The organism is Rubellimicrobium rubrum, assembly GCF_006152115.1.
Classification (GTDB): Bacteria; Pseudomonadota; Alphaproteobacteria; order Rhodobacterales; family Rhodobacteraceae; genus Rubellimicrobium; species Rubellimicrobium rubrum.
In genome coordinates this window covers 1-102,564 of the sequence record NZ_VDFU01000016.1, presented here as the reverse complement: position 1 = coordinate 102,564, position 102,564 = coordinate 1, and the positions used below count along the sequence as shown (strand labels likewise).

The following is a 102,564-nucleotide window of genomic DNA, read 5'->3' as shown; positions in this document are numbered from 1 at the left end:
ATGGCCCGCCACCTCGAACGGGCCGAAAACACCGCACGCCTGGTCAGCGTCCACTCGGAAACACGGCTCGATCGGCCCGACCGGCCCGGCTTCTACTGGGAACCGGCCCTGCGCGTCACCGGGAACCTGCCCGAGTTTCAAAGACGCGGGCTGGCGCAGACCGAGCGCGAGGCGACCAACGTCCTGATCACGGACCCGGCGAATCCGTCCTCGGTCCTGGGAACGCTGGCCCGCGCCCGCGAGAACATCAGGATCCTGCGCGACGTCCTCCCCCGCGAGAGCTGGGAGGCCATCAACGCGCTGCACGCACTCGCGTCCCGGCCGGGCGCGGCGGCCCCCCAGCGTCGGGACGCGCATCTGCGCGAAATCATCACCCATGCCCAAGCCATGGCGGGGCTGTTCCTCGGCTCGATGAACGAGGACGCGGGCTACGCCTTCCTCCGGCTGGGCCGCGCCGTGGAGCGCGGCGACTTCGTCACCCGTGTCCTGTTGGACTCGCTCAGCGGCTCCGAGGACAATGCCGCCGAATGGATCGGCGTGCTCAAGTCCTTGACCGCGTATCAGATGTACCGGCGCAGTGTGGGCGGACCGGTCACCCGGCCGGGCGTCGTCCGTTTCCTCGCCTGCTCCACCGTGTTCCCCCGAGCCCTCGCCTGCTGCGTGCAGGAGGCAGAGCGCGCGCTGGCGCGGCTGCCGGATGGAACGGCCATGACCGAACTCACGGCCAAGCTCTTTGCGATCCTGGCCGCCAACAGCGCCGTCGGGGACGAGCGCCGGCTTGCCAGCATCCTGAGGCTGGGTCAGGAGGAGCTGGACACCCTTCATGGCGCGCTCGTGGATGCATACTTCGCGCCGCCGCTCACGGAGCCCTCACCGCTCCAGGGACAAAAGCAGAGCGCCTGAGGGTCCGCCCTTCTAACGCAGCTGCCTTTCAGGCAGCGATCACAGAGCGGGACGGCCACGACAGATTCGGCCTGCTGGGGGAGCCGTCCGTCATCCCTGACGGATCCGCCGCAAGGAGCGATGGCGTTTACCACGATGCCTCCGGAGACGGGTCATTCCTTCCAGCGAATTAACCAGCAGCTACGATTTCCAGCCTGCCTGCCTTGATTCGGACAGGCATTTAAACAGTAGGCAAGCTCCCACGCGGAGAACTGCTTGCATGACCGCGGACCAGCAGAACCGGCCTTGCGGCATGCCAAGCAAGAGAACCGACATGCGTGTAACGCTCAAAATGAAGCTGGTCGCGACATTTGCGGCCCTGATCCTGATGTCCGGCGCCGGAATGTTGACGGCTATCGATAAGCTGGGGAGCCTGAACGACAGGGTCACCAGGATGGTCCAGGTGGAACTGAACCGCGCCCAGCAGTCCGAGGAGTTGATGACCCAGCAACTCCTGATCAAGCAGGCCGTTCGAGACGTCCTCCTTTCCGACACCGAGGCGCAGGAACAGACGGCGCGGGACGAGCTGTCGGCGGCCCGTGAAGCCCGCAAGTCCCTGATGCACCAACTTGAAACCACGTTCGATGACGAACGCGGGGTCGCCTTGGTGGCCACGTTCCGCGAGCGTAGCGTCCCGCTCACGCAAGCCAACGACCGCGCGATGGCGCTTTATGATGCCGATGACCAAGCCGGAGCGCGAGACGTCCTTCACGGCGAAGCAGCCAATAGCTGGGCGGCGGCCGAAGCGGCACTGCGTGAGCTGTTCGAGTACAATTATGAGGCTCTGGATAACGCCCAAACCGACGCCGCGGATCTTTACGCCAATGCGCGGACGCTGGTCATCGCCCTGCTGGTCGTCAGCGCCGTGCTGGGGGCCGCGAGCGCGACTTGGATCGTGCTCAGCATCTTTCGGGGCATGACGCGCGGTGTCGAGCTTGCGCGCAAGGTCGCTACCGGCGACCTGACCGAAAAGGCGGCGATCCGAAGCAACGACGAGGTGTCCGACCTCCTGAATGCCCTCAACACCATGGTCGAAGCGCTGCGCCGCGTGACCGAGGAGGCCTCGGCCAGCGCAGGTCAGGTCGCCTCGGGCTCGAGCGAGATGGCGGCGACCGCCGGACAGCTCAGCCAAGGCGCCACCGAACAGGCTGCCGCGACGGAGCAGGCCTCGGCCTCCGTCGAGCAGATGGCGGCCAACATCAAGCAGACCGCCCACAGCGCCGGCGAGACCGAGACCGTCGCGACCCAGTCGCTGGAAAGCGCCCGCGAGGTGATCAAGATGACCGAGGTTTCGATGGGCGCGATGACGACCATCGCCCAGCAGATCCTCGTCATGCAGGAGATTGCGCGCCAGACCGACCTCCTCGCGCTCAACGCCGCAGTAGAGGCCGCGCGGGCCGGGGAACACGGGCGGGGCTTTGCCGTCGTCGCCTCGGAGGTCCGCAAGCTGGCAGAGCGCAGCCAGAAGGCCGCGGCCGAAGTCAGCCGGCTTTCGGCCGACACCAAGGTCGGCACTGAAGTGGCCGGGCCCAAGCTTCAGCAGCTCGTCACCGACATCGAGCGGACCTCGCGACTGGTGGCCCAGATCAGCACGGCGAACCAAGAGCTGTCGATCGGAGCGTCCCAGGTCAATCAGGCCATCGATCAGCTCAACCAGGTCACGCAGGAAAACACCGCCGCCTCCGAACAGGTGTCCGCCACCGCCGAGACGCTGGCGACACAGGCCGAAGCCCTGCGAGGAGCGATGGCGTTCTTCCGGACCGCGCATGACCAGAACGCATCCCTGTCGCGGGACGAGGACCCGGTCCGATCGCCGGCTGACATGGGCCTCCTGCGCCGCAAGGGAGCCAATCCGAAGGGGCACATATCTCCCCGCGCAGCCGAAGCCATCCAGACGGATCGACACATGAGCGCTGCGGCCTGACCCGGCCGGCCAGCACCATCCTGCCCGGGGCGAACGTCCTCTGGCAGGGAACGCCCCCTGCGCCCAGCCATGATCCGCAGTGGCATCAAAGTCCGCGGCCAATTCATCAGCTGCGCGGTCAGCCGATCGGATACGGCGGAGGCGAGCCGCTCAATCAGGTCACCGGCGGCTCGACGCATGGTGGCTTAGGCCTGATGGAACAAGCCGGATGCAGCCCTGATCGCGAACAGGCCGATGTTCCAGACTCACGGAAACGGACGGCATCGGTCTGTGCCACGGAGGGCCGGACGGGAAACCGGTCTGGGCAGGGGGGTCACTCGGGTCGCCACCCTGTCTCATGGGGCGTAATGGCGAGGGTCTGCGGCAAGGCCGGTCCGAAAGCGATCATCCGGCCGGGTCGGAGTGGCGCATGATCCGACCCAGGATCTCTGCGATCCCTTCGTTGCTGTAGGGCTTGCTCAGGACATGGCTCGCGGGGATGCCGCTGTCGCGGGCGGCCTGCTCTGCGTCGTAGCCCGTGGCCAGCAGGTAGGGGATCGCACGTTCCTTCAACCGCTCGGCCACAGCGGCCGAGGTCTGCCCGCCCAGGTCGACGTCCAGGATGGCCAAGGCGATCGGACAGGCCTCGATATGCGCCAACGCCTCGGGGATGGTGCCGGCGATGAGCACGTCGTCCGCGCCAAGTCCTCTCAGGGCGTCCGCCGCGTTCATCGCGATGATCAGGTTGTCCTCCACCACCAGCACCGTGCCGGACAGCCGGATGGACGGCTGCGGGGGGGCTGGCACAAGGACGGGCCGCCGTGCCGGGAGCGCCCTGTCGGCCACGAACTCGACCTGCCGGGTGGGCAGGAGAAAGCAGGCGTTCAATCCTTCGGGCTCGTAGTCGATGCGCGCCTGACCGCCCAGTTCGTGGGGAATGGCCTGGGCGATGAGCGTGCTGCCGAACCCCACGCGTTCCGGACGGACCACGGGGGGACCTCCGCGCTCCCGCCATGTCCATTCCACCCCTTGCGGCGTGGGGGCAAAGGTGACTTCGATCGTGCCCTCCGGACGGCTCAGCGCCCCGTGCTTGGCCGAGTTGGTGACGAGTTCGTGGACCACCAGCGACAGGGTGGCCCCGTGCACCGCGGGAAGAAGCACGTTCCCCCCTTCGATTCCCACCCGATCGACGGGCCCGCCAAAGGCGGCCACCTCGTCCCGGATCAGATCCGCGAGAGAGAACCGGTCCCGCCGGGTGCGAGTCAGCTGGTCGTTGGCCCGCGCCAGGGACCGCAGCCGGCCCTTCACCTCGTCGGCGTAGGGAGTTCCGGCCGGGTCGGCCTGGGACACGATCCCCTCCACCAGCCCGAAGACGTTCCGGAGCCGGTGGTTGAGCTCGGAGATCATCACCTCCTGCTTGCGGCTGCGCTTCTGGCCCGCAAGGTTCTGGTCCGAGGTGAGCTTGAGCACGAGTTCCAGCAGGGTCACGCGCAGCACCTCGGCCGCGCGCCTCTCGGCGGGTGACCAGGGCGTGCTGTGGCCACGAATGATCTCACGCCAGGCCGAAAAACTCCGGCGCGGATGGATGCGGCCCTTGTCGGTGACCACCTTGGTGGGATCGCCGGCCCAGACGACATTCTGCGCCACCTCGCTCCGGAACAGCATCAGGAACCGGCGCGGATGGCGCTTGATGGGCAGTGCCATAAGACCGCCGATGCACCGCTCGGGCGAGACGGCGCCCGGGCAAGCCTGCTCCAGATGATCCGTGCAGAAGACCCGCCCCGCCGGAGCGCGGGCCAGATGACGCTCAAGACGCGCGAACTCCGCCTCGTCGGGAGCAAGGCCCTGGGCGCAGTAACGCTCCTCGCTCAGCAGGGCCAAGCCGTCGAAGTCGATGACGGCGCCAATCTCCTCCGCGATCCGGTCGAGCCCGCTTGCGAAATCGACACCGCTCTCGAACAGCATGACGAGCCGCTCGTGGAGGTCATGGGCCCTGCCGGCCTGGTCCCGTTCGAGTTGGTCCTCGCAAAGCGCGAGTTCGTAGGAAAAGAGCTGGATGAACAGCTCCACCGCCGAGCGCGTCTCGTAGTCGATGTGATGGGGCTCGGGGTGGTGGCAGGCCATCAGCCCCCACAGTTCGCCCATGCGGAGGATGGAGACCGACATGCTGGCCCGGACCGGCATGTTGCGAAGGTATTCGAGATGAATGGGCGAAACGGCCCGCGTCACGGACAGCGACAGGTCCACAGGGTGCCCTTCGGGGTCGCGATCCGGGATGATGGGGAACACGGGCGCATCGACGTCGGCGATGATCCGCAGCAGGCTGCGTCGGTAAAGATCCCGCGCCTGGGGCGGGATATCGCCCGCGGGAAAATGCAGGCCCAGATAGCTTTCCATCTTGTCGCTGCGGCTTTCGGCGATGACGACGCCGTTCTGATCGGGCCCGAACCGATAGACCATGACCCGTGCGAAGCCGGTCAGGAGAGCCATGCCCCGGGCGGCGGCCCGGCACATTTCCTCGACGGTCCGGCACCGGCGGACGCGCGCAATGAGAGGCTGCACCAGCGCGAGGTCGTCGCGCTTGCGCCCGCCCGTCTTGGACTCGAACTCGATGGCATAGCTGGATCCCACGCGATGCAGGGCGACGTCAAAGCTGCGCCCGTCCCCCAAAAGGTCCACGCCAAACAACCGACCGCTTTCGTCCCCGCTGCTCAGGGTCTGGAGCTTGCCGCGCAGATCATGCATCGCGTCGGGCGACAGATGATCCATCAGGCGCGCGCCGACGAGGCTGTGGGCATCAAGCCCGAGGATCACGCCGGTGTTGGTGGACACGTTCTGGATCACCCAGTCGTTCGACATCATCAACAAGCAGCCGAAGGACTGAACATGGCCCAGGAATTGGATCGGCTCGCGGGCGCATTCCGACAAATCGGGCAGTTGGCGCTCGCTCCCGGGCTGGGCGTCAGACATGCAAAACTCCTTCGGGCCGGAGAGCGGGGCCGGCCAGTGCCGCCAGATGCAGTTCGAACAAGGCGTCGGCATCCTGGACGATGCGATCGGCCTCGGGCCCGTGGGGCGAACGCCCGGCCAACTCCTCGCACAGCGCCCGCCAGGCGCCCTGGGGGGCAGCAAGCCCGAAGTATCGATCGGCAGCGGCAACGGCCGGGTTCGACGCCCCGAGCCAGCGGCGGCGCAGAACCTGCGTCCCCAGACTCGATCCCAAAAGCATGTAGAGCACCGCCGTCCCATGAAGCGGCCGTGCGCCACCGGACCCGACGGGCGTCCCGCCAAGGGCACGCAGATCGGCCCTGAGCGCATCAGCCATGCGCGACGCCAGAGCGGTCGCAGCGGCGGAGTGGCGGCTCGGGCGGCAACTCATGTCGCACAGGACCGTCAGTTGGGTCCGCAGGAAGGTGCGGAGGTCGTCAGGCTGCGTGAGATCGAGGGCAGAGTAGGCGCGATCGACGCAATCGTGCCTGAACGCCGTATCCGCGCGCAGACGGTCCCGCAATGAAGTCATGAAACGCTGCCGGCCCCGGTCTGAATCCTCAACGCTAGCCACTATAGGTCGACCCAAGCGAAGTGCGAGCCCTTCCATGCGGAAGTCACGCCGCTGACTTCACAGCTTCGCCAGCGTGCCGTGTTCCGGTCCGGGGGGTTATTGGCAGAAGCATGGCCCCAATCGAGCCGGATGTCCTTCTGCGAAGCGAGGCTTCTCACGTTTCGCAGACGGCGCGAGCAGGCGTCGGACGTGTTGCCCTCCGAGAGAACGTAGGACCGGCAATCGGGGCAAGAGAGTGTCGGGGGCAATAGTTCAGGGCAAGGATGCCGGTGGTATGCAATGCCTCTACAGCCGGATTGGCAGTGGCGTTCGCCTGACCGAGCGCACGCATGGTTCTTGATTGCCGTACTCACAAGACGACCGCGCCGGCCAGATGACCAGCCGGAGATCGAGGGCACCACACCCCCATCCGCGGATCTACCGCACCAAGCGTTATGCGAACAATGTGAGGCTGCCTGTCGAGCGCCGGACAGCAGACCTATTCGGGACAGGTCACATCACTCCGCTCATGATCGCGCCGCCGGAACGGGTGGCGGATCGAGCGTCGTGCTGCTTGAGCGAACAGAGCCTTCTGGTCGCTGGCGTGATGGGGTCCTGGACCATCGCAATGGGGTCCGGACCGACGCCGGGGCAATGATCTGGCCCGCGACCCTGGCATTTCGCCGGTTTCACCCCATATGTTAATGGCCGCCGGGGTTTTCCTATCGGCTCTTCCCGGAAGGAAATCCCATGGATGACGCCGTGCCCCTGCACGAGGACGGCGCCACGCGCCCGGCAACCAAGCACCAGACCGGACTGGGCTGGTCGGATTTCTTCCAGTCCCTTGGAGAAGGTGCGCCTAGCCAGCCCAAGCCCGTCCGCCCACCGGCGATCAGCCGGTTCGCCACCTCCGCCTGACGACCGTTTCCCTAGACAGGACAGCTCATGACCCGCACCAAGCCTGACGGCATCCAGGACACCATCAACATGCTCTTCCCCGAAGGGTCGAGCCCCCGGCACCAGCCGTCGATCGAGGGATTGGGCGCCAAGGCCGGCTTTCGACCGACGAAGTCACGCTTCGAGGCCAAGGCCGACGAGACTACCCGCATGGTGCGCGAGATGACCGATCAGGCCACCGAGCAGCGGCAGGCCAAGACCGTGGCGCTCCGGGCCGCGCGGCTCCAGAAGGAGTCGGAGGATCGCGAAGCGGCAGCGGCAGCTCCCGCTCGCAAGCCTGTGCGCGCCCGCAAGCCCAAGAGCGTACCCACCGTCTGACCTGCCTGGGGCCTGACATGTCCGGGCGGCGCGCGCCTCACATGCGAGCAGGTTGGCCAAGCGCCGCTCCGACGGGGGCTTCACACGGGGGCCGTCGTCAGGACCGGGCGTTGCGGCTTCGAAGCTGCAAGGCCCGGAGAAGCGTGTCGAACCGCTCGTCCATCGTCTCCTCACTGTCCGGAAGGGCGTAGATCCGCTTCAACGCAGGTCGAAGCATTACGTCAAGATGCGGAGGCCGGTCGGAGTAGCCTCCGTACCGATCGGCATGAATGGAATCCAGATGCGCCATGAGCGTCCTCGGTGTGCTGTCGGCGCTATCGTTCCCGTCGGTCGCACCGGCGGCCATCAGGGCCGTCGAACGCCAAACACCAATGGAGCACGTCAATCAACGCGGTTCGCAGGATGTCCTGCACGATGATGGACCTTCAGGGAATAGCACCGAACTAGATCATGTTATCGCCGGGTCAACGGCCCGGATCGCGATCCGGTTCACCGATCGAGACGATTTTCTTGAATCAGGCTTAAGCAACTGCGTCGATCAAGCCACAGGGGTCGCTCTCCGGAGTACGAAGAACGGGCCCATTCCCCAACGAAGCGGTCGACTCGGGGGGGCCTGTCCCCGATCGCGGTGAACGGTCCAGGAAAAGAAACGGGCACCTGGCTTGGGTTGCACGATACCTGATGCTCCAGCCTCGCAATTGCGTGATTGAGGCCCATCTATCAGGGACTGGCGCGGTACGTCCGCGCGAGGACATGGGGAACCCTAGCATGGGTACCGGCACAGCGATCACCTGCACGGACTACGTTCGACACGAGGACCAGCGGTCCCAGGCCCGTTGGGCCTATCAGAAGGCCCGCCGCCGCACCGCGAACCTCGACCGGGAGCCATTGCCGCCCGATGCGCCAGACATGAGCCCCGTGGAGGCCCGGTTCAGCCGTTTTGGCTGAACGGTAGGACCGCCCGTTCCCCTTCCAAGCGGAAAGCCCCAAAGCCGTGGCTGCGATCCTCCCAACCCAGCCTTCGAACGCTGTTGCAGCGCCACATTCCCAAGGTGAACCCATGACCACCCGAAGCACCAGATCCGTCGTGACATTCTCCCGCCCGTTCCGGATCGCGGGCTATGAGGACGACCTTCCGGCAGGCCAATACGAGATGGTTGTCGACGAGGACCTCCTCGAGGGTGTCAGCTTCGAATCCTACAGACGCACGGCCACCTATCTGCTGATCGGTGGGCCGGCCGGCGGCCTGGGTGTTGCCGAGATGCGCCCCGTGGACCCCAGGGACATGGATGCGGCCCTGGCCCGCGACCAGGCCGAGCCCGCGGCACCCTGAACGGGTCTGACGACCGCACCCAAGCGTCGGGTCAGGGCACCAGGATCGACCGGAAGATGCGATCCCGGCCGACCACGATCACATGCCGCATCGCTGCCTCGGCCGCGGGAACGTCGCGGGCCGCGATGGCTTCCACGATCCGGCTGTGGTCCCCGCTGACCTCGGACTGGATCACCGGGCTCTCGGCGGGCGAGCTGATCCAGAAGGATGACAGAAGCGCCGCCTCGATCAGGGCGCTTACCGAATGCATGAAGACGTTGCCCGAGGCCTTGGTGATCTGCCGGTGCAGTTCGATGTCGGCCGCCGCAAAGGACCGGCGGTCCGCGGCCTCCGACATGCGATGAACCGTCTGCCGCATCGCCGCGACAGCCCCAGGGTCGGCACGTTCGGCCGCGAGGCCCGCGGCGTAGGGCTCGATGGCAAGCCTCATCTCGCTCAGGTCGGCATAGAAGGCCCGGCCTGTCCCGCCTTCCATGTGCCAGCGCAGCACATCTGCGTCGAACATGTTCCAGTCGTCCCGGGGCCGCACCTTGGTCCCGACCCGGCTGCGCGCCACAAGAAGGCCCTTGGCGGTCAGGGTCTTGATGGCCTCGCGCAGGACTGTGCGGGATACCCCGAACCGACCCGCCAGTTCTTCGTCGCGCGGCAGCACCGAACCCTGCGGGGGCAGGCCCCGGATGATGTCGGCCCCGATCGCATCGACCACCTGGGCGTGGCTGTTGCGCGTGGGCTGCGCGTCGAGGGCCCTCCAGAGCGGCTGGGTCATTGCTCTCAGGCCGCCCGTCGCGCCGCGCCGATGGTGAGCAGGCCTTTCTGGAGAACGATGAACAGGAACAGCAGGAGGCCGATGACGATCTTGGTCCACCAGCTCGACAGCGTGCCGTCAAAGACGATGTAGGTCTGGATCAGCCCCATCGTCAGCACGCCGAACAGGGTGCCCAGCACCGTCCCGCTGCCCCCTGACAGGAGGGTGCCGCCGATCACCACGGCGGCGATGGCGTTGAGTTCCACCCCCACGGTGGCCAGAGGGTATCCCGCCGCCGTGTAGACCGCGAAGACGATCCCGGCGAGGCCCGCCATGAACCCCGAAAAGGCGTAGATAAGGACGGTGGTCTGCCCGATAGGCACGCCCATCATCCGCGCCGTGGCCTCGCCTCCGCCCAGGGCAAAGACGTTCGTCCCGAAGCGCGTCCGATGCGCGAGCAGCATCCCCCCAGCGACCGCGAGCAGCATCACCGCCCCGAGCAGCGTGAAGCGTCCCTTGCCGGGCATGAGCCAATAGGCCCTTTGGAGCGTTTCGAAGAACGGGTGGTCAATGGGGATCGAGTCCAGGGTCAGGAGGTAGGCAATCCCCCGGGCCAGGAACATGCCCGCCAGCGTCACGATGAAGGCGGGCATGGCAAGGCCGTGGATCAGCGCCCCCTGCGCGGCGCCGAAGGCGGTCGTCACCATCAGGAGCAGCGCGAAGGCGGCCAGGGGATGCATCCCCGTATCCCGCAGCAGCACCGCGATGAACACCCCCGAAAAGGCGATGACCGATCCCACCGACAGGTCGATCCCCCCTGACAGGATGACAAGGGTCATCCCCACCGCCGCGATACCCAGATAGGCGTTGTCGGTGAGCAGGTTGCCCACGACGCGGGTGGACAGGATGCGCGGGAACTGCAGCCAGCAGAGCAGGAAAGCCAGCACGAAGATCGCGATGGTCACATAAAGGGGAAGACGGCGCAGGTTCATCGGCCGGCCTCCTGCACAGGCCGAGGTGCGGCGCCGGTCTCGTCCGCGCGGCGGCGCCGCGCGAGAAGTCCGGCGGCGACGTCGCCCAGCCGGGGCGACTGGAGCATCAGGATCAGGAGCACGAGGATGGCCTTGATGACGAGGTTGAACTCGGGCGGGAACCCGGCAAGCAGGATGCCGGTGTTGATGGACTGGATGATCATCGCCCCGATCAGCGAGGCCAGGATCGAGAAGCGCCCGCCCAGGAGCGAGGTCCCACCGATGGCGACGGCCAGGATCGCGTCCAGTTCCAGCCAGAGGCCCGCGTTATTGGCGTCAGCCCCCCGGATGTCGCCCGTGACGATCAGGCCCGCCAGCGCCGCGCAAAGGCCCGAGATCATGTACACGGTCAGCAGCAGCACCGTGCTGTTGACACCGGCCAGACGGCTCGCCCGCAGGTTCACGCCGACGGATTCGATCAGCAGGCCCAGAGCCGTGCGCCGCACAACAAGGCCCACGACGATCCCGGCCAGAATCCAGGCCCAGGCCGGGACCGGCAGGCCCAGCACGGCGCCCGAGCCCAGAAAGGCGAAGCCCGCGTCGGAGAAGGTCAGGATCTGCCCCTCGGTGATAAGCTGGGCGATGCCGCGCCCCGCCACCATCAGGATCAGCGTGGCCACGATCGGCTGAATGCCGAGCACCGCGACGAGGAACCCGTTCCAGAGCCCGCAAAGGAGGCCCGCCCCCAGCGCCAGGAGCACCGCCACGCCAAGGCTCCAGCCCTGATCGACGGCAAAGGCGGCGCTGGCCCCGCAGATGGCCATGATAGCGCCGACCGACAGGTCGATCCCGCGCGTGGCGATGACAAGGGTCATGCCGATGGCCAGCAGCGCCACGGGCGCGCCGCGCTTCAGCACGTCGATGGGGCTCCCCACGAGGCGGTCGCCGCTGAGCCCCACGGACAGGAAGCTTGGGAAGAAGACCGTGACGAGCGCCAGCACCGCCGCGAGGGTCAGAAGCTGGGGGGCTACCCGTCGAAGGAGTCCGGTGCCGTTCATGCGCGAGCCTCCTGCTTGGCTTCGGGGGCCGCGATGGCGTTGACGATGGCCTCGGTGGTGATGGCCTGACCTGCCAGCTCCGCGACATGCCGCCGGTCGCGCACGACGATCACGCGGTCCGACACCGCGACCAGCTCCTCCAGTTCCGATGAGATCACCAAAAGCGACATGCCGCTCGAGACCATTTCGTTAATGAGACGAAGCACCTCGGCGTGCGCGCCGACGTCGATGCCGCGCGTGGGCTCGTCTAGGATCAGGAAGCGCGGGTTCATGGCAAGCCAGCGGGCCAGAATGACCTTCTGCTGGTTGCCCCCAGACAGGAGGCCCACGGGCTTCTCCGCGCCGGGTGTGCGGATGTCGAGCCGCCGGATATACTCATCGGCCATGCGGCGCTGCTCGGCACGCGGGATAGGGCGCGCCCAGCCCCGATGCGCCTGGAGCGCCAGCGCGATGTTCTCGCGCACGGTGAGGTCGCCGATGATGCCATCGGTCTTGCGGTCCTCGGGCGCGAAGCCAAAGCCCGCCGCGATGGCCCGCGCAGGCGTGGACAGGTCGAGCGGCCCTTTCGCGTCACGGACCGTCCCGGAGTCGGGGGCGGTTGCTCCGAAGAGCACCTCGGCCGTTTCCGTGCGGCCCGATCCCAGGAGCCCGGCCATGCCGATGACCTCGCCCGAGCGGATCGTCAGGTCGAAGGGGGTGATCCGGCCGCGACGACCCAGGCCCTCAGCCCGCAGCAGCTCCGCGCCCGCCTCGCGGCGGCCATGATTGTGGGAGGTCTCTTCGGCCAGTTCCCGGCCCAGCATCAGGTTGATGAGCCGGACGCGGTCGAGGCTTGCGGCCTCCGTCGTGGCGACATGACGGCCGTTCCGCAGCACCGTGATCCGGTCCGAGATGGCAAAGACCTGATCCAGGAAGTGCGACACAAAGACGATGCCCAGCCCCCTTTCCCGCAGCCCGCGCACGACGTCGAACAGCAGCGCGACCTCGCGGGCGTCCAGGCTCGCGGTCGGCTCGTCGAGGATCAGCACCTTGCCCGACAGATGCACCGCCCGGGCAATGGCGATGATCTGCTGCACGGCCACGGAGTAGGCGCCGAGATCGCGGTCGACGTCGATGCTCAGGCCGTAGCCATCCAGCATCTCGCGCGCCAAGGAACGCATGGCACGGCGGCTGACCAGACCCAGCCGACGAGGCTGCCGCCCCAGGGTCAGGTTCTCGGCCACGGTCAGGTTGGGCAGGAGGTTGACCTCCTGGTAGACGGTGCCGATGCCCAGTTCCTGCGCATGGGCGGTGCTTTGCGGGTCCACCGCCCGCCCATCGAGCAGGATCTCCCCGCCGTCCCGGCGATAGGCCCCCGTCAGGCACTTGATCAGCGTGGACTTGCCCGCGCCGTTCTCGCCCAGCAGGGCATGCACCTCGCCTGCGGCCAGACCGAACTCGACGTTGTCGAGCGCGACCGTGCCGGGAAAGCGCTTGGTCAGTCCTCGTGCATGCAGAAGCATGGCACCCTCCTTTTCCGGGCTGGGGCACGGCCGGCCAATTGAACCGTTACCGGAGCGGGACAGGGTCCCGCTCCGGTAACGGCAGCCGGGGCCGACGGCCGGGAGAAGCCGCCGGACCCTGGCCAAGCGGTCTTAGTAGCCGAGGCCCTTACGACGGTCGTACTCGCCCTGCGGATCATCCGCTTGGGTGTAGAGCTTGGACTCGGTCTGGATGAACTTCTCGGGCTCCGTGCCGTTGTCCCAATAGGCCTGCAGCGCGTCGAAGGCCGGGCCTGCCATGTTCGGCGTCAGCTCGACGGTGGCGTTCGCCTCACCGGCGGCCATGGCCTGGAAGATATCGGGCACGGCGTCGATGGAGACCACGAGGATGTCCTCGCCGGGCTTGAGGCCCGCTTCCTTGATGGCCTGGATCGCGCCCACGGCCATGTCGTCGTTGTGGGCGTACAGCGCGCAGATGTCGGCGCCGCCGTTCTCGGCCTGGAGGAAGGCCTCCATGACGGTCTTGCCTTGGGCGCGGGTGAAGTCGCCGGTCTGGGACTGGACGATCTCGATGTTGGCGTGGCCTTCGATGCCGTTCCGGAAGCCCTGGGCGCGGTCGATGGCGGGCGACGAGCCGGTCGTGCCCTGAAGCTCCACCACGCGGCAGGGCTCTTCGCCTACCTGCTCGGCAAGCCATTGGCCCGCGACCTCACCCTCGTGCACGAGGTCCGAGCCCACGGCGGTCAGGTAGAGCGAGGGGTCGCTGTCCACCATGCGGTCAAGCAGGACGACGGGGATCTCGGCTTCCTTGGCTTCTTCGAGAACGGCATCCCAGCCGGTCGCGACGACGGGCGCGAGCAGGATCGCGTCCACGCCCTGGGCCACGAACGACCGCACGGCCGCGATCTGGTTTTCCTGCTTCTGCTGGGCATCCGAGAACTGGAGGTCGATGCCGCGCGCCTCGGCCTCCTGCTGGGTTACGGTGGTCTCGGCCGCGCGCCAGCCCGACTCCGAACCGATCTGCGAAAAGCCGACCACCTGCGCGGACGCAGCCGTGCCCAGCACCAGCGCCGACGCGCTGGCGAGAAGTATCTTTGTCATTATGGGTATCCTCCCTTGGAGCCTTACGGCACCGCCGAGGATTAGTAATACAATATGAACAGTCAAGCTGAAATCGCCTGACCTGTCCTTAAACGCTACCTCGCACTCTGCCGCGCGGCCAAGGCGGATCTGACCAACCCCGACCTGTCGGTCCCGTCGGGCCCCGCCTTGCGACGGGTCCGTGTGTCCCTGTGCAACCGGTCGGCCTGATACCTGAATTTCGGACTCCGGCCGTTCACACGGATGTCACGCGCCTGACGCATGGCTGTGACCCGCCACCCCTAACCAGCCCATGCTGCCGCCAGCTCAGGTCAAGCCAGCTAGGAGCTACCATCGTGTCCAAGACCATCACCCAGCCCTCGCGCCGCCTTTTCCTTCAGGGCGCCGCCACGTCGGCGCTGGCCCTTCCCCTTTCGGGACTGTTCGGCCGTCGCGCCGACGCCATGATCCGGCTCGAGCCCATCGCATCGCCCTACGGCCCTGTCGCGCCGGTGCGGGACCAGACCACGGGCCTGCCGCTCCTGCAGCTTCCCCAGGGCTTCACCTACCAGTCCTTCGGCTGGTCCGGCGATCTCATGGCGGATGGCCGCCCGAACCCGACGAACCACGACGGCATGGCCGTGGTCCGTTCGCGGCTGGTGAACGGTCAAGCCGAACTCACTCTGATCCGCAACCACGAGGCGGGCGTGAACCCGCTTTACGGGCGCATCGAAGCCCCCGGCTTCTACGATCGGGGCACCGACCTCGTCGGCGAGGATGACGACGACAACCCAATCACCGGACCGGCCGCGGGCGGCACGACCAAGCTCGTGTTCACCGAAGGCCGCTTCACCGCCATCGAGCCCGCGCTCGGGGGCACCATCGTCAACTGCGCGGGCGGCCACACCCCTTGGGGCACCTGGATCACCTGCGAGGAGGACAAGACCGACTTCACCGAAATGGGCGGCGAGCCGCACGGTTATGCCTTCGAGGTTTCGCCCGAGACCGGCGAGACGAGCGGCATCCCGATCAAGGCCATGGGCCGCATGGACCACGAGGCCGTGGCCTTCGATCCGATCGGCGGCGCGATCTACCTGACCGAGGACGACCGCAACCAGGCGGGCCTTTACAAGTTCGTGCCCCGCGACCAGAGCCAGCGCCTGGGCTCGCTCGAACAGGGCGGAACGCTCTACATGGCCAAGGTCGTGGGCACCGAAAAGGCCGACCTCCTCAACCCGTCCATGGGCGACCAGCACCAGATCGAGTGGGTCGAGATCGAGGACCCGGACCTCGCGCCCCAGCCCTTCACCGAGGCCCCGTTCGAGGCGGACAACAAGGCCTCCGGACCGTTCGTGCAGGGGCGCGACCAAGGGGGGCTGCGGATGTCGCGGCTCGAAGGGATCTTCTACTCGGCCCGTGACCAGCGCATCTACATCGTGGACACCTCGTCGGGGCGCGAGATGGACCCCGCGTCCGAGAACCACGGCAAGGAAGGCTTCGGCGACGGCTCGGTCTGGACGCTGGACCCCGCAACGGACCGGCTGACCTGCATCTTCCAGTCCGAGAACCCGCAGGCCGGCAACAACTTCGACAACATCACCGTCAGCCCGCGCGGCGGCGTGCTGCTATGCGAGGACGGCGGCGGCGTGGAGGACGCGTTCGGCATGGGCGAGCGCCTGATGGGCCTGACCCCCGCGGGCGAGACCTACCTGTTCGCCAAGAACAACGTGCAACTCACCGCCGCCGACATCCGGCAGGCAGGCAAGTCAGCCGAGTTCGTCAAGGAAGGCGACTACCGGGACACCGAATGGGCGGGCGCGACCTTCGACCCCTCGGGCCAGTGGCTGTTCGTCAACCTTCAGTCCCCCGGCATCACCTTTGCGATCACCGGGCCATGGGAGCGCGGCCTGCTCTGAACTGCTTTCGTTGTAACGAGTTCCGGGCCGCCCCCTTTCGGGCGGCCCTTTGCGTTCAGGGATCCGTCCAGCCACCAATACAGAGGGATAATCCGGACGTCGGCGGACCTTGGCAAGCTCGCCCTCGACTCCCTTATTCACGCATGATACTGCACGTTCATGCACGATCATCCGCCACTTCCTTCGGGTCGCCGCCAACAGATCGCCAGCCGTCTCGTCCGGGGACAGGCCGTGGTGGCGGCCGCGCTCGCGCAGGAGTTCCGCGTTTCCGAGGACGCCATTCGGCGCGACCTGCGTGCGCTGGCGCAGGACGGGGTCTGCCAGCGCGTCTATGGCGGGGCGCTTCCGTTGTCGCCCGCCTCGACCCCCATCGCGGTCCGCTCCGCTGAGGATGGCGCTCGCAAGCGTGCTCTGGCACAGGCGGCGGCAAAGCTCATCCGCAAGGGTCAGACGATTTTTCTCGACACGGGCAGTACGACCCTGCGGCTGGCCGAACTCCTGCCGCAGGACTGCGGCCTGCGGGTGGTCACCAATTCGGTGCCTGCCGCCGCGGCCTTGATGGGCCGGAGCGACCTGTCGCTGATCATGGTCGGCGGTGGCGTGAACCCGACGGTCGGCGGCTGCGTCGATGCCCGCGCCTTGGCCGAGCTGGGCCGGTTCCGCTTCGACCTCTGCTTCTTGGGCGCCTGCGCCTTGTCCGTCCGCGACGGCCTGGGGGGGTTCGACATGGACGATGTGGAGGTCAAGGGCCGCCTTCTGGAGCTGAGCGCGGCCACGGCCCTGATGATGACCAACGCCAAGATCGGCACCGCCGCCCCTTTCGCCATCGGCCCCGTCACCGGCATCGCGCATCTCGTTCTGGAGCACGACGCACCGACCGAGGCCGTCCTGGCGCTGCGCGCAGCAGGCAGCGACGTCCGGATTGCCGAAGCCCCGCCTCGCTCTGCCCCCGCCCCATCTGCCCTGACCCCTGACCCGAGTGTGACATGACCTCTCTTGCCGATACCGCGCCCTCGTCCGCGAATAGTGCGGGCACGCGCCTCGCAACACGCTTGGCCTTTTTCGTCGCGGGCTTCGTCATGGCCTGCTGGGCTCCGCTCGTGCCCTTTGCCAAGTCCAATATCGGCGCCGACGAAGGGCAACTCGGGCTTCTTCTGCTATGCCTCGGACTGGGGTCGATCATCGCCATGCCGCTCACCGGCTGGATCAGCGCGCAGGTCGGCAGCAAGCCCATGATCCTGACCGGCGGCCTGGGGCTGGTGCTGGTCCTGCCGTTGCTGCCCGTCATCGACACCCCGCTCCTGCTCGGGGCGGCGCTCCTCCTGTTCGGGGCCTCGCTGGGGACCATCGATGTGGCGATGAACGTCCATGCCGTGGAGGTCGAAAAGGCCGCGACGACCCCGCTCATGTCGGGGTTCCACGCGATGTTCAGCGTCGGGGGCTTTGCCGGGGCAGGCGGCATCACGTTCCTGCTGTCCCAGGGGGCATCGCCGCTGGCTAGCGCATTGTGCGGCAGCGCGCTGGCCCTCGGGGCGATCCTTCTGGCTTGGCCGCGCCTCCTGAAGGTGCAGGGCGGAGAGCCTCCGGCCTTCGTGGCCCCGCGCGGGATCGTGCTGCTGCTGGCGGCGCTGGCGGGCCTTACCTTCCTTGTCGAAGGCGCCATCCTCGACTGGAGCGCGCTGCTCCTGCTGGGCCGGAATCTGGTCGACCCCGCGCAGGGCGGCCTGGGTTATATGCTGTTCTCCATTGCCATGACGGTGGGACGGCTCACGGGGGACCGCGTGGTCAGCGCCCTGGGCGACCGGCGCGTGCTGGTCTGGAGCGGCGTGCTGACCGTGGCCGGGTTCGTGCTGCTCCTGTCCGTGGACTGGACGGCCGGCGCGCTTCTGGGCTTCGTGCTGATCGGGCTGGGCGCCTCGAACATCGTCCCGGTGCTGTTCAGCCGCGCCGGACGCCAGACGGTGATGCCGGCGGGGCTGGCGGTGGCGGCCGTGACCACCACCGGCTACGCGGGCATCCTGGCCGGGCCGGCCGCCATGGGCTTCGTCTCGCACGTGACGAGCCTGACCTGGGCCTTCTGGATGCTGGCGGCGCTGATGCTCCTTGTGCCGGTCTTCGCCCGGTCGGCGACAAGGGGGTAGCCTTGCCCCATGGCCGGGTCAGGCCTCGACCTCGACCCGACCGATAGGATGCGAGCAGCAGGCCAAGATATAGCCTTCGGCGATGTCGTCGTCGCTGATCCCCCCGTTGTGGACCATCTTGACCTCGCCAGACGTCTTCCTGACCTTGCAGGTGCCGCAAAGCCCGAAGTTGCAGCTCGACGGGATGCGAAGCCCCGCGCCCTTTGCGATCTGAAGAACGGTGTCCGTTTCCTTGCAGGCCTTTGAGACGCCGCTCAGGGCGAAGACGAGTTCAGCCCCTGTCGTCGCGTCCGGCACGACGTCGTCGAAGATCTCGGGCTCTGACAGCGCGACCGGGTTGAAGGATTCCTGATGATAGCGGGCCATGTCGAAGCCCAGGGAGTTCAGGATATCGCGGACGCCGGTCATGAACCCCTCGGGGCCGCAACAGTAGACCTCGCGCTCGAGGTAGTCGCCGCACATGAGGCCGAGCATGAGCTGGTTCAGCGTGCCCCGATAGCCGGTCCAGACATCGTAGGGGTCGTTGCGCATGACCACGAAGTGGAGCTGGAGCCCGGTGACGCGGGTCGCCATGTATTCGAGCCGCTTGCGAAAGATCAGGTCCGCCGGGCGGTTGGCGCATTGGATGAAGCAGATGTCGGGCTGGTCGCCCCGCTCGAACAGCGTCGTCGTCATGGACATCATCGGGGTCACGCCGGACCCGGCCGAGATGAACAGGTACTTCCCGTCTGGCTGCGCGGGCAGGTGGAAGGAGCCAGCGGGTCCATAGGCCCTGAGGCGCATGCCGGGCCGCAGATGGTCGATCATCCAGCGCCCGGCCACCGAGTTGGGCTGCGCCTTCACGGTCACCGAGATGTAGCTGTTCGTGACCGGAGACGAGGAGATCGTGTAGGTCCGCTGCACCGTGCCACCGGGCAAAGGCAGATCGAGCGTAATGAACTGCCCGGCCCGGAAGTGGAACGTGGCCCCGGAGGGCGGCCGGAAGGAGAACGTCATCACGTCCGGTCCTTCCGGTATGACCATCACGCATTCGAGCGGCTCGCGATCGCTCCAGACCGGCGTGTCCTTGAGGGGCATGGGGATCATGGTTCGCTCCGCATCGGGTGTTTGTCCTCCGTCGTTCCTGGCTGTTCAACGCGGGGTTGGGCCGTGGCGCGGGGACGCGTCCCGGCCGCGACGCGCCCGCCCGGGCCCAGGGACCGCCAGCCCCCGTCCTGGATCACCCGAAGTTATGCCAGCCCGACCTGTGCCGGAGCCGGTCGTTGCGCACGATTTGCACCAGCGGCATGCGCCAGGGCGGTCGGGCCCCTGACGGCAGCCTCGAAGGTCCGGGCGTACCAATCCACGAATTGGAGCACCCCGCTTTCCTGCTTGGCGGAATAGGGGCCGGGCTCGTAGGCGGGCGAGGCGATGCCGATCTGGTTCTCCTCGACGACGCGGCGATCCTCGTCGTTGGTGTCGTTCCACACCTCGGTCAGGCGCTTCAGGTCATAGTCCCGCCCTTCCTGCGCGTCCTTGTGAACGAGCCAAGTGGTGGTCACCTCGGTCGCGTTCGCGTCGATGGGCAGCACGCGGAAATGCAGCACGTGATCCGACAGGAAGTGGTTCCAGGTGTTCGGGTAGTGGAAGAACAGCAGCGTTCCCGCATCGGCTAAAGGCATCCCCGGAAGGCCTCCGGCAACCGCGGCCTTGCCGTCCATGGTGTAGCTGATCGCATCCCCCGCGAGCGGAATGCGGACGAGCCGCCACTGCTCGTTCGGGGCAATGATGTAACGGGACGGCAGGCCCGCGGCCTCGCAGCGCGCAAGGTGCGCGGCCCCGCGCGGCGAGGTCTGGGCATCGTCCGCCCCTACGAGGTCCGGGTCGTCGTCGAACGTGCGGCACAGCGAAGGGTGGGAGCCCGCGCAATGGTAGCATTCGCGGTTGTTCTCAAGAACCAGCTTCCAGTTCGCCCGTTCGATGATGGTGCTCTGGTGGGCGACCTTGAGTTCGTCCAGCCGGTGCGGCGCGCCGTAGCGGTCCGCGGCGGCCTTGAGCGGAGCGAAGTCCGGCGCCGTGTCGGCAAGGCAGATGAAGACCATGCCCGCAGCGACCCCGGCATGAACGGGCTTGAGGCCGTGCTGCGATGGGTCGAACTCGGGCCCCATGTCCCGTGCCCACATCAGCTTGCCGTCAAGGTCGTAGGTCCACTGGTGATAGGGGCAGACAAGACGCGGCGCGGATCCTTTGGCTGCCGAGCAGATCCGGCTGCCCCGGTGGCGGCAACTGTTGTGGAAGGCCCGGATCGCCCCGTCCGAGCCCCGCACCACGACGATGGGATAGGCCCCGATCTGGAGCGTCACATACGAACCGGCCTTGGGCATCTCGGCCGCACTCGCGGCGAATATCCATTCCTTGGTCCAGATGGTCCTCAGGTCGGCCTCGTGCGCCTTGGGCGAGCAGTAGAAGTCCCGGGGCAGCGACGTTCCCGGGCGGCGAGCCCAAAGCTGGGACAGGAGGGCGGCTTCGTTCAGCATCGGCAGACCTGGAATGGAAGGGCTTCAACAAGGATCGTTGCCCGACGACGACGCGTGCCGGCCACGACGGCCGGTTCTGCCCGCTTCGGACAGCGGCGAGGGTCGCCGCCTTTTCAGGACCGCTCAACTGCAGAAATCTTCCGCTTTGCCATGACCGCTGGTAATGCCAGCGCAGCGCTGCCAGAGGGAACTAAGGAAATCTCATGACCACCATGCGCCGGAGTCTGTCGTCGCTCGGTGCCCTGGTGACGTTCGAGGCCGCAGCGCGCCTGGAAAGCTTCACTCTGGCGGCGGGCGAGCTGGGCGTGACGCAAGCAGCGGTGAGCCGGCAGATCAAGCTTCTGGAACAGGACCTGGGCACGCCTCTCTTCGCCCGGGGCCACCGGGGGGTCACGCTGACCCCGGCGGGCCGGCTCCTGGCATCGGCCGCCACAGGGGCCTTCGACCGGGTGACCGAGGCCATCGGCATGGTCCGGCGGCTCGCCGCGCCGGATTTGGTGACCGTCAGCGCGACTCTGGCCTTTGCGCATTTCTGGCTGATGCCGCGGCTGCCCGCCTTTCGCGCCGCGCATCCCGGCATCCGGCTACGCCTCGTGGCCGAAGACGCGAGCATCGACCTGCGCCAGTCCCCGCGCGACGTGCTGGTGCGCTATGGCCTTGCCCCCTTCGAGGACGGGCGCAGCATCGTCAGCTGTCCCGACGAGGTGTTTCCCGTGTGCGTGCCCGCGCTGGCCCGGACGGTCGGGAGCAGCCACTTCGACCTGTCGGCGCTGCCCCTGATCGACTTCGACCCGATCGATCCAACCTGGCTTGGCTGGCAGCAATGGGCCGACCGGACAGGGCAGCCCGGTCCATCCGCACGGGGTGACCTGCGGTTCAGTCATTACGCCGACACGGTCTATGCGGCACTGAACGGCGCGGGCGTGGCGCTAGGCTGGTCCCGGCTCATCACCGACCTGCTGGTTCAGGGGCAACTGGTCCGGCTTGGCGGCCAAAGCGTGGTCCCGGACGAACGATACCATGTCGTGGTGCCCCATGGCCGCGAACCGGGGCCGGCCGCCGCACGGTTCACCGACTGGCTGGCAGGGAACCTGACCCAGGCTCCAGAGGGCTGAAGCCCCCTGGACGCGGACGGGCCATGAGCCGCGCCTTAGCCCGTCATCACGAGCGTGCCGTTGAGAGCCGGCGCCCCCACGAACTGCTGCATCTGCTCGCGCGAGAGTTCCCAATGCGCGATCGCCAGGTCCGACGAGGCTTTCGGATCGCAGGCTTCGATCGCCTCGATCATGGCATCGTGCTGGTCGGCCGCGATGCTCTGCTGCTCGGCGAACCGAGGGGTGCTGGCGTTATAGAAGGTCATGCCGATGCGGGTATGATCGATCAGCAGGCGTGCGAGGCTAGGCATAAGGTATTCGTTGTCCGCCATCTCTCCGAGGATGGCGTGGAACCGTTCGTTCAGGGTGGCGCGCTCGGCCACGTCCCGGGCCGTGATGGCCGCCCGGAACCGGGCCTGCGTGGACTTGAGCCGATCGACCTGCGCGGCCGTCGCGTGCTGGGCCGCCAGTTCGGCCACGGACGCGTAGATCATGGGCGCGACCATGAAGAAGTTCCGCATGGTCTTGTGCGTCATGGGCGTGACCTGCGCCCCCCGGTTCTCCTGGATGGCGAGGAAGCCCTCGCCGGCCAACTGCCGGAAGATCTCGCGCAGGGGTGGCCGCGACATGCCGTAGGTTGCGGCAACCTCGGTCTCGTCGAGGTACGCGCCCGGCGCGAGGTCGCAGGTCAGGATCCGACGCTTGAGATCCTCGTAGCCGCGATTCTTTCTGCTGGAGCCTGTTGCCCGTTCTTCCACCACGCTCACCCCCGACCAGATCGACCAGACTTAGGCACCGGTCGGCATCCTGTCTATCGCGGTCCCGGCGTCATTCCGGCCGGCTTGGGCCTCGCGCCAGCGTAGGACCGGGTTGGCCCCGGCCCAGATGGCCCGGGCGGCACCCTGCGGGGTGGCTCCTGCCCCCGGTAGCAGGCTGTCGCGGCACCGCTCACGCCTATGGCCCGCTCGGCTGCCGCCATCCCGGACAATGTGCCTTTCACCGTGCCCAACCCGATCTGGCTGCAGGCCGCGAAGACGCTGCTCTTGCGCCGAGGTCGGATGAGGCAAAGCCATCCTCGCCTTACGCACCATGCCCTTCCATTCCGAAAACCGTCTCAGGCGTCCTTGTCCCGCCCCATATGTGCGGCTTTCCGCGTGGCGGCGTCCAAGGCCTGGGCGATGCTGCCCGAAAATCCGTTCGCCTCGGCCACCTCGAGCCCCGCCGCCGTCGTGCCGCGATAGGCCCGATAGGTTTCGACCAGGTCGGCGGCGGTCTCGATGCGGCCCCGCAACAATTCAGCCGCCTGGCAGACCACAGCCTCGACGGCCCGGCGCGCCACTGGTTCTGGCAGGCCGCTCGCTCTGGCATGGGCCAGCATGCCGGCGGCCATCAGGGCCGGGTAGGCCGCACCCGACCCGGACAGCGCCGTCAGGCTGTCGATCTGCGCCTCGGTCCCGATCTCGTCCTGCGTCCCGATGGTGGCCAGGACCGCCCGTACGACCACACGGTCCGCTTGGGTCACGTCGGCTGCGGCCAGCCAGGGAGTGTAGGACTGGCCATGCCCGGCGGCGGCGTTCGGCATGGCGCGGACGATGCGCCCGCCCGCGCCGGACAGCGCGGCCATGGGGATGCCGGCCATGAACGAAAGGACAAGCCGCCCGGGTGCATGCAGGGCCAAATCCCCATAATCCTCCGGCCTCACCGCCACGACCACCACTTCGACGCGGGCCACGAGGTCCGAGACATCCGAGGCCCAGGCCACGTCGGTCCGACCATGATAGTCGAGCCGAACCCCGCTGCGGTTGAGGAGCACGAGTTCCGGCCCCGCCACCAGCCCGCGCTCCAACACCGCCCGCCCGAGTGCGGAGCCCAGCCAGCCGGTGGCACCGATGATGCCAAGGCGCATCACGCCGTGCGTTCCGCGTCGGGGATGTACCCATGCCGGGCGTGGAACCGCGCCAGTTCTCCCGCTTCGGGCTTCCGGCCGGTGTAGATCTCGACATAGGTCGGGATGCGCCGCATCCGCTCGGCCAGCGTTTCCTGCGACTGCATGGAGATATAGCCTATCTGCACGAGGTAGATCGTCCGCGACCGCACATCGGCATCGAGGGGCGCATGCCCCCAGCGCTCCAGCATCGCGGTCAGGGCGGCGATACGGTCACGGTCGGCCGCGCCGACACGTTCGGTCATGACCGAAGACTGCAGCGCCCAGCTGCGGACGGCGAACTCGAAGCGCGTGTCGAAGGCTTGGGGGTCGAGAAAGCAGCCGATCACGTTCAGCATCGCCTCGGCTTCGGTGTCGGCATAGGCCTGGGCCGCAGCTATGAGATTTCCAGTGTTCCTGCCCGCCCAGCGGTCGGCCAAGGCCGAGAGCAGCTCCTCGCGATCCTTGAAGAACCAGTAGAAGCTCGTGCGTGAGATCTTCAGCTCGCTCGCCAAGGGCAGGATCTTCACGGCCTCCACGCCTCCGTCGATCAGCGCCCTGTAAGCGGCGTCGAGCCACATGTCGGCCGATCCTCGCCCTCCGGTGTCACTCAACGTACTCTCCCCTTCCGATCCGATGGGCGTCACCCGACGGCTACCAAGGCGCGGGCCCGATAGACGGGCCACATCACCGTTCACGAGTGACCCCGTTCTTCACAGGTGTGTACATTGGGGTCTAGCGCTTTGTCTTGCCCCTTTCCGACGCGGATGCTCCCATGACTCACGACCCGCTCCTCCAGCCTTTCCGGCTCAAGCACCTGACGCTGCGCAACCGGGTCATGATCACGAGCCATGAGCCGGCCTACCCGGAGGACGGAATGCCCAAGGAGCGTTATCGCGCCTACCATGTGGAGCGGGCCCGCGCGGGGATCGCGCTGACGATGACGGCGGGCTCAGCCTCGGTCGCGCGCGACAGCCCGCCGGTGTTCAACAACATCCTGGCCTGGAAGGACGAGGTCGTGGGCTGGATGCGCCAGCTCGTCGACGAATGTCACGACCATGGTGCTGCGGTGATGATCCAGCTCACCCATCTCGGGCGGCGTACGCGCTGGGACAAGGGCGACTGGCTGCCCGTGCTGGCGCCTTCCCATGAGCGCGAGGCCTCGCACCGCGCCTTCCCCAAGCGCTTGGAGGACTGGGACATCGTCCGCATCATCGGCGACTACGCGGATGCCGCCGAGCGCATGAAGGCCGCGGGCGTGGACGGCATCGAGTTCGAGGCCTACGGGCACCTCATGGACCAGTTCTGGTCGCCGCTGACCAACGACCTCGACGCGCCTTATGGGGGGTCCCTGGACAACCGCCTGCGTTTCACCTTCGACGTGCTGCGCGCCGTGCGCGAGCGCTGCGGGAGCGAGTTCATCGTAGGCATCCGCTACACCGGCGACGAGGGAACTCCGGGCGGGATCACCCGCGAGGACGGGCTCGAGATCTCGCGCCGTCTCCGCGACAGCGGGATGGTGGACTTCCTGAACGTCGTGCGGGGCCGGATCGACACGGACGCGGCGCTCACGGACGTGATCCCGATCCAGGGGATGCCCAGCGCCCCTCACCTCGACTTCGCGGGCGAGATCCGGGCGGCCACGGGGTTCCCGGTCTTCCACGCGGCGCGCATCAACGACGTGGCCACCGCGCGCCATGCCATCGCGAGCGGCAGGCTCGACATGGTGGGTCTCACCCGCGCGCACATGGCCGACCCGCACATCATGCGGAAGGTGCTCGAAGGGCGCGAGGACGACATCCGGCCCTGCGTGGGCGCGAACTACTGCCTCGACCGCATCTACCAGGGCGGGCACGCCTATTGCATCCACAACCCGGCTACGGGGCGCGAGACGACGATGCCCCACACCATTCCGGCGGCAAACCGGCGAAAGCGGATCACGGTGGTCGGCGCCGGTCCGGCAGGCCTCGAGGCCGCGCGCGTGGCGGCCGAGCGCGGGCACGCGGTCACCGTCTTCGAGGCCGCCGACCAGCCGGGTGGGCAGATCCGCCTCACCGCCCAGAGCGAACGCCGGCGCGAGATGATCTCCATCGTCGCCTGGCGCATGGCCCAGTGCGAGAAACGCGGCGTCCAGTTCCACTTCAACACCTTCGCCGATGCCGACACGATCCTCGCCACCGAGCCCGACGAGGTGATCGTCGCCACGGGCGGGCTGCCGCACACCGAGGTGCTGGCGGCGGGCAACGATCTCGTGGTTTCTGCCTGGGACATCCTGTCAGGTGACGCGCGGCCGGGGACGAACGTGCTGGTCTATGACGACGCAGGCGACCACGCGGGGCTGCAGGCGGCCGACATGATCGCGGCCACAGGCGCCAAGGTCGAAATCGTGACGCCCGACCGCGCCTTCGCGCCCGAGGTCATGGCCATGAACCTCGTGCCCTACATGCGAAGCCTCCAGCGGCGCGACACCACCTTCACCGTGACGTGGCGGCTGAAAACCGTGGAGCGGCAGGGCAACCAACTCGTGGCCACGCTGGGCTCGGACTACGGCGACATGACGCGAGGGCGGGTCGTGGACCAAGTAGTCGTGAACCACGGCACCCGGCCCCTGGACGAGGTCTACTTCGATCTGAAGGCGCTGTCCGCGAACGGCGGCGAGGTCGATTACGAGGCGCTGGCCACAGGTCAGCCGCAACAGGTCGCCAAGAACCCCGACGGCCGCTTCCGCCTGTTCCGCATCGGCGACGCCGTCGCCGCCCGCAACACCCATGCCGCCATCTACGACGCCCTGAGGCTGGTCAAGGACCTCTGAGCCAAGCGGGGATCAAGGATGCCGCGAAGGCCCCTGCAGCCGTGGCGGCGTCTACGCGGCGCAGGTCAGCCCGCCTGCAGGTTCGCCAACGGCGCCTCGATGCGGCAGACGACGCCGTCCGGCAGGAACTCCACCGTCACCGGGCCGCCAAGCTCGCCGGCCAGACCCTTCTGGATGAGCCGGGAGCCGAAGCCGGAGCGCGTGGGGGGTGTGACGGGGGGACCGCCTTGCTCCGCCCAGGTGAGGTGGAACATCGGCATCTCGTCCGTCGACACCGTCCAGGTCACCGCGACCGTGCCGGATTTGTTCGACAAGGCCCCGTACTTGGTGGCGTTGGTGGCCAATTCGTGCAGCGCGAGCGTCAGGCTCACGGCGGCCTGGGGCCGGAGACGCAGGTCCGGGCCCGACACCTCGAAGCGATGTTCGCTGTCGAAGGGCTGGAGGGCTGCCCGGACGACGGTCCCGAGTTGCGCCGTCTCCCAGCTTTCCCTGGTCAGCAGGTCATGCGCTGCCGCGAGCGCCATGAGACGCCCCTCGAAGGCGGCCCGCGTGTCCTGCGGCACCCGCGTGTCGCGCAGCGACTGGGTCGCGATGGATTGGACCACCGCGAGCGTGTTCTTCACCCGGTGGTTCAGTTCGTTGATGAGAAGCTCGCGCTGGCGCTCCTGCGCCTTGCGGCTGGAAATGTCCGAGAACGCCACGGCAAGGCCGCTGCCCTCCTTGGGCGAGACCCGCATCTCGATGAAGCGGTCGGGAAACACCACCGAGCGCGCCTCGAAGGTGACGGGGACCCGATCCTCCATGACCCGCTTCAGTTGCAGGTCGAATACCGAGCCCGCATGCGCGGGGAACGCCTCCCAGAGTTTTCGGCCCAGCACCGCGTCGCGCCCGATGCCGTAATACTGTTCGGCCGCCCGGTTGAAGAGCGTGATGCGCCACTCCCCGTCCACGGCGTAGAAGCAGTCGGTGACGCTGTCCATGACGGCCCGGAGGTGGCGCTCGCGCTGGCTCAGCAAGTTGGCCTGCTGCTTGGCCTCGGTGATGTCCTGCACGAAGCCGAAGTAGCCCTCGACCGTGCCATCCTCGCCGATGTTTGGGACATAGGTCGCCCGCACATGGCGCAGCTCCCCGCTGACATGCGGCACCTGGGCTTCGAACGAGGTGCGTTCGCCCGACAGGACGCGGTCCAGATGGGGCCTGGCCTGGGCAGAGGCCTCCGGCCCGATCACCTCCTCGACGCTCCGGCCTATCAGGTCCTCGCGCCGCCGCCCGAACCACTCCTCGTAGGCGCGGTTGACGAACTGGAAGCGCCGGTCCCGTCCAACCTGCGAGATGAATACCGGAAGGGCATCGGTGACCTGCTCCAGCCTCCGCTCTGCGGCCCCGCGCGCCACCGTCAGCTGGGCCAGTTCCAGCTTGGCCCGCAGCACGCTTTCGCGGGCAGCGGCGTCGGTTTCGGCAGCAGCGACGGCCCGCGCCGCGGCCTGGGCGGATTGCCGGGCCGAGGCGACGAGGATGAGGCAGACCACAGCGTAGGACGCCAATCCCGCCCAGATCGCCTGGCTCCCCTGCCCCAACGGCGAGGGGACCGCCAGATAGGCCAGACCAAGGATGGCCGACACCAAGGCTGCGAGACTTGCCGGTCCCACCCCGCCCATCACCGAACACAGGGCTACGGTGGGGATGAAGAACACGAATGGCAGGCCCGGCACCTGCTCCCAGAACGCGAGGCGGAGCACCACTGTGGCGACAGGGAAGGCCAAGGCAGCCACGTAACAGAGCAGGGCCCGGCGCCGTAAAGGCTGTGCCATCGGCGACCACAGGACGTGGCCTGTCGAACTGCTCACCTGCCGACCTCCTTCTTGGCCCCGGCCAAGCCCTGCAGCTTGGTGACCTGCGGCCGGACAATGTCAAGTCGTTGTACGCGAGAACAGTTATCAGGGGCGGGCTCTGGTTCGAGCCGCCCCCGCGTCGTCCGGGGCATAGGCTCCGCCAAGGTGGGACACCAGCAGGGCAGGATGGCCCCGGCAACACGCGGCCAGAGGACGTGGGCGCAGGTCGCGAACGTTTCGCATCGACCTGCGCGCGGACTCCCCTGGTTTCCGCGTGGGCGAGCACCGGTCCAGCCTTGATGCCCACACGGTGTCGCGTGCGGTGTCCAGAAGGCTCCCGACCCGCGAGGGCGACCGCCGGAGATGCCAAGCCCAGGGCGGCATCTCCGGCGTGCTGATGACCATGGCCGAAGCCGATGTGGGCGATCTCGTGGCCGAGGCTATGACCGCACGGAGTTCGCGGCAAACAGCCTGATCGACGGCACGCTCACGCTCCCCTACCCGCTCCATCGCCTCGCCACCGAACGCCTTCCCGGGCTCCGAGCAGACAGCCCATGAGACCGGCTCGTCCCCCTGGAATGACTGACGGCCAAGGACCTTCGGGAGCCCTGTGGCGTCAGGCGGCGTCGCTCAACGAGGCCATGTCGATGACGAAGCGGTAGCGCACGTCCGACCGCTCCATCCGCTCGTAAGCCTCGTTGATCTGGTCCATGCGGATCATCTCGACCTCCGGCAGGATGTTCGTCTCGGCACAGAAGTCGAGCATCTCCTGCGTCTCTCGGATGCCGCCGATGGGCGAGCCCGCGACGCGCCGCCGCCCGCCGAGGAGAGGCAGGGAGCTGAACTCGTCCATCGGTCCGACCTGCCCGACCAGCACCAGCGTGCCATCCACGTCCAGAAGCGGCAGGTAGGGGTTCAGGTCGTGCCGCACGGGCACCGTGTCGATGATGAGGTCAAAGCCCGAGGCGGCCCTCGTCATGGCCTCGGCGTCCGCCGACACGAGGAAGGCATCCGCCCCGAGGTCGCGCGCGTCCGCCTCCTTGTCGGGCGTGCGGCTCAGCACCGTGACATGCGCGCCCATGCCCGAGGCGAGCTTGACGGCCATATGGCCAAGACCCCCGAGTCCGATCACGCCCACGCGGCTCCCTGCGACGACGCCCCAGGTGCGCAGCGGCGAATAGGTGGTGATGCCTGCGCAAAGGAGGGGCGCGGCGCGCGCAAGGTCGAGCCCGTCCGGCACCCGCAGCACGAACTCCTCGCGCACGACGAGGTGGCGGGAGTAGCCGCCCTGCGTGGCCTCGCCGGTGATGCGGTCGCGGGCGCTGTAGGTGCCGGTGTTGCCTTCGCGGCAAAGCTGCTCCTCGCCCTTGCGGCACTGGTCGCAATGTTGGCAGCTGTCCACCATGCAGCCCACGGCCACGGCGTCGCCGACCTTGTAGCGGGTGACCTCGGGACCGACGGCGGTGACGCGGCCCACGATCTCGTGGCCGGGGACGACCGGATAGATGGTCCAAGGCCAGTCGCTGCGGGCTGTGTGCAGGTCCGAATGGCAGACCCCGCAGTAAAGGATGTCCATGGCGACGTCGTTGGGACGCAGGTCGCGGCGTTCGAAGGTGAAGGGCGCGAGGGGCGTCTCGGCGGATTGGGCTGCGTAGCCGGTGGTTCTCATGGCGTGCTTCCTTGTTGTCAGGGCCCCGGCAGGCCGTGATGCCGGGAGAGGCCGACCCGACCTGGGCCGGGCGTCGCGCCGACAAGGTTCCCCGGTGGACCGCGATTGTCGAGTGGTCGTGCGCTCTTCGCGCGGCGCTGGACCGCCTGGTGACGCGGGGGGTGGGCAACGAACGCGAGCGGCGGCTCATGGCGGGCGCTCTCGAGTCGGCCGAGCGCGCCAAGACGCTCGTGCAAAGGCTGCTGGCCTTTGCGCGCCGCCAGCCCCTGCAGCCGGTCGCAGTGGACGTGGGAGCGCTGGTCGATGACATGTCCAAGCTGATCGGCTCAACGCTGGGCCCCGCCATCGAGGTGCGGGTGGAGCCGGCCGCCGATCTGCCGCCGGCCAAGGCCGACCCCAACCAGCTCGAGATGGCGCTCCTCAACCTCGCAGTGAATGCCCGCGACGCCATGCCCGAGGGCGGCATCCTGACCGTCGCGGCCGCGCGAGCGAGCGTGCGCAACCGTGACGGCTTGGGGTTGAAGCAGGGCCACTATGTCCGCTTGTCGGTCAGCGACACCGGCACCGGGATGAACGAGGCCACCCTCGCCCGTGCTGTGGAGCCCTTCTTCTCGACCAAGGGGATCGGCCGTGGCACGGGCCTGGGCCTCAGCATGGTGCACGGGCTTGCCGCCCAGCTTGGGGGCGGGCTCCTGATCCGCAGCGCACTCGGCCGGGGCACGACCGTGGAGCTGTGGTTGCCCATCAGCGCCGAGCCGATCGATGCGACCGACAACGGCCGCGTCACGGCTCCGCCGGTTGCGTCGCGCGGACGGGCTCTCCTTGTGGACGACGAGGGTCTGGTGCGGATGAGCACGGCCGACATGCTGGCTGACCTGGGCTTCGACGTGCTGGAGGCCGGGCTCGCCGAGGATGCCATGCGGCTCCTCCGGGCAGGCGAAACGGTCGATCTGCTGGTCACCGACCACCTTATGCCAGGGATGAGCGGGGCAGATCTCGCTCGATCGGCACGAGAGATCAGGCCCGGAATGCCCGTGCTGGTCGTGTCAGGCTACGCCGAGGTCGACGGTCTTGCGCCCGACCTGCCCCGTCTCGTCAAGCCGTTCCGAATCGCAAAGCTCGCCGAAGCCGTCGCAGGCCTGATGCCAGTCCAGTCTGCCACGATGCGAGAGGAATAGGAGGCACCAGCACCTCCGCGTGTGCAACAGCCAAGGCTCGCCGATCCAGGGCAAGCACTCGGTGCCGAGGGGAGTCCGGTCTGCGATATGGGAGGTCACGCTTTGCAGATCATCCGAGAGCGGCAGATAAGATGCCGACGCCGCCACGCTGTCATCGAGGTGATCGGCACGCGCGATGCGCCAATGCACCATGGCTCGCCCATGCTCAATAGAGCTTGGCCGACCGCTGTTCAGCGCGCAACCTCACAACCGGCAGGTGATCACGCCCGTGGTCTGCCAAAACTCATGTTTCGCTCGGACCACTTGAAGCAGCCAAGTTCCTCATGAGCTGCTTTGAATGAGGCCCTCTCCAGCCAAGGGTATGTCCCACAGATCGCTTCGTTTCCAAATAAGAAACTCAATGTATCCCCCGCGACAACTCGCCGCAGGGTTGAAGCGATTGTTGATCGAAGCCGAGTGCGCCTTTACGAGTTGGCCTATAGAACGCGGCTGCATGGTCCCCGGTTCCACCCCCTTTGACCAAAAGTGAGATCACGATGGGCCACCCGCGTCGCGCCGACGATCGCCTATCCTGTGCCGCGTGCCCGGTCCGCTCGGCCGCCCTCTGCGCGGGCTGCACTGCGCCCGAGCTGGAAGCCTGGCAGGATCACCGCCGGGTGCGTCGGTACGAAGCCGGAGAGGCAGTCGGACATACGGGCGACAGGCTGAACGTGATGGCCACCGTGGTCGCGGGAAGCGCCACGCTGTCGCGGGGCCTGGAGGATGGCCGTACCCAGATCGTGGGCCTTCTTCTTCCGGCGAACCTCCTGGGGCGGCCCGGTGGGCAGCGTCTGGCCCATGACATCGTCGCCGCGACACCGCTCACGCTGTGCACTATCGGGGCACAGGACTTCGCTGGCCTGAGCGCCACGCAGCCAGGGGTGGCGGCACGCGTGCTGGACATGACGATGGCCGATCTCGAGGCCGCGCGGAGCTGGATGACGGTGCTGGGCCGCAAGACCGCGCGCGAGCGGGTGGCAAGCTTCCTCATGATGCTCGCGCATCGGGAGGTGGTGGCGGGGGCCGATCCCAACCGTCCCGTCGCGTTCGACCTGCCTCTCACGCGCGAGCAGATGGCCGACCACTTGGGCCTGACCATCGAGACGGTCAGCCGGCAGTTGACGACCCTGGCCCGCGAAGGGCTCCTCGCCCTGCCCACGCGTCGAGGCGTCCGGATCATCGACCTTGCGTGCCTTCTGGCCGAGACAGGCGACGACGCCGATGGCGGCCTGCCGACCTGATCCGACTTGGCGTGACCCCCTGGCGTGAATGTCCAAGCTGATGCGGGGGCCGAGACTTCAGGCTTCGCGCCATAAGTGATCGACGCGTGTCTGGTGGGCTCGTCCTCTGCTCGGCTGGGGCCATCGTCTCCGTGAAGTATCCGTCATGGCGTGCAGCCCGCGCGCAAGGCAAGCGGCGGGGCGGGGACCGGGCACCACAACTCCGGCCAGCCCAAACGTCGGCAGATCGCGATCATCCAAGCGAGGCACGCGTATGGTCCTCCTCCGGGCTCCCGGCGCAACAAGCCCGCTCGGATGCCCCGACCGATCATCATGTGCCGGGGTAGCGGGCTAAGCCGATCAGGTCCGCCGGTTGGCATGATAACGACGGTGGCCGCGCCGTTGATTGGGGGCCCTTGCGGTCCCGCAGCGCACCCGGACGTCGTAACACACTGGCACCCCGTCGACACGCCCGGTCCAGGTGGCTCACGAGGGCGCCCGGGGCCGCTGCCCCGGAACCGATCGCAATCGGATGTGCGAAGCACCGATCGCTCCTGCTCGGGCTCCGCTCCCAGACCGCGCAGGTCCCTCGGGGCCGACGAACAGGCCTGCGCTTCAGGCCTGTGCGGCCGTTTCCCGAGCCGCCTGACGGCCTTCGACGATCTTCTCCTTGGCCTCTTGCAGATCTTCGTGGTCGGGCTCCGGCGTCTCATGCACCGCCTCGGCCGCAGGTTCGAAGCGCAGTTCCGCGAAGACCGGGAAATGGTCGGAGCCGATGTTCGGAAGCCGCGCCAGGCGCAGGAGCGTGAAGGACGCTTCGAAGAAGATGTGGTCGAGAGGCCAGCGGAAGATCGGATACCCCGCGTGGAAGGTGTTGAACGTGCCCCGGCCCCGACGCGGGTCGAGCGTGCCGCTGATGCGCTGGAACAGCCGCGTCGTGTGCGACCACGCCACGTCGTTCAGGTCGCCCGCCACGATCGACGGGCGTCCGTCGGCGCGGATCTCGCGCCCGACCATAAGGATCTCGGCGTCGCGGGTCTCGGTGTCGGCCTGCACCTCGGGCGGGCGGGGATGGAGGCCGTAGAACTCGATCCAGTCGCCCGAGCGCAGCCGCACTCCGGTCCGCACGGACGGGATGTCGTCCTCCAGGAGGAAGCGCACCGTCGGGTCGCGAAGCTCCAGCTTGGAAAAGAAGTTCAGCCCATAGCAGTTGTCTTGGGGCTGCTTGAGGCGGTGGGGATAGACCGGGTCGAGGACCGAGAGCTTCTCGGTCCACCAGTCATCGGTCTCCACGACGAAAAGGATGTCGGGATCGAACTCGCGGATGAGGGAGATGAGCCTGTCGTCGATCCGGTTCTGCATAAGCACGTTGGACACCAGGACCCTGAGCACTCGACCCTCGTCGCCCGGCGGCGTGGGCTGGGCCGTGCGCACCTGCGTCGGGGCGAGCCGCGTATAGGGAAAGATCCGCCATGCCTGATAGGCCAGCGCGATCAGCAGGGCGCCGGTCAGCGCCATGTCCCACAAGCCTCCCGTGTCGGTCAGCGCGAACTGGAGGAGCAGGACGGCCAGAAGCCCGAAGGCGATCTGCATGCGTGGGAAGTCGGCGAAGCGGATCCACCAGCGGGCGCTCCGCAGACGGGACAGGATCGTGAGGCCGACAAGGAGGGCGCCGAGGATGAAGATGACGATCTGCATGCAGGTCTCCGCAGGTTTCCTACAAACCTAATCCGGCTGCCTGGATTGCCAAAGGCGTGTCCGGCCCGAACCTTCCAATCGAGGCTGGCGAGCCATGGCCGATGCCGTCGACCGCCTCCATCCAGCCGACCCGCCACCCCGGGCTACCGCCCAGCCGAGCGGGATGCTGGGTCCCGGGCCGCGGGAGCCCCGGGGCGAGCGCCCGTGAGGGTCCGACGATCCGCTCGGGCGATGCGGCGCTGCCGTCGGGGGCGATCTCGGGCTCCCGACGGCTTTGCGATGCGTGGTCCCGCCCACGCTGGGCGTGATCCGTGCCTTAGAGGACCAAGTCGTTCGCGCTGAGTGCGACGGCCCCCAGGTCGATCGCGAAATCGGCCTTTCCGTCACCGGTCACGTCGGCTGACAGGATTCCGTTCGCAAAGGCCAGGCGGCCCATGCCGCTGCCACCCCAGGCAAAGGCCTGGTCGCCCGAAAGCTTGGTGTTCGCATCGATGCCGCTGAGGTCGATGTGATCGACGCCCGACACGAAGTCGACGATCCGGTCCGCCCCGATGGTCCGGCTGTCGTAGCTGCTGGCGAAGACGAAGACGTCGCAGCCCTCGCCGCCCATGAGGTCGTCGCGACCTCCTGCGCCCACCAGCGTGTCGTCGCCTGCGCCGCCGGACAGCCGGTCATCGCCCGAACCGCCATCGAGCCAGTCGGCGCCATAGCCGCCCTCGACGCGGTCGGCTCCTGCCCGGCCAAACAGCTTGTCATCCCCGTCGAGGCCGAGAAGGACGTTGGCGGCCGCGTTGCCCAGGATCTGGTCGTGGCTGGCGCTTCCCGTGCCGTTGATGGCCTGGGTCCCGGACAGTTCGAGCTTTTCGGTATCGACGTTCAGCGTGAAGGACACCGCCGAGGTCACGCTATCGAAGCCCTTGCCGCCCTGCACCACGGTGCCGGCCTCGGTCACGGTGAACCGGTCGGCCGCGTCGGTGCCGGTCAGGATGCGGGAGGGTGGCTCCACCGGAGGCTGCACGATGGGAGGCTGCACGACGGGAGGCTGCACGACGGGCGGCTCGACCGGAATGAACGGACCGGGCTGCCCCCCGATGGGCGCGGTGCCGGTCGAGATCCCGAGATCGGTGACCTGCCCGTCGTGGCGCACGTCGATGCCGTAGACCGACACCTGCCCTTCGCCGCGCGATGTCTCCTCGTTGGTGCCGAGGTAAAGGCCGGCCTTGAAGTAGAACCGGTTGTCGTCCCAGCCCGGGCCGATGGTGATGGCGCTGGTGTAGGTGATGCCATCCGCCTTGAGCGTGAGCCGCAGATCGTGGCCCTTCACGTCCATCGTGTAGACGAAGGTCTCGTTCAGGTCGATCTTGGGCGTGTTCCCCTGGGCGTCCTTGAAGAGGTAAACGACGTCCTTGGACTGCGCCTCGTTGCGGCCGTTGACCCAGTAGACGCTGCCATTCTCCCAATAAAGGCGCACGAGCTGGTGGTCGCCGCCGTGGATCTGGCCCACCACCACCTTGGCGGCGCTGCCGTCCAACTTGGTGGGCACGAAATCCACCTGCATGGCCACCGCCATCGAGCCGCCTTCCTGCAGCGACCACTCCGCGTTGGTGGGGCTGGCGAAGGTGGGGTTGAGCTCGCGCAGTTCGGACCGGGCGTAGCGGGCGCCGCCGGTGGTGACGCCGTCGACGGGCGCACGCATCACCATGGCGCCATCGGTGCCGGTATGGAACCAGGTCCCGGTGTAGCCGCCGAGCTTCTTGATCTCGGCATAGCGCCCCGTGAGCCCGCCTTCCGCGTCCACAGGGAGTTGCAGCTTCCATTCGGAAAGGTCGAAATTGGCGCTGGGCACCGCGTTCGGTAGAAGAGTGGTCATGCGTCTGTCCCCTAAGGACGGATCCATACCCGACGGCATGGCCCGTCTTGTTGTTTGGATCGGACCCAGGACAGAAACAGTCGGGACCCGACCCGGCTGTTTGATTTTTAGATTGTGTTTTTCGGTGGCTTTTAAAGCGGCGGGAATGGTTCAAGATTGTGAACCACAGAATGCCGCCGCGCAGAAACCTCTTTCGGTTGCGATCAGAAACGCCCTGAAGGCATCGCAGCAGGGCCGGTTCCGCCACGCCCGGGTATCAGATTGTTAAGCGTTGTTAAGCGTCTTGGCCATATCGGGGCCGTTCCGGGGCCATGGTCCCGGACTGTCGCTTTCTCCGGGAGTCAGGGAGCCTCCGCTAATTGTCCATGATCTGCCTGCACTGACCGGCTTTCGCCTAGCCTTGCAAAAGGACACCGGGTTCCTTGTCCCAATAGGGAATCTTACCTGTCTATTAATTGCAAACAGGGGAAGGGCTTCAATTCTTCACAATCTCTTAAATTAAGAATTCGGCTTCATGCCCGCGGACTCGCTGCAGGGTATTGCGCGATTCATTGCCGATCATCCTGTGATTGCACCATCGGGGCTCTCCTCAAGCGGCCCGCGGCCATGGCGGGCAGAGGGCGGGACCTGCGATTCGCTCGGGATGGAGACCGGCCAAGAGCGGAAGCTTGCTTCTCAGAGTCGGGGGCGAACCGGGTCATGCCAACCGGGCGGGCCCTAGGGGGCCGTTGACCCGCCGCGGTCGTCACGCGCGCAGGGCAGTCGAGTCGCGACGGCAACGGAGCCTTCCGGCCTTGCGGGCGGGATCGGGACGACATCCAGCCACCGGACCGATGCCTGCCGCCCCAGGGCGGCAGACAGCGATGGTGGCCAGACCCAATCCGCGGCGTGGCGCGATCGAGACAAGAGGCACGCAGGTTCCGGCCCGGCCCACCCGGGGGTGGCCGGGCCTGGGGCGACCAGGCCTGCTCAGAGCAGGAAGTCACCCAGATCGAGTTGGCTCCGGCTTAGGTCCTCGATGACGATGGTGGTCTCGGACCCGAGCCGCAGCACGAGGTCGCCGTCCACCTGCCTTGCCGTTCGGATGATCGCCAGCGCCTCGGCCCGGCTCACGTCGTCCAACTCGATCCGGTCGGTGCCGTTCTGGAAGTCGGTGATGCGGTCCCAGCCGTCGCCGCGCTCGAACTCGAAGACGTCCGCGCCCGCTCCGCCTGCGAGGCGGTCGTTGCCCTTCCCCCCTTCGAGCCAGTCGGAGCCCAGGCCGCCATAAAGCACGTCCGCCCCCGAGCCGCCCTCCAGATCGTCGCGGCCCTCGCCTCCCCAAAGGCGGTCTGCGCCCGCGGCTCCCTCGATCTCGTCATGGCCCGCGCCGCCATACAGGAGGTCGTTGCCGGTGCCCCCTTCGAGGTCATCGTTCCCCGCCTCGCCCCAGAGCCTGTCGGCGCCGTCGCCGCCGTAAAGGTCATCCGAGCTGTCGCGGCCGTAGAGCCGGTCGTTGCCGTCCCGGCCCAGGATCTCGTCGGACCGCGAGGTGCCGGTAAGGGTGTTGGCGGCCGAGGTGCCGGTGATGCGTGCCATGTCGTGTCTCCTGTGTGTCGTTGGAATGGTGTGGGAAGAGCCGGATCAGTCCTCAGGCATCTCGCTCAGGACCGTGCCGGTGGCGGCCTCGATGCGCAGGTCCACCAAAAGGCCCTGCGGGCTCATCGCTTCGACCTCAATGACGCGGCCGCCGACGTCGATGTCGGCGACGTCGTAGCCACGCTCCTCCAGGTCGCCGATGATCGTCGAAAGCGCCGGGGCCGTGCCCGCCGGATCGGCGGGGGCCGTCTGCGCGCCTGCGGCGCCGGCAAGGGTTGCGGCCATCAGGGCCGCGAAGGGGAAGGCATGGGTCATGAACATTCTCTCCGTTGGGGGCGGCGTCGCCCTTGGTGCGAATCACCTTTCGCACGCCTTTGCTGACGCCGGCCTGATCAGGACTGTCAGCGCGCCGTCAGGTTCAGTCCGCTAGACCCGCTCCATGATGCGTGCCCTGCCCTTGACCCTCGTGCTCCTCCTCGCTCCGACCGTGCCCTCGGCCGACACCCATGACGCCGACCTCGCGCGTGCGGCGGTCGAGCGGGGCGAGATCCTGCCATTGTCCGCCATCCTCCCTGACCTCGAGGCCCGCTGGGGCGGGCAGGTGCTCGATGTCGAGATCGACGAGGAGGCGGGCCTGCGCGTCTACGAGTTGGAGATCCTGACCGCCGACGGGCGGCTCCTCGAAGTGGAGGTGAACGCCGTCACCGGCGAGCTCATCGACGTGGAGGCCGAAGCCGAGGACGACGTTGATGACGCCACCGAGGGCGGGAGCGACTGATGCGCGCCCTGCTGGTGGAGGACGACCCGCGCATCGCGCGCGACGTGGCGGCGGTGCTGGCCGGGGCGGGGTTCCGGGTCGAAACCGCGACGGACGGCGAGGAAGCCTGGTTTCGCGGCGGGACCGAGTCCTACGACCTCATCGTGCTGGACCTCGGCCTGTCGCGGATGGACGGGCTGTCGGTGCTCCGGCGCTGGCGGACCGAAGGCTGTGACGCCCCGGTCCTCGTGCTCACCGCACGGGGGAGCTGGACCGAGCGGGTCGAAGGCATCGAGGCCGGGGCCGACGACTACCTGCCCAAGCCCTTTCACATTGAGGAACTCGTGGCGCGCGCCCGCGCCCTTGTCCGGCGCGCCGCCGGGCGCAGCACCGCCGTGCAGGCCGCGGGCCGGCTCCGGCTCGACCTCAACCGCATGACCGTGTCGCTCGACGGCCAGCCGCTCGACCTCACGCCGCTCGAGTTCCGCCTCCTGGCCTATCTCGCGCTTCACCGCGACCGCCCGGTGCCGCCGACCGAACTGCTCGAGCACCTCTACGGCGACGACGACTCTCGCGAGGCCAATGCCTTGGAGGCCGCCGTGGCGCGCCTCCGGCGCAAGCTTGGTCCTGGCGTGATCGCGACGCGCCGTGGCTTCGGCTACCAGCTTGAGGGCGGCACGCCGTGAGGCGCGGCTCCATCCGGCTCCGGCTGCTGCTCGCCGGGGCCGTGGGCGTCACGCTGGCGCTCCTGCTCGCGATCTGGGGCCTCCTCCTGCTGTTCGACCGGCAGGTGGAGCGCGTGGCGCTGAGCGACCTCAACGACCGGCTGGAGCATCTGGCGACGGCGGTTGAACTCGGCTCCGACGGGCAACCGCTCCTCCCCGATCCGCCGCGCGACCCGCTCTATCAGAGGCCCTATTCGGGGCATTACTGGCAGATCGGGATGGGCGAGGCCGATCTGCGCTCCCGGTCGCTGTGGGACGCCGAGCTTCCGGTCCCGGACCTCGCGCCCGGCGGCACCTGGACCGGCAGCCTGAGCGGGCCGCAGGGCGAGCCGCTCCTTGTCCTTGCGCGCGCCCTCCGCCTCGAGACCGCGACCGGGGAAACGCCGCTGCGGATCGCTGTGGCCATCGACCGGGCCGAGCTCGACCAGATCCGGGCGGACTTCCGGCATGACCTGCTGCCCTATGCGGCCCTGCTCGGCCTTGGCCTTGTGGTCGCTGGGGCGGCGCAGGTGGCCGTCGGTCTGCGTCCTCTCTCGACCCTGGGCGCCCGCGTGGCCGCGCTGAACGCCGGGGCGCAGCGGATCGGCGCTGATGTGCCCGCCGAAGTGAGACCGCTCGCGGAGGAGATCGATGTCCTTCTGTCGGCCCGCGAAGCCGAGTTGGAGCGCGCCCGAGCCCGTGCGGGCGACCTTGCCCATGGCCTCAAGACACCCCTGCAGGCACTTCTGGGCGAGGCCGCGCGGCTTCGGGGGAACGGTTCGTCCGACGCGGCGGACGGCATCGAGGAGATCGCCTGGACGATGCGGGCCCATGTGGACCGTGAACTTGCCCGTGCCCGAACCGCCGCCCCTCGGGCCGACGCCATGAGCGACCCCGTGGCCGTCGCCGAAGCGGTCGCATCCGTCCTGCGCCGCACGCCGCGGGCGATGCAGGTTGCCGTCTCCGTGACGGGGCCCCGAGGACTCGCTGTCCGTCTCGATCGGGCCGACTTGACCGAGGCGCTTGGGGCGCTCGCCGAGAACGCGCTGCGGCACGCCCGCGCCACCGTGGAGATCGCCTGCCATCGCCGGAATGACAGGGTCGTCCTTTGCGTCCGCGATGACGGCCCGGGAGTTGCGCCCGACCGTCTCGACCAGTTGCCCGACCGTGGCCTGCGCCTCGATCAGCAGGGCGAGGGCACCGGCCTGGGCCTGGCCATCGCCGCCGAGATTGCAGCCAGCGCAGGCGGGTCGTTGACGCTGTGCAACCTCGACCAAGGGTTCGAGGCCGAGATGGTCCTGCCCGTCGCCGGACGGTCCTGACCTGTTTCAGGTTCCCTGCATCCGATACCTGAGCGGCGTCCATCCGGCTCGCATTAACATTTCGTTAATTCAATGCTGTCTTGAGTAGTAAAGAGCTGGTTAAGGGCTGGGGGCGTGAGCCATCGCGGGCCAAGGACCCGGCAACGGGCAGGGCACCCGGCTCGCCTGAGTGGTAGTACGAGGTCACATGCCGTTCCGATCGCCGTCGTCCCGCCTGCCTTGGGCTGTCACGCTGGCCTATGCGGGCCTGGCTGCCTGTTGGATCGGTCTGAGCGATCAGACGCTTTCCTTCATGATCACGGATCCCGCGCTGCTGGGTCAGGCGCAGACCGTAAAGGGCTGGGGCTTCGTGGCCGTGACCGCTGTGTTCCTTTATCTCGCCATGCGGTCCACGCTTCGTTGGCAACGGGTGGTGTTCGACGAGATCCGAACCGTGCGCGACCGTTTGACGCTGGCCCTTGCTGCAGCAGACGGCACGGTCTGGGAGCTGCGGCCCCGTGCGGGGGCAAGCCTCGCAGAAAGCCGGCTCGATGACCTCCAGGTCGCCACCTGTTCGTCGGGAGGCGCTTGGTCGGACGTGGCGGATCATTTTGCGGCCGTCGACACCAAGGACCGACAGCCGCTTTTGGATGCCTTCGACGCCGCGGTGCGATCGCCCGAGCCGCAGCCCTTTGCTGCTACGATCCGTGTCGCTCTGCCGGCAGGACCGCAGAGGGTGTTTCGCCTGCTTGGCCGCAGCATGGTCACGGATAAGGGCGAACGGCTGGTCGGGGTTGCCACCGACATCACCGCCCATGCACGGACCGAAACGTGGCTGCGCGAAGCCTTGGCCCAAGGGCGGCTGGCCACCTGGCGCTTCGACCTCCTCAACGATCGGATCGAATTCGACGAAACCTGGGCGAGCCTTCTCGGATTCACGCAGTCCGAACTCGAGCCTTTCTCCCTGGAGCGCTGGGCCACGCTGACCGAGCCGGAAGACGCCAACCGCTTCCTGACCGAGGTCCTGTCGTCCGTCACGCCCCAGGCACCGCAGCACGAGGGCGAATACCGCATGCGCCATCGCGATGGACAATGGATCACGGTGCTGTCCCGCTGCCACGTGACCGACTGGACGCCCGACGGCCGCCCGGCGGTGCTGACGGGGGTCAACGTCGATGTGACCGAGCTGCGCGAGTTGCAGGCCCGGGCGGAAGCCAGCGCGGCGGCGGCGCAACACAACGCCCTGCACGATGCGCTCACCGGCCTGCCAAACCGGGCCTTCTTCCTGACGGAACTGGAACGCACGGTCGCGGCGGCCCGCGCGGCGGAAACGGGCTTCGCCATCCTGTTCGTCGATCTCGACAACTTCAAGCAGATCAACGACAGCCTGGGTCACCACGCGGGCGACGATCTTCTTCAAGCCGTCGCCATGCGGCTGGGCTCGTTGCTGGGCGAAGGCGAGATGCTGGCCCGCCTTGCCGGCGACGAGTTCGTCCTCATCCTGAGAACGGCGGACCGGCAGGACGCGCGCGCCCGCGCCGCGACCGTCCATGAAGCGTTTCTGCGTCCCTTCCCGGCAGCAGCCCGCAGCATCTATGCCATGGCCAGCCTGGGCCTCGCACTGTTTCCCGAGGACGCGGCGGACGCGGGCGGCCTTTTGCAATGCGCCGATTTGGCGATGTACGGGGCCAAGGCGGACGGCCGCAACGCGGTCCGGCTCTTTGACGGGACGCTCAAGGCCGCGGCCGAGCGGCGGAGCCAGATCGCGCAGGCGTTGCAGCGCTCCCTGGATGGCGGCGGGTTCTCCCTCGCGCTCCAGCCCAAGTTCTCCCTCCGCGACGGTCAGGCGCTCGCCGGGGTGGAGGCGCTCCTGCGCTGGCGCGACGACGAGTTGGGCGAGGTGCCGCCCGCCGAGTTCATCCCCATCGCGGAAAGCTCCGGCCTGATCTCAAGCTTCGACGGCGTCACGGCCAAGCTCGTGAGCGATCTCACGCAGGCCTGGGAAGCGCGGGGCATCGACCTGCCCATCGCCTTCAACCTGTCGGCGGCCACGCTGTCCTCGGTGAAGGGCGCATTCCTGGGCGAGGTCTTCCTGCGCCTGGGGCTCAGGCCGGGCCGCACCACCATCGAGATCACGGAGTCCGCGATCATGGGGCATGTCTCCACCGCCCAGGCGGATATCGAGGGCCTCGTGAAGGCGGGGTTCCGCGTCGCGATCGACGACTTTGGAACGGGCTATTCCTCGCTTGCCTATCTCCAGGCGCTTCCCATCCAGGAGGTCAAGATCGACCGGAGCTTCGTGGCCCGCCTGGGTGGACCGGAGGAGCGGGGCTCTATCGCGATCATCCGGGCGGTGCTGGCCATCGCCGAGGCTCTCGGGCTCGAAACGGTGGCCGAAGGGGTCGAGACCGAGGCGCAGTTGGCCTGGCTCAAGACCCAGGGTTGCCATCGGGCCCAGGGCTTTCTGTTCTCTCGGCCGCTTCCCGTGGCCGAGTTCGAGGAACGCTATCTTTGCACGGCGGCCCGGCGCGCCGGTTGATGCGCGTCGGCCGGATCAGCCGCAGCGCTCACCCTTCGCATCGAAGGCATGGAGCCGCGCGGGGTCCGGCCAGAGCGTCACTCGGGCGCCCGCCCCAAGATCGAGGTTGCCCTGCACCCGGGCCAGCAGCACGCCGTTGCCCCGGGTTTCGCAATACAGATTCGTGTCGGATCCCAGACGCTCGACCACCTGAAGCTCCGCCGCAAGGCCCGGCAAGGCCGAGGGGGTCAGGCTCAGGCTTTCAGGTCGGATGCCCATGGTGGTGGCCCCCGCCGGAGCCGGCCAGACCGTGCCATCGGCCAGACGCAGGCCGCCGGGGACCGGTGTTCCTTCGACCATGTTCATCGTCGGCGACCCGATGAACCCAGCCACGAAGCGGTTGGCCGGGCGTTCATAAAGCTCCATCGGCGTGCCGATCTGCTGGATGCGGCCGCCGTTCATGACGACGATCCGGTCCGCAAGCGTCATGGCCTCGACCTGATCGTGGGTGACGTAGACGGTCGTGGCTCCGATTCGGCGATGCAGCCGCGCGATCTCGAGCCGCATCTCCACCCGCAGGGCGGCGTCGAGGTTCGACAGCGGCTCGTCGAACAGGAAGGCGGCCGGCTCGCGGACGATGGCGCGCCCCATGGCCACCCGTTGCCGCTGTCCGCCGGACAGGGCACGGGGGTAGCGTTCCAGAAGGCTCTGGAGGCCCAGCACCTCGGCCGCCCGGGCGACTGGCCCGGCCCTTTCGGACTTGGAACGGCGGGCGATCTCCATGGGAAAGCCCATGTTCCGCGCGACGGTCATGTGCGGGTAAAGCGCGTAGCTTTGGAACACCATGGCGATGTCACGGTCGCGCGGCGGCACCTCGTTCATGAGGCGCCCGCCGATGGACAGGGTGCCCAGCGTGATCGGCTCCAGTCCCGCGATCATCCGCAAGAGCGTGGACTTGCCACAACCCGACGGCCCCACGAGGACCACGAACTCCCCGTCGTTCACCACCAGATCGACGTCGCGGAGCACCTCGACACGCCCGTAGGCTTTGCCGATGCCGTTCATCTCGATGCGTGCCATGGATCAGCCCTTTACCGCGCCCGAGGTGAGGCCCTGGACGAGGTAGCGTTGAATGAATGCGAAGAAGAGGCAGGACGGGATCAGCGCCAGAACGCCCGCAGCCATCATCTGCCCCCAGTCGACCGAGAACTTCGACACGAAGTTGAGAAGCCCCACCGGGAAAGTCATGCGATCCTCGTCCCGGATGAGCATCAAAGCGAACAGGATCTCGCTCCAGGCGGCGGTGAAGACGAAGCCCAGCGTCGCACCAAGGCCCGGCAGCGTCAGCGGCAGGATGACCTTGCGCAGCGCCTGCATCCGCGTGCAGCCGTCCATCATGGCCGCCTCCTCCAGGTCCTTGGGGATGCCGTCGAAAAAGGACTGCATCAGGAAGATCGCGAAGGGGATGTTGAACGCCGTGTAGACGACGATCAGGCTGGGGAGCGTGTTGAGCAGCCCGAGCCCCGAGACGATCCGGTAGATCGGCGCGATGATCATGAGAAGCGGGAACATCTGCGTCAGCAGCAGCAGCGCCACGACCCCCCGCTTGCCCCGGAATTCGAAGCGCGAGAAGGCGTATCCACCCCCCGCCGCGATCACGGCGGTGATGGCCGCCGTGCTGAGCGACACGGTGACCGAGTTGCCGAAGAACCGCAGGAAGTCCGAGGCCAGCACGGCGCGGAAGTTGTCCCAGGTGGCCGCCGAGGGCCAGTACCGGGTCCCCTCGGTATAGATCAGCCGGTCGGGCGTCACAGCGATCTTGACGAGCCAGTAGAGCGGGAACAGCGCAAAGGCCACATAGGCCGCGATGGCCAGGTACTTGCCCGCGACCAGAACCGGGTTGGATCGACCGAGCACCGCCATCAGTGGCGCACCAGCCGCGACCGCACCGCCAGAAGGACTGCGGCGTAGATCATCAGGAGCACCAGCATCACGACGGCGATGGCCGAGGCGTGGCCGAAATCCAGCCGCCGGAACGCGGTGGTGAAGATGTAGGAGGACAGGATCTGCGTGGAGTTGGCCGGCCCGCCACCCGTCATCACAAAGATCAGGTCCGCGAAGTTGGCGATCCAGATCGCCCGGAGCATGACCGTGATCGCGATCATAGGGGCAAGAAAGGGCACGGTGATCTTGGTGAACTTCTGCCAGGCCGAGGCGCCGTCGATCTCGGCCGCCTCGTAAAGCTCGCCGGGGATGGCGGACAGCGCGGCCAGCAGCGTAATGGCGAAAAAGGGCACGCCGTACCAGACATTCGCCAGGATCGGCCCCCAGAGCGCCGTGTCGGGATTGCCCAGGATGTTGTAAGGCTCCTCGATGAAGCCCAGGGCGTAGAGCCAGTGGGGCACGGGCCCGATCACCGGGTTGAACAGCCAGGAAAAGGTGAGCGCGGTCAGGAAAGTCGGCACGGCCCAGGGCAGGAACACCAGCGCCTGTACGATCCGCTTGCCATGGAACTGGGTGTTCAGCAGAAGCGCGAGCCCGAGCCCTAGCGCGAACTGGAGCGCCACGCTCGCGCCCGTCCAGACCAGCGTGTTGCGGAAGGCCCGCCAGAACTGCGGATCGCCCCACAGGTCCTGGTAGTTCTCCAGCCCCACCCATCGGGCCGCGCCGGGGCGGAGCAGGTTGAATTCGCGGAACGAATAGCTGAGGCCGATGGCCAGCGGCACCAGCATGACGAGGCCGATCAGAAGGAGCGAGGGCACGAGATAAAGCCACGGCTCGACCACCAGCGCCACATAGGCGCGGGAAAAGCGCCCCCGGGTGTTCCCGGGGGCATGGGTCAGGGCCGCGCTCAATTGGACTCCTGGTACTTGGCGTATTCCGCCGTCAGGTATTCGGCCCACTGGTCCGCCATCTCCTGCGCCGTGATCTCGCCCAAGAGCGCCTGCTGCGCCGTCTCGATGGAAAGTTGATCTGCGAAATAGCCGAACCCTTCCAGATAGGAGGGCATCGTGAGCGGGATGTAGGTATCGGGGTTGTTCAGCTCCTCGAACCAGCCGGCGAACTGCTCGGTCCGGAAGAACGGGTCCTGGTCCGCGCCCTGATGGATCGGGATCACGCCGACCCGTTGGGCCCAGACCGAGTTCGACTCGGGCGAGGACAGGTGCGCCACGAGGCTCCAGGACTCATCCGGGAACTCGGTCGTGTTAAAGATCGACCAGCCGGCATAGCCGATCGTCGGGAACGCCCGCCCGCCCGGCCCCACCGGCATCGGCATCACGGCAAAGGTTTCAGCGTCCATCCGATCCGCGATGCCGATCAGCGCATCGGGGTCCTGGTCGAGGAAGGCGCAGGTGCCCGAGTAGAAGCCCGCCACGATCTCGTTGAAGCCCCAGTTGATGCTGTCGCGGGGCGCCGCCCCCGACTTGTAAAGGTCGATCAGCATCTGGAGCCCCGCGACCGAGCCGGGCTGGTTAATCGTGGACTGGCCGTCCTCGGTGAAGAACTCGGGGCTGTCGTTCATGGCGGCCGCGAACATCATCCAGCCGTTGGTGCCGCCCGGACCGCCGCGCAGGCAATAGCCCGACTTGCCCTCGATCTGGCTCACAGCGTTGGCGGCGGCCACGAACTCCTCCATGGTCTTGGGCGGCTCGGCCACGCCGGCCTGCTCCAGCAGATCCTTGTTGTAGAACATGGCCCGCAGGTAGAACCCGTAGGGGATCTGCTCGAGCTTCTCGGCCGCGGTCATGCTGCCCATCCGAACCGTCTGCTCGGTCAGCGTGGAGCCATGCTCCCACTCGGCCACATAGGGCCCCAGGTCCGTCAGTTGGCCCGCCGCCGAATACTGCGCGAGCCAGCGGTCCGGCATCTCGACCACGTCGGGGATGTCGCCGCCCGCGACCATGGTCGCCAGCGTCTCGAAGGCCTGGCCCCAGGGCAGGCTCACGATCTCCACGGTGTTGCCGGTCTCCTGCTCCCAGGCGGAGACGATCTGCTCCAGGGTCTCGGTCCGCTCAGGCGAGGTGATGACCTCGACCAGCGTCAGGTCGGCGGCCCAGGCTCCGCCGGCGGTGAGCGCCATCACGGCGCAGGACAGCAATCCGGTTCGCATCGTCATGTGAAACTCCCTTCGGTTGGTATGAACGGCCTCTTGGCGGGCCGTAGGGTCGTTCGGTCAGGTCGCCGCGGCATCCAGCGCGGCGGCGAAATCGGTCCAAAGGTCCTCGGCGTCCTCCAGCCCCAGCGACAGGCGCACGAGACGGGGGGACACGCCGAAACGCTGCGGGGCATTCTTTTCGCCCGACTGCTTCAGCGTGATGGCGGCGGGAACCACAAGGCTTTCGAAGCCGCCCCAGCTCACGCCCAGGCGGAAGTGCTTCAGGGCGTCCGCAAGGCGCGGGATGTCGATCCCGTCGGCCAATTCAATGGACAGAAGGCCCGAGCGGCCCGACAGCCCCGGCGTGGCATTCGGGCCGGGAGATCTGACACGCGTGACCTCGGGCCGGGTGGCCAGACGGTCCACGAACAGGTTCGCCGTCGCCTCGTGCATCCGCATCCGTGGCACCAGCGTCCGCAGGCCTCGCACAAGCAGCCAAGCTTCGAAGGGCGCAAGTTTGGCCCCCAGCAGCGGCAGCGTCATGTCGCGGATCCGGCCCACCGCCTCCGCCGATCCGACGACCACGCCGGCCACCGTGTCGGAATGGCCCGAGATGTACTTGGAGGCTGAATGGACCACCACGTCGATGCCCGCCTCGATAGGGCGCTGGTGGACCGGGGTCGCCCAGGAGTTGTCGATGACGGTCAGCGCGCCATGGCGTTTCGCATGAGCCGCCGTGCGAGGCAGGTCGATCAGCTCCATGACCATGGAGGTGGGGCTTTCCAGATAGGCCACGTCCACCCCCCGCAGGAGGTTTGCGTCTTCGGCAAAGGCCGCGGGCGGGTGGTAGCTGACTTCGACCCCCATCGGCCGCAGCATCCGCTCCAGAAGCCGGTAGGTGTCGGGATAGACATGCTCGACGCAGGCCACGCGCGCCGCCGGCCGCGCGAGCGCGAGCAGCGTCGCCGAGATCGCACCCATGCCGCTGGCGAAGGCCACGGCCGCCGCCCCGCCCTCCAGGTCGGCCATCATCGTCTCGAAGGCGGCGACGGTGGGGTTCTGAACGCGGGTGTAAAGCGGCTCGTCCGAGGCTCCCATCATGCGGGCTTCGAAGGCGGCGTAATCGTCGAACGCGAAAAGCGAGGTCTGGTGAATCGGGGGCGTGATCGGCCCCGCGCCGTCGCTCCAGGGCTGGGCCAGACGGGTGGCGATCGAGAGCGGGCTGGTCATCCGTGTCCTTCCATGACGGCGCGGGCGGCCGCCTCCGTGTCATCAAGGATGCGCGTCATCCATTCGGTGGCCTGAATCCCCTGGCCCGCCACCACGGCCTCGGCCAGCGGGCGGTGCAGGGGGATGGTGGCCGATCCGAGCTGCGGCATCCCGAACGGCGTCTGATACACCTCGTCGAAGGCGCGCTGGAGCTGGCCGATGATCTGGCTAAACAGCGGGTTTCCGGTGGCATCATGGATGGCGGCATGGAACGCGCGGTCCGCAACCCGCCAGTCCGCGCCGCCGTCGAAGGCCACCATGAGGTCGAGCATTCGGGCGGTGATCTGGTCACGGGCGGCTTGGGTGGCGTCGCGCGCGGCCAGCCGCACCGCCTCGATCTCGAGCGGGCGCCGGACGGCGAGCGTGCGCAGCAGGCTCTCGGCCTCCAGCGTGACGGCCAGCGGCAGCGCCAGCGTCCGCCCGGTGATCGGCGCGGCCAGGACCGTTCCGGCGCCCTTATTGCGGCTGACGATCCCCACGCGCGCCCAGGCGGTCAGGACCTCGCGCAGCTTGTGGCGCCCTACGCCCAAGCGGCGGGCCAGCTCCGTCTCCGGCGGCAGCCGGTCCCCAGGCTTCAGCCCCTCGGCGCTGACCAGAGCCACCAAACCGTCCATCACGTCGTGCCCGACGCGCGGTTCGGAGGCGGAGAGGGGCAAGGACGCGTCCATGGAAACTCCGGGCGGCTCCTTGAACAGACTTCCACATTGTCGGACAATGTCAACGGATATGTCGGACAAAGCCATCCATGCACCCGGCTGGGGGCATCAGCTGGCTCGCCGCGATCGCGTCCGCGCCACTCCGACCGCAAGCGGAACGGGCCCGTTACTCCGGTGCGGACCCTGTTTGTGAACCAGTGCTCTTCGAGAGAGGCATGACATCGAGGCCAGAAGGGGACGTTCTGCAACGATCAGCGGCCCAAGCCTTGCTACCGCCGAACCTGTTGGAGCGGCCCGCGCCGTGCCGTTCCGGGCGCGTTCAGGAGGAGCACCCCAGACCTCGGGCGGTCAGACGGGCTTGGCGAAGGCCTGAGATCCCTATATCCCTGATCTCCGCAAACTCATGGCATGCGGACAGGGTCAGTCAGATCAGAACGCCGGTTCGAGCAGGGCTGCCGCACGCGCACGCGCTGTCGCCTGCTCCAAGGATTCTGGTCGGCCGAGAAGATAGCCTTGCCCGCATTCGACACCCAGCCTGCGCAGCGCTGCAAGCTCGGCCTCCGTTTCGATGCCTTCGGCCACCACGACGGCCCCGGTCTTGCGCGCAAAGCCGGTCATCGCCTCCACAAGGGACGCGCGGGCGTGGTCGGCGTCGAGATCGCGCGTGAGCGACATGTCGAGCTTGATGAGGTCCGGCCTGAGCCGCAGGATCTGCTGAAGCCCCGCATAGCCCGCACCTGCGTCATCGACCGCGATCCGCATTCCCCGGCCGCGCAGGACATCAAGCTGGCGCAGAATCCGGTCGTAGTCGGACACCACCGCCTGCTCGGTCACCTCCAGCACAATGCGCGACACGTCCCGTTCCGCGAGCATGCGCGCCAATGCGCCGCTTTCCACGGTGGCCGGCGAGGCGTTGATCGATACATAGGCAAAGGCGGGAATGTGCCCGACGGCGCGGAGCGCCCTTTCGGCCACGGCGCATTCGAGCGTTTCGGCCAATCCGACCTCGGCGGCCTCGGCGAACCACTTGTCGGGGCTGCGGTACGGCACGGAACGAAAGCGGCACAGCGCCTCGAAGCCCCTGGGGAGCATGGCCTCGAGGTCGATGATAGGCTGGTAGACGACGTCGAAGCCGTCCGGCACCATGGCGGCCTCGGTGGCGGCCATGATGGCGTCGAGTCGGGAGCGCCGGGCCAGGGATGTGTTGACCTGCTCGGCCGAGATCGAGGCGAACAGCTCCATGACATGGAGATCGCGCGGCCCAAGCGTCGCGTTGGGACGGGGGCTCAGGCAACAGAACATCCCATAGACCGAGCCGTCGGCGCGGTGGATGGGCACCGACACATGGCTGCCGATCGGAACCGCCGCAGTGATCGGCATGGCCATGGCCAAAGGCTCCTCTCTGGTGTCGCGGATCACCCGCGGCAGCCGGCCTTCGATGATGTGCTTGCAATACACCTCAGAGATGGCGCGGCTGTCGCCCGGCTTGATCATCCCCTCCAGCCCCGGGGCCGAAACGGCGCGGAAGACGGTCTGGCCGTCCACGAACTCGCTGAGGTAGGCCACCTCCATGCCGAGATGCCGGCGCACCGTCTCCAGGGCAGAGTCGATGATGTCGGTCGGTTCGCCGGTGCGGGCAGCAGACAGCAGGCCGTTCATGTCACCCTTCACAGATCCTCGTGGCTGCCCGCATCTGACCCTCTAAGACCTCAAGGGCGACTTAACGGCGCGGCCAGGGCGCGCAGAATGGTGCGGACTCCGTTCACCCATCGCTCAGGGCCGACAGTTCGGGCGCGAAAGGGGCGACCGACCAGGATTCTCGGCCGGGAGTCCTGCCACGGACGGGCTACGACCGCTCAGAACGCGACCGACTGCCCGGATCGAGCGCTGGCCTCGGCCGCGAAGCCCATGGCCGTCGCGCGAAGGCCGTCCTGCAGGGTCACGTCCGGCCGTGCCTCGCCCCGCACGACGGCGGCAAAGCGCAGATGCTGGTAGAAGGTGCCGCCGTTGTGGTCGCCGGCGTCGAGGAGCGCGGGGGCCACCGGAACCTCGCACGACATCGGTCCCTTGGGCCAGCGCGGGCTCGCGATCAGGCGGGGCACCGGCGGATCTCCCAGTTCGGGTGGCCAGAACCGCGACGGGCCCGGAACCTGGCATTCGAGCTTGCCCGTCGGACCCACGACCGTAAGCTCCTCCTGATAGCGCGAGCCTTCGGCGAACATGCAAAGCTCCAGCATGGCCTTGGCGCCGCTTTCGAAGTCCACGAGGACGTAGCCATGATCCCAGATGTCCGGGGCCGCGCCGTCGTAGCGCTCGTCCTTGTGGTTCACGGCCTGTCCGCCGGACGCCATGACCCGCACCGGCTCGGACCCGAGGATCAGGCGCATCAGGTCGAAGAAGTGGCAGCACTTCTCCACGAAGGTGCCTCCGGTCCGGCTGTTGAAGCGGTTCCAGTTCCCGATCTTGGCGAGGAACGGGTATCGATGCTCCCGGATCGTGAGCATCCGGACACCGCCCGTCGCGGCCTGCGCCTCGGCCACGAAGGCGGCGATCGGGGGCATGTAGCGGTACTCCATCGCCACCCAGATCGGCGCGGGATAGCTGCGGGCCAGCCGGTCCACGCCCGCCCGATCCTCGGCGGATACGAAAAGCGGCTTTTCCACCAGCACCGGAAGCGGACGCGTCGCGGCGACGCGAAGAAGCTGGGGCATGTGGAGATCGTTCGGGCTCGCGATCACCAGGGCGTCGAGGTCGGGCCGCGCGATCAGGGCGTCGAAGCTCGGGGCGACCTCGGCCCCGCCGGCCTGGTGCGCCATGGCCTGGGCCTGCGCCTCGACGGGGTCATGCACCGCGGCGACCCGCACGCCCGGAACCAGCGCGATGTTGCGCAGGTGCTCGTGGCCCATCATGCCGCAGCCCACAAGGCCGTAGTTCAGCGTTCTCATGCCGGCTCCCTGGTCATGCGCGAGACGTAGCGGGCCCGGTCCGGATCGAACCAGGTCCGGGAGTATTCGGCCCCGGTCCCGTCCGGAAGCGCCGCCACCCGTTCGATATGGCCGACCCGCGTTCCCGCAGCCGGAGCAAAAGCACCAAGAGCCCAGTCCGGCACCAAGGCCACGCCGATGCGGTCCTCGACCCGGGCGATCTGGAGGCCGAACAGGTCGCGGTACGACAGGTACAGCGACTCCGACAGGTCCTCCGCGCGAAGCGACGGTGCCAGCGCCGCGTCGAGCCAGATCTCCTCCAGCGCCACGGGGATGCCGTCCAGGCGGCGCAGGCGGCGAATGCGGTGGCCCTCGGGCGAGGGCCCGAAGGCAAGGGCGTCCGACGGCTTCGCCCGGCGCTCCAGCGCGATCAGTTCGGCGGTGGGCAGGCCGCCGCCCTCCACAAGTTCGAGACGGAACAGGGAATACACGCTGGCGACGCCGGTGCGGTGGCGGATGTAGTTGCCCGAGCCCTGCCGCCGTTCCAGCAAGCCTTTGGCCGCGAGGTCCGCGAGGGCCTTGCGCAGGGTGCCGACCGCGATCCCGAGGTCGGACGCCATATCGCGCTCGGGCGGCAGGCGCGCGCCGTCGACCAGCCGCCCGGCCCCGATCTCGCGGATCAGCCGTTCGCTCACCTGCATCCAGCGCGGCAGCGCCGCGGTTGCCAGCATCTCGGTCGCCTCGTCCATCGTCCCTGGCCAGAGCAAATTGATCCAGCATTGATGCACGGCAAGTCCGATGCTACGCAAGCCCACCAGATCATTGCCGGAGCGTCAGCGATGTCGGTCGTCCCTATCACCTCTCCCGACCTCGATGCCTTGGAGGTGTCGTGGTTCGCGGCGCTATGCTCGGACGACTACGCCCAGCTTGGCGTGCCGGACGGGGCGCTGCGCTCCTCCTGGGAGCATTGCCGTGACATCACGCTCGAGGCCGAGAGGCAGGGCTTCCGCAACATCCTGTGCCCGTCGTCCTATCAGGTCGGGCAGGACACGCTGTCCTTCGTGGCCGGGATGGCGCCGCTGACGGAGCGGATCAACATGCTGGCCGCGATCCGCTGCGGCGAAATGCAGCCCATCATGCTGGCCCGGACGGTCGCCACGCTCGACCATATGCTGGAGGGGAGGCTCACGCTCAATGTCATCTCCTCGGATTTCCCCGGCGAGGTGGCGGACAGCGCCTTCCGCTATCGCCGCTCGCGCGAGGTGGTGGAGATCCTACAGCAGGCCTGGACGCGGGACAGCATCGACTTCGAGGGGGAGGTGTACCGCTTCAAGGGCGTCCCCACGGACCCCGCAAGGCCCTACCAGCAGGGCGGGCCGCTCCTCTACTTTGGGGGCTACTCGCCCGACGCGCTCGACCTCTGCGCGCGGGCCTGCGACGTGTACCTGATGTGGCCCGAGCCCAAGCAGCAGATCGCCCAGCGGATGCGCGACGTGGCGGAGCGGGCCACCGGGTATGGCCGGACGCTGGACTACGGGCTCCGCGTCCACATGATCGTCCGAGATACCGAAGCCGAAGCGCGGGAGTATGCCGAGCATCTGGTGGCGGCTCTGGATGACGAATACGGCAAGCTGATCCGGGAACGGGCGCACGACTCCATCTCGCTCGGCGTCGCGCATCAGGCACGGACACGGGAGTTGGCGGACAAGTTCGGCTATGTGGAGCCGCATCTCTGGACCGGGATCGGCCGGGCGCGATCGGGCTGCGGGGCGGCCCTCGTGGGCTCAACCGACCAGGTGCTGTCCGAGATCGAGGCTTATCAAAACATGGGCATCCGCGCCTTCATCTTCTCGGGTTACCCGCATCTCGACGAGGCGCGGCATTTCGGCCAGCGCGTGATGCCCGAGTTGAAGACCTGCTCGCTGCCGCATGTCTATGGCCGCGTGCCCGCCACCACGCCTGCCACCCCCCTCGGGACGGGGCCGCGGCGCTAGGGGTCTGTCGCGTCACGCACAGCCGGGCCCTTGCGCGAGGGGCGGCTTCCCCGACGGCGGGGCGGGTTACAGGTTGCGCAATCCTGCCGCATCCGCTTGGATCGTCGCCAGGAGGAACACAATGCTCGACGGATCGCTCATGCGCGGCGCGCTCGACCGGCTGGTGAACGGGCTCGTGGACCTCAGGGACGAGGGGCGCTTCGACGAGCCGAACCTCGATGGGACGCGCGGCGACTACATCAGCTTCGAGTCGTGGGAATGGCCGCAGGGCGTGGGCCTTTACGGCCTCGCCCAGCTTTGGCGCGACGGGGGCGATCCCCGGCTGCGGACGATCCTGGAGGACTGGTACGCCCGCGCGCTGGACCGGGGGCTGCCCACGCTCAACGTCAACACCACGGCACCGATGCTGGCGCTGTCGCTGCTCTGGGACCGCACCCGCGACGACCGCTGGCGCCGGGCGCTCGACGGCTGGGCCGACCGCGTGATCGCGGACGCGCCCCGCACGGTGGAGGGCGGGTTCCAGCACGACGTGTCCGACAAGGTGAACGAGGGCGAGTTGTGGGACGACACCATCTTCATGATGGGGCTGTTCCTTGCCGCCTATGGCGAGGCCTCCGGCCGCCGCGCGCTGGTGGACGAGGCCGAGCGGCAGGTGCTGGTCCACACCCGCTACCTTGCGGACACAGAGACCGGGCTCTGGTTCCACGGATGGAGCTTTCCGCGCCGGGACAACTTTGCCCGCGCCCGCTGGGCGCGCGGCAACGCCTGGATCACCGCCGCGCTGGCCGACCTGCCGGAGCTTTGCACCCTCTCGCCCTCGGTCGCCCTGTTCCTTGAGGGCGTGCTGTCCGCGCAGGCGCAGGCCCTCCTGCCGCTCCAGACCGAGGACGGCGCATGGCGCACGCTTCTCGACGACCCCGAAAGCTACCGGGAGACGAGCGCCACCGCCGGGATCGCCTATGGCCTGATGAAGGCCGGGCGGCAGGGCCGGCTGCCCGAGGCCGCGCGGCAGGCGGGGCTGCGGGCCTTGGAGTACGTGCTGGGCCAGATCGACGAGAACGGCACCGTGGGGGGCGTGAGCTACGGCACTCGCATGGGCCACGATCTCGAGTTCTACCGCGACATCCCGATCCAGCCCACGGGCTATGGCCAGTCGCTCGCCATCCTCTGCCTCTCAGAGGCGCTGCACCATCCGGAGACCCGATGACCGTCACCTGGACCACGCGCTACGGCGCCTCGCCCGCGCAACTGGGCCGCATGGGTACGGAGGAGCTGCGCTCCGAGTTCCTGATCCCCGGGATCTTCGCCCCCGGCGAAGCGCGGATGGCCTACACCCATGTGGACCGGATGGTGCTGGGCGGCATCGTGCCCACGGACGCGTCCATCGAAATCGGCGACGGCGCGGAGGTCGGAACCGCCACGCTGTTCCAGGCGCGCGAGGGCGGGATCGCCAACCTCGGCACCGGCGCCGGGACAGTCACGCTGGACGGGCAGGCGTTCCCCTTGGGGCCGCGCGACGTCCTCTATGTCGGACGCGGCGCGCAGGAGGTGACGCTCGCCTCGGACGACGCAGGGAACCCGGCGCTGTTCTACCTGAACTCCGTCCCGGCCGGGGCGGACCTGCCCCACCGCCTCGTGACGCAAGCCCAGTCCAAGGCCGTCAGCATGGGCGACGAGGCCAAGTCCAATAAGCGCACGCTGCGCATGTACATCCATCCGGAGGTCATGCCGTCCTGTCTCCTCCTCATGGGGATCACCGACCCCGCGCCGGGCAGCATCTGGAACACCATGCCGCCCCACACCCATGTGCGGCGGATGGAGGCCTACTTGTATTTCGGCATGTCCGAGGACGACCGGGTCATGCACTTCATGGGCCAACCCCAGGAAACGCGGCATCTCGTGGTGGCGGGCGGGGACGCGGTACTCTCCCCCGCATGGTCGATCCATATGGGGGCCGGCACCGGCCCCTATGCCTTTGTCTGGGGCATGACGGGCGAGAACCAGGTGTATCAGGACTTCTCCCCCGTCCCGGTGAGGGACCTGCGATGAGCCGCCACCTGAAGCCCCTCGCCCCCGGCCAGCCGCTGACCGCCTGGCGCGTGTCGCCCATCGCCGAGGAGCGGTTCGACGTCCCGCCCCGGCCCATGAAGGGCGAGATGGACCCGTTCTTCTTCCTGACCAAGGAGAAGAACTTCATCCCCCACGAATACCCCTGCCGCACCGACTTCGCCGACCGTTTCCGAGGCCGCCGTCCGGATGAGCGGGCCACCCCGGGCGATATGCGGACAATCCTGGGCTTCGGCTCGCCCCGGCTGGATCTGTCGGGCTTCTGGTTCCGCCCCACGCGCCTTGCCGCGCGGGCCGAGGCGGTGATCCTGTGCGACAGCGCCGGCCGCGCCCGGCTGCGGCTCGCCACCTGCGGCGGCTCGATCCTGCGCGTCAACGGCACCGAGGTCCTCTGGACCGCCGAGTACAAGCGCAACTTCGAAACCATGACCGAGGTCGAGGTGGACTTGCCCGAGGGCGAGAGCCTCGTGGAGTTGTTCCTCGATGACCTCGCGGAGCGGGACACCCGGTTCTACGCGCAACTCGACTGGCTCGAAGGTCCGCCCGCGCAAGCCGGCATCCGGATCGAGGGCGACCCGGACCACGCCGCTGCCGTGGAGGCCGCGCTAGAGGCCATGCACTTCCCCCGCGTCTCGCATGACGGCGGCCCGGTGGCACTGGTGCTGCCCCGGCCCCTGCCTGTGGACACGCAGGCCACCATCCGGGTCGAGGGGGACTTCATGTCCCACGACCCCTTCCCGCCGATCCAGGTGACGCTGCCCGCCGGGGCCGACCGGCTAGAGGTCGGACAGGCCGAGAACCTGCCCGCCGACTTCCGCCATTTCGACGTGACGTTGGCCGTGCCCGGCTTTGCCGCCTCTCGCGTGTTCGGAACGGAGATTTCCCACCCGCAAGGCCCCGTGCCCGCGACGCTGGCCGAGCGGACGCAGGAAACCCTGCAAGCCGTGGCCTCGGGCGGAGAGGCCGACACCGTGCGCGCCATCGCCCGCCTCGCGCTGGCCGATGGCGGGCCCGAGACGCGGGCCATGATCGAGGCCTCCCTGCCCCGCATCGACGACTGCTGGGACTGCGCCGACTTCGCCCTCGTGCCGCTCCTGTGGTGCCGGATGCGCTTCGCGAACCTCCTCGGGGACGACCTCTGCGCCCGGACCGACCAGACGATCCTCGGCTACCGCTACTGGATGGACGAGCCCGGCGACGACGTGCAGTGGTACTTCTCCGAGAACCACGCCCTCCTCTTCCACACGGCGGCGCATCTGGGCGGGCACCTCCTGCCCGACGCGACCTTCACCCGCTCGGGCCGCAAAGGCTCCGAGCAGTCCGCCGTCGGGGCGGAGCGGCTGCGGGCCTGGCTCGACCACTTCGAGGCTTGGGAGATGGCGGAATTCAACTCCGCGCCGTACTTCCCCATCGACCTCAAGGGGCTCACAGCCCTTTACGCCCTGTCGCCTGACGCTGATATCCGGGAGCGTGCGGGACGCGGGATCGCCCGGCTGGTCGAGATCGTCGCCAATTCCGCCCATCGCGGCGTGCTGACCGGCGCGCAGGGACGCAGCTACGAGCACACTCTCCGTGCCTCGCGCACGCTGGAGCTGTCGGCCATCGGGCGGATGCTCTGGGGCACCGGAAGCTATGGCTCGCGGTTCCACGCCACGCCGCAACTGGCGCTCTGCCTGCGGGATCATGGGCTGGAGTTGCCCGACCTCGCATCGCGCGCAATCTGGGACGGGGGCGACGCGCAGGAGTGGACCTTCGCGCAAGGCCAGGACCGGATCGCCAAGCTGTATCACCACAAGACTCGCGATCACGCGATGGGCTCCATCGCCGCCTACCGCTGGGGGGAATGGGGCTATCAGGAAACGCTGGTCCATGCGCGCCTGGGCACTGACCCCGACGCCCAGGTCTGGATCAACCACCCGGGCGAGGTGATTCATTCCGGCTACGGACGGCCCTCCTACTGGGGCGGCTCGGCCTCGGTGCCGCGCGTGCAGCAGTACCGGGACCTTGCGCTCGTGGTTTTCGATGGCGTGCCGCCGCAGCCCGACTTCACGCACGCCTTCTTTCCCGCGGCGGCCTTCGACCGTGCCGAGGCGACGGGCGACACGGCCTGGGCCTCGGCCGGTCATGGACGGCTGATGCTCCGGGCCTCCGGGGCACTGTCTGGCGTGACCGAAGGCCCCAGCGCGAGGTGCGAATTGCGGCTCGCGGGGAGGTCCGGCTGGTGGCTCCTCCGCCTGGGCTCCGAACGGCTCCATGGCGCAGCCGAGGCGTTCGCAACCCGCTTCGCCCGGATCACCCCTTCAGGCACGGATGGCGACATTACCGTGGAGGATCCGGACTACGGCCCCGTCCGCTTTCTGGCGGATGGGACGGTGGAAGCCGAGGGGCGCCGTCTCGATCCGGCCGACTGGACGGTGCAGGGGTCGCGGAACATCTTACCCGTGGGGGCCGACGGCGCCGCGAGGGATCAAGGGCGCGCGGCAACGACCGCGGGCTGACAAGACCACAGGGAGGAACGACCATGACCATCAGGACCGCCACGGCCGCCATCGCGCTGGCGCTCGCCGCCGCGCCCGCCTTCGCAGGAGAGGTGCGGATCATGTGGTATTCGGACGGCGTGGAGGGCGAGGTCATCCAGGACCTCCTGTCGCGCTTCGAGGCCGAGAACCCCGAGATCGACGTCATCCTCGACAACGTCGCCTATCAGGTGATCCAGGAGCAGTTGCCGATCCAACTGGCGAGCGGCCAGGGCCCCGACATCGCGCGGGTCACCAATCTCAAGGAGCAGGCCCAGCACTGGCTCGACCTGCGGCCCTACCTGTCGGACCCGGCCTATTGGGAAACGAACTTCGGCGACCGCCTCGACTGGATGCGCGAGGAAGGGTCGGACGCGATCCCCGGCTTCCTGACCCAGCTCACGCTGACGGGCGGCTTCGCTAACGCCACGCTCTTCGAGCAGGCCGGCGTGGCGATCCCCGGCGAGGGCGCGACCTGGGACGACTGGATCGAGGCCAGCCGTCAGGTCATGGACAGCCAGCAGCTTCCGGCGGCCTTCGCCGTCGACCGCTCGGGCCACCGCATTTCGGGCCCCGCCGTGTCCTATGGCGCCAACTATATCGGCGAGGACGGCAACCCGGCCCCCATCGACGACGGCACCATGGCCTTTGCGGGCAAGCTCGTGGACTGGACGTCTCAGGGGCTGATGCTGCCCGAGGTCTGGGTCTCGGCCGCGGGCACCACCTACCGCGCCGCCGCCGACGACTTCATCAACGCGCAGATCCCCTTCTACTACTCAGGGAGCTGGCAGGTCGCGAACCTGAGCACCAAGATCGGCGACGCCTTCGACTGGGTCGCCGTGGGCACGCCCTGCGGCGATGCGGGCTGTTCGGGCCTTGCGGGCGGCGCGGCGCTGGTAGCGATCAAGTACACCCAGAACCCCGAGGAGGTCGCCAAGGTGATGGAATACCTCGCCTCCGAACCCGTGGTCCGCGAGTTTTCGGAGCGTACCCTGTTCCTGCCCGCCCATGCGGGCGTCGTCGCGGCGGGCGGCCTTCAGTTTCAGTCCGAGGACCCCAACGTCCAGCCCGCGCTGGAGAAGTTCGTGCAGGCCTCGACCGAGACGCTGCCCGCGTCGGACGCCCTGCCAGCCTGGCGCTGGGCCAACGCCTATTACGGCGCGCTCGTCACCCGGATCAGCCAAGTCATGGCGGGCGAGCTGACCCTGGAGGAGGCGCGGCCCCTGATGGATCAGGACATCGCAGACCAGGTCGCCGCGGCCCAGCAGCAGTGACCGGGGCGCCATGACCTCCCTTGGCCACTGGGCGGGCGTCCTCGTCACGGCGCCCCTCGTCCTCCTGGCGAGGGCGGTCGATCCACTGCTGCGCGCCTGGCAGCGGTGGACCGGCATCGGAGGCATGGCGGCCTTCTTCCTTCTGCCGAACCTCCTGATCTTCGGGGTCTTCGTCCTGATCCCGATCGTGTTGAACCTGGCCTACTCCATGACGGGCGGCACCGAGATCCTTCTGGCCCAGCGGCCCTATGTGGGCGGAGAGCAGTACGCCCGGCTGCTGGAATGCCAGGACTACTCGCGTCCGCTCACCTGCCGGGAGGACCAGTTCTGGACGGCGGCGCGGAACACGGGGCTGTTCGTCCTGTTCCAAGTCTCGCTCATGGTCGCCGTGTCGCTGGTGACGGCGCTCATCCTCAACCGCGAGATCAAGGGGCGGGGCTTCTTCCGGGCGGTGTTCTTCTTTCCGGTCCTCCTGTCGCCGGTCGTCGTGGGCCTGATCTGGCGCTGGATTCTCCAGCGCGAGGGGCTCCTCAACCTGTTGGTGGTCAATCTCGGGCTGGAGCCGCAGGTCTGGCTGAACGACCGGGTCACTGCCTTCGCGGCGGCGGTCGGCGTCTCGACTTGGGCGCATATGGGCTTCTATACCCTGATCCTGCTGGCCGGGCTCCAGGCGATCCCCCGCGACCTTTACGAAGCCGCCGAGATGGACGGCACGCCCCCGGCCCGCGTGTTCCGGCGCATCACCCTGCCGCTCCTCGGCCCCAACCTCGCGGTCGTGCTGGTGCTGGCGCTGATCCGGGGCGTGCAGATCTTCGACGAGGCCTATGTGCTGACCGGGGGTGGCCCCGGCACCTCCACGCTGTTCCTGACCCAGTACATCTACGAGGTGGGCTTCGCCTCGCTCCTGCGGAACCCGGGGCTGGCGGCGGCGGCCTCCATGCTGATGGCCGGGGTCCTCGTGGTCCTGACGCTCGTGCAACTGCGCCTGAGCCGTAGCTCGGCGGGGGGGCAGCGATGAGCGCCGTGACCAGTTTCCTCACCCGCCGCCGGGGCCAGGGGCGGCGCTGGCACTGGACCGATGTGGTGACCTGGGCCTGGCTCGCCGCGGGCGTGGTGCTGATGTTCGGCCCGGCGCTCTGGCTCGTGGCCTCGTCCTTCAAGGGCCCCGCGCAACTGGCCGAGTTCCCGCCCACGCTTCTTCCTTATGTCCAGCAGACCGCCCAAGTGGAGGGCCACGACGAGCCCCTGCCCCTCTACACGGTCACGCGCGAGGACGGGACCGAGGTCGTCCTGGCCGAGATCCGGCGCATCGGCACCAACAGCCAGATGGTGGACCCTGCGAACCCCGAGGAGCGGATCAACGTCAACATCGCCGACCGCGAGCCCGTGCGCGAGGTCGGCTTCGCGACCGAGAACTACGTGGCCCCGCTCGTCGCCAACAACTTCCTGCGGTTCCTCTGGAACTCGGTCTTCGTGACGGCCGTGGCGACGGCCATCACGCTCCTGACCAACAGCATGGCGGCCTTTGCGCTGTCCAAATACGACTTCCGGGGCCGCAACGCGGTCATGCTGCTGATCGTGGCGACGCTCATGGTCCCGCTGTCGGTCATCCTCGTGCCGCTCTATGCTGTGGTGAACGCGACGGGGCTTCTCGACTCGCTCTGGGGGGTGATCCTGCCCACGGTGGCCACGCCCACGGGCGTGTTCCTGCTGCGCCAGTACATGCTCACCATTCCCGACGAGCTGCTGGAGGCCGCGCGAATGGACCACGCCTCGGAGTGGCAGATCTACTGGCGCATCGTGCTGCCGCTCACCGCGCCGGCGCTGGCAGTGCTGGCCATCTTCTCGGTCGTCTGGCGCTGGAACGACTTCCTGTGGCCGCTGATCGTGCTGTCGCGGCGCGAACTGTACACCCTGCAGGTCGGGCTCAACACCTATGCGGGCGAGCTGAACGTCCAGTGGCACTACATCCTGGCCATGACGGTGGTGACGATGATCCCGGTGGTCCTGATCTTCGTGTTCCTCCAGCGCTTCATCACCGCCGGCATTGCCGGGGCGGGCATCAAGTAAGGGGCCTCGCATGAGCCAGATCGCGCTGAAGGGCGTCACCAAGAGCTTTGGCGGCGTGAGCGTCATCCACGGCGTGGACCTCGACATCGAGACGGGCGAGCTCGTGGTCTTCGTTGGGCCGTCCGGCTGCGGCAAGTCCACGCTCCTGCGGCTCATCTCCGGCCTGGACCAACCAAGCGCGGGCGCCATTGAGATCGACGGGCGCGACGTGACGCGCGTCTCGGCAGCCGACCGGGGCCTGGCGATGGTGTTCCAGTCCTACGCGCTCTACCCCCACATGACCGTGCGCCAGAACCTGTCCTTCGGGCTCGAGAACACCCGGATGGCCAAGGCCGAGGTCACGGGCCGGGTGGCCGAGGCTGCACGGATGCTGAACATCGAGCCCCTTCTCGACCGGCGCCCGACCCAGCTTTCGGGCGGTCAGCGGCAACGGGTGGCCATCGGGCGCGCCATCGTCCGCAACCCCACGGCCTTCCTGCTGGACGAGCCGCTGTCGAACCTCGACGCGGAGTTGCGGGTGTCCATGCGGGCCGAGCTGGCCGCCCTGCACGCCCGCCTCGGGACCACAATGATCTACGTGACCCACGACCAGATCGAAGCGATGACGCTCGCCTCGCGCATCGTGGTGCTGCGTGCAGGGCGGGTGGAGCAGGTGGCGCGTCCGCTCGACCTCTTCAACCGGCCAGCCAACCTGTTCGTTGCGGGCTTCATCGGCGCCCCGTCGATGAACCTGTTTCCCACACGGGCCGAAGGGGGGACGGCTGCCCTGCCCGGTGGCCGGCGCGTGCCAATGGCCGGGGTTCCCGAGGGGAGCGAGGTGACCATCGGCCTGCGTCCGCAGCACCTCCGCCTCGCCCAAGGGAACGAGCCGGGCTTCGATCTTCGCATCGCCCTAATCGAGGCGCTTGGCACCGAGACGGTGGTGCATGGCGAGTTAGCCGGAACGTCGGGCGACACCCCCCGGCGAGTGTTCGCCATCCTGCCGGGGCAGCCGGGGGTGGCGTTGGGGGACATCCTGCGCCTGGGTTTCGACGAAGCGTACCTGCACCGCTTCGGCCCCGACGGGCAGCGACTCGTCGGTCCGGGCCGCCCCTGACGCGGCGCAAGCTCCTGCCGCGGCCAGAGGAAGAAGTGCCGCGCCGTCCCCCCAGCCTCGCGTGGCGGCGATCGGCCCGCGATCTAGGCCACCAAGTCGCCGAAGTTTTTGGCAAGCCGCTCGGTCCTGTCTATCATGAGCATCGAGCCCCCGGACGTTCATGACGGCTAGCAGCCGATCAGTGAACAACTTCAGGCTTTGGGACGACTGGCGAAGCCTCCCAGCCGCGAGAGGACGAGGTCGGCGATCCATCGCATCCTTTGGAGGGCTGGTTCTGCCTCGCCTCCCGACTGAATGGAAACAGCGTTGTGTCAGCGTTCGTCCCCCAAATCGCCGGGTGCCCCAGGCCAGACCCGGGCACAGGCCCTCAACCCGACGCCGTTCGGCGCGCCCGCCACAGCGGCGCCAGCACCCCCGCCGCAAGTCCGCCGATCACCAGCGCGGCCGCCGCAAGCTTCCAGGCCGGCAGCGGCTCGCCCAGCCACAAGGCCGAGGCGCCCAGGCCGAAGACGGGCACGAGGAGCGCCATGGGCGTGATCGCCGCCGCCGGGTGGCGGGCCAGGAGCCAGCCCCAGGCGGCATAGCCAAAGAGAGAGTTCGCCACCGTCTGCCAAAGCACCGCGGCCCAGGTCATGGCATCGGCGGCCACAAGCCCGGCGCGAATGGCAGGCCATCCCTCGAAGACGAACGACAGCGCGAGCAGCGGCGGAAAGGAGAACAGGCTTCCCCAGATCACCACGGGCAGGAGATCGCGCGCCCGGCTCGCCTTGGCCACGAGGTTGCCACCCGCCCAGGACAGCGCCGCCAGGAGCACGAGCCCAAGACCCAGGGGCGTGGTGGTGCCGTCCGTATTGAGAGCGATCACCAGGATGCCCGAGGCCGCGACAGCGAGGGCCACGAGTTGATAGGCCCGCACCCTTTCGCCCATCCACCAAACCGACAGGCCGATGGTCAGGAACACCTGCATTTGCACGACCAGCGAGGCAAGCCCCGGCGAGATCTGGCCCCGCATGGCCAGGAACAGAAGCCCGAACTGCCCCGCCCCGATCAGCAGGCCATACCCCGCGAGAAAGCGCCAAGCGACCTTGGGGCGCGGGACGACCAACGCGGGCAAAGCCGCGAGGACGAAGCGCAAGCCCGCGAAAAGGAACGGCGGGAGGTGATCCAGTCCCACGCGGATGACCACGAAGTTGGTGCCCCAAACGGCCACCACGAGAAGGGCCAAGGCGAGGTGGCGGAAGGGCATGCGATCCATGGGGGCTTATCGCAGCGCCCGCACCCGCTCGCAACCATGCCGGCCATTGGCCGGTCCGATCAGCAAGGCCCGCAGCCGGTGAGGTCCCTTGCCGCTGATGGTCTCCGAACCGCGACCCCTGCCGACGGTGCGGGACGCGTCCTGTCCGTTCGCCAGCTCAGTCGAGAGCAACCGGCCGGTAGTGCCGCATCTCGGCGATGTCGGACACGAATGGCCGCACCAGCGCCAGGAACGGCGGAAAGTGCGCGCCGCGGCGGAATCCCTGAAGGTGACCGTCGGTCGAGCTCCAGATGAGCCGGACGGTCACGGCGCTCGCGTCTTCCTCGCACACGGCCACCTCCTGGGACAGGCACTCGGGCGCGGCCCGAAGATGCGCGGCAGCAACGCGGTAAGCCTCTACGATGGCCTGCGCACGGGCTGGCTCGGCTTGGTAACGGATGTACTCGATGATCATGACGGCGCACCTCCCGAAGGCAAGACTGCTCGTGGCCAGACCGCCGATCAACTGCCCGGGCAGGCAGGCTGGGACGGAGGTTCCGGCCCTTGTTCCACCGACCCTTTACATGTCGATGTGGCTTTGCCGGGCCATGATACTTCCGCCGCGACGGTCCCCGACGATACGATCAGCCACCCAGAGCCAATTGAGAAACAGCCAGATCCGATGCATGTCACTCGGCCTCCAGCACTTGCCGCAGCAGGGTGTCTGTGTCGATGAAGGTGTTCTCGACCGTTGGATCGACGGGATACTGGGGCACGTGGCACGCGGTGCAGAAGAAGCGCCGGGGCGAGACCTCGGCCAAGACCTGGCCCGAGCGGTCCATGTAGTGGGTGACGGGAACCATGGGCGCTTGCGTCGACGGGCCGTTCCGGTCGATCGGCCGCCAGGGTCGCCCAGGTGAAGGACGCGGCATCGCGGCGAAGATCGCGGTTGCCATTTCACCACCGGGATTACAGCGTGCCGCCCGCTCGTCCCGCTGCCCAAAGGTCACCTCATGATCGCCCTGCCCTCATCCGCCCGCGCCGTCATCATCGGAGGCGGCATCTCGGGCTGCTCGGTGGCCTACCATCTCGCCAGGCTGGGCTGGACGGACATCGTCCTCCTAGAGCGCAAAAGGCTCACCTCGGGGACGACGTGGCATGCGGCGGGCCTCGTGGGACAGCTCCGCGCGAGCCAGAACATGACGCGCCTCGCAAAGTACTCGGCCGACCTTTACACTCGGCTCGAGGCCGAGACGGGGCTGGCCACGGGCTTTCGGCAGTGCGGGTCGATCACGACGGCCCTGACGACGGAGCGGCGGGAGGAGATCTTCCGGCAGGCCAGCATGGCGCGAGCCTTCGGCGTAGAGGTGCGGGAACTCTCGCCCCAAGAGGTGGGCGACCTTTACCCGCACCTGAACCTCGAAGGCGTAGTCGCGGGCGTTCACCTTCCCAAGGACGGGCAGGCCGATCCCGCGAACATCGCGCTGGCGCTCGCCAAAGGGGCCCGATCGCGCGGGGCGCTCATTGCCGAGGGCGTGAAGGTCACGGGAGTCACCCGGGCCGAAGGGCGCGTGACTGGCGTCGATTGGGCGCAAGGCGACGAGACGGGGCACATCGCCGCCGACATGGTCGTCAACTGCGGCGGCATGTGGGGCCGCGACCTGGCCGCCCAAAGCGGCGTGACCTTGCCCCTCCATGCCTGCGAGCACTTCTACATCGTCACCGAAGCCATCGAGGGGCTGACGGAGCTGCCGGTCCTACGGGTGCCCGACGAATGCGCCTACTACAAGACCGACGCGGGCAAGATGCTGCTCGGCGCCTTCGAGCCGGTGGCCAAGCCCTGGGGCATGGGGGGCATCCCCGAAAGCTTCGAGTTCGACCAGTTGCCCGAGGACTTTGACCACTTCGAACCGATCCTGGAAAAGGCCACGGCGCGGATGCCCCTGCTGGCCCGCGCCGGCATCCACACCTTCTTCAACGGCCCGGAAAGCTTCACCCCCGACGACCGCTACTACCTGGGCGAGGCGCCGGAGCTTCGGGGCTACTGGGTGGCGGCCGGCTACAACTCGATCGGCATTGCGTCCTCGGGCGGGGCCGGCATGGCGCTCGCCCAGTGGATGGAGGACGGCGAGCCGCCCTTCGACCTGTGGGAGGTGGACATCCGCCGGGCGCAGCCGTTCCAGAGGAACCGGCGATATTTGCGCGAGCGCGTGACCGAGACGCTGGGCCTGCTTTATGCCGACCACTTCCCTTACCGACAGCCCGCGACGGCGCGGGGCGTGCGTCGCAGCCCGCTGCACGAACACCTGAAAGCGCGCGGAGCCGTGTTCGGCGAGGCCGCGGGCTGGGAGCGCGCGAACTGGTTCGCTCGTGACGGCCAGGAGCGCGAATACCGCTACTCCTGGGGCCGGCAGAACTGGTTCGACAACCAGCGCGAGGAGCACATGGCGCTCCGCACCGGCGTGGGCCTTCTTGACATGTCCTCCTTCGGCAAGATCCGCGTGGAAGGGCCCGGCGCGCTGCCGTTCCTCCAGCGGATCTGCGCAGGCCAGATCGACGTGGCCGTGGGCCTCATCGTCTACACGCCCATGCTGAATCGGCAGGGCGGCATCGAGAGCGATCTCACCGTGACGCGCCTGTCCGAGACGGCGTTCCTGCTCGTGGTGCCCGGGGCCACTCTGCAGCGCGATCTGGCGTGGCTTCGGCGGCACCTCCGGGATGACCTCGCCGTGATCACCGATGTCACAGCCGCCGAGGCGGTGCTGCCGCTCATGGGTCCCAAGGCACGCGACGTCCTTGCTGCCGTATCGCCCAACAACTTCTCCAAAGTGGCCTTCCCGTTCGGGACCGCGCAGGAGATCGAGATCGGCCTGGGCCTCGCCCGCGCCCACCGCGTCACCTATGTGGGCGAGCTGGGCTGGGAGCTGTACGTTTCAACGGATCAGGCCGCGCATGTATGGGAGACGCTGGTCGAGGCGGGGGAGCCCTTGGGCCTCAGGCTCTGCGGCCTGCACGCGATGGACAGCTGCCGCATCGAGAAGGCCTACCGCCACTGGGGCCACGACATCACCGACGAGGATCATGTGCTGGAAGCGGGCCTGGGCTTCACGGTCAAGACCGCCAAGGGCGATTTCATCGGCCGCGAGGCGGTCCTGCGGAAGCGCGAGGCAGGGCTGTCCCGCAGGCTGGTGCAGTTCCGCCTGACCGACCCACGGCCGCTCCTGTTCCACAACGAGCCGATCCTGCGGGACGGCCACATCGTAGGCCAACTGTCCTCGGGCAACTACGGCCATGCCTTGGGCGGTGCTGTCGGTCTGGGATACGTGCCCTGCATGGTCCGCGGCGAAACGGGGGCCGAGATGATGGCCTCGCGATACCAGATCGAGGTGGCCGGCTGCCTTGTCGACGCCGAGCCGAGCCTGACGGCGATGTACGACCCGAAGGGAGAAAGGGTCAGGGCCTGAACGGGGCTGGCTGACGGCAGCCAGATGCCGCTGTGAGGAACCATCGCCGGACGCCCACAGGCTTGCGGCAGCTCGGCCCGGCAAGCGCAGTTCAGCCATGAGGGATCAGCTTGAAACGCTTGGCGAACGACGCGTCGTGTGGTGTCGGTGACGGGAATGCTTAGCTTGTGAAAGGTACTGCGACACCGCCGCGAAGTGCGTGACCGCTCAGGAAAGGCCGCCCAGCCGTTCAGGTGTGCGAGGCCAGGCTCCGGTTCGCGGACCGCCCTGACGGACGGTCCGCGACCGATCTTGCCTGCGAGGCGTCCCGACTATCAGGAGGCTGGCAGCAGCACTCCGTCCACGACATGGATCACGCCGTTCGACTGCATCACGTCGGCGATCGTGACCCGGTACACGTTGCCGGATTCATCGAAGACATAAGCGTTGCCCGAGGGTCGGATCTGCACGCTGAGCGCGTCGCCCGACACGGTCTGCAAGTGCACGAACCCGTCCGCGTCCGCCTGGGCCGCAAGGGCCCCGGCATCCAGGGTGCCGGGCACCACATGGGCGGTAAGAACCTTGGTGAGCTGGTCCTTGTTCTCGGGCTGCAGGAGCGTGTCCACCGTGCCGGCCGGCAAGGCGTCGAAGGCGGCGTTGACGGGCGCAAAGACGGTGAACGGGCCCGCGCCTGACAGGGTCTCGGCAAGGCCCGCGGCCTGCACGGCGGCAACCAGCGTCGTGTGGTCGGCCGAGTTCACCGCGTTCTCGACGATGGTCATGCTGGGGGACATGGCCGCGCCGCCCACCATCGGGTTGCCGCCCGTGTCGTCCGCGGGCGCCTCGGCCGTGACCGTCGCCTCGGGCTGGTCGGCCATGGCGCCCTCGGTCGTGTCGGACGCTTCGGCGGAGGCTGGGGTCAGCACCGCATCGACGACATGAATTACCCCGTTCGACTGATCGACATCGGCGATGGTGACGTTGGCCACGGTGCCGTTCTCATCGGTGAACGTGATGCCGTCACCCGCCGCGTTCATGGCCGCGGTCAGTGTGCAGCCGCCCAGCGTCTCGACGGGATGCGACCCGCCATCCGCCGCGATCATCTCGGCCAGCGCGGCGGACATCACCTCTGCGCCCACGACATGGCAGGTCAGGACCTGGGTGAGTTGCTCCTTGTTCTCGGGCAGCAGGAGGGTCTCGACCGTGCCCTCGGGCAAGGCGGCAAAGGCGTCGTTGGTCGGCGCGAAGACGGTGAAGGGTCCCTCGCCCTGCAGCGTCTCCACAAGCCCCGCAGCCTGCACGGCGGCCACGAGCGTGGTGTGGTCGGCCGAGTTTAGCGCATTCGTGACGATATCGTTGGTCGCCGGCATCTCGGCGCCCCCGACCATCGGGTTCTCCTGGGCAAAGGCAGCGCCGGCCAGCATGGCAAGAGCGGTGGAGGCGAGAAGCGTCTTCATGGGCGTGTCTCCTTGCGAAGGGGTCTGCAACCGGTCTCACCGGCGACACCCGAAGCCACGGAGGTCAGAGGGCAGAAGTTTCAGCACCACCGAAGAAGATTGCTGAACGGGCGGGGATCTCCAATCCGCCGCGTGGCATGGCAACTTGATCGGGCATAGCCTGCCCCCGTCATTAACCCCTGCGGCGCGGAGCTCAGGTGCCCGCCCTGCCCCTCGGCCACCCTGCCGAACCGGGGGCCCCCACGCGTCTGAAACTTGTTGCCGCCCCGGCTCGTGTCTCCTGCACAGAACGCGACACCCATAAGCTGGAAAGGAAGCGGCACCATGGACACCACAGCCCATGCTCGGGGACCGCTCGTCTATCGCCAGACGCTGATGACCCGCATCACGCATTGGGTCTGGGCGGTGTCGCTGTTCTTCCTGCTGCTGACGGGTCTTCAGATCTTCAACGCCCACCCGGCGCTGTACTGGGGGCAGGAATCTGGCTTCGAGTACAACAATGCGCTTCTCGCCATCAGCTCGCGCGAGGGTGAAGAAGGGCTGGAAGGGGTCACCTACCTCCTGGGCTGGGAGTTCGAGACAACCGGACTCCTTGGTGCTTCGGGCGGCCGGGCGCACGGGTTTCCGGGCTGGGCCACGATCCCCTCTCACCACGACCTCGGCACCGGACGGGTGATCCACTTCTTCTTCGCGTGGGTTCTCGTGGGGACGCTGGCCCTGTGGCTCATGGCCAGCCTGCTCAACGCCCATTGGCGCGAATTGCTGCCCACGCCTTCGGATCTGCGGGCGTTGCCGGGCGACGTGCTCAACCACGCGCGGCTGCGGCTGCACCGGACCCGCACCTACAACGTCGTCCAGAAGCTGACCTATGCGGGGGTGCTGTTCGTCCTCCTGCCGCTGATGATCCTGACAGGGCTGGGCATGTCGCCGTCCTTCAACGCGGCAGCGCCGTGGCTCCTGGACCTGTTCGGCGGGCGGCAGTCGGCGCGGACGGTCCATTTCGCCGTCATGCTCCTCCTCGTGCTGTTCTTCCTTGTCCACATCCTGATGATCCTGCTCGCCGGGCCGCTCAATGAGCTGCGCTCGATCGTGACCGGCTGGTACCGCATCGACCCTGAAGGGGACGCCCATGACCGCTGACCCGACCCGCCGCCTGCTGCTCGGCGGCCTTCTCGCCACGCCGGCCCTGCTGTCCGGCTGCAAGGTGCTCGATGGGCTGAGCGCCGTCGACCATCCGCTCAGGAACGTCATGGAAGGCGCCAACCGCCTGACCCACAAGGCCCAGCAGCTGGCGGCGGGGGATGCGCTCGCACCGGAATACACGCGGGCCGACATCCGGCAGGGGATGCGGCCCAATGGCACCACCAACCCGTCGGACGCCGATTATCAGGCGCTGGCCGCCAATGCGTGGACCGACTGGCGGCTTACGGTGAGCGGCGCGGTGGAACGGCCCTTGTCGCTGTCCTTGGCCGAGCTGATGGCCATGCCGTCGCGCACCCAGATCACCCGGCATGACTGCGTCGAGGGCTGGTCCTGCATCGCCGAATGGACCGGGGTGCCGCTGTCGCATGTCCTGAGCCTTGCCCGACCGACCTCCAAGGCCCGCTTCGTCTACTTCCGGTCCATGGACACCATCGAACGGGGCCTGAGCGGCAGCATCAGGTATTGGGAAAGCCATGACCTGCGCGACAGCCTGCATCCGCAGACCATCCTCGCCTATGGCATGAACGGCGTGGCCCTTCCCGTCCGCAACGGCGCGCCCCTGCGGCTCCGGGTGGAGCGGCAGCTTGGCTACAAGATGGCCAAGTACCTGTCGGGCATCGAAGTGGTCCCGGCGCTGTCGGACAAGGGCGGCTACTGGGAGGAGCGGGGCTACGACTGGTACGCCGGCCTTTAAGCCCTCCTGTCCGGTGCCGAGCGATCTGCGATCAACGTCGGACTGCCCGAACCGATCCAGATCCTGTATCCTTGGGTCATCGCCAGGGAGGAGGCGACGTGACCCACATCGATCACCTGAACGAGATCGACCGCGTCCTGCGCGGTCAGCAGACCGGTCGTGACAGCTTGGTGTCGGAAAGCTGGCGGCGCTGCGTCGAGACCTATGGCATGGACCCGACGCGCCCGGACCCAGCGCACATCGTCACCGATGCCGAGCTGCGGGAACACCGCGAGCAGTCCGAGCGGCTGATCGCCACGGCACGATCAGGGTTGCAGACCCTGTTCCGGCAGGTGATGGGCCAGGATTACGTGCTGCTGGTGGCCGATGCCCATGGTGTCTGCGTCGACTTCTTCGGCGATCCCCGCTCCACAGAGGAACTGCGGCAGGCCGGTCTCTATCTCGGTTCAGACTGGTCGGAGAACCTGGCGGGAACCTGCGGCGTCGGGTCGTGCATCGTCACGGGCGAGGCGGTCACGATCCACCAGACGGACCACTTCGGGCTGGCGCACACGCAGCTGTCCTGCACGGCGGCCCCGATCCACGACACCAAGGGCGAGCTGTCGGCCGTGCTCGACATCTCGCTCCTGCGCTCTCCGTCCCGCAAGGCGTCGCAGAACCTTGCCATGAGCCTTGTCACCGCGTCCGCCCGCCGGGTGGAGATGGCCAACCTCATGGCAACGACGCGGCATGAATGGGTCCTGCGCTTCTCGACCAACCCGGAGTTCCTCGAGGTCGATCCGGACGCCGCTGTGGCTCTCGATGGAACCGGCCGGATCATCGGGATGACCACCGGAGCGCGCCGCGCCCTGATCCCCGATGGCAAGGGAAGCCCCATCGGCACCCGGATCGACGACTGGATGGAGCTGACGGTGGATAGCTTGCCCGACCTGATGCGCGGTCGCCCGACCGAGGAACGGCTGCTCTGGCTCAAGGACGGCCGCGGCCTGTTCGGCCATGCCATCGCGCCTCAGGCGGCGCGTCACAGCGCCCATCACCGCAGCCCCGCTGTGCCGGGGGGAGCGTTCGCAAGCTTTGCGGGCCCGGACCCCACGCTCCAGCACCTGCTCGCCAAGGCGGCGCGCCTTGCCAGGACGTCGGTGCCGCTCCTGATCGTGGGCGAGACCGGGACCGGCAAAGAGACCCTGGCGCGCGCGATCCATGTCAGCGCGACCCAGGGACGGGCGCTTCATACGGTGCGCTGCGCCGGGCACGACGATCTTGGCCATCTCGCAGGCGCGGCGCCCGGCACGCTGTTCCTGCAGGGGGTGGAGGACCTTTCGCCCAGCGCACAGGCCCAGTTGCTGGCGCTGCTTGACCGCCGCTCGGACCTGCGGGTGATCGCCTCGACCCGCTCGGACCCGGGCGCCCTGCGGGACCGGCTGCGCGACGACCTGTTCTTCCGTCTGGCCGGCGCGGTCCTGCCGCTGCCGCCGCTGCGCCTACGCGCCGACTCTGACTGGCTGCTCGACCGCCTCCTTCGCCGTAGGAGCGCCGACGACCTCCGCCTGTCGCACGCTGCCAGGTCGGAGCTGAAGGGCAGATCCTGGCCGGGCAACATCCGCGAACTCGGCGCGGTGCTGGATGTAGCGGTGTCGATGGCCGTAGGGCAGGTCATCGACCTGCCGGACCTACCGGAGCCGGCCACGACCCCGCAGGCCGGGGCGACGGTGGACGATCTTGAAACCATCTTGGCAGCCTGCGGCGGGAACATGTCGCAGGCGGCCCGGCGGCTCGGCGTCAACCGCTCCACCGTGCTGCGGCGCGCGCGCAAGGCGAGCCTCCTGGCGCCCGGATGACGCCTGCGCTGCGGGCCTGTTGCGTGTCCGTTGCGCGTGCAACGCCGGGCCGCCTTGCCGGGCGAAAATCCGGCATCCCGCCCACTAAGACGTAGTCACGCGCCGACGGTCGCTGGCAGTCTTTCCCCAGGGAGACCCACAAGAACGGGAAAGGGAGGACTGCATGCTCGACTCGACCGACACCCATTACGTCCAGGCGTTTCTTGAAACCTTTGGAGAAGCTTTGGAGCGCAGCGACATCGCAGCAGCCAAGGCGATGTTCCTTGATCAGTGCTACTGGCGCGATCTCGTCACCTTCACCTGGAACCTCAAGACCGTCGAAGGACCGGACCAGGTCGAGGACATGCTGACGCATCAGCTGTCCACCGCGAAGCCGCGCAACTGGCGGCTCGCGGACGGCGAGATGCCGACCGAGGCGGACGGCGTCACGACCGCCTGGATCCGGTTCGAGACCGAGCTCGCCCGCGGCTATGGGCTGATCCGGCTTAAGGACGGCCGGATCTGGACGCTGCTCACCACCATGTCCGAGCTGAAGGGCCACGAGGAAGCGCGCGGCTTTACCCGGCCGCTGGGTGCCCGGCACGGCGCGGACAGGAACCGCCGGACGTGGAAGGAGGAGCGCGAACACGAGCTGGCGACGCTGGGCTACGAGACGCAGCCCTACTGCCTCATAGTCGGCGGCGGACAGGGCGGCATCGCGCTGGGCGCACGGCTGCGCCAGCTCGGCGTGCCGACCATCATCGTGGAGCGGAACGACCGCCCCGGCGACAGCTGGCGCAAGCGGTACAAGTCGCTCTGCCTGCACGACCCCGTATGGTACGACCACCTGCCCTACATCAAGTTCCCCGAGAATTGGCCCGTCTTCGCCCCCAAGGACAAGATCGGCGACTGGCTCGAGATGTACACCAAGGTCATGGAGCTGAACTACTGGACGCGGACCACCGCCAAGTCGGCCCAGTTCGACGAGGAGACAAAGGAATGGACGGTCGTCCTCGACCGCGACGGCCAGGAGGTCGTGCTGCGCCCCAAGCAGCTGATCATGGCGACCGGCATGTCGGGCAAGAAGCGGATGCCGAGCTTTCCGGGCATGGACCGGTTCAGGGGGGTCCAGCAGCATTCCTCCGAGCATGACGGCCCCGACCGGTGGGCGGGCAAGAAGGTGGTCGTGGTGGGATCGAACAACTCCGCCCACGACATCTGCGCCGCGCTTTGGGAGGCCGACGCCGACGTGACCATGGTGCAGCGGTCGTCCACGCATATCGTGCGGTCCGACACCCTGATGGATATCGGCCTGGGCGCGCTCTACTCCGAGGAGGCCCTGCGCTCCGGCGTGACCACCGAAAAAGCCGACCTGATCTTCGCCTCCCTGCCCTACCGGATCATGCACGAGTTCCAGATCCCGCTCTATGACCAGATGAAGGAGCGGGACGCGGCCTTCTACAAGGGGCTCGAGGATGCCGGATTCTGGCTCGACTGGGGCGACGACGGCTCGGGGCTGTTCATGAAGTACCTCCGCCGCGGCTCGGGCTACTACATCGACGTGGGCGCGAGCCAGCTCATCATCGACGGGAAGATCAAGCTGAAGCGCGGGCAGGTGGCCGAGGTCGTGGAGGACGGCCTGATCCTCGACGACGGCACCAAGCTCGAGGCCGACCTCATCGTCTATGCCACGGGCTACAACTCGATGAACGGCTGGGTCGCCGACCTCATCGGGCCCGAGACCGCGGACAAGGTCGGCAAGGTATGGGGCCTCGGCTCGGACACGACCAAGGACCCGGGCCCCTGGGAAGGCGAGCAGCGCAACATGTGGAAGCCCACCCAGCAGGAGAACCTGTGGTTCCACGGCGGCAACCTGCACCAGTCGCGCCACTATTCGCAGTACCTCGCCCTGCAACTCAAGGCGCGGATGGAGGGCCTGCCGACACCCGTCTACGGCCTCCAGCCGGTGCATCACCTGAGCTGACGCGGCCGACCCGCGCGCCCGGGCCCCCTCCTACCCGGGGGCGCGCCACCCTCTTGCAAGCGACGGGACCAATCATGAAAGCAGCACGCTGGCATAGCGCCAAGGACATCCGCGTCGAGGACATCGACGAGCCCGCGCCCGGACCCGGGCAGGTCAAGATCAAGGTCGCCTGGACGGGCATCTGCGGCAGCGACCTGCACGAATACCTCGCCGGCCCGATCTTCGTGCCGGTCCAGGCCGAGCATCCGCTGAGCCACGGCAAGGCGCCCATCACGATGGGGCACGAATACTGCGGCACGGTGACCGAACTCGGCGAGGGCGTCGACGGGCTGGCCATCGGCGACCGCGTGGCGATCGAGCCGATCTTCGCCTGCGACGCCTGTCCGCCCTGCCGGGACGGCAAGTACAACCTGTGCGAACATCTGGGTTTCGTGGGCCTCTCGGGCGGCCATGGCGGGTTTGCCACCTATTCGGTGGTCCCGGCCCGCATGGTGCACAAGATGCCGGACAGCTTGTCCATAGAACAGGGCGCGCTGGTCGAGCCGGCGGCCGTAGCGCTCCACGCCGTGCGGATCAGCCGGTTCAAGGCCGGCGACCGGGCGGCGGTCTTCGGGGCAGGCCCCATCGGGCTCCTCGTGGTCGAGGCGCTGCGGATCGCAGGCGCGTCCGAAATCCATGTCGTCGAGCCGTCCGAGCAGCGGCGCCGCAAGGCCCTGGACCTTGGCGCGACGGCCGCGTTCGACCCAGGCGCGGGTGATCCGGTCCAGGCGATCCGGGAGCGGACGACCACCGGCGTCGAGGTCGCGTTCGAGGTCACGGGCGTCCCTGCCGTCCTGCCCCAGGCGATCAACGCCACGCGTTACGAAGGGCAAACCCTTGTCGTCTCGATCTGGGAGTCCGAAGCCAGCTTCCAGCCCAACACGGTCGTCCTGCGCGAGCGCGACATCAAGGGCACCATCGCCTACCGCAACGTCTATCCGGCCGTCATGTCGCTCATGGAGCGGGGCTACTTCTCGGCCGAGAAGCTCGTCACGAAGCGGATCCGCCTCGACGACATCGTCCGCGACGGCTTCGATGCCTTGGTCGCCGAAAAGTCGCAGATCAAGATCCTGGTCGAGGCGCCGGCCTGAACCGCGCCCTGCCCTTCAAGGCAGGGCGAACCAGACGGCTGCGGCGGGCGCAGCGTGCCTTGGCCGCTCCTAGATGGCGGCACGGCATTGTCGTCCTGCGGTGCGGCTGGCGCTACGTTAGGCCGCGCTGAACTCCAGGTTGGCGGCCATACGCTCCCGACCATCGGTCCAGCGCGCGCTGGACCGATGGTCGGGAGGTCGTCGTGGCGCGGCCACGTTGCCGGAACGCCTGCGGCGCCAAATGCACGAAACGGAACTGTGGGGACGTGCTGCGGCCCCCTACACGGTCAGGTAGCGGCTCTTGGTCATCGTGGATTTCCCTGCATGCCATAGGAGCCCACGTTTCCTTAGGGCGGCGATCCCGCCGGACCCGGCACGGGCCGAAGCAAGAAGCGACGCACTGCGCCGACTGGTGCTTCGTGTGTCGGTCCGACTGCGCCGAATTCGCTGGCCTACCCGTCCATCAGCGAGGCTACTACATCCCATCAGCAGGTCTTTGGCGCTCAGGATCTGTGATACGGATCCCACCCCAATTGCGCGAAAACGGTTATGGTCGCGTAGATTTATAGGGAAGTCTTCGATTCTGGCGCGAGGTCGAGTTCGAGACGGACATGCGGTCCCGAGGTTCTGGCAACGAGCTCGGCCATGCCCCGAACCAAAGTCCCTAAGTCGACTGCAGCGGCCTGGAGCGGCTGACGATGTGCGAAGGCCAGGAGCTTCTGCATGAGGGTCGCGGCGCGCTCGGCCGACTGCATCGCCCCATTGATGAGCCGACGATCCCGCTCGTCACCGACCCCGTTGCGCTGGAGCCGGTCGAGACTGCCCACGATGGGTGTAAGCAAGTTGTTGACGTCGTGCGCCACCTCGCCCGTGAGCTGACCCATGGCTTCCATCTTTTGGCTCTGCCGCAGCGCCTCCCGCGCCTGCTCGAGTTCTGCCTGAGCACGAACGCGATCCGTCGCATCATGGGCCGTTTGTGTCGCCCCGATCTGTCGGCCGTTGCGGTCTCTCAGCACGTCAGATCGGATCTCGTAGCCCACGCGCTCCCGGGCGACGCCCCCGAACTCCTCCACGACCACGAACTCCTGGCCGGCCAAGGCACGACCCCAAAGCTCGGTGACCTGGGCCCGCAACCCCGGCAGATCGGCCACCAGATCGCACCCGATTATGAGCAGCCGACCGACGCGGACACGAACAACACCTACATCCTGATCATCGGGGCCACCGACGTCGGCGGCAACGCCAGCCAGCAGACGGTGACAGTATCGGTCCTCGACCGCGACGAGAACGCTCCCCGGATCGCCGGACCCTCGGGCGGAGCCGGGGCGACCGCCTCGGCCAAGTCGGTGAACGAGGGCGTCACGGCAATCCACACCTTCGCGGCCAGCGAAGGCGTGACCTAGGCGATGACCGGCGGCCCGGACCAGGGCCGGTTTGCGATGGACCCGGCCACGGGGGCCCTGATCTTCCTCGCGGGTCACCGTGGAGGATACCGCCGCGCCGCAGATCACCGGTCCCTCGGGGTGCGACGGCGTCGACCACCACGGTGGAGGAAGGCACGACGGCCGTGGCGACCTTTGCCGCCAACGAGGCGGTTGCCTGGGCAGGCGCAGGCGGGCTGGATGCGCGTGTTCGGGCGCGAGCTCGTGGCGGTGGACGGCACCCGCATCAAGGCGGTCAACAACAAGGACCGCAACGTCATCCGGGCGGCGCTGACCACGTTCGTTGAGCAAGCGGACGAGAAGCTGGCTAGGTATCTGAAGCGCCTGGACGAGGGCGACGCTGACGAGGACGAGGCGAACACTGGCGGCCGCGGCCCCAGTCACAAGGATCCCCGGCTGGTCGAGAAGCTTGCGGCCGTCCGGGGCAAGCGCGAGCGGCACAAGGCGCTCCTGGAGGAGTTGGACCGCACCAACGAGGATCAGATCTGGCTCAACGATCCCGACAGCCGGGCCATGGCGCGGATGACCCAGGTGGGCGTGGGCTTCAACGTCCAGGTCGTGGTCGACGCCAAGCACAAGCTGATCGCCGAACAGGAAGTCCACAGCCAGGTCGTCGACATGGGCCTGCTGGCTGCGACCGCGAGCGCCGCCATGGAGGCGCTCGGGGTGGAGCGGATCGAGGCCGTCGCCGCCCGGGGCACCTTCAAGATCGAGGACGTCGAAGCCTGCGAGGCGGTGGGGGGTGACGCCTTATGGTCCCAAGCCGGTGCGCGGCCGGTCCGTGCGGGAGGGCTTCTCCCCCAAGGGGGCGTTCCGGTTCGACCCTGGAGCGGACACCTTCTCCTGTCCCGGTGGTCAGACGCTCCGGCGCGGACGCTCGCGAGAGAACGTGAAGGTCGACACCAGCAACCGAGAAGCCTGTAGGGCCTGCCAGCTCCGACCGCGCTGCACCAAGACCACCCGGCATGTCTCGCGCCCGGAGAACGAGGCCGTGCTCGACCGCATGGCCGCGCGGCTCGCCGCCCGCCCGGAGATCCTCGACCAGCGCCGCACCTGCGTCGAGCACCCGGCCGGCTCGATCAAGCAATGGATGCACCAGGGCGCTTTCCTGATGCGCCGGCCGGGATGCGTCCGCGGCGAGTTCAGCCTGACGGCGCTCCCCACCAACATCCGTCGCGCGATCAGCCTGGTCGGCGCGCCCGGCCTGATCGCCGCAGCAAAGGGGGTACGGCACACCCCCATTGCTGTGGCTGGCGACCCCCAAGGCGTTTCCTGATCGCCCAGTCTGCTCTCCGGGCTCACAGCAGCCGAAAGCGGGTCACCGCCGTCACCAAGAGTCCAAAGCTCCCTGTCGCTCGGCGCCAGAAGCGTCCTCACACGGTCTGCGTGGTTGACACACAGTGTTGCCTCACGGGTTGTGGCCATGGCTTGTTGGCGATTTCGGGCTCGTTCTCAGGCCGAACCAGCGCCCATCAGCTCGACCAAGGCGACCTCCAGTTCATCCTTGCGGAAGGGCTTGGACAGCCGCGGCAGGTCGGGCTCGATCCCCTCGCTCTCAGCGTAGCCCGAGATGATGAGAACTGGCAGGCTTGGCCGCAACGCCTTGAGCCGCCGCGCCAGGTCCGAGCCGTTGATCCCCGGCATGAGGTGGTCGGTGATCAGGAGGTCGAACGGCGTGCCTCTCTCCACGAGACGCAAAGCCTCCTCGGCGGAGGCGACCTCTGCAACCCGGAAACCCAACTCGCCCAGCATGTCGGCCGTCGAAAGCCGCACGGTCTCCTCGTCATCCACAATAAGCACCGTGCCGCGTCGTCCTATTGGCCCTGGCGCTGGGATCGCCGGGGTGGCTCCCGCTGCTTCGCGGCTCTCGGGCAACCAGAGTTCAACATGGGTGCCCAGTCCCGGTCGGCTGCGGATCTCGAGGGCCCCGCCGAGCTGGGAAGCCAAGCCATGCACCATGCTGAGCCCGAGCCCCGTGCCTTTGCCCACGCCCTTGGTCGAGAAGAAAGGCTCCACAGCGCGGGCGAGCGTCGCCTCGTCCATGCCGGTGCCAGTGTCGGCCACCGACAGGCGCACGTAGCGGCCGGGTGGGAGCCTGGGGCGCACGGCGCCCGGCCCTCGCACCTCCTCCACTAGGGCGCTGAGGCGCAGCGTGCCGCCGTCCGGCATGGCGTCGCGTGCGTTCACGGCCAAGTTCAGAATGGCCATCTCGAGCTGATTGGCGTCCGAGCGCGCCGGGGGCAGGTCCGGGGCCACCTCGAGCGCCACCCGGATCTGTGGGCCGGTGGTGCTCGCCACCAGATCGGTCATGCCGCGCAGGAGGGAGCCCACGTCCACGGCCGTGGGCTGCAAGGGCTGACGCCGAGCAAAGGCCAGCAGGCGTTGCACAAGCGTGCGGGCCCGTTCGGCGGACTGCGCAGCTCCCTCGATCAGCCGCTGCTCGCGCTCGTCGCCAGAGGGACGCCGCCGCAAGCGGTCGAGCACCGCCACGATCGGGGTGAGGAGGTTGTTGAAGTCGTGAGCCACGCCCCCGGTGAGCTGGCCCATGGCCTCCATCTTCTGGCTCTGGCGCAGCGCGTCCTCGGTCGTGACCTGGCGGGTGACGTTGCGGCTTGAGCCCAGGAGGCGCACGACGCGGCCGTCGGATCCCTTGAGCGGCACCAGCGAGCTGTCCCAGTGCTGCGCCTCGCCTTGCAACTCGTAGGTCTCGCGCCACTGCTCGATCTCGCCAGTCTCGATCGCGCGGCGGTAGTGCGCCTGCACCTGGTCGGCGAGGTCTGGCGGCAGGATGTCCGCGATGCGCCGGCCGCGGATGTCCTCGGCCTTCCAGCCTAAGCTCACCTCGTGGGCCGGGTTGATCTCCTCGACTACGAAGCCACCGTCGGGCTCGACGCCGATGACGAAGAGCGCCTCGGGCGTGCTCTCGAAGAAGGCACGGTACAATGCGTCGGTGGCCCGGCGTGCCGCCTCCGCCTCAGCGAGTGCTGCCTGCGCATGCACGCGGTCGCTGACGTCGTTCCCGGTCAGGAACGCGCCCGTTACCTCTCCGGCCCCGTCCCGCAGCACCTCGAAGCGCATCTCGTAGACGCGACGCTCGCGCTCCGCACCGCCCCACTCGGCCGTTTCGCTGTAGCTCTCGCCCCCGAGCGCCCGGTCCCAAGCCGCCTTGGCCGCAGTCCACTCGTCGGGCCGCCCTGCCAGGAGATCACGAAGAGAGGCCCCTACGCTGGGGCGCACCCCGTAGAGGTCTTGGTAGTCGCGGATTGCGGCCTCGTTGATGGCAGTCCAGCGATACTCGAGATCGAGCGCTTGCACTGAGGCCCCGGTGGTCTCGACAATGCGTGCCAAGGCTTCGCGCTCGGCCGTCCGCTCGGCAACCCGCTGCGCCAGCGTCTCGTTCAGCTCGTGCAGCGCCGCTTCGGCTACCTTGCGGGCCGTGACGTCCTGAACCAGCGCGTAGAAGCCCTCGATCCTGTCATCCGGCGCCTTGCGCGGGATGAACTCGACTTCGATGTGCCGGCCTGTTGTGTCAGCATAGGGCATGAACTGGTCGAACGTCACCCGCTCGCCCCGGAGGGCATTGTCCATGTGCTGAGCGACCTTGGCATAGGCGGCCTCGCCCACCACCTCGCGCACGGTCTTGCCCACGATGTCCTCGCGCCTGCGGAGAAACCAGGTCTCGTAGATCTTATTAACGAAGCGATAGCGGCGCTCGGCGTCGATGTAGGATACCAGAACCGGCAAGGCGTCGGTCAGGGTCCGCAACTCCTGCTCGCGCTCAGTGAGTGCCGTCTCGGACTGCACCCGGTCGGTGACGTCCGAGCCGTCCACGAAGATGTCGGTGACCGCGCCGGCCGCATCTTTGATCGGCTGGTAGACAAGGTCGACGAACCGGCGCTCGATCGGGCCGCCCGGCGTCCTTTGGAGGTCCGCCGGCAGGGCATGGCCCACGAACGGCTCGCCCGCGGCGTAGACCTTGTCCAGCAACTCGAAGAAGCCCTGTCCTTGGATCTCGGGGAGCGCGTCGCGCACGCGCTGGCCCAGCACGTCGCGGTGGCCGATGAGCTGCATGTAAGCGGCATTAACGAGATCGAAGATGTGCTCGGGGCCCCGCAACATGGCCATGAAGCTTGGTGCCTGCTCGAACATGCCCGCGAGCCGCTCACGCTCGGAAGCGGTGCGGCGTTCGGCCAGCACCCGCGCGGTCGTCTCTGCGACCGAGCAGAACATGCCGGCCACGCGCCCGGACTCGTCCCGCACGGGCGAGTAGCTGAAGGTGAACCAGGTCTGCTCGTCGAAACCCTTACGATTCACCACAAGGGGGAGGTCCTCGCGGTAAGTTCCCTCGCCGGCCAACGCCGCGTCGATCAGGGGCGAGATGTCCGGCCAGATTTCCGACCAGATGTCGTGAAAGCGAGCCCCCAGCGCGTCCGGGTGCTTGGCCCCTAAGATCTCGGCATAGGCGTCATTGTAGAGGAAGCCGAGTTCTGGCCCCCAGGCCACAAACATCGGGAACTTCGAGCCGAGCAGCAGTCCCACCACCGAGCGCAGCGACTGCGGCCAGTCTGAAGGCCAACCCAGGGGTGAGGCCGACCAATCGTGCGTGCGCATGAGCGCGCCCATCTGGCCGCCGCCCACGAAGAACGCAAGCTCGCCCCCCAACGGCCGGACCGCATCATCCATGAAGTGGACCCGCCTCGCCTGCGGCCCGAGGGAGTGCGACCTCCCGCCCCATCAGGAGCCGCTGGGCGGTTCTGACGACTTCGCTGGCTGTGGCGTAGCGTCCAGTAGCACCCTGCCCATCGGAAAAGCGCGCCAACGGCTCGGTCAGGGCAACATGACGGGAAAAAGGAACGTGCATTCCTGCGATGTAGCCGCAGCACGCGATGGTGTCACCCTTGCTCACCCCTATCAAAGCCGATGTGCGCCGACACTGGCAGCGGATCGTGCAGCGGCATCCTGAGCCCTCCTGAGAGGAGACGACGTGCGTTGATGGGCGAGAGGGAGGGCGAGGAGATATGACATGGATCAGGCCCGATCGGTGAGCGGCCAGGATATCCGCTGACGCAGGGGCGTTTCGGCGAGGGTGGGGCTGCAATGACCGGGGTGTTACTCACATAGATTAGTGCCCTCGGGCTCTGGCAGCCCTAGGAGGGTCACATCGTCGGCTCTGCTTCAGGCCTTTCGGCGACTGAGAGACGCGACTGCGCTCCCGCCCTTCTCACGCGTGGAGCTGCCTCATGCCCGCCGGCCATCCCCTGCTCTCCAAGCTCGCCCGCACTCTGGTCCTGTCCGAGGCCGAGGCCGAGGCGGTCCGCGCCATCCCGGTGGAGTCGGTCGCGTTCAAGGCCGACCAGATGATCTCCCGAGAGGGCGACAAGCACTCCCGGAGTTGCCTTGTCATGGAGGGGGTGGCCTGCACCTCCAAGGTGGTCGCAGGCGGCAAGCGCCAGATCATGGCGCTGCACATCCGGGGCGACGGGCCAGACCTGCACACGCTCCTTCTCAAGCACCTCGACAGCGACATCTGGGCTGTCTCGGACTGCCGCCTGGCCTTCATGACCCACAAGGACCTGCGGACGCTCAACCGCGAGCATCCCCGCCTGGGCGAGGACCTGTGGCGCACGACCCTGGTCGAGGGCGCCATCTACCGCGAGTGGATGGTCAACGTGGGCCAACGGCAGGCCGATAGCCGCATGGCGCATCTGTGCTGCGAGATCCTGCTCCGGTCAGAGGAGGCGGGCTTGGGCCAGGATGGGACCTGCCCGTTCCCGGTCACCCAGGCCGACCTGAGCGAGATGACGGCCATGTCGCCTGTCCACGTCAACCGCACGCTCCAAGCCCTCCGGGAGCAGGGCCTCATCAGCTTCGGGAAGGGCCGCCTCACGATCCACAACTGGCCAGCCCTCGTGACGCTGGCAGACTTCCGGGCGGACTATCTCCACCTGCCCACAGCCAAGGCGGCCTGAGGGTTCGTTGACCCGGCACGATAGGCCAAGGCGGCGGCCTGACCTGGCGCCCGGCCATGGAACATGCCGGGTGCTGCCGAGTAGAGCCTTGAGGTCGCCGCATCCAGCAACGCGATCAGGACCGAGCCATGCCCCGCTACCTTTTCACCGTTCAGAACAGCAAGCCCGCCCCGGACACCACGGGCCTTGATCTTGCCGGTCCCGAGGAAGCCCGCTCGATGGCGATGACCGAGGCCGGTGAAATGCTGCGGGATCATCGGGACAGCGATTGGCCCACGCCTGAATGGTGGGTCCTTGTCACCGACGAGCAGGGCTCAACCGTGTGCCGCATCACCGTGAGCGGCACGGGCGGGACCGTGTAGGCGCGGAAGGCCTGGGCGCACCTCGCGACCATTCTCCTGGTGACACTGGCTTTGCCTGCGGACTAACGTGGCAGCCTAAGGCATTCGGGCCAAGGCACGTCCGAAGCCCCGGAGGACCACGCATGGGGACCGACGCACTCATCCAGAAGCTCGAGCAGTTCATCCAGCTTACCGAGGAGGACAAGCGGCTGCTCAGGAACGCGGTCCGCGATGTCCGGGTGTTCGACCGCCGTGAGGACATCATCCACGAAGGCGACAGGCCCGAGAACGTGCATCTGGTGATGAAAGGCTGGGCAGCTCGCTACAAGTCTCTGCCCAACGGGGACCAGCCGATCCTGGCCTTCCTCATCCCCGGGGACCTGTGTGACGTTCACGTCGCCCTCCTGGACGAGATGGACCACTCCCTCAAGGCGCTTTCGCCTTGCCGGATTGCGCTGCTGCCGCGCGACGCGATCCAGACCATGCTCAAGCAAAGCGAGCGCCTGACGCGAGCCTTGTGGTGGGCCACCCTGCTGGATGAGGCGATCCTGCGCGAGTGGCTGGTCACCACGGGCCACCGCCCGGCCAATCAGCGGCTGGGACACCTCATCTGTGAGATGCTGCTGCGGATGAGGGCGGTTGGCCTGAGCAAGGACGACAGCTTCGAGCTGCCTTTGACGCAGGACGAACTTGGGGACGTCATGGGGATTTCCAGCGTTCACACCAACCGCATGATCCAGGAATTGCGGGGAGAGGGCCTCATCACCACGGAAGGCAAGCGCATGGTGGTGAATGACTTGGACAGGCTGATGGAGTTCGCCGAGTTCGACCCGAACTACCTCCATCAGGTGAACAAACGCGCACGGCTTGCCAGGGTCAACGCCAGCTGAATCGCTGGCCTTACCGTGAGGGGCTTGGAGGGGCGACCCACAGCTTGTGCGCCCTGCATTCGCATCAGATCCACGAGGGGTCGCGCCCACAGATAGGCCTTCACGCCCAGTCAGCGTCCCTGGCCCGCTGGGCCGACCTCACCCGTGCTCCTCGGCCCCTGTCAGAGCCACAAGGGCGGCCCTTGCCCGGTTGAGGCGGCTCTTCACCGTGCCCACCGAGCAGTTGCACAGGCGCGCTGCGTCCTCGTAGCTGACACCCTGAACGGGGACCAGGATCAGGATCTCTCTGTGCGCCGGCGAGAGATGATGCAGAAGCTGCTCGATCACTTGGCGCGCCCAAAGGGTGCCCTCCTGGGTTGCGGGCGTGGTCATGGCCAATTCGATGAGCTCAGGGCCGGTTAGCACCTCCCGCTGCGAGCGGCGCCAGCGCGTGTTGAAGCTGTTGCGCATGATGGTGAAGAGCCAAGCCTTCAGGTTGGTGCCTGCCGTGAAGCAGTGCTGGGCCACAAGGGCACGCAGGACGGTATCCTGCACCAGGTCCTCAGCCTCGCATTCCTGGCGGGTGAGGCGGCGCGCAAAGGCCGCAAGGGCGGGCCGAAGCGCCAGCACATCGCCTTCAAAGACCATCTCGTCGGGATCGGCCGCATGGGTCAAGGAGCAGGGCGGATGGCGCGTGGCCAGGGTTGCACGGGGGTGAAAGGTCACTCGAGGGTCCTTTGCGAACGGCGTCCCCCGAGAGCACTTTTCTGTTTGCCAAATCATGCGCCGGTCCCCTGCGCTCTAACCTATGCAACGATGAGGCGACTGAGCCGACCGAGCCGGCAGGATTGCGCTGAAGGCCGAAAGGACTACGGATTCAGAGCCACGCCGGGCCATGTGGGCTGGATAGCCCCTTGCGGGAGCAGGTAGAACGCTGCCTCACATCGCTGGTACGGTGATCGTCTCAGTGACGGGGGTCTTTGCGGACACCTTGACGGCCGATGCACCCCCTCTGGTTCCGACCGCATCTACACCGATCATGGTCTGTCAGGAACCAACCGGGCCCGCCCCGGTCTCGATCAGGCGCTCGCGGCCGTGAGGGCGGGGGACACGCTGGTGGTCCCCAGGCTCGATCGGTTGGCCCGCTCGGTCCCGGATGCCCGCGCCATTGCCGACCAACTCCTGCGCCGCGGGGTGCGCCTCCAGCTCGGCTCCAGCGTCCACGACCCTCACAATCCCATGGGGCGCATGGTCTTCAGCATCCTGGCCACCTTTGCCGAGTTCGAGGCGGACCTGATCCGACCGCGCACCCGGGAAGGCATGCTCCTCGCCAAGGCCAAGGGCCGGCTCCGGGGCAAGCAGCCCAAGCCGTCGGATCGCCAGTAGAAGAAACTGCGGCGGGTGCACGACAGTGGGGACAACAGCATCAGCGACCTGGCCGCGCTGTTCTCCGTGGCGCGGCCCACTGTGTACCGAACGCTCCGGGGCCAGCCGGGGTCAGCCTGGCAATCCAGATGGGCACTGCCAGCGGTGTCCAGACTACGAATGGATACTGTTGGGTCACGTCGGAGCAGGATGGTTACCGAGCCTTGAGGTTGCGGCTCTGGAACTCGCCAGCTGGTCCCTCGCACGCACCTGCACCTCGATCTTCACCACACTCACCACCTCGCCGCGACTTCTCCAACAATGTCCGGTCGCTCGCCAAGTCCGACAGGCGGGCGATTCGAAAGATTTGTCCCACTCAACGGCCGTCTCTGCCAGCTGTTCTGCAGTGCTGCCGTCTCTCGACTGATCATACGCGGCTGCACCGTTGACGGAGCGGCCGGGCGTTTTGTTGGCTGGCTTCCGCTCACCTCCTAGGAGAGAAAATTCTTCCCTTGAAAATCTCTACTAATGAACTCGTGTTTTATACCGTGGCAGCTACGGAGGTGTGTCCATGAACGTTTCACTCTTATCGGCCGACGGTCGCGGGCTTGCCCCAGAGCGGCAGGCGTCGGCGGAGACGGGGGGCCACGAGGACCGAGCCATACGGCTTGATCGGATCGACCGGCGTATCCTCAGGGAGCTGCAAGCTGACGGCACAATCTCGCTTGCCCGGCTCGCCGACCGTGTGGGCCTGTCGCAGACACCCTGCTGGAAGCGCGTCCAGCGGCTTGAGCAGTCTGGCGTCATCACTCAACGGGTCGCCCTTGTGGACCCAAGCAAGGTGAGCCTGGGGCTTACCGCTTTCGTGTCCGTCGCGGCCATGGACCATACTTCTGCCTGGCGCGACACCTTCGACCGCGCCACAGCCGCCTTGCCCGAGATCGTGGAGGTCTGGCGCACGGCGGGAGAGGCCGACTACCTCCTTAAGGTCGTGGTCCGCGATCTTTCGTCCTTTGATGCCTTCTACCGGCGGCTCGTTGCAGCGGTCGAGTTCAAGAACGTAAGTTCGCAGCTCGCGCTGGAACGCGTCTCACACACGACCGCCCTGCCCATCCCATCCGACGAGTCCTGACCCTTTCACGGAGGCTTCCGCATGTTCTGCTGCGTCACCGACCCCGACCTCGCGAGGCTCCTCGCGGGGAAGGCTGAAGGCATGCCCGACCATCGGGAGAGCCGCTGGCTTCTTGGGGCGCTGGTCCTGGAGACCTTCTGTCTTCTCGCACTCGGAGCCGTCCCATGGTGATGATGACCCATCCCGTCGCCGGTCAGCCGCCCGCGCCGGGGCTGCGGGTCCTGATCGTCGGAGGCGGGGCGAGCGGCGTCCTGCTGGCGGCCCAACTCTTGCGGCAAGGCCAGGGACAGGTCGCGGTGACGATCCTGGAGAGGGGCGCCATGCTGGGCTGCGGCGTGGCCTATTCCACCCCCGACCCGCAGCATCTCCTCAACACCCGCGTCGCCAACATGTCAGCTTATCCCGATCAGCCGGAGCATTTCCTTGAGTGGCTCCGCGCAGATGGCGAACGCTTCGCCGACCCGCAGGGCTTCGTGCCGCGCGGCATCTACGGGCGCTACATGCAGTCCGTCCTCGACCCTTGGGGCGAGACCCCGGCCCTGACCTGCTGGCAGTCCGAGTGTCTTCACCTCGAGGTGGCCCCCCGGGGCGTGACAGCGCACCTGGCCGGGGGCGAACGCGTCGAGGCCGACCTCGCTGTGCTGGCCACCGGCCACGCCCTGCCGGCGGCCGCGCAGGCCTCAGGCCTGAGCCAGCCCTGGGCTGCGCCGGCCAGCCCCTGCGATGGGCGCCTGCTGATCGTGGGCTCCGGCCTGACCATGGTGGATCAGGTGCTCTCGCTGCTGGCAGCCGGGCAGGAAGGCAAGATCATTGCCATCTCGCGCCACCGGCTCCTGCCCCAGGTCCACCGCCCAACTGAGCCGATGTTCTTCTGTGCTGAGGACCTGCCCCGGCCCATGCGCATCGCCAGCCTCATGCGCTGGCTCCGGGCGCAGGCGAAAGCGCGGGAAGAGGCGGGCGGCGACTGGCGCGACGCAGTGGACGGGCTGCGGCCGCATCTCCAGGCGATCTGGCGCGCGCTGCCGCCGACCTCGCGTCGGACCTTTCTGCGCCACGCAAGCGCCTACTGGGAAGTCCATCGGCACCGCATGCCCCCAGCCTCGCACGAGCGCCTCGCCAAGGCGCGGAGCGATGCGCGGCTGCAGCTCCTGCGCGGCCAATTCGAGAAGGCGGTCCTCACGCCCGAGGGCCGCCTTCTGGCGCACATCGCCGGGCCGGATGGGCGGCACCGGGAGCTTCCCGTCTCGCGCATCATCGACTGCCGGGGCGTCCGCCGCGACCCCGAAGCGCACGCGACACCTCTGATCGCGGGCCTGCTCGCCTCGGGCGAGGCGCGGGTCGACCCATTGCGGGTCGGCCTCGACGTGGGCCCCGACTGCGCCGTCTTGCGCGCTGACGGGAGCGCCAGCGGCCGGCTCTTCGCCATGGGGCCAGCCTCGCGCGCGGCCTTCTGGGAGATCACGGCGATTCCCGACATCCGGTCGCAGGCGGCTCGGCTCGCCGAGCGCATCCTGAATCGGGTCGGATCGGTTCCAGGGCCGGCTACCGATGGTGAAGAGGAGAGCGCTCCTTCGACAGGTCGGACCCGCAGCAAGGATATTCTCTCAACGGCAGCATCTTTGGAATGGCCAACACCCGATCCCGGACGTTAAATGTCTACTAAGTTAGTCGTCATTCGGAGCCAGCCCATGGTCATACGTATTGCAGGAATAGCCGGAAGCTGGAGCACGCCGTCGCGGACACGTGCGCTTCTGACTCTTGTCGGAACACGGGCGGCGGCGCGTTTCGGCGCCAGCCATGAGGTCTTCGACCTCAACGACTTCGGCCCCTCGCTCGGGCAGGCGCGGACACTGGAGGGGCTTGAGGGAAGCGCTCGCGCGATCTTGGACCGCATTCTTTCGGCCGACGCCCTGGTGGTGGGGACGCCGGTCTACAAGGGCAGCTACACCGGCCTCTTCAAGCACCTCTTCGACCTGGTCGAACCCACGGCGCTGGCTGGCAAGCCCGTGCTCCTCACTGCCACCGGCGGCGGGGAGAAGCATGCGTTGGTGGTCGAGCACCACCTGCGCCCGCTCTTCGGCTTCTTTGAGGCCGCCACCCTACCCACCGGCATCTATGCCGGAGCGGCGGACTTCGTGGACGGCGTCCCAGCGTCTCCCGCGCTCCTCGCCCGCATCGACCGGGCGGTGGACCAACTCGCGCCTTGGCTCGGCGCGCAAGCTCCCGCCGCCTTGGCCGTCGGCGCCTAACCCCTAACCCGAGCCCATCACGTCGGACCACCTGCGGCGCGCAACCTGCGTTCCGGGGACCGATCTCGCACATCCCAAGGAGACCTCCATGACCCGCAAGATCCGTCTTGGCGCTTTTCTTCCCGGCGGCGGCCAGCACATTGCCTCTTGGCGCCACCCCGACCAGCCAGTGGACGGGGCCACCAGCCTCGAGTTCCACAAGCGCCTCGCCCAGACCGCCGAGCGCGGCCTCTTCGACGCCTACTTTCTCGCCGATAACCTGTCCGTCAGCATGGGCGGCGGCGTCGAGGGCGGGAACGCCAAGGTCGCGGGCTTCGAGCCGGTGACGCTCTTCGCGGCCCTCGCCACGGCCACGACGCATCTTGGCTTCATCGCCACGGCCTCCACGACCTACGAGGAGCCCTACAACACCGCCCGCAAGTTCGCCTCGCTCGACCTCATCTCGGGCGGGCGCGCGGGCTGGAATGTGGTGACCACCGCGACAGAGGCGGCGGCCCACAACTTCAACCTGGACCAGCAGCTTCCCCATGCCACCCGTTACCGCCGGGCGGCTGAGCATGTGGAGGTCGTCAAGGCGCTCTGGGACAGCTTCGAGGACGACGCCTTCCTGCGCGACCGGGAATCGGGCCGCTTCTTCGACCCCGTCAAGGTCCACCCGACCGATCACCGGGGTGAGCACTTCAAGGTCAAGGGACCGCTCAACATCCCGCGCTCGGCTCAGGGGCATCCCGTGATCGTGCAGGCCGGCCAATCCGACGATGGGCGCGGACTCGCCGCAGCGACGGCCGAGGTGATCTTTACGGCGCATCAGAAGCTCGACACGGCGCAGGAGTTCTACCGCGACATCAAGGCGCGCGCGCGGGGCCTGGGCCGGGACCCCGCCCACATCCTCATCATGCCCGGCGTGTCGCCCTTTGTGGGCCGCACACAGGCCGAGGCGCAGGCCAAGTACGACCGGCTCACCTCCCTGATCCTCGAAGAGGACGGGCTTGCGCTTCTCAAGGCCCTTACTGGCGGCACGCTGGACCTCACCGGCGTGGACCTCGACGGCCCCCTTCCCGATGTCGCCCCGACCGAGGGCATGAAGTCGCGACAGGCTCTGATCCGGCAGATTGCCGACGAGAACGGCTTCACCGTCCGCCAGCTTTACCAGCACGTGGCCTCGGCCCGCGGCCACTTCACTGTGGTCGGCACGCCCCAGAGCATCGCTGACACGCTCCAGGAGTGGTTCGAGAACGAGGGTGCGGACGGCTTCAACATCCTGCCGCCGTGGCTGCCGACTGGCTTGGAGGACTTCGTGGACCTCGTGATCCCGGAGCTTCAGCGCCGCGGCCTGTTCCGAACGGCCTACGAGGCACGCACCCTGCGCGGGAACCTGGGTCTGCCCTTCCCGGTCAACCGCCATGCGGCCGCCCGCGCGGCGCAGCAGGCGGCGGAGTAGACCCATGTCGCTGCATGTCCTCGATACACCCGCGACGGCGCCCCCGTCCCAGGTTCCGGCGCTCCTGCACCGGACCGGCGCAGCCGGCGCAGCGATCCTCTCCCGCTGGGGGCTTTTGCTGGCCTTCCTGCTCCTGTGGCAGGTGGCCAGCGTCCAAGGCTGGGTTAGCGCCTCCGTCCTGCCGCCCCTCGGCACCATCGCCGGGGCGCTCTGGCGGGGGATTGTCGGGGGAGCGCTCCTCGACGACCTCGCCATCAGCCTCCAGCGCTCAGGCCTGGCCTTCGCGTCCGCGGTAGGGCTCGGCATCCCGCTGGGCCTCCTGATGGGCCAACTGCGCCCGGTGGAGCGGGCACTCGATCCCATCCTCCAGCTCTTCCGGCAGACCTCGGCACTCGCGCTCTATCCGGTGTTCATCCTGCTCCTCGGGCTCGGCGAGGCGTCCAAGGTCTTTGTCATCTTCTGGGCAACGCTGTTTCCCATCCTCCTCGCCACCATCGGCGGCGTGAAGGAGGTGGACGCCAAACTCATCGAGATGGCCCGGAGCTACGGCGCCACCCGCGCCACGGTGTTCCGCCGGGTCATCCTGCCCGCCTCCGTGCCTCAGATCTTCGTGGGGCTGCGCCTGTCGGCCACCACTGCCCTCCTTCTCCTCATCGCCGCTGAGATGATCGGTGCGAACCGGGGCCTGGGGTTCCAGGTGATGAACGCCCAGTACAACTTTCAGGTGCCCCTGATGTGGGCGGCGATCCTCCTCCTGGCCCTCCTGGGCCTTGCCGCCAACGCCGTGCTCGTCCTGCTCCAGCGCCGCCTGTGCCGCTGGTCAGCCGACGCACGCTGACCTTTGTCCCAAGCCTCCCGAAAGGACCCCTTCCATGACCTTCCCCTTCCGCGCCCTGTCGACCGCTCTGACCACTGTCGTCGCGACCTCAGCTTCGGCCGAGGAGGTGACGCTGCGCTACCTTGCGAGCCAGGGTGGCCTCAGCGCTCATGAACTCGCCCAAGAGCTGGGCTACTTCGAGGGCACCGGCATCACGCTGGAGAACCTGGGCTACGCTACCGGTGGGCCCGAGTCGCTGATCGCGCTGGCGGGCGGCTCGGTGGACATCGGCTCGGCCGCCACGGCCGCAGTCCTGAACTCCATTGCGGGCGGCAACGACTTCGTCGCCGCCTATCCGTCCAACGGCATCAACGACGAGGTGCAGTCGATCTTCTATGTCCTCGAGGACAGCCCGATCCATGGGGTCGAGGACCTACCCGGCAGGACGGTCGCAGTGAACACCCTGGGCGCCCACCTCGACTACACGGTGCGCGAGGCGCTTCACTCGGCAAGCCTGCCGGAGGATGCGGCCAACCTCATCGTCGTCCCAGGCCCGCAGCTCGAGCAGGTCCTGCGTGCGGGTCAGGTGGATGTCGCCGCCTTCGGTTACTGGCAGACCACCTTCGAAGGGGCGGCTCGCCAGACGGGCGGCCTCAGGCCCATCTTCGATGATACTGACGTGCTGGGCGACATCGCTGGTGGCTTCGTCGTCCTGCGTCGCGACTGGGTCGAGGCACACCCGGACGCGGCCCACGACTTCGTTGACGCCTCGGCCAAGGCGCTCGACTACGCCCGCAAGAACCCCGAGGAAACGCGCGAGATCCTGGCTCGCGCCCTCGAGGAGCGGGGAGAGAACCCCGAGGTCGCGCAGTACTTCAGGGGCTACGGCGTGCGCGAAGGCGGGCTGCCGGTCGAGCGCGACATCCAGTTCTGGATCGATGTGCTGGAACGCGAAGGCCAGGTGGCCCCGGGCCAGCTCGCGGCAAAGGACATCCTGCTTGTCACAGGCGACGACGCCTCGGTGACCAACTGATGGGCGCCCAGGCCATCGCCCGACGGGGGGAGGTCGCGGTGCGCGGCCTCTCCAAGTCCTTCGCGCTCGCCGGTGGGCGGCTCAATGTCTTGCGCGGGCTCGACCTCGACATCCGCGCAGGTGAGTGCCTGGCCATAGTCGGCGCCAGCGGCTCGGGCAAGACGACACTTCTGCGGATGCTCGCCGGGCTCGAATCCCCTGACGCTGGCGAGGTGCGCATCGACGGCGTCCCCGTGCGCGGCGTTGGCACCGAGCGTGCGGTGATCTTCCAGGAGCCGCGCCTGCTGCCCTGGCTTACTGTGCTGGGCAACGTGGCCTTCGGGCTTGAGGCCCGAGGCCTGCCCCCGCCCGAGGCGGAGGTCCGCGCCCGCGAGACGATTCACCTTGTGGGACTGGCGGACTTCGAAGCTGCCTTCCCCCGCCAGCTGTCGGGCGGCATGGCGCAGCGCGCTGGCATCGCCCGGGCGCTTGCTGTCCGGCCCGAGATCCTCCTCCTCGACGAGCCCTTGGGCGCGCTCGACGCTATGACCCGGATGACGCTTCAGGAGGAACTGGCCCGCATCTGGCGGGACGAGAGGGTGACAATGATCCTCGTGACCCATGACCTCGAGGAGGCAATCCTGCTCGCGGACCGGGTACTGGTCCTCCCCAGGTCCAAAGGGGAGCGCCCGCGCTTGGTCGACGTGGCTCTGGCTCGCCCCCGCGACCGCAGCGAGCAGAACTTCGTGGCGCTGCGTCGGCGGCTGATGGCTGAGCTCAGCCTGCACTGAGGTTATCTGATGGGACCGCGGTCCACGTGGCCCCGCTTGGGGTTGGGCCTGAAGACCCGCAGGCTCTGGAGCGAGACGTGTTAGCCGGAGCGATCCGACGAGACATCCCGATCGGGGTTCGGCAGGCACCTGTACACCGACGAACGGGCGATGCCGATCCGTTTGGCACAGGCTGAGGGGCTCGCTTCTCTTCGATGTGCAGGCGCCGCACTTCCTCGGGGTCGATCTTTGGCTCCCTTCCCGTGTACACGCCCAGCTCCTTGGCAGCCGCGATCCCCTCCATCTGCCGCTCGCGGCGCAGGTTCGTCTCGAACTCGGCAAACACCGCCAGCATGTCGAAGAACGCCCTGCCAGCGGCCGTGGCGGTGTCCACCGGCTGCTCGGCGGCCTCGAGAGTCACGCCCATGGCTTCGAGCATATGCACGATGTCCTGAAGATCCCTGAGCGAGCGGGCCAGCCGATCAGTGCGGGTGATGACAAGAGTATCGCCAGGACGCAGGAACTGGAGCAGGATGTCGAACTCGGCCCTGCCCTCGCGCTGGATGCCGGTCTTCTTCTCGGAGCGGATCACCGGACGGCCAGCAGCCCGAAGAGCGCCCTCCCGCACCGAAAGGTCCTGGTCGCCAGTGGACACGTCGGCATGGCCGTGGAGGGTCATCAGGGAGCCGTTCTGTCCTGCTAGGGTCCAGACCCGCTCACGCTGGTGTCCGATGATCCTGACCGGTCGGGGTTATACCCCAAAGGACGCACCATCAGCCTCACTGTCCAGAATAGCTTGTCGGTCAGAGACAGCCGGAACCGATCCACCGCAGTCAGGCCCCTGACGTGGCCGGATCTGTCAGATATCTCAAGAGGGCATCGGCCAGGCAGACGCGAGGCCCGGTGGCTCGACGGATGCCTACCTTGGCGCAGCGCTAGGGATCGTGTGGCGTGCGCTCGTGGCGCTGTGCAAGGGCGTCGAGCAGATGCCGGAACCTGCTGTCGCCTTGATCCTCGGGCAAAGGATAGGCGTGACGGAGACAAGGCCGGATGGAATCGTCAACGGAGGTGCTTCCCTCGCTAGACGCGAAGGCAATCTAAGTGTGGCGAGGCATGGCAGAGCCTAGTGCGAGCTGTTGCCCCTTTAACTTATGATAAACCAGTTTGGTTCAGCGTGCTCTTCTGACATCCTGAACGGGCAGACTTGGAGCACACGGTCGGATCTGTCTTGGACGCACCAGCTGGCGGGCGTGGTATCACGCCCAGCACCGGCCTTGGCCATGCGGCGTGGTCTCTTGCTCATTCGGGGAGTGAGCAGAGCCGTTGCGGGCCCACCTCGAAAGCGCGGGCGAGAGCAGCTGCGCAGTCAAGGCGAGCGTCGCAGGCCCGTTCGTGATCATGAGTGTGTCGTTGGGCTTCATGAAGCCCACCTCGCGGGCGAGTTCCACTTGGCTTTAGATAGAAGCGAGCGCTCTCTGACGAGGGGACAAGGAGACGGCGAGCGGGCCCTAGCCATGGGGCCCGGCGTGGTCATGGTGCTATCGTATTGATAGGGAGCAGCTTTCGTGCTGCTCATCTCGTCATGGCAACGCAACGATGGTCCGCGAGTCCTGTCCGTGGCACCGGTGCCTGGCCCAGGCACTCAGCCGAAGAACGGGAACATCCGTGTCCGCTTGGAGGTTGGCGAGCAGGAAAGATCATCCATGCCCCGCTACTTCTTCAACCTCGAAGGCCTGCCCAATCCCGAAGACGAGGGAGGCACCGTCCTGGCAGGGCCGGAGCAGGCCCGCTCTGCTGCGGTGACCCATGCCGGCGGGATGCTGCGGGACATCGACGGTCAGTTCTGGAGTGCGCCCGAACGGCGGCTGCGCGTCACCGACGAGCAGGGCGGGACCGTTTGCACGCTCAGCATCAAGGGCACTGCGGCGAGCCCTCGCGCCGAGAGCCGTGGGGCCGTTGTGAGGCACTAACACAAGTTAGAGGGCACCGAGGTTATTGATGTATGCTGTAAACATCGCCGGCACGTTCGTGGCCCTTCGGCGACTGTGAGACACTCCTGTGCTCCCGCCTGCTCAGCGTGGAGTTGCAGAATGCGAACTGCCCATCCGCTTATCGCCAGACTCGAGCGCGAGATCGTGCTCACCCCTGCCGACCGTCTTTCCGTCAACGAGGTCCCATTCTACTTGCAGGACTTCAAGGCCGGAGAAGGGCCGAGTTGGGCCGGGGACCAGCCCCGCCGCTCTTTCGTCATCCTGGAGGGCCTGCTCAGCACCTCGAAGACGATGCGGGATGGAGAGGTCCAGATCACGGCCTTCCACATCCCCGGCGACATGCCCGACCTCCAAAGCCTTCACCTTGAGGTGCTGGACTGCGACATCGGGGCGCTCAGCAACTGCGTGCTGGCCTTTATGGCGCACAGCGACCTGCGGGGCTTCTGTGAGCGTCACCCCAGGCTCGCGGCCGCGCTCTGGCGGTCCACCCTGGTGGACGGCGCGATCTACCGCGAATGGGTGGTCAACGTGGCCCGGAGGCAGGCACTCGGCCGGTTGGCCCACCTCTTCTGCGAGATGATGGCGCGGATGGAGGCGGCGGGTCTGGCGGCCGAGGGAACCTGCGCTCTCGCCCTCACGCAGGCAGGCCTGAGCGAGGCGACGGGACTGTCCCATGTCCACGTCAACCGCACCTTGCAGGATCTCCGGGCCCGAGGGCTGGTCTCCTTCGGCCAAGGCCAGCTCACCATCCATGACTGGGACGCGCTGGCCCGGTTGGGCGAGTTCACGCCGGACTACCTGCACCTGCGAAGCGCAGCCCCGGCTCTCTGAAGCGGGGTCGCGCCTGCTTTGGCTGCCGCTGGTCATGACCTACGGGCACAGGATGGCAAAAGGCCCAAGCCAGTCTGGCTGGAACTCTCTGCAAGAAGCATTCTGGCCGGCATGATGGAGAGGGTGTAAGATCGACCGCATCGCCTGCCCCTGGCTCATCCGCCGCTTCATCGACCCCCGGGCTGTGTTCCTCTACGTCGCCCCCTCCGAAGTCGCCAGCGTGGCCGAGCAGTTGGGGGCTATGCCAAACGATGTCGAAGGCGCGTTCTGGAGCCACCAGGGCGGGCTTTGCACTTTCGACACGCTGCTGGTGGAGTTCGGCCTTTCGCTCCCGGCGCTCGACCGGCTGGCCGCCATCGTGCGCGGCGCGGACACCGCTCGACCCGACTTGGCACCCGAGGCGGCGGGCCTGCTCGCGGCCTCTCGCTCATGTATGCAAGTGACCTCGAACAACTCGAGGCCGGGATGGGGCTCTATGACGCCTTCTACCGCTGGGCGCGTGATACCACCAGTGAGACCCACAACTGGCCCAGCGCCAAGGCGGGAGCGGCGCCATGAGCGATGTCAGGATCACCCAGGAGGCGGGGATGATCGCCGGTCCTGCCACCCCGGTTTCACGGGCAGCGTTCCCAACGCTGAGCGAGGCCATCCGCACTTGGGCGCGCATCGCGCTCCTGTCCTTCGGCGGGCCCGCGGGCCAGATCGCCGTCATGCACGCATCCTCGTAGAGGAGAAGCGCTGGCTGGGGGACGGCCGCTTCCTGCACGCGCTCAACGTCTGCATGCTCCTGCCCGGTCCTGAGGCGCAGCAGCTCGCCGTCCAAACCGGCTGGCTCATGCATCGGACCTGGGGTGGCGTGATTGCGGGCGCGCTGTTCGTGCTGCCCGGAGTCGTGTCGATCATGGCGCTCAGCATCATCTACGCGCTTCATGGCGACGTGGGCATCGTCGCCGGCATCGTCTTAGGCCTGAAAGCGGCGGTGCTGGCCATCGTGCTCCAAGCCGTGGTGCGGATCGGCAAGCGGGCGCTGAAGAACAACGTCACGGCGGCACTGGCGGCGCTCTCCTTAGTGGCGATCTTCTTCCTGGGCGTGCCCTTCCCCTCCATCGTGCTCGAGGTGGCCCTCATCGGCTAGGTTGGGGAGAGGTCTGGGCTCTCGGCCTTCCAGGGCGGGGGTGTGCACAGAGCGGTCGGTAAGATCCATGTCGCCGATGCCGAGACCCTTTTGGGCGAGGAGTTGGCCGACTTCCCGCCTCCCACTCGCCGAGGCACCATCCGGGCTGGCATGGTGGCGCTGGCGCTCTGGCTTACGCCGGTAGCCGCCCTCCTGCTCCTTGCTGAACCTGACAATGTCTTCACCGACATCGCGGTGTTCTTCGGCCAGATGGCCGTGGTCACCTTCAGCGGCGCCTACGCCGTGCTGGCCTATGTGGCGCACGGGGCCGTGGGTACCTACGGCTGGCTCAGGCCCGGCGAGATGCTGGACGGCCTCGGCCTAGCCGAGACCACGCCCGGGCCCCTCATCATGGTGCTGCAGTTTGTAGGCTTCATGGGCGCGTGCCGTGATCCCGGGCCTGCTCTCGCACCCGGTGGCGGGCGTCGTGGGCGGGCTCCTGGCAATCTGGGTGACCTTCGCGCCGTGCTTCGCCTGGATCTTCCCTCTGGATTTATATAGCGTGCTACCTTATATCGAGCTAGAAGCTTTGGCGCCCCGGCGCCTGTTTGGCACAAGGAGCCCAAGGTGAGCAGGAGCAGCACGTCCCAGCGCGTCGGCATGCAGATCTCGTTCGCCCTTTACGGAGCCGCAGGGCGGATGGCGCGGATGCACAAGCCCTTCCTCGAGCCGCTCGGACTGACCTTTCCCCAGTATCTGGTGATGCTGGAGCTTTACGGTGACAGCCCCCGTTCGGTGGGCGACCTGGGCGCCACGCTCGGCATGGACACCGGCACGATCACGCCGCTGCTCAAGCGCCTGGAGGGCTGCGGGATGGTGACGCGCAGGCGCGATCCGGCCGATGAGCGTCGTGTTCTCGTCGACCTGACACCAGCCGGGGCCAGCATCCGGGACGAGGTCTGGGCCGTCTCGGACAAGATCAAGAGCGCCTGCCAGATGACGGACGGCGACCTCGTCGCGCTGCGCGACACCCTTCAGAACTTCGCCCATCCGGCGAAGGATCAAGCCTGACAGGATACGGAATGAAGATCGGCATCATCGGCGCCGGACAGATCGGCGGGCAGCTGGCCCGGACGCTGGCGGCGGCCGGCCACGAGGTCCGGCTGGCGAACTCCCGCGGACCGGAGAGCCTTCAGGACACCGTGCGCGGAACCTCCATCCACGCCGCGACGCCAGGGGAGGCCGGGCAGGACGCCGAGGTGATCATCCTCTCCGTCCCGTTCGCGAAGATGCCGGGCCTGTCCGGCCTCCTCGCCGGCGTGCCCCAGGGCGCCGTCGTGATCGACACGTCGAACTACTATCCCGCCCGTGACGGCCACATCGGCGAGGTCGACGAGGGCACGCCCGAGACCGCTTGGGCCAGCGCGCAGGTGGGACGCCCGCTCATCAAGGCGTGGAACGCCCTTCTGGCGCAGACGCTGGCCAACAGCGGCGCCGAGAGCGGCGCGCCGGGCCGGATCGCCATTCCCATCGCCGGGGACGATCCCGCCGCAAAGAGGATCGCGGTGGAACTCGTAGACCTCACCGGCTTCGATACCGTCGATGCAGGCCCTCTGGCGCAGTCCTGGCGCTTCCAGCCCGGCACCCCCGCCTACTGCACCGAGCTTGGCCTTGAGGACCTGAGGGCGGCGCTGGCCGCCGCCGACAGGGACCGCGCGCCCCGGAACCGCGACACCATCATGGCGCGGTTCGCGACGGCCACGGCCATGCCGCCCCAAGCCGAGATCGTCGCGACCAATCGCGCGCTGTCGGCTTGACATCAACCCCGGTCGCCCGCTCACAAGGCAGGTGACCTGCGCTGCCCTTCCAACCCATCTCACCCCTAAGCACGACCCATAGCCTCGTGCGCTAGATAGTAGAAAGCTATATTATGGCCGATATTGCCATGCCCCCTGCGGCCCTTGCAGGCGGGTCGAGCGAAAGGCTCGCTCCGGGAGTTGCCATAGCCATCGGCGTGCTGGTCGCCTCCACCTTTACCGTGATCCTCAACGAGATGCTCATGGCCGTGGCCCTGCCGCGCGTCATGGACGCGCTCGGCATCACGGCGTCGACGGCCCAGTGGCTGACTACGGGCTACATGCTGACCATGGCCGTAGTGATCCCGGCCACCGGCGTCCTCAATGAGCGGTTCCGGATGCGCACCGTCTACACGCTGGGGATGGCGCTGTTCCTGGCTGGCACGGTCATTGCTGCGGTCTCGCCCGGCTTCGTAGTCCTGCTGGTCGGCCGCATCGTCCAGGCGGTCGGCACCGCGATCCTGCTGCCGCTGGGCTTCACCGCCGTCGCCACCCTGGTTCCGCCGTCCCGCAACGGGCGCATGATGGCCCTTCTGACCGTCGCCACCTCGGCGGCCCCCGCCCTGGGGCCGACCGTGGCCGGCGCCATCCTGTCGCTGGGAAGCTGGCGGTGGTTGTTCATCGCCATCGTGCCAATCGCCGCCCTCTGCCTGGTCGTAGGCGACCGGATGCTCCGGGTGCCCGGCACGCCGCGCCAGGCGAAGCTCGATCTGCTCTCCCTCCTCCTCTCGGCAGTAGGCTTCGCCAGCCTCGTCTACGGGCTCGCCTCGGTCGGCGAGGGCGCGGGCGGCCACGCCCCGGTGTCTCCCTGGACCGCCATGGCGATAGGCGTGGTCGGCATCGCCCTGTTCGTCTTACGACAGGTGCAGTTGCAGAAGATCGACCGGGCCCAGCTCGACCTGCGCCCGTTCGGGATCCGCACCTTCAGCGTCTCGGCCCTCGTCGCGGTGTTCTTCATGACGCCAGCCACCGGCATGATGACCCTCATGCCGGTCGTTCTTCAGACCTCCTACGGCCTGAGCCCGCTCCAGACCGGTCTGTTCATGTTGCCCGGCGGCCTGACCATCACCCTCGTCTCGATCATCGTCGGCCGCTTCTATGATCGCATGGGGCCCCGACCTCTCATGGTCACGGGCGCGATTATCGATGCCGCCGGACTGTTGTTCCTGTCGACCCTCGCCCCGGGGACGCCGATTGGGCTCCTGCTGGCGACCTACATGTTCATCATCGTCGGCCAGGCCCTCCTGTGGACGCCGGTCTTCGCCGCCTCGCTCGGCTCCCTGGACAAGCACCTGCTCCCGCACGGCAGCGCCATTATCAACACCATCCAGCAGCTCACAGGCGCGGCCGGCATCGCCATCACCTTCTCGATCATGGCCGCAGCCAGCGCAGGCTACGTGACGGCCGGGGAAGGCCTGGGCCCGGCGATAGCGCACGGCGCCCAGCGGGCCTACCTGGTCGGCAGCGGCTTCGTCGTGGTCGCGCTGGTCATGGCCCTGCTGATCCCCCGCAAGGTTGCCGCCACCGGCCTGCCCATGGCCGCCCATTAGGGCGCCCTGAGGCCGGCCCTGCACCCCTATTTCTTCGAGGTTTCAATGAGCAAGCGGCAGATGATCATTGGCATGCATCTGGGCAACGGCTACGGCGCGCTGGCCGAGGCGTGGCGGATGCCCGGCGTGGACCCCCGCGCCTATACCAGCTTCGATGCCAAGGTCCGCCAAGCCCAGGCCGCCGAGCGCGGCAAGTTCCAGTTCCTGTTCCTGCCCGACGGTCCCCATGCCGCCGGGGGCGACATCAGGTATGAGCCCTCTGGCTTCAACCTCGACGTGATGATGACGCTGGCCGCCGTCGCGCGCGGCACCGAGCGCATCGGCATGGTCGCCACCGGCTCGACCACGTTCAACGAGGCCTTCAACCTCGCCCGGCACTTCAAGGCCCTCGACATCATGAATCATGGGCGCACGGGCTGGAACGCCGTCACCTCGGCGAGCCCGGAGGTCGCGGCGAACTACGGCCAGCGGATCCCGTCCAGCGCGGACCGCTACGGCCGCGCTCATGAAATGATCCAGATCGTGCAGGCCTTGTGGGGCAGCTGGGGCAAGGACGCCTGGGTGGCTGATCCGGAGACCGGCGAATACGCCAAGGACGAGGAGATCGCGCCGATCAACCTTGGTGGAGAGTTCGTGGCCTCCCGCGGGCCGCTCTACATCCCGCCCTCGGAACAGGGGCAGCCGGTCATCTTCCACGCCGGGGGGCCCAGCCCGAACGCCCTCAGCCTCGCGGGCCGCTATGCCAGCGGCTTCATCGCCGCGGCGTTCACGATCGAGGAGGCCCGCGCCCAACGCCGTGCGTTCCGCGAGGCCACTGAGCGAGCGGGTCGCGACCCCGACGAGATCAAGTTCTTTCCCGGGTTGATGACGACCATCGCCAAGGACAAGCGTGCGGCGCTGGATCGCCGGATCACGCTGACCGGGCGGATGTTCCCGCAGCGCGCGATGTATCTGCAGCAGATGCTGGGGGTGCGGATCGATCCGGCGCGGCTGGATGATCCGCTGTCGCCCGAGCAGCTGTCCAGGGCCCATGCGGCCGGCGGCGATCCGCGAGCGGTTCGCGCTCTGGAGGTCGCCCGAGACGGCTGGAGCCTGCGCGACGTCCTGGCCCACGGCGTGATCGACTATCAGCCGGTGGTGGTTGGTCCCGTGACCGAGGTCGCCGATCACATGCAGGAATGGTTCGAGGCCGAGGCCGCCGATGGCTTCTGGGTCATCCCCGACGTCTACGAGGGCGGGCTCGACGCCTTTGTCGACGGGGTGGTGCCCATCCTTCAGGAGCGGGGGCTCTTCCACCTGGACTACGAGGGCACGACACTGCGCGACCACCTTGGCGCGCGGCCGCAATACGGGGTCGATGCGCGGGTGACCGGGTGAGCCGATCGCGAGAGACATCCAGCGGGCGCGCGCGCCGATCATGCGGACTGTGTGAGAACCTCGCGGGTTGTTCGGACGTGTGAGCCGCCGTGGCAGTCTCGGCCATGGCACATCTGTCTGGGCATGGCCGCTCGCTGCTCCTTCTCCTGCCGGAGGGGGTGGACGACGATGTGAGCCCGGGCAACCCGGTCCGCGTCATCAAGGCCTTTGTCGACGTGTTGGACGTTGCAGCCGCCGGCTTCGCCCGCGTCCGCCCAAAGGCGGCAGGCCGGGCTACGATCCGGCCGACCTCCTGAAGCTCACCATCGATGGCACCCTGAACCGGGGGCACTCGAGCCGGCGCCTGGAAGCCGGGGCTCGCCCTTCTGCCGTGCTTCGGCTGGCAGAAGGCGCCAGCGTGTGCCCTGGCCCTTTTCCG

94 protein-coding genes and 2 pseudogenes are annotated in these 102,564 nt (G+C 67.8%); 58 read left to right on the top strand and 38 right to left on the bottom strand.

Annotated features, from left to right (window positions below):
• Positions 1-903, top strand: a 903-nt coding sequence (locus tag FHG66_RS13805; protein WP_139077634.1) for an alpha-E domain-containing protein, incomplete at its 5' end; no start/stop codon positions are given.
• A 313-nt stretch (positions 904-1,216) separates the two neighbouring features.
• Positions 1,217-2,866: a methyl-accepting chemotaxis protein gene (locus FHG66_RS13800; RefSeq protein ID WP_176556255.1), complete on the top strand. Its 1,650-nt coding sequence runs from the start codon at positions 1,217-1,219 to the stop codon at positions 2,864-2,866.
• A gap of 384 nt (positions 2,867-3,250) precedes the next feature.
• Here FHG66_RS13800 and FHG66_RS13795 read toward each other — a convergent pair whose 3' ends face one another.
• A complete protein-coding gene (locus FHG66_RS13795; protein ID WP_176556254.1) occupies positions 3,251-5,815 on the bottom strand; it encodes a GAF domain-containing protein in 2,565 nt (854 codons plus the stop codon).
• Positions 5,808-6,365 (bottom strand): heme oxygenase-like domain-containing protein, encoded by a 558-nt coding sequence (locus FHG66_RS21635; RefSeq protein ID WP_176556253.1) that lies wholly within the window; start codon positions 6,363-6,365, stop codon positions 5,808-5,810. Before FHG66_RS21635 ends, FHG66_RS13795 begins: the two co-directional genes overlap by 8 nt.
• A 771-nt stretch (positions 6,366-7,136) precedes the next feature.
• Here FHG66_RS21635 and FHG66_RS21630 point away from each other — a divergent pair.
• Complete coding sequence (locus FHG66_RS21630; protein WP_176556252.1) at positions 7,137-7,304, top strand: hypothetical protein; 168 nt, start codon at positions 7,137-7,139, stop codon at positions 7,302-7,304.
• A gap of 27 nt (positions 7,305-7,331) precedes the next feature.
• Positions 7,332-7,661, top strand: a complete 330-nt coding sequence (locus FHG66_RS13790) for a hypothetical protein (protein ID WP_139077631.1) — start codon at positions 7,332-7,334, stop codon at positions 7,659-7,661.
• A gap of 97 nt (positions 7,662-7,758) precedes the next feature.
• On the opposite strand, the gene FHG66_RS13785 is transcribed toward FHG66_RS13790, so the two are convergent.
• The gene (locus FHG66_RS13785) at positions 7,759-7,950 is read right to left on the bottom strand and encodes a hypothetical protein (RefSeq protein ID WP_139077630.1); all 192 of its coding nucleotides are present in this window, start codon (positions 7,948-7,950) and stop codon (positions 7,759-7,761) included.
• A gap of 479 nt (positions 7,951-8,429) precedes the next feature.
• Between FHG66_RS13785 and FHG66_RS13780 the strand changes: the two genes are divergently transcribed.
• Together FHG66_RS13780 and FHG66_RS13775 are read left to right on the top strand one after the other, a co-directional pair.
• A complete protein-coding gene (locus FHG66_RS13780) occupies positions 8,430-8,609 on the top strand; it encodes a hypothetical protein (RefSeq protein ID WP_139077629.1) in 180 nt (59 codons plus the stop codon).
• A 112-nt stretch (positions 8,610-8,721) separates the two neighbouring features.
• Entirely contained in the window at positions 8,722-8,994 is a 273-nt protein-coding gene (locus FHG66_RS13775; protein ID WP_139077628.1) for a hypothetical protein, read from the top strand.
• Between the two features lie 31 nt (positions 8,995-9,025).
• On the opposite strand, the gene FHG66_RS13770 is transcribed toward FHG66_RS13775, so the two are convergent.
• The 5 genes from FHG66_RS13770 to ytfQ all read right to left on the bottom strand — a co-directional run bounded on the left by FHG66_RS13770 (position 9,026) and on the right by ytfQ (position 14,350).
• Complete coding sequence (locus FHG66_RS13770) at positions 9,026-9,760, bottom strand: FadR/GntR family transcriptional regulator (protein WP_139077627.1); 735 nt, start codon at positions 9,758-9,760, stop codon at positions 9,026-9,028.
• Positions 9,761-9,765: 5 nt separating this feature from the next.
• Positions 9,766-10,731, bottom strand: coding sequence for a galactofuranose ABC transporter, permease protein YjfF (gene yjfF, locus FHG66_RS13765; RefSeq protein ID WP_139077626.1), 966 nt, complete (start codon positions 10,729-10,731; stop codon positions 9,766-9,768).
• On the bottom strand, positions 10,728-11,768 hold the full coding sequence (locus tag FHG66_RS13760; RefSeq protein WP_139077625.1) for an ABC transporter permease: 1,041 nt from the start codon (positions 11,766-11,768) through the stop codon (positions 10,728-10,730). The genes yjfF and FHG66_RS13760 overlap by 4 nt, the downstream gene beginning before the upstream one ends.
• Positions 11,765-13,270: a sugar ABC transporter ATP-binding protein gene (locus FHG66_RS13755; RefSeq protein ID WP_139077624.1), complete on the bottom strand. Its 1,506-nt coding sequence runs from the start codon at positions 13,268-13,270 to the stop codon at positions 11,765-11,767. Before FHG66_RS13755 ends, FHG66_RS13760 begins: the two co-directional genes overlap by 4 nt.
• Positions 13,271-13,402: 132 nt before the next feature.
• On the bottom strand, positions 13,403-14,350 hold the full coding sequence (gene ytfQ / locus FHG66_RS13750) for a galactofuranose ABC transporter, galactofuranose-binding protein YtfQ (RefSeq protein WP_139077623.1): 948 nt from the start codon (positions 14,348-14,350) through the stop codon (positions 13,403-13,405).
• A 335-nt stretch (positions 14,351-14,685) separates the two neighbouring features.
• Here ytfQ and FHG66_RS13745 point away from each other — a divergent pair, with 335 nt between their 5' ends.
• From FHG66_RS13745 to FHG66_RS13735, 3 genes are all read left to right on the top strand, one after another.
• Complete coding sequence (locus FHG66_RS13745; protein ID WP_218013856.1) at positions 14,686-16,245, top strand: PhoX family protein; 1,560 nt, start codon at positions 14,686-14,688, stop codon at positions 16,243-16,245.
• 159 nt (positions 16,246-16,404) lie between these two features.
• Positions 16,405-17,235, top strand: coding sequence for a DeoR/GlpR family DNA-binding transcription regulator (locus tag FHG66_RS13740; RefSeq protein ID WP_139077622.1), 831 nt, complete (start codon positions 16,405-16,407; stop codon positions 17,233-17,235).
• Positions 17,232-18,386, top strand: a complete 1,155-nt coding sequence (locus FHG66_RS13735) for an MFS transporter (RefSeq protein ID WP_139077621.1) — start codon at positions 17,232-17,234, stop codon at positions 18,384-18,386. Before FHG66_RS13740 ends, FHG66_RS13735 begins: the two co-directional genes overlap by 4 nt.
• Positions 18,387-18,404: 18 nt before the next feature.
• Here FHG66_RS13735 and FHG66_RS13730 read toward each other — a convergent pair whose 3' ends face one another.
• Positions 18,405-19,472 (bottom strand): FAD-binding oxidoreductase, encoded by a 1,068-nt coding sequence (locus FHG66_RS13730; protein ID WP_139077620.1) that lies wholly within the window; start codon positions 19,470-19,472, stop codon positions 18,405-18,407.
• Positions 19,473-19,615: 143 nt separating this feature from the next.
• A complete protein-coding gene (locus tag FHG66_RS13725) occupies positions 19,616-20,902 on the bottom strand; it encodes an aromatic ring-hydroxylating oxygenase subunit alpha (protein WP_139077619.1) in 1,287 nt (428 codons plus the stop codon).
• A 203-nt stretch (positions 20,903-21,105) separates the two neighbouring features.
• On the opposite strand from FHG66_RS13725, the gene FHG66_RS13720 reads away from it, so the two are divergent.
• Positions 21,106-22,017: a LysR substrate-binding domain-containing protein gene (locus tag FHG66_RS13720; protein WP_139077618.1), complete on the top strand. Its 912-nt coding sequence runs from the start codon at positions 21,106-21,108 to the stop codon at positions 22,015-22,017.
• A 35-nt stretch (positions 22,018-22,052) separates the two neighbouring features.
• Here FHG66_RS13720 and FHG66_RS13715 read toward each other — a convergent pair whose 3' ends face one another.
• The 3 genes from FHG66_RS13715 to FHG66_RS13705 form a co-directional block, all read right to left on the bottom strand.
• Entirely contained in the window at positions 22,053-22,754 is a 702-nt protein-coding gene (locus tag FHG66_RS13715; RefSeq protein WP_139077617.1) for a GntR family transcriptional regulator, read from the bottom strand.
• A gap of 356 nt (positions 22,755-23,110) precedes the next feature.
• Positions 23,111-23,902 (bottom strand): pyrroline-5-carboxylate reductase family protein, encoded by a 792-nt coding sequence (locus tag FHG66_RS13710; RefSeq protein ID WP_139077645.1) that lies wholly within the window; start codon positions 23,900-23,902, stop codon positions 23,111-23,113.
• Complete coding sequence (locus tag FHG66_RS13705; RefSeq protein WP_139077644.1) at positions 23,902-24,501, bottom strand: TetR/AcrR family transcriptional regulator; 600 nt, start codon at positions 24,499-24,501, stop codon at positions 23,902-23,904. Before FHG66_RS13705 ends, FHG66_RS13710 begins: the two co-directional genes overlap by 1 nt.
• Before the next feature lie 194 nt (positions 24,502-24,695).
• Between FHG66_RS13705 and hpbA the strand changes: the two genes are divergently transcribed.
• Positions 24,696-26,732 carry an N-methyl-L-proline N-demethylase HpbA gene (gene hpbA / locus FHG66_RS13700; RefSeq protein ID WP_139077616.1) on the top strand — a complete coding sequence of 679 codons (2,037 nt, stop codon included), beginning with the start codon at positions 24,696-24,698 and terminating at the stop codon, positions 26,730-26,732.
• Between the two features lie 65 nt (positions 26,733-26,797).
• Here hpbA and FHG66_RS13695 read toward each other — a convergent pair whose 3' ends face one another.
• A complete protein-coding gene (locus FHG66_RS13695; RefSeq protein ID WP_139077615.1) occupies positions 26,798-28,579 on the bottom strand; it encodes a PAS domain-containing protein in 1,782 nt (593 codons plus the stop codon).
• 307 nt (positions 28,580-28,886) lie between these two features.
• Between FHG66_RS13695 and FHG66_RS21625 the strand changes: the two genes are divergently transcribed.
• The gene (locus tag FHG66_RS21625; protein WP_176556251.1) at positions 28,887-29,039 is read left to right on the top strand and encodes a hypothetical protein; all 153 of its coding nucleotides are present in this window, start codon (positions 28,887-28,889) and stop codon (positions 29,037-29,039) included.
• A 141-nt stretch (positions 29,040-29,180) separates the two neighbouring features.
• On the opposite strand, the gene FHG66_RS13690 is transcribed toward FHG66_RS21625, so the two are convergent.
• A complete protein-coding gene (locus FHG66_RS13690) occupies positions 29,181-30,233 on the bottom strand; it encodes an NAD(P)-dependent alcohol dehydrogenase (protein WP_139077614.1) in 1,053 nt (350 codons plus the stop codon).
• Between the two features lie 38 nt (positions 30,234-30,271).
• Between FHG66_RS13690 and FHG66_RS13685 the strand changes: the two genes are divergently transcribed.
• Both FHG66_RS13685 and FHG66_RS13680 read left to right on the top strand, forming a co-directional pair.
• Complete coding sequence (locus tag FHG66_RS13685) at positions 30,272-31,411, top strand: ATP-binding protein (RefSeq protein ID WP_139077613.1); 1,140 nt, start codon at positions 30,272-30,274, stop codon at positions 31,409-31,411.
• Positions 31,412-31,947: 536 nt separating this feature from the next.
• Positions 31,948-32,691 (top strand): Crp/Fnr family transcriptional regulator, encoded by a 744-nt coding sequence (locus FHG66_RS13680; protein ID WP_139077612.1) that lies wholly within the window; start codon positions 31,948-31,950, stop codon positions 32,689-32,691.
• Positions 32,692-33,285: 594 nt separating this feature from the next.
• On the opposite strand, the gene FHG66_RS13675 is transcribed toward FHG66_RS13680, so the two are convergent.
• From FHG66_RS13675 to FHG66_RS13660, 4 genes are all read right to left on the bottom strand, one after another.
• Positions 33,286-34,368, bottom strand: coding sequence for an endonuclease/exonuclease/phosphatase family protein (locus tag FHG66_RS13675; protein ID WP_139077611.1), 1,083 nt, complete (start codon positions 34,366-34,368; stop codon positions 33,286-33,288).
• A 316-nt stretch (positions 34,369-34,684) separates the two neighbouring features.
• On the bottom strand, positions 34,685-36,238 hold the full coding sequence (locus tag FHG66_RS13670) for a polysaccharide lyase family 7 protein (protein ID WP_176556250.1): 1,554 nt from the start codon (positions 36,236-36,238) through the stop codon (positions 34,685-34,687).
• Between the two features lie 969 nt (positions 36,239-37,207).
• The gene (locus FHG66_RS13665; protein WP_139077609.1) at positions 37,208-37,816 is read right to left on the bottom strand and encodes a calcium-binding protein; all 609 of its coding nucleotides are present in this window, start codon (positions 37,814-37,816) and stop codon (positions 37,208-37,210) included.
• A 45-nt stretch (positions 37,817-37,861) separates the two neighbouring features.
• Positions 37,862-38,131, bottom strand: coding sequence for a PepSY domain-containing protein (locus tag FHG66_RS13660; protein ID WP_176556249.1), 270 nt, complete (start codon positions 38,129-38,131; stop codon positions 37,862-37,864).
• Between the two features lie 124 nt (positions 38,132-38,255).
• Between FHG66_RS13660 and FHG66_RS13655 the strand changes: the two genes are divergently transcribed.
• From FHG66_RS13655 to FHG66_RS13640, 4 genes are all read left to right on the top strand, one after another.
• Positions 38,256-38,594: a PepSY domain-containing protein gene (locus tag FHG66_RS13655; RefSeq protein ID WP_246082607.1), complete on the top strand. Its 339-nt coding sequence runs from the start codon at positions 38,256-38,258 to the stop codon at positions 38,592-38,594.
• A complete protein-coding gene (locus FHG66_RS13650; RefSeq protein ID WP_139077607.1) occupies positions 38,594-39,259 on the top strand; it encodes a response regulator transcription factor in 666 nt (221 codons plus the stop codon). Before FHG66_RS13655 ends, FHG66_RS13650 begins: the two co-directional genes overlap by 1 nt.
• A complete protein-coding gene (locus FHG66_RS13645; RefSeq protein WP_139077606.1) occupies positions 39,256-40,599 on the top strand; it encodes a sensor histidine kinase in 1,344 nt (447 codons plus the stop codon). Before FHG66_RS13650 ends, FHG66_RS13645 begins: the two co-directional genes overlap by 4 nt.
• Positions 40,600-40,786: 187 nt before the next feature.
• The gene (locus tag FHG66_RS13640) at positions 40,787-43,117 is read left to right on the top strand and encodes a putative bifunctional diguanylate cyclase/phosphodiesterase (RefSeq protein WP_139077605.1); all 2,331 of its coding nucleotides are present in this window, start codon (positions 40,787-40,789) and stop codon (positions 43,115-43,117) included.
• 15 nt (positions 43,118-43,132) lie between these two features.
• Here the strand turns inward: FHG66_RS13640 and FHG66_RS13635 are convergent, their stop codons facing one another.
• The 9 genes from FHG66_RS13635 to FHG66_RS13595 all read right to left on the bottom strand — a co-directional run bounded on the left by FHG66_RS13635 (position 43,133) and on the right by FHG66_RS13595 (position 52,790).
• On the bottom strand, positions 43,133-44,176 hold the full coding sequence (locus tag FHG66_RS13635; RefSeq protein WP_139077604.1) for an ABC transporter ATP-binding protein: 1,044 nt from the start codon (positions 44,174-44,176) through the stop codon (positions 43,133-43,135).
• Positions 44,177-44,179: 3 nt separating this feature from the next.
• Positions 44,180-45,019: a carbohydrate ABC transporter permease gene (locus FHG66_RS13630; protein WP_139077603.1), complete on the bottom strand. Its 840-nt coding sequence runs from the start codon at positions 45,017-45,019 to the stop codon at positions 44,180-44,182.
• The gene (locus FHG66_RS13625) at positions 45,019-45,951 is read right to left on the bottom strand and encodes a carbohydrate ABC transporter permease (RefSeq protein ID WP_246082606.1); all 933 of its coding nucleotides are present in this window, start codon (positions 45,949-45,951) and stop codon (positions 45,019-45,021) included. Before FHG66_RS13625 ends, FHG66_RS13630 begins: the two co-directional genes overlap by 1 nt.
• Positions 45,948-47,213, bottom strand: a complete 1,266-nt coding sequence (locus tag FHG66_RS13620; protein WP_246082605.1) for an ABC transporter substrate-binding protein — start codon at positions 47,211-47,213, stop codon at positions 45,948-45,950. Before FHG66_RS13620 ends, FHG66_RS13625 begins: the two co-directional genes overlap by 4 nt.
• Before the next feature lie 57 nt (positions 47,214-47,270).
• Positions 47,271-48,422: an aminotransferase class I/II-fold pyridoxal phosphate-dependent enzyme gene (locus FHG66_RS13615; RefSeq protein ID WP_139077602.1), complete on the bottom strand. Its 1,152-nt coding sequence runs from the start codon at positions 48,420-48,422 to the stop codon at positions 47,271-47,273.
• Positions 48,419-49,129 (bottom strand): FadR/GntR family transcriptional regulator, encoded by a 711-nt coding sequence (locus tag FHG66_RS13610; protein WP_246082604.1) that lies wholly within the window; start codon positions 49,127-49,129, stop codon positions 48,419-48,421. The genes FHG66_RS13615 and FHG66_RS13610 overlap by 4 nt, the downstream gene beginning before the upstream one ends.
• A 417-nt stretch (positions 49,130-49,546) precedes the next feature.
• Positions 49,547-50,776 carry a sensor domain-containing phosphodiesterase gene (locus tag FHG66_RS13605; protein WP_139077601.1) on the bottom strand — a complete coding sequence of 410 codons (1,230 nt, stop codon included), beginning with the start codon at positions 50,774-50,776 and terminating at the stop codon, positions 49,547-49,549.
• Between the two features lie 197 nt (positions 50,777-50,973).
• Positions 50,974-52,062 (bottom strand): Gfo/Idh/MocA family protein, encoded by a 1,089-nt coding sequence (locus tag FHG66_RS13600; protein WP_139077600.1) that lies wholly within the window; start codon positions 52,060-52,062, stop codon positions 50,974-50,976.
• Positions 52,059-52,790 carry a GntR family transcriptional regulator gene (locus FHG66_RS13595; RefSeq protein ID WP_246082603.1) on the bottom strand — a complete coding sequence of 244 codons (732 nt, stop codon included), beginning with the start codon at positions 52,788-52,790 and terminating at the stop codon, positions 52,059-52,061. Before FHG66_RS13595 ends, FHG66_RS13600 begins: the two co-directional genes overlap by 4 nt.
• Before the next feature lie 90 nt (positions 52,791-52,880).
• Here FHG66_RS13595 and FHG66_RS13590 point away from each other — a divergent pair, with 90 nt between their 5' ends.
• From FHG66_RS13590 to FHG66_RS13555, 8 genes are all read left to right on the top strand, one after another.
• Entirely contained in the window at positions 52,881-54,035 is a 1,155-nt protein-coding gene (locus FHG66_RS13590; RefSeq protein ID WP_139077599.1) for an LLM class flavin-dependent oxidoreductase, read from the top strand.
• A gap of 121 nt (positions 54,036-54,156) precedes the next feature.
• Positions 54,157-55,242, top strand: coding sequence for a beta-galactosidase BglB (bglB, locus tag FHG66_RS13585; protein WP_139077598.1), 1,086 nt, complete (start codon positions 54,157-54,159; stop codon positions 55,240-55,242).
• Entirely contained in the window at positions 55,239-56,084 is an 846-nt protein-coding gene (kduI, locus tag FHG66_RS13580) for a 5-dehydro-4-deoxy-D-glucuronate isomerase (RefSeq protein WP_139077597.1), read from the top strand. Before bglB ends, kduI begins: the two co-directional genes overlap by 4 nt.
• Positions 56,081-58,600: a hypothetical protein gene (locus tag FHG66_RS13575; RefSeq protein ID WP_218013855.1), complete on the top strand. Its 2,520-nt coding sequence runs from the start codon at positions 56,081-56,083 to the stop codon at positions 58,598-58,600. Before kduI ends, FHG66_RS13575 begins: the two co-directional genes overlap by 4 nt.
• 23 nt (positions 58,601-58,623) lie before the next feature.
• On the top strand, positions 58,624-59,892 hold the full coding sequence (locus FHG66_RS13570; RefSeq protein WP_139077596.1) for an ABC transporter substrate-binding protein: 1,269 nt from the start codon (positions 58,624-58,626) through the stop codon (positions 59,890-59,892).
• Between the two features lie 10 nt (positions 59,893-59,902).
• Positions 59,903-60,910 carry a carbohydrate ABC transporter permease gene (locus FHG66_RS13565; RefSeq protein ID WP_139077595.1) on the top strand — a complete coding sequence of 336 codons (1,008 nt, stop codon included), beginning with the start codon at positions 59,903-59,905 and terminating at the stop codon, positions 60,908-60,910.
• Positions 60,907-61,962, top strand: coding sequence for a carbohydrate ABC transporter permease (locus FHG66_RS13560; protein ID WP_139077594.1), 1,056 nt, complete (start codon positions 60,907-60,909; stop codon positions 61,960-61,962). Before FHG66_RS13565 ends, FHG66_RS13560 begins: the two co-directional genes overlap by 4 nt.
• A gap of 10 nt (positions 61,963-61,972) precedes the next feature.
• Complete coding sequence (locus tag FHG66_RS13555) at positions 61,973-63,058, top strand: ABC transporter ATP-binding protein (protein WP_139077593.1); 1,086 nt, start codon at positions 61,973-61,975, stop codon at positions 63,056-63,058.
• Between the two features lie 367 nt (positions 63,059-63,425).
• On the opposite strand, the gene FHG66_RS13550 is transcribed toward FHG66_RS13555, so the two are convergent.
• The 3 genes from FHG66_RS13550 to FHG66_RS13540 form a co-directional block, all read right to left on the bottom strand.
• Complete coding sequence (locus FHG66_RS13550) at positions 63,426-64,313, bottom strand: EamA family transporter (RefSeq protein WP_139077592.1); 888 nt, start codon at positions 64,311-64,313, stop codon at positions 63,426-63,428.
• Positions 64,314-64,470: 157 nt separating this feature from the next.
• Positions 64,471-64,767 (bottom strand): putative quinol monooxygenase, encoded by a 297-nt coding sequence (locus tag FHG66_RS13545; RefSeq protein WP_139077591.1) that lies wholly within the window; start codon positions 64,765-64,767, stop codon positions 64,471-64,473.
• Between the two features lie 214 nt (positions 64,768-64,981).
• Entirely contained in the window at positions 64,982-65,155 is a 174-nt protein-coding gene (locus FHG66_RS13540) for a nitrate reductase cytochrome c-type subunit (RefSeq protein WP_342777491.1), read from the bottom strand.
• Positions 65,156-65,305: 150 nt separating this feature from the next.
• Here FHG66_RS13540 and FHG66_RS13535 point away from each other — a divergent pair, with 150 nt between their 5' ends.
• Entirely contained in the window at positions 65,306-67,756 is a 2,451-nt protein-coding gene (locus FHG66_RS13535; RefSeq protein WP_139077589.1) for a GcvT family protein, read from the top strand.
• Between the two features lie 314 nt (positions 67,757-68,070).
• Here FHG66_RS13535 and FHG66_RS22320 read toward each other — a convergent pair whose 3' ends face one another.
• Together FHG66_RS22320 and FHG66_RS22315 are read right to left on the bottom strand one after the other, a co-directional pair.
• Positions 68,071-68,613, bottom strand: a complete 543-nt coding sequence (locus FHG66_RS22320; protein ID WP_246082609.1) for a fasciclin domain-containing protein — start codon at positions 68,611-68,613, stop codon at positions 68,071-68,073.
• Between the two features lie 33 nt (positions 68,614-68,646).
• Positions 68,647-69,192 (bottom strand): annotated as a pseudogene (locus FHG66_RS22315) (fasciclin domain-containing protein); the annotation flags it as partial.
• A 324-nt stretch (positions 69,193-69,516) separates the two neighbouring features.
• Here FHG66_RS22315 and FHG66_RS13525 point away from each other — a divergent pair.
• The 5 genes from FHG66_RS13525 (at position 69,517) to FHG66_RS13505 (ending at position 76,020) form a co-directional block, all read left to right on the top strand.
• Positions 69,517-70,332: a cytochrome b/b6 domain-containing protein gene (locus tag FHG66_RS13525; RefSeq protein ID WP_139077587.1), complete on the top strand. Its 816-nt coding sequence runs from the start codon at positions 69,517-69,519 to the stop codon at positions 70,330-70,332.
• Positions 70,322-71,089 (top strand): molybdopterin-dependent oxidoreductase, encoded by a 768-nt coding sequence (locus FHG66_RS13520; protein WP_139077586.1) that lies wholly within the window; start codon positions 70,322-70,324, stop codon positions 71,087-71,089. The genes FHG66_RS13525 and FHG66_RS13520 overlap by 11 nt, the downstream gene beginning before the upstream one ends.
• Positions 71,090-71,187: 98 nt before the next feature.
• Entirely contained in the window at positions 71,188-72,927 is a 1,740-nt protein-coding gene (locus tag FHG66_RS13515) for a sigma-54-dependent Fis family transcriptional regulator (RefSeq protein WP_139077585.1), read from the top strand.
• Positions 72,928-73,090: 163 nt separating this feature from the next.
• Positions 73,091-74,890 (top strand): NAD(P)/FAD-dependent oxidoreductase, encoded by a 1,800-nt coding sequence (locus tag FHG66_RS13510; RefSeq protein WP_139077584.1) that lies wholly within the window; start codon positions 73,091-73,093, stop codon positions 74,888-74,890.
• 74 nt (positions 74,891-74,964) lie between these two features.
• Positions 74,965-76,020, top strand: coding sequence for a 2,3-butanediol dehydrogenase (locus FHG66_RS13505; protein WP_139077583.1), 1,056 nt, complete (start codon positions 74,965-74,967; stop codon positions 76,018-76,020).
• A gap of 563 nt (positions 76,021-76,583) precedes the next feature.
• Here FHG66_RS13505 and FHG66_RS22945 read toward each other — a convergent pair.
• Positions 76,584-77,099 (bottom strand): histidine kinase dimerization/phospho-acceptor domain-containing protein, encoded by a 516-nt coding sequence (locus FHG66_RS22945; protein ID WP_425471742.1) that lies wholly within the window; start codon positions 77,097-77,099, stop codon positions 76,584-76,586.
• A 177-nt stretch (positions 77,100-77,276) separates the two neighbouring features.
• Between FHG66_RS22945 and FHG66_RS22940 the strand changes: the two genes are divergently transcribed.
• The 3 genes from FHG66_RS22940 to FHG66_RS13495 all read left to right on the top strand — a co-directional run bounded on the left by FHG66_RS22940 (position 77,277) and on the right by FHG66_RS13495 (position 78,738).
• A complete protein-coding gene (locus tag FHG66_RS22940; RefSeq protein WP_218013853.1) occupies positions 77,277-77,423 on the top strand; it encodes a hypothetical protein in 147 nt (48 codons plus the stop codon).
• A 219-nt stretch (positions 77,424-77,642) separates the two neighbouring features.
• Positions 77,643-78,386: a hypothetical protein gene (locus tag FHG66_RS22305; protein WP_246082601.1), complete on the top strand. Its 744-nt coding sequence runs from the start codon at positions 77,643-77,645 to the stop codon at positions 78,384-78,386.
• Complete coding sequence (locus FHG66_RS13495; protein ID WP_246082600.1) at positions 78,352-78,738, top strand: transposase; 387 nt, start codon at positions 78,352-78,354, stop codon at positions 78,736-78,738. Before FHG66_RS22305 ends, FHG66_RS13495 begins: the two co-directional genes overlap by 35 nt.
• 176 nt (positions 78,739-78,914) lie before the next feature.
• Here the strand turns inward: FHG66_RS13495 and FHG66_RS13490 are convergent, their stop codons facing one another.
• Positions 78,915-82,145 (bottom strand): PAS domain-containing protein, encoded by a 3,231-nt coding sequence (locus tag FHG66_RS13490; protein WP_139077580.1) that lies wholly within the window; start codon positions 82,143-82,145, stop codon positions 78,915-78,917.
• Positions 82,138-82,323: a ribbon-helix-helix domain-containing protein gene (locus tag FHG66_RS22935; RefSeq protein ID WP_139077638.1), complete on the bottom strand. Its 186-nt coding sequence runs from the start codon at positions 82,321-82,323 to the stop codon at positions 82,138-82,140. The genes FHG66_RS13490 and FHG66_RS22935 overlap by 8 nt, the downstream gene beginning before the upstream one ends.
• A gap of 379 nt (positions 82,324-82,702) precedes the next feature.
• On the opposite strand from FHG66_RS22935, the gene FHG66_RS13480 reads away from it, so the two are divergent.
• From FHG66_RS13480 to FHG66_RS13470, 3 genes are all read left to right on the top strand, one after another.
• Positions 82,703-83,431, top strand: coding sequence for a Crp/Fnr family transcriptional regulator (locus tag FHG66_RS13480; protein ID WP_139077579.1), 729 nt, complete (start codon positions 82,703-82,705; stop codon positions 83,429-83,431).
• A 128-nt stretch (positions 83,432-83,559) separates the two neighbouring features.
• Complete coding sequence (locus FHG66_RS13475) at positions 83,560-83,793, top strand: DUF6894 family protein (protein ID WP_139077578.1); 234 nt, start codon at positions 83,560-83,562, stop codon at positions 83,791-83,793.
• 122 nt (positions 83,794-83,915) lie between these two features.
• Entirely contained in the window at positions 83,916-84,662 is a 747-nt protein-coding gene (locus tag FHG66_RS13470) for a Crp/Fnr family transcriptional regulator (protein WP_139077577.1), read from the top strand.
• 138 nt (positions 84,663-84,800) lie between these two features.
• On the opposite strand, the gene FHG66_RS13465 is transcribed toward FHG66_RS13470, so the two are convergent.
• On the bottom strand, positions 84,801-85,367 hold the full coding sequence (locus FHG66_RS13465) for a sigma-70 family RNA polymerase sigma factor (RefSeq protein ID WP_218013851.1): 567 nt from the start codon (positions 85,365-85,367) through the stop codon (positions 84,801-84,803).
• A 300-nt stretch (positions 85,368-85,667) separates the two neighbouring features.
• Here FHG66_RS13465 and FHG66_RS22300 point away from each other — a divergent pair, with 300 nt between their 5' ends.
• From FHG66_RS22300 to FHG66_RS13425, 9 genes are all read left to right on the top strand, one after another.
• Positions 85,668-86,027 (top strand): recombinase family protein, encoded by a 360-nt coding sequence (locus tag FHG66_RS22300; protein ID WP_281282933.1) that lies wholly within the window; start codon positions 85,668-85,670, stop codon positions 86,025-86,027.
• Positions 86,028-86,577: 550 nt separating this feature from the next.
• Complete coding sequence (locus tag FHG66_RS13455) at positions 86,578-87,138, top strand: Lrp/AsnC family transcriptional regulator (RefSeq protein WP_139077576.1); 561 nt, start codon at positions 86,578-86,580, stop codon at positions 87,136-87,138.
• Between the two features lie 21 nt (positions 87,139-87,159).
• Positions 87,160-87,309: a hypothetical protein gene (locus FHG66_RS21620; protein WP_176556247.1), complete on the top strand. Its 150-nt coding sequence runs from the start codon at positions 87,160-87,162 to the stop codon at positions 87,307-87,309.
• On the top strand, positions 87,303-88,790 hold the full coding sequence (locus FHG66_RS13450) for an FAD/NAD(P)-binding protein (RefSeq protein ID WP_139077575.1): 1,488 nt from the start codon (positions 87,303-87,305) through the stop codon (positions 88,788-88,790). The genes FHG66_RS21620 and FHG66_RS13450 overlap by 7 nt, the downstream gene beginning before the upstream one ends.
• A 36-nt stretch (positions 88,791-88,826) precedes the next feature.
• Positions 88,827-89,387: an FMN reductase gene (gene msuE / locus FHG66_RS13445; protein WP_139077574.1), complete on the top strand. Its 561-nt coding sequence runs from the start codon at positions 88,827-88,829 to the stop codon at positions 89,385-89,387.
• Between the two features lie 88 nt (positions 89,388-89,475).
• Positions 89,476-90,828, top strand: coding sequence for an LLM class flavin-dependent oxidoreductase (locus FHG66_RS13440; RefSeq protein WP_139077573.1), 1,353 nt, complete (start codon positions 89,476-89,478; stop codon positions 90,826-90,828).
• 4 nt (positions 90,829-90,832) lie between these two features.
• Positions 90,833-91,666 carry an ABC transporter permease gene (locus FHG66_RS13435; protein WP_139077572.1) on the top strand — a complete coding sequence of 278 codons (834 nt, stop codon included), beginning with the start codon at positions 90,833-90,835 and terminating at the stop codon, positions 91,664-91,666.
• 34 nt (positions 91,667-91,700) lie between these two features.
• Entirely contained in the window at positions 91,701-92,678 is a 978-nt protein-coding gene (locus FHG66_RS13430; protein WP_139077571.1) for an ABC transporter substrate-binding protein, read from the top strand.
• Entirely contained in the window at positions 92,678-93,448 is a 771-nt protein-coding gene (locus FHG66_RS13425) for an ABC transporter ATP-binding protein (protein WP_139077570.1), read from the top strand. The genes FHG66_RS13430 and FHG66_RS13425 overlap by 1 nt, the downstream gene beginning before the upstream one ends.
• Here FHG66_RS13425 and FHG66_RS13420 read toward each other — a convergent pair.
• A complete protein-coding gene (locus FHG66_RS13420) occupies positions 93,435-94,106 on the bottom strand; it encodes a recombinase family protein (RefSeq protein WP_218013850.1) in 672 nt (223 codons plus the stop codon). The two genes, FHG66_RS13425 and FHG66_RS13420, sit on opposite strands and share 14 nt — an antisense overlap.
• A 1,024-nt stretch (positions 94,107-95,130) precedes the next feature.
• Here FHG66_RS13420 and FHG66_RS13415 point away from each other — a divergent pair.
• From FHG66_RS13415 to FHG66_RS22930, 11 genes and pseudogenes are all read left to right on the top strand, one after another.
• Positions 95,131-95,397, top strand: a complete 267-nt coding sequence (locus tag FHG66_RS13415) for a DUF6894 family protein (RefSeq protein WP_139077569.1) — start codon at positions 95,131-95,133, stop codon at positions 95,395-95,397.
• Positions 95,398-95,517: 120 nt separating this feature from the next.
• Positions 95,518-96,249 (top strand): Crp/Fnr family transcriptional regulator, encoded by a 732-nt coding sequence (locus FHG66_RS13410; RefSeq protein ID WP_139077568.1) that lies wholly within the window; start codon positions 95,518-95,520, stop codon positions 96,247-96,249.
• Between the two features lie 127 nt (positions 96,250-96,376).
• Positions 96,377-96,807 (top strand): annotated as a pseudogene (locus FHG66_RS13405) (chromate resistance protein ChrB domain-containing protein); the annotation flags it as partial.
• Positions 96,804-96,977 carry a hypothetical protein gene (locus tag FHG66_RS22295; protein ID WP_246082599.1) on the top strand — a complete coding sequence of 58 codons (174 nt, stop codon included), beginning with the start codon at positions 96,804-96,806 and terminating at the stop codon, positions 96,975-96,977. The pseudogene FHG66_RS13405 and the gene FHG66_RS22295, both read left to right, overlap by 4 nt.
• Complete coding sequence (locus FHG66_RS22290; protein WP_246082598.1) at positions 96,905-97,384, top strand: chromate transporter; 480 nt, start codon at positions 96,905-96,907, stop codon at positions 97,382-97,384. Before FHG66_RS22295 ends, FHG66_RS22290 begins: the two co-directional genes overlap by 73 nt.
• Before the next feature lie 42 nt (positions 97,385-97,426).
• Positions 97,427-97,924, top strand: coding sequence for a chromate transporter (locus tag FHG66_RS22285; protein ID WP_246082597.1), 498 nt, complete (start codon positions 97,427-97,429; stop codon positions 97,922-97,924).
• A 66-nt stretch (positions 97,925-97,990) separates the two neighbouring features.
• Positions 97,991-98,434, top strand: coding sequence for a MarR family winged helix-turn-helix transcriptional regulator (locus FHG66_RS13395; RefSeq protein ID WP_218013849.1), 444 nt, complete (start codon positions 97,991-97,993; stop codon positions 98,432-98,434).
• A gap of 11 nt (positions 98,435-98,445) precedes the next feature.
• Positions 98,446-99,180, top strand: coding sequence for an NADPH-dependent F420 reductase (locus FHG66_RS13390; protein WP_139077567.1), 735 nt, complete (start codon positions 98,446-98,448; stop codon positions 99,178-99,180).
• A gap of 113 nt (positions 99,181-99,293) precedes the next feature.
• Entirely contained in the window at positions 99,294-100,769 is a 1,476-nt protein-coding gene (locus tag FHG66_RS13385; RefSeq protein WP_218013848.1) for a DHA2 family efflux MFS transporter permease subunit, read from the top strand.
• 45 nt (positions 100,770-100,814) lie between these two features.
• The gene (locus tag FHG66_RS13380) at positions 100,815-102,146 is read left to right on the top strand and encodes an NtaA/DmoA family FMN-dependent monooxygenase (protein WP_139077566.1); all 1,332 of its coding nucleotides are present in this window, start codon (positions 100,815-100,817) and stop codon (positions 102,144-102,146) included.
• A gap of 104 nt (positions 102,147-102,250) precedes the next feature.
• The gene (locus FHG66_RS22930) at positions 102,251-102,442 is read left to right on the top strand and encodes a hypothetical protein (protein ID WP_218013847.1); all 192 of its coding nucleotides are present in this window, start codon (positions 102,251-102,253) and stop codon (positions 102,440-102,442) included.
• The last annotated feature ends 122 nt before the right edge of the window (positions 102,443-102,564 follow it).

What these genes read in the sequence shown, in the direction of transcription:
- bglB (WP_139077598.1), top strand. Translation starts at nt 54,157, where the DNA reads ATGCTCGACGGATCGCTCATGCGCGGCGCGCTCGACCGGCTGGTGAAC.
- FHG66_RS13560 (WP_139077594.1), top strand. Translation starts at nt 60,907, where the DNA reads ATGAGCGCCGTGACCAGTTTCCTCACCCGCCGCCGGGGCCAGGGGCGG.
- FHG66_RS13725 (WP_139077619.1), bottom strand. Translation starts at nt 20,902, where the DNA reads ATGCTGAACGAAGCCGCCCTCCTGTCCCAGCTTTGGGCTCGCCGCCCG.
- FHG66_RS13600 (WP_139077600.1), bottom strand. Translation starts at nt 52,062, where the DNA reads ATGAGAACGCTGAACTACGGCCTTGTGGGCTGCGGCATGATGGGCCAC.
- FHG66_RS13490 (WP_139077580.1), bottom strand. Translation starts at nt 82,145, where the DNA reads ATGGATGATGCGGTCCGGCCGTTGGGGGGCGAGCTTGCGTTCTTCGTG.
- FHG66_RS13435 (WP_139077572.1), top strand. Translation starts at nt 90,833, where the DNA reads ATGTCGCTGCATGTCCTCGATACACCCGCGACGGCGCCCCCGTCCCAG.
- FHG66_RS13735 (WP_139077621.1), top strand. Translation starts at nt 17,232, where the DNA reads ATGACCTCTCTTGCCGATACCGCGCCCTCGTCCGCGAATAGTGCGGGC.
- FHG66_RS13755 (WP_139077624.1), bottom strand. Translation starts at nt 13,270, where the DNA reads ATGCTTCTGCATGCACGAGGACTGACCAAGCGCTTTCCCGGCACGGTC.
- ytfQ (WP_139077623.1), bottom strand. Translation starts at nt 14,350, where the DNA reads ATGACAAAGATACTTCTCGCCAGCGCGTCGGCGCTGGTGCTGGGCACG.
- FHG66_RS13710 (WP_139077645.1), bottom strand. Translation starts at nt 23,902, where the DNA reads ATGCGCCTTGGCATCATCGGTGCCACCGGCTGGCTGGGCTCCGCACTC.
- FHG66_RS13475 (WP_139077578.1), top strand. Translation starts at nt 83,560, where the DNA reads ATGCCCCGCTACCTTTTCACCGTTCAGAACAGCAAGCCCGCCCCGGAC.
- FHG66_RS13430 (WP_139077571.1), top strand. Translation starts at nt 91,701, where the DNA reads ATGACCTTCCCCTTCCGCGCCCTGTCGACCGCTCTGACCACTGTCGTC.
- FHG66_RS13510 (WP_139077584.1), top strand. Translation starts at nt 73,091, where the DNA reads ATGCTCGACTCGACCGACACCCATTACGTCCAGGCGTTTCTTGAAACC.
- FHG66_RS13615 (WP_139077602.1), bottom strand. Translation starts at nt 48,422, where the DNA reads ATGACCAGCCCGCTCTCGATCGCCACCCGTCTGGCCCAGCCCTGGAGC.
- FHG66_RS22935 (WP_139077638.1), bottom strand. Translation starts at nt 82,323, where the DNA reads ATGCACGTTCCTTTTTCCCGTCATGTTGCCCTGACCGAGCCGTTGGCG.
- FHG66_RS13635 (WP_139077604.1), bottom strand. Translation starts at nt 44,176, where the DNA reads ATGGCACGCATCGAGATGAACGGCATCGGCAAAGCCTACGGGCGTGTC.
- FHG66_RS13385 (WP_218013848.1), top strand. Translation starts at nt 99,294, where the DNA reads ATGGCCGATATTGCCATGCCCCCTGCGGCCCTTGCAGGCGGGTCGAGC.
- FHG66_RS21620 (WP_176556247.1), top strand. Translation starts at nt 87,160, where the DNA reads ATGTTCTGCTGCGTCACCGACCCCGACCTCGCGAGGCTCCTCGCGGGG.
- FHG66_RS13380 (WP_139077566.1), top strand. Translation starts at nt 100,815, where the DNA reads ATGAGCAAGCGGCAGATGATCATTGGCATGCATCTGGGCAACGGCTAC.
- FHG66_RS13650 (WP_139077607.1), top strand. Translation starts at nt 38,594, where the DNA reads ATGCGCGCCCTGCTGGTGGAGGACGACCCGCGCATCGCGCGCGACGTG.
- FHG66_RS13535 (WP_139077589.1), top strand. Translation starts at nt 65,306, where the DNA reads ATGATCGCCCTGCCCTCATCCGCCCGCGCCGTCATCATCGGAGGCGGC.
- FHG66_RS13790 (WP_139077631.1), top strand. Translation starts at nt 7,332, where the DNA reads ATGACCCGCACCAAGCCTGACGGCATCCAGGACACCATCAACATGCTC.
- FHG66_RS13705 (WP_139077644.1), bottom strand. Translation starts at nt 24,501, where the DNA reads ATGTGGCTCGACGCCGCTTACAGGGCGCTGATCGACGGAGGCGTGGAG.
- FHG66_RS13780 (WP_139077629.1), top strand. Translation starts at nt 8,430, where the DNA reads ATGGGTACCGGCACAGCGATCACCTGCACGGACTACGTTCGACACGAG.
- FHG66_RS13660 (WP_176556249.1), bottom strand. Translation starts at nt 38,131, where the DNA reads ATGACCCATGCCTTCCCCTTCGCGGCCCTGATGGCCGCAACCCTTGCC.
- FHG66_RS13620 (WP_246082605.1), bottom strand. Translation starts at nt 47,213, where the DNA reads ATGACGATGCGAACCGGATTGCTGTCCTGCGCCGTGATGGCGCTCACC.
- FHG66_RS13390 (WP_139077567.1), top strand. Translation starts at nt 98,446, where the DNA reads ATGAAGATCGGCATCATCGGCGCCGGACAGATCGGCGGGCAGCTGGCC.
- FHG66_RS13415 (WP_139077569.1), top strand. Translation starts at nt 95,131, where the DNA reads ATGCCCCGCTACTTCTTCAACCTCGAAGGCCTGCCCAATCCCGAAGAC.
- FHG66_RS13570 (WP_139077596.1), top strand. Translation starts at nt 58,624, where the DNA reads ATGACCATCAGGACCGCCACGGCCGCCATCGCGCTGGCGCTCGCCGCC.
- FHG66_RS13520 (WP_139077586.1), top strand. Translation starts at nt 70,322, where the DNA reads ATGACCGCTGACCCGACCCGCCGCCTGCTGCTCGGCGGCCTTCTCGCC.
- FHG66_RS13555 (WP_139077593.1), top strand. Translation starts at nt 61,973, where the DNA reads ATGAGCCAGATCGCGCTGAAGGGCGTCACCAAGAGCTTTGGCGGCGTG.
- FHG66_RS13455 (WP_139077576.1), top strand. Translation starts at nt 86,578, where the DNA reads ATGAACGTTTCACTCTTATCGGCCGACGGTCGCGGGCTTGCCCCAGAG.
- FHG66_RS13410 (WP_139077568.1), top strand. Translation starts at nt 95,518, where the DNA reads ATGCGAACTGCCCATCCGCTTATCGCCAGACTCGAGCGCGAGATCGTG.
- FHG66_RS13800 (WP_176556255.1), top strand. Translation starts at nt 1,217, where the DNA reads ATGCGTGTAACGCTCAAAATGAAGCTGGTCGCGACATTTGCGGCCCTG.
- kduI (WP_139077597.1), top strand. Translation starts at nt 55,239, where the DNA reads ATGACCGTCACCTGGACCACGCGCTACGGCGCCTCGCCCGCGCAACTG.
- yjfF (WP_139077626.1), bottom strand. Translation starts at nt 10,731, where the DNA reads ATGAACCTGCGCCGTCTTCCCCTTTATGTGACCATCGCGATCTTCGTG.
- FHG66_RS13575 (WP_218013855.1), top strand. Translation starts at nt 56,081, where the DNA reads ATGAGCCGCCACCTGAAGCCCCTCGCCCCCGGCCAGCCGCTGACCGCC.
- FHG66_RS13720 (WP_139077618.1), top strand. Translation starts at nt 21,106, where the DNA reads ATGACCACCATGCGCCGGAGTCTGTCGTCGCTCGGTGCCCTGGTGACG.
- FHG66_RS13505 (WP_139077583.1), top strand. Translation starts at nt 74,965, where the DNA reads ATGAAAGCAGCACGCTGGCATAGCGCCAAGGACATCCGCGTCGAGGAC.
- FHG66_RS13685 (WP_139077613.1), top strand. Translation starts at nt 30,272, where the DNA reads ATGCCGGGAGAGGCCGACCCGACCTGGGCCGGGCGTCGCGCCGACAAG.
- FHG66_RS22295 (WP_246082599.1), top strand. Translation starts at nt 96,804, where the DNA reads ATGAGCGATGTCAGGATCACCCAGGAGGCGGGGATGATCGCCGGTCCT.
- FHG66_RS13525 (WP_139077587.1), top strand. Translation starts at nt 69,517, where the DNA reads ATGGACACCACAGCCCATGCTCGGGGACCGCTCGTCTATCGCCAGACG.
- FHG66_RS21635 (WP_176556253.1), bottom strand. Translation starts at nt 6,365, where the DNA reads ATGACTTCATTGCGGGACCGTCTGCGCGCGGATACGGCGTTCAGGCAC.
- FHG66_RS13470 (WP_139077577.1), top strand. Translation starts at nt 83,916, where the DNA reads ATGGGGACCGACGCACTCATCCAGAAGCTCGAGCAGTTCATCCAGCTT.
- FHG66_RS13795 (WP_176556254.1), bottom strand. Translation starts at nt 5,815, where the DNA reads ATGTCTGACGCCCAGCCCGGGAGCGAGCGCCAACTGCCCGATTTGTCG.
- FHG66_RS13740 (WP_139077622.1), top strand. Translation starts at nt 16,405, where the DNA reads ATGCACGATCATCCGCCACTTCCTTCGGGTCGCCGCCAACAGATCGCC.
- FHG66_RS13595 (WP_246082603.1), bottom strand. Translation starts at nt 52,790, where the DNA reads ATGGACGAGGCGACCGAGATGCTGGCAACCGCGGCGCTGCCGCGCTGG.
- FHG66_RS13655 (WP_246082607.1), top strand. Translation starts at nt 38,256, where the DNA reads ATGATGCGTGCCCTGCCCTTGACCCTCGTGCTCCTCCTCGCTCCGACC.
- FHG66_RS13690 (WP_139077614.1), bottom strand. Translation starts at nt 30,233, where the DNA reads ATGAGAACCACCGGCTACGCAGCCCAATCCGCCGAGACGCCCCTCGCG.
- FHG66_RS13565 (WP_139077595.1), top strand. Translation starts at nt 59,903, where the DNA reads ATGACCTCCCTTGGCCACTGGGCGGGCGTCCTCGTCACGGCGCCCCTC.
- FHG66_RS13665 (WP_139077609.1), bottom strand. Translation starts at nt 37,816, where the DNA reads ATGGCACGCATCACCGGCACCTCGGCCGCCAACACCCTTACCGGCACC.
- FHG66_RS13545 (WP_139077591.1), bottom strand. Translation starts at nt 64,767, where the DNA reads ATGATCATCGAGTACATCCGTTACCAAGCCGAGCCAGCCCGTGCGCAG.
- FHG66_RS13680 (WP_139077612.1), top strand. Translation starts at nt 31,948, where the DNA reads ATGGGCCACCCGCGTCGCGCCGACGATCGCCTATCCTGTGCCGCGTGC.
- FHG66_RS13770 (WP_139077627.1), bottom strand. Translation starts at nt 9,760, where the DNA reads ATGACCCAGCCGCTCTGGAGGGCCCTCGACGCGCAGCCCACGCGCAAC.
- FHG66_RS13775 (WP_139077628.1), top strand. Translation starts at nt 8,722, where the DNA reads ATGACCACCCGAAGCACCAGATCCGTCGTGACATTCTCCCGCCCGTTC.
- FHG66_RS13550 (WP_139077592.1), bottom strand. Translation starts at nt 64,313, where the DNA reads ATGGATCGCATGCCCTTCCGCCACCTCGCCTTGGCCCTTCTCGTGGTG.
- FHG66_RS13440 (WP_139077573.1), top strand. Translation starts at nt 89,476, where the DNA reads ATGACCCGCAAGATCCGTCTTGGCGCTTTTCTTCCCGGCGGCGGCCAG.
- FHG66_RS21630 (WP_176556252.1), top strand. Translation starts at nt 7,137, where the DNA reads ATGGATGACGCCGTGCCCCTGCACGAGGACGGCGCCACGCGCCCGGCA.
- FHG66_RS22305 (WP_246082601.1), top strand. Translation starts at nt 77,643, where the DNA reads ATGCGCGTGTTCGGGCGCGAGCTCGTGGCGGTGGACGGCACCCGCATC.
- FHG66_RS13590 (WP_139077599.1), top strand. Translation starts at nt 52,881, where the DNA reads ATGTCGGTCGTCCCTATCACCTCTCCCGACCTCGATGCCTTGGAGGTG.
- msuE (WP_139077574.1), top strand. Translation starts at nt 88,827, where the DNA reads ATGGTCATACGTATTGCAGGAATAGCCGGAAGCTGGAGCACGCCGTCG.
- FHG66_RS13785 (WP_139077630.1), bottom strand. Translation starts at nt 7,950, where the DNA reads ATGGCGCATCTGGATTCCATTCATGCCGATCGGTACGGAGGCTACTCC.
- FHG66_RS13760 (WP_139077625.1), bottom strand. Translation starts at nt 11,768, where the DNA reads ATGAACGGCACCGGACTCCTTCGACGGGTAGCCCCCCAGCTTCTGACC.
- FHG66_RS22930 (WP_218013847.1), top strand. Translation starts at nt 102,251, where the DNA reads ATGGCACATCTGTCTGGGCATGGCCGCTCGCTGCTCCTTCTCCTGCCG.
- FHG66_RS13640 (WP_139077605.1), top strand. Translation starts at nt 40,787, where the DNA reads ATGCCGTTCCGATCGCCGTCGTCCCGCCTGCCTTGGGCTGTCACGCTG.
- FHG66_RS13730 (WP_139077620.1), bottom strand. Translation starts at nt 19,472, where the DNA reads ATGATCCCCATGCCCCTCAAGGACACGCCGGTCTGGAGCGATCGCGAG.
- FHG66_RS13480 (WP_139077579.1), top strand. Translation starts at nt 82,703, where the DNA reads ATGCCCGCCGGCCATCCCCTGCTCTCCAAGCTCGCCCGCACTCTGGTC.
- FHG66_RS13420 (WP_218013850.1), bottom strand. Translation starts at nt 94,106, where the DNA reads ATGACCCTCCACGGCCATGCCGACGTGTCCACTGGCGACCAGGACCTT.
- FHG66_RS13425 (WP_139077570.1), top strand. Translation starts at nt 92,678, where the DNA reads ATGGGCGCCCAGGCCATCGCCCGACGGGGGGAGGTCGCGGTGCGCGGC.
- FHG66_RS13450 (WP_139077575.1), top strand. Translation starts at nt 87,303, where the DNA reads ATGGTGATGATGACCCATCCCGTCGCCGGTCAGCCGCCCGCGCCGGGG.
- FHG66_RS13675 (WP_139077611.1), bottom strand. Translation starts at nt 34,368, where the DNA reads ATGCAGATCGTCATCTTCATCCTCGGCGCCCTCCTTGTCGGCCTCACG.
- FHG66_RS13630 (WP_139077603.1), bottom strand. Translation starts at nt 45,019, where the DNA reads ATGGCGGTGCTCGGTCGATCCAACCCGGTTCTGGTCGCGGGCAAGTAC.
- hpbA (WP_139077616.1), top strand. Translation starts at nt 24,696, where the DNA reads ATGACTCACGACCCGCTCCTCCAGCCTTTCCGGCTCAAGCACCTGACG.
- FHG66_RS13670 (WP_176556250.1), bottom strand. Translation starts at nt 36,238, where the DNA reads ATGACCACTCTTCTACCGAACGCGGTGCCCAGCGCCAATTTCGACCTT.
- FHG66_RS13540 (WP_342777491.1), bottom strand. Translation starts at nt 65,155, where the DNA reads ATGGTTCCCGTCACCCACTACATGGACCGCTCGGGCCAGGTCTTGGCC.
- FHG66_RS13610 (WP_246082604.1), bottom strand. Translation starts at nt 49,129, where the DNA reads ATGGACGCGTCCTTGCCCCTCTCCGCCTCCGAACCGCGCGTCGGGCAC.
- FHG66_RS13605 (WP_139077601.1), bottom strand. Translation starts at nt 50,776, where the DNA reads ATGAACGGCCTGCTGTCTGCTGCCCGCACCGGCGAACCGACCGACATC.
- FHG66_RS22320 (WP_246082609.1), bottom strand. Translation starts at nt 68,613, where the DNA reads ATGGCCGACCAGCCCGAGGCGACGGTCACGGCCGAGGCGCCCGCGGAC.